103 protein-coding genes (3 of these 103 running past the window's edge) are annotated in these 115,343 nt (G+C 45.2%); 39 read left to right on the plus strand and 64 right to left on the minus strand.

Annotation, left to right across the window (positions count from 1 at the left end; genetic code table 11):
• A protein-coding gene (locus tag R8N46_RS12425; protein WP_005384776.1) for a YicC/YloC family endoribonuclease crosses the window boundary here: on the plus strand, positions 1 to 112 show its 3' end. Its footprint begins 755 nt before the window's first position; the window shows 112 of its 867 coding nt (coding positions 756–867); its start codon lies off the left edge, out of view; it ends in the stop codon at positions 110 to 112.
• A 55-nt stretch (positions 113 to 167) separates the two neighbouring features.
• On the opposite strand, the gene R8N46_RS12430 is transcribed toward R8N46_RS12425, so the two are convergent.
• The 6 genes from R8N46_RS12430 to R8N46_RS12455 all read right to left on the minus strand — a co-directional run bounded on the left by R8N46_RS12430 (position 168) and on the right by R8N46_RS12455 (position 6,439).
• Entirely contained in the window at positions 168 to 593 is a 426-nt protein-coding gene (locus tag R8N46_RS12430) for a phosphate-starvation-inducible protein PsiE (RefSeq protein ID WP_104979941.1), read from the minus strand.
• Positions 594 to 761: 168 nt separating this feature from the next.
• Complete coding sequence (locus R8N46_RS12435) at positions 762 to 1,601, minus strand: ABC transporter ATP-binding protein (RefSeq protein ID WP_005379372.1); 840 nt, start codon at positions 1,599 to 1,601, stop codon at positions 762 to 764.
• A 35-nt stretch (positions 1,602 to 1,636) separates the two neighbouring features.
• On the minus strand, positions 1,637 to 2,494 hold the full coding sequence (locus tag R8N46_RS12440; RefSeq protein WP_005379371.1) for an ABC transporter ATP-binding protein: 858 nt from the start codon (positions 2,492 to 2,494) through the stop codon (positions 1,637 to 1,639).
• A gap of 9 nt (positions 2,495 to 2,503) precedes the next feature.
• On the minus strand, positions 2,504 to 4,330 hold the full coding sequence (locus R8N46_RS12445) for an extracellular solute-binding protein (protein WP_318098398.1): 1,827 nt from the start codon (positions 4,328 to 4,330) through the stop codon (positions 2,504 to 2,506).
• 38 nt (positions 4,331 to 4,368) lie between these two features.
• On the minus strand, positions 4,369 to 5,412 hold the full coding sequence (locus R8N46_RS12450) for an ABC transporter permease (RefSeq protein ID WP_005379369.1): 1,044 nt from the start codon (positions 5,410 to 5,412) through the stop codon (positions 4,369 to 4,371).
• Between the two features lies 1 nt (position 5,413).
• Positions 5,414 to 6,439, minus strand: coding sequence for an ABC transporter permease subunit (locus tag R8N46_RS12455; RefSeq protein WP_005384771.1), 1,026 nt, complete (start codon positions 6,437 to 6,439; stop codon positions 5,414 to 5,416).
• Positions 6,440 to 7,259: 820 nt separating this feature from the next.
• Between R8N46_RS12455 and R8N46_RS12460 the strand changes: the two genes are divergently transcribed.
• From R8N46_RS12460 to R8N46_RS12520, 13 genes are all read left to right on the plus strand, one after another.
• Positions 7,260 to 9,860, plus strand: coding sequence for a TonB-dependent receptor plug domain-containing protein (locus tag R8N46_RS12460; protein WP_017634998.1), 2,601 nt, complete (start codon positions 7,260 to 7,262; stop codon positions 9,858 to 9,860).
• Between the two features lie 65 nt (positions 9,861 to 9,925).
• Positions 9,926 to 10,690: a DUF3450 domain-containing protein gene (locus tag R8N46_RS12465; protein WP_005379365.1), complete on the plus strand. Its 765-nt coding sequence runs from the start codon at positions 9,926 to 9,928 to the stop codon at positions 10,688 to 10,690.
• Positions 10,691 to 10,693: 3 nt separating this feature from the next.
• Positions 10,694 to 12,055, plus strand: a complete 1,362-nt coding sequence (locus R8N46_RS12470; RefSeq protein ID WP_193837236.1) for a MotA/TolQ/ExbB proton channel family protein — start codon at positions 10,694 to 10,696, stop codon at positions 12,053 to 12,055.
• A 9-nt stretch (positions 12,056 to 12,064) separates the two neighbouring features.
• Entirely contained in the window at positions 12,065 to 12,592 is a 528-nt protein-coding gene (locus tag R8N46_RS12475) for a MotA/TolQ/ExbB proton channel family protein (protein ID WP_005379363.1), read from the plus strand.
• A 25-nt stretch (positions 12,593 to 12,617) separates the two neighbouring features.
• On the plus strand, positions 12,618 to 13,025 hold the full coding sequence (locus R8N46_RS12480; protein WP_005379359.1) for an ExbD/TolR family protein: 408 nt from the start codon (positions 12,618 to 12,620) through the stop codon (positions 13,023 to 13,025).
• Positions 13,026 to 13,029: 4 nt separating this feature from the next.
• The gene (locus tag R8N46_RS12485) at positions 13,030 to 13,662 is read left to right on the plus strand and encodes an energy transducer TonB (RefSeq protein WP_005379353.1); all 633 of its coding nucleotides are present in this window, start codon (positions 13,030 to 13,032) and stop codon (positions 13,660 to 13,662) included.
• A 9-nt stretch (positions 13,663 to 13,671) separates the two neighbouring features.
• A complete protein-coding gene (locus R8N46_RS12490; RefSeq protein ID WP_064376868.1) occupies positions 13,672 to 14,895 on the plus strand; it encodes a tetratricopeptide repeat protein in 1,224 nt (407 codons plus the stop codon).
• A gap of 448 nt (positions 14,896 to 15,343) precedes the next feature.
• Positions 15,344 to 15,967, plus strand: a complete 624-nt coding sequence (gene gmk, locus R8N46_RS12495) for a guanylate kinase (protein ID WP_005379347.1) — start codon at positions 15,344 to 15,346, stop codon at positions 15,965 to 15,967.
• A 181-nt stretch (positions 15,968 to 16,148) separates the two neighbouring features.
• Positions 16,149 to 16,421, plus strand: a complete 273-nt coding sequence (gene rpoZ / locus R8N46_RS12500) for a DNA-directed RNA polymerase subunit omega (protein ID WP_005379346.1) — start codon at positions 16,149 to 16,151, stop codon at positions 16,419 to 16,421.
• Between the two features lie 39 nt (positions 16,422 to 16,460).
• Complete coding sequence (gene spoT / locus R8N46_RS12505; protein ID WP_005379340.1) at positions 16,461 to 18,581, plus strand: bifunctional GTP diphosphokinase/guanosine-3',5'-bis pyrophosphate 3'-pyrophosphohydrolase; 2,121 nt, start codon at positions 16,461 to 16,463, stop codon at positions 18,579 to 18,581.
• 52 nt (positions 18,582 to 18,633) lie between these two features.
• On the plus strand, positions 18,634 to 19,317 hold the full coding sequence (gene trmH, locus R8N46_RS12510; RefSeq protein WP_017820702.1) for a tRNA (guanosine(18)-2'-O)-methyltransferase TrmH: 684 nt from the start codon (positions 18,634 to 18,636) through the stop codon (positions 19,315 to 19,317).
• A gap of 253 nt (positions 19,318 to 19,570) precedes the next feature.
• Complete coding sequence (gene recG, locus R8N46_RS12515) at positions 19,571 to 21,652, plus strand: ATP-dependent DNA helicase RecG (protein WP_213972345.1); 2,082 nt, start codon at positions 19,571 to 19,573, stop codon at positions 21,650 to 21,652.
• Between the two features lie 233 nt (positions 21,653 to 21,885).
• Entirely contained in the window at positions 21,886 to 23,274 is a 1,389-nt protein-coding gene (locus R8N46_RS12520; RefSeq protein WP_047103752.1) for a uracil-xanthine permease family protein, read from the plus strand.
• A gap of 71 nt (positions 23,275 to 23,345) precedes the next feature.
• Here the strand turns inward: R8N46_RS12520 and envZ are convergent, their stop codons facing one another.
• The 5 genes from envZ to R8N46_RS12545 form a co-directional block, all read right to left on the minus strand.
• Positions 23,346 to 24,638, minus strand: a complete 1,293-nt coding sequence (envZ, locus tag R8N46_RS12525) for a two-component system sensor histidine kinase EnvZ (RefSeq protein ID WP_017635003.1) — start codon at positions 24,636 to 24,638, stop codon at positions 23,346 to 23,348.
• A 102-nt stretch (positions 24,639 to 24,740) separates the two neighbouring features.
• Positions 24,741 to 25,460: a two-component system response regulator OmpR gene (gene ompR / locus R8N46_RS12530; protein WP_005379333.1), complete on the minus strand. Its 720-nt coding sequence runs from the start codon at positions 25,458 to 25,460 to the stop codon at positions 24,741 to 24,743.
• Positions 25,461 to 25,589: 129 nt separating this feature from the next.
• Positions 25,590 to 25,985 (minus strand): DUF1090 domain-containing protein, encoded by a 396-nt coding sequence (locus R8N46_RS12535; RefSeq protein WP_017635004.1) that lies wholly within the window; start codon positions 25,983 to 25,985, stop codon positions 25,590 to 25,592.
• A 105-nt stretch (positions 25,986 to 26,090) separates the two neighbouring features.
• Positions 26,091 to 26,582: a transcription elongation factor GreB gene (greB, locus tag R8N46_RS12540; protein WP_005379321.1), complete on the minus strand. Its 492-nt coding sequence runs from the start codon at positions 26,580 to 26,582 to the stop codon at positions 26,091 to 26,093.
• A gap of 117 nt (positions 26,583 to 26,699) precedes the next feature.
• Positions 26,700 to 28,580 carry an ATP-dependent zinc protease gene (locus R8N46_RS12545; RefSeq protein WP_086013892.1) on the minus strand — a complete coding sequence of 627 codons (1,881 nt, stop codon included), beginning with the start codon at positions 28,578 to 28,580 and terminating at the stop codon, positions 26,700 to 26,702.
• A gap of 229 nt (positions 28,581 to 28,809) precedes the next feature.
• Between R8N46_RS12545 and R8N46_RS12550 the strand changes: the two genes are divergently transcribed.
• Positions 28,810 to 31,131: a Tex family protein gene (locus R8N46_RS12550; protein WP_213972344.1), complete on the plus strand. Its 2,322-nt coding sequence runs from the start codon at positions 28,810 to 28,812 to the stop codon at positions 31,129 to 31,131.
• Between the two features lie 104 nt (positions 31,132 to 31,235).
• Here the strand turns inward: R8N46_RS12550 and R8N46_RS12555 are convergent, their stop codons facing one another.
• Together R8N46_RS12555 and bioH are read right to left on the minus strand one after the other, a co-directional pair.
• A complete protein-coding gene (locus tag R8N46_RS12555) occupies positions 31,236 to 31,700 on the minus strand; it encodes a hypothetical protein (RefSeq protein ID WP_005379316.1) in 465 nt (154 codons plus the stop codon).
• A gap of 124 nt (positions 31,701 to 31,824) precedes the next feature.
• Positions 31,825 to 32,592, minus strand: coding sequence for a pimeloyl-ACP methyl ester esterase BioH (gene bioH / locus R8N46_RS12560; protein ID WP_181881270.1), 768 nt, complete (start codon positions 32,590 to 32,592; stop codon positions 31,825 to 31,827).
• A gap of 84 nt (positions 32,593 to 32,676) precedes the next feature.
• Here bioH and R8N46_RS12565 point away from each other — a divergent pair, with 84 nt between their 5' ends.
• The 4 genes from R8N46_RS12565 to cysQ all read left to right on the plus strand — a co-directional run bounded on the left by R8N46_RS12565 (position 32,677) and on the right by cysQ (position 35,702).
• On the plus strand, positions 32,677 to 33,402 hold the full coding sequence (locus R8N46_RS12565) for a ComF family protein (RefSeq protein WP_213972343.1): 726 nt from the start codon (positions 32,677 to 32,679) through the stop codon (positions 33,400 to 33,402).
• A gap of 97 nt (positions 33,403 to 33,499) precedes the next feature.
• Entirely contained in the window at positions 33,500 to 34,084 is a 585-nt protein-coding gene (gene nfuA / locus R8N46_RS12570; RefSeq protein WP_005379313.1) for a Fe-S biogenesis protein NfuA, read from the plus strand.
• Between the two features lie 176 nt (positions 34,085 to 34,260).
• Positions 34,261 to 34,830 carry an ADP compounds hydrolase NudE gene (gene nudE / locus R8N46_RS12575; RefSeq protein ID WP_005379309.1) on the plus strand — a complete coding sequence of 190 codons (570 nt, stop codon included), beginning with the start codon at positions 34,261 to 34,263 and terminating at the stop codon, positions 34,828 to 34,830.
• Between the two features lie 44 nt (positions 34,831 to 34,874).
• Positions 34,875 to 35,702, plus strand: a complete 828-nt coding sequence (cysQ, locus tag R8N46_RS12580; protein WP_005379308.1) for a 3'(2'),5'-bisphosphate nucleotidase CysQ — start codon at positions 34,875 to 34,877, stop codon at positions 35,700 to 35,702.
• A 292-nt stretch (positions 35,703 to 35,994) separates the two neighbouring features.
• On the opposite strand, the gene R8N46_RS12585 is transcribed toward cysQ, so the two are convergent.
• The 12 genes from R8N46_RS12585 to gspC are packed head-to-tail and all read right to left on the minus strand — an operon-like array spanning position 35,995 to position 47,303.
• Complete coding sequence (locus R8N46_RS12585; protein ID WP_062730773.1) at positions 35,995 to 36,756, minus strand: type II secretion system protein N; 762 nt, start codon at positions 36,754 to 36,756, stop codon at positions 35,995 to 35,997.
• Position 36,757: 1 nt separating this feature from the next.
• Positions 36,758 to 37,249: a type II secretion system protein M gene (locus tag R8N46_RS12590; RefSeq protein WP_005383002.1), complete on the minus strand. Its 492-nt coding sequence runs from the start codon at positions 37,247 to 37,249 to the stop codon at positions 36,758 to 36,760.
• Between the two features lie 7 nt (positions 37,250 to 37,256).
• A complete protein-coding gene (gene gspL / locus R8N46_RS12595; RefSeq protein ID WP_167415599.1) occupies positions 37,257 to 38,459 on the minus strand; it encodes a type II secretion system protein GspL in 1,203 nt (400 codons plus the stop codon).
• Entirely contained in the window at positions 38,428 to 39,438 is a 1,011-nt protein-coding gene (gspK, locus tag R8N46_RS12600) for a type II secretion system minor pseudopilin GspK (RefSeq protein WP_213972342.1), read from the minus strand. Before gspK ends, gspL begins: the two co-directional genes overlap by 32 nt.
• A complete protein-coding gene (gene gspJ, locus R8N46_RS12605; RefSeq protein ID WP_132936677.1) occupies positions 39,431 to 40,108 on the minus strand; it encodes a type II secretion system minor pseudopilin GspJ in 678 nt (225 codons plus the stop codon). Before gspJ ends, gspK begins: the two co-directional genes overlap by 8 nt.
• Entirely contained in the window at positions 40,095 to 40,484 is a 390-nt protein-coding gene (gspI, locus tag R8N46_RS12610) for a type II secretion system minor pseudopilin GspI (RefSeq protein WP_017635009.1), read from the minus strand. Before gspI ends, gspJ begins: the two co-directional genes overlap by 14 nt.
• Positions 40,471 to 41,070: a prepilin-type N-terminal cleavage/methylation domain-containing protein gene (locus R8N46_RS12615; RefSeq protein ID WP_017635010.1), complete on the minus strand. Its 600-nt coding sequence runs from the start codon at positions 41,068 to 41,070 to the stop codon at positions 40,471 to 40,473. Before R8N46_RS12615 ends, gspI begins: the two co-directional genes overlap by 14 nt.
• Before the next feature lie 29 nt (positions 41,071 to 41,099).
• Positions 41,100 to 41,543, minus strand: coding sequence for a type II secretion system major pseudopilin GspG (gspG, locus tag R8N46_RS12620; protein WP_005379298.1), 444 nt, complete (start codon positions 41,541 to 41,543; stop codon positions 41,100 to 41,102).
• A 59-nt stretch (positions 41,544 to 41,602) separates the two neighbouring features.
• Entirely contained in the window at positions 41,603 to 42,820 is a 1,218-nt protein-coding gene (gspF, locus tag R8N46_RS12625) for a type II secretion system inner membrane protein GspF (protein WP_025768303.1), read from the minus strand.
• Positions 42,820 to 44,322, minus strand: coding sequence for a type II secretion system ATPase GspE (gspE, locus tag R8N46_RS12630; protein ID WP_005379296.1), 1,503 nt, complete (start codon positions 44,320 to 44,322; stop codon positions 42,820 to 42,822). Before gspE ends, gspF begins: the two co-directional genes overlap by 1 nt.
• A complete protein-coding gene (gene gspD, locus R8N46_RS12635; RefSeq protein ID WP_005379295.1) occupies positions 44,322 to 46,340 on the minus strand; it encodes a type II secretion system secretin GspD in 2,019 nt (672 codons plus the stop codon). Before gspD ends, gspE begins: the two co-directional genes overlap by 1 nt.
• A 36-nt stretch (positions 46,341 to 46,376) precedes the next feature.
• The gene (gspC, locus tag R8N46_RS12640; RefSeq protein WP_005379294.1) at positions 46,377 to 47,303 is read right to left on the minus strand and encodes a type II secretion system protein GspC; all 927 of its coding nucleotides are present in this window, start codon (positions 47,301 to 47,303) and stop codon (positions 46,377 to 46,379) included.
• Positions 47,304 to 47,556: 253 nt separating this feature from the next.
• On the opposite strand from gspC, the gene hslR reads away from it, so the two are divergent.
• The 4 genes from hslR (at position 47,557) to R8N46_RS12660 (ending at position 53,126) form a co-directional block, all read left to right on the plus strand.
• Positions 47,557 to 47,943, plus strand: a complete 387-nt coding sequence (gene hslR, locus R8N46_RS12645; protein WP_005379292.1) for a ribosome-associated heat shock protein Hsp15 — start codon at positions 47,557 to 47,559, stop codon at positions 47,941 to 47,943.
• 31 nt (positions 47,944 to 47,974) lie between these two features.
• The gene (gene hslO / locus R8N46_RS12650) at positions 47,975 to 48,850 is read left to right on the plus strand and encodes an Hsp33 family molecular chaperone HslO (RefSeq protein ID WP_005379290.1); all 876 of its coding nucleotides are present in this window, start codon (positions 47,975 to 47,977) and stop codon (positions 48,848 to 48,850) included.
• A 336-nt stretch (positions 48,851 to 49,186) separates the two neighbouring features.
• Complete coding sequence (gene pckA, locus R8N46_RS12655; RefSeq protein WP_005379288.1) at positions 49,187 to 50,815, plus strand: phosphoenolpyruvate carboxykinase (ATP); 1,629 nt, start codon at positions 49,187 to 49,189, stop codon at positions 50,813 to 50,815.
• Positions 50,816 to 51,005: 190 nt separating this feature from the next.
• A complete protein-coding gene (locus R8N46_RS12660) occupies positions 51,006 to 53,126 on the plus strand; it encodes an AsmA family protein (protein WP_213972341.1) in 2,121 nt (706 codons plus the stop codon).
• Here R8N46_RS12660 and R8N46_RS12665 read toward each other — a convergent pair.
• The 3 genes from R8N46_RS12665 to R8N46_RS12675 all read right to left on the minus strand — a co-directional run bounded on the left by R8N46_RS12665 (position 53,112) and on the right by R8N46_RS12675 (position 55,486).
• Complete coding sequence (locus R8N46_RS12665) at positions 53,112 to 54,029, minus strand: bifunctional GNAT family N-acetyltransferase/hotdog fold thioesterase (protein ID WP_005379283.1); 918 nt, start codon at positions 54,027 to 54,029, stop codon at positions 53,112 to 53,114. The genes R8N46_RS12660 and R8N46_RS12665 overlap by 15 nt on opposite strands.
• A 106-nt stretch (positions 54,030 to 54,135) precedes the next feature.
• Entirely contained in the window at positions 54,136 to 54,570 is a 435-nt protein-coding gene (gene dtd / locus R8N46_RS12670; RefSeq protein WP_005379282.1) for a D-aminoacyl-tRNA deacylase, read from the minus strand.
• Positions 54,542 to 55,486: a virulence factor BrkB family protein gene (locus R8N46_RS12675; protein WP_005379281.1), complete on the minus strand. Its 945-nt coding sequence runs from the start codon at positions 55,484 to 55,486 to the stop codon at positions 54,542 to 54,544. The genes dtd and R8N46_RS12675 overlap by 29 nt, the downstream gene beginning before the upstream one ends.
• A 34-nt stretch (positions 55,487 to 55,520) precedes the next feature.
• Here R8N46_RS12675 and R8N46_RS12680 point away from each other — a divergent pair, with 34 nt between their 5' ends.
• On the plus strand, positions 55,521 to 56,162 hold the full coding sequence (locus R8N46_RS12680) for a DUF2959 domain-containing protein (protein WP_005382972.1): 642 nt from the start codon (positions 55,521 to 55,523) through the stop codon (positions 56,160 to 56,162).
• 31 nt (positions 56,163 to 56,193) lie between these two features.
• On the opposite strand, the gene R8N46_RS12685 is transcribed toward R8N46_RS12680, so the two are convergent.
• Positions 56,194 to 56,736, minus strand: a complete 543-nt coding sequence (locus tag R8N46_RS12685; RefSeq protein WP_031779018.1) for an AAA family ATPase — start codon at positions 56,734 to 56,736, stop codon at positions 56,194 to 56,196.
• A gap of 72 nt (positions 56,737 to 56,808) precedes the next feature.
• Positions 56,809 to 58,638, minus strand: coding sequence for a translational GTPase TypA (gene typA / locus R8N46_RS12690; protein ID WP_005379276.1), 1,830 nt, complete (start codon positions 58,636 to 58,638; stop codon positions 56,809 to 56,811).
• A gap of 530 nt (positions 58,639 to 59,168) precedes the next feature.
• Here typA and glnA point away from each other — a divergent pair.
• The 6 genes from glnA (at position 59,169) to add (ending at position 67,796) form a co-directional block, all read left to right on the plus strand.
• Positions 59,169 to 60,578, plus strand: a complete 1,410-nt coding sequence (gene glnA / locus R8N46_RS12695; protein ID WP_005379275.1) for a glutamate--ammonia ligase — start codon at positions 59,169 to 59,171, stop codon at positions 60,576 to 60,578.
• A 195-nt stretch (positions 60,579 to 60,773) separates the two neighbouring features.
• The gene (locus tag R8N46_RS12700) at positions 60,774 to 61,355 is read left to right on the plus strand and encodes a DUF4124 domain-containing protein (RefSeq protein ID WP_042522597.1); all 582 of its coding nucleotides are present in this window, start codon (positions 60,774 to 60,776) and stop codon (positions 61,353 to 61,355) included.
• A 132-nt stretch (positions 61,356 to 61,487) separates the two neighbouring features.
• Entirely contained in the window at positions 61,488 to 62,534 is a 1,047-nt protein-coding gene (gene glnL / locus R8N46_RS12705; RefSeq protein WP_017821940.1) for a nitrogen regulation protein NR(II), read from the plus strand.
• 57 nt (positions 62,535 to 62,591) lie between these two features.
• On the plus strand, positions 62,592 to 63,995 hold the full coding sequence (gene glnG / locus R8N46_RS12710) for a nitrogen regulation protein NR(I) (RefSeq protein WP_005379267.1): 1,404 nt from the start codon (positions 62,592 to 62,594) through the stop codon (positions 63,993 to 63,995).
• Between the two features lie 102 nt (positions 63,996 to 64,097).
• Positions 64,098 to 66,644, plus strand: coding sequence for an EAL domain-containing protein (locus R8N46_RS12715; RefSeq protein ID WP_171345952.1), 2,547 nt, complete (start codon positions 64,098 to 64,100; stop codon positions 66,642 to 66,644).
• Between the two features lie 147 nt (positions 66,645 to 66,791).
• Positions 66,792 to 67,796, plus strand: a complete 1,005-nt coding sequence (add, locus tag R8N46_RS12720) for an adenosine deaminase (protein ID WP_005382965.1) — start codon at positions 66,792 to 66,794, stop codon at positions 67,794 to 67,796.
• Positions 67,797 to 67,865: 69 nt separating this feature from the next.
• Here the strand turns inward: add and hemN are convergent, their stop codons facing one another.
• From hemN to R8N46_RS12745, 5 genes are all read right to left on the minus strand, one after another.
• Positions 67,866 to 69,257, minus strand: a complete 1,392-nt coding sequence (hemN, locus tag R8N46_RS12725; RefSeq protein ID WP_171345951.1) for an oxygen-independent coproporphyrinogen III oxidase — start codon at positions 69,255 to 69,257, stop codon at positions 67,866 to 67,868.
• Positions 69,258 to 69,441: 184 nt separating this feature from the next.
• Positions 69,442 to 69,930: a DUF2489 domain-containing protein gene (locus R8N46_RS12730; RefSeq protein WP_171345950.1), complete on the minus strand. Its 489-nt coding sequence runs from the start codon at positions 69,928 to 69,930 to the stop codon at positions 69,442 to 69,444.
• 7 nt (positions 69,931 to 69,937) lie between these two features.
• Positions 69,938 to 70,480, minus strand: coding sequence for a Der GTPase-activating protein YihI (gene yihI / locus R8N46_RS12735; RefSeq protein ID WP_005379252.1), 543 nt, complete (start codon positions 70,478 to 70,480; stop codon positions 69,938 to 69,940).
• The gene (locus tag R8N46_RS12740; protein WP_005379250.1) at positions 70,480 to 71,118 is read right to left on the minus strand and encodes a class I SAM-dependent methyltransferase; all 639 of its coding nucleotides are present in this window, start codon (positions 71,116 to 71,118) and stop codon (positions 70,480 to 70,482) included. The genes yihI and R8N46_RS12740 overlap by 1 nt, the downstream gene beginning before the upstream one ends.
• A gap of 838 nt (positions 71,119 to 71,956) precedes the next feature.
• Positions 71,957 to 72,574, minus strand: a complete 618-nt coding sequence (locus R8N46_RS12745) for a c-type cytochrome (RefSeq protein WP_005379248.1) — start codon at positions 72,572 to 72,574, stop codon at positions 71,957 to 71,959.
• A 159-nt stretch (positions 72,575 to 72,733) separates the two neighbouring features.
• On the opposite strand from R8N46_RS12745, the gene yihA reads away from it, so the two are divergent.
• Entirely contained in the window at positions 72,734 to 73,393 is a 660-nt protein-coding gene (gene yihA / locus R8N46_RS12750; protein ID WP_017635019.1) for a ribosome biogenesis GTP-binding protein YihA/YsxC, read from the plus strand.
• A gap of 747 nt (positions 73,394 to 74,140) precedes the next feature.
• Here the strand turns inward: yihA and polA are convergent.
• The 3 genes from polA to hemB all read right to left on the minus strand — a co-directional run bounded on the left by polA (position 74,141) and on the right by hemB (position 79,170).
• Positions 74,141 to 76,927 (minus strand): DNA polymerase I, encoded by a 2,787-nt coding sequence (polA, locus tag R8N46_RS12755; protein WP_213972340.1) that lies wholly within the window; start codon positions 76,925 to 76,927, stop codon positions 74,141 to 74,143.
• Positions 76,928 to 77,546: 619 nt separating this feature from the next.
• Positions 77,547 to 77,981: a GNAT family N-acetyltransferase gene (locus tag R8N46_RS12760; protein ID WP_005379245.1), complete on the minus strand. Its 435-nt coding sequence runs from the start codon at positions 77,979 to 77,981 to the stop codon at positions 77,547 to 77,549.
• Positions 77,982 to 78,108: 127 nt separating this feature from the next.
• Positions 78,109 to 79,170: a porphobilinogen synthase gene (gene hemB / locus R8N46_RS12765; protein WP_031777176.1), complete on the minus strand. Its 1,062-nt coding sequence runs from the start codon at positions 79,168 to 79,170 to the stop codon at positions 78,109 to 78,111.
• Between the two features lie 184 nt (positions 79,171 to 79,354).
• Between hemB and R8N46_RS12770 the strand changes: the two genes are divergently transcribed.
• Positions 79,355 to 80,116 (plus strand): TatD family hydrolase, encoded by a 762-nt coding sequence (locus tag R8N46_RS12770; protein WP_115385649.1) that lies wholly within the window; start codon positions 79,355 to 79,357, stop codon positions 80,114 to 80,116.
• A 460-nt stretch (positions 80,117 to 80,576) separates the two neighbouring features.
• Here the strand turns inward: R8N46_RS12770 and tatC are convergent, their stop codons facing one another.
• The 7 genes from tatC to rmuC form a co-directional block, all read right to left on the minus strand.
• Positions 80,577 to 81,329: a twin-arginine translocase subunit TatC gene (tatC, locus tag R8N46_RS12775; RefSeq protein WP_005379234.1), complete on the minus strand. Its 753-nt coding sequence runs from the start codon at positions 81,327 to 81,329 to the stop codon at positions 80,577 to 80,579.
• Between the two features lie 68 nt (positions 81,330 to 81,397).
• Positions 81,398 to 81,796: a Sec-independent protein translocase protein TatB gene (gene tatB / locus R8N46_RS12780; RefSeq protein WP_033905892.1), complete on the minus strand. Its 399-nt coding sequence runs from the start codon at positions 81,794 to 81,796 to the stop codon at positions 81,398 to 81,400.
• Between the two features lie 3 nt (positions 81,797 to 81,799).
• On the minus strand, positions 81,800 to 82,045 hold the full coding sequence (gene tatA, locus R8N46_RS12785; protein WP_005382958.1) for a Sec-independent protein translocase subunit TatA: 246 nt from the start codon (positions 82,043 to 82,045) through the stop codon (positions 81,800 to 81,802).
• A 52-nt stretch (positions 82,046 to 82,097) separates the two neighbouring features.
• Positions 82,098 to 83,732 (minus strand): ubiquinone biosynthesis regulatory protein kinase UbiB, encoded by a 1,635-nt coding sequence (gene ubiB / locus R8N46_RS12790; RefSeq protein WP_005379226.1) that lies wholly within the window; start codon positions 83,730 to 83,732, stop codon positions 82,098 to 82,100.
• Positions 83,729 to 84,364, minus strand: coding sequence for an SCP2 domain-containing protein (locus tag R8N46_RS12795; RefSeq protein WP_005379213.1), 636 nt, complete (start codon positions 84,362 to 84,364; stop codon positions 83,729 to 83,731). The genes ubiB and R8N46_RS12795 overlap by 4 nt, the downstream gene beginning before the upstream one ends.
• Before the next feature lie 11 nt (positions 84,365 to 84,375).
• A complete protein-coding gene (gene ubiE, locus R8N46_RS12800) occupies positions 84,376 to 85,155 on the minus strand; it encodes a bifunctional demethylmenaquinone methyltransferase/2-methoxy-6-polyprenyl-1,4-benzoquinol methylase UbiE (protein WP_005379210.1) in 780 nt (259 codons plus the stop codon).
• Positions 85,156 to 85,232: 77 nt separating this feature from the next.
• The gene (rmuC, locus tag R8N46_RS12805; RefSeq protein ID WP_213972339.1) at positions 85,233 to 86,765 is read right to left on the minus strand and encodes a DNA recombination protein RmuC; all 1,533 of its coding nucleotides are present in this window, start codon (positions 86,763 to 86,765) and stop codon (positions 85,233 to 85,235) included.
• Between the two features lie 168 nt (positions 86,766 to 86,933).
• Here rmuC and R8N46_RS12810 point away from each other — a divergent pair, with 168 nt between their 5' ends.
• Both R8N46_RS12810 and R8N46_RS12815 read left to right on the plus strand, forming a co-directional pair.
• Positions 86,934 to 87,839, plus strand: coding sequence for a DMT family transporter (locus R8N46_RS12810; protein ID WP_005379208.1), 906 nt, complete (start codon positions 86,934 to 86,936; stop codon positions 87,837 to 87,839).
• Positions 87,840 to 88,033: 194 nt separating this feature from the next.
• Positions 88,034 to 90,481, plus strand: coding sequence for an EAL domain-containing protein (locus tag R8N46_RS12815; protein ID WP_054702495.1), 2,448 nt, complete (start codon positions 88,034 to 88,036; stop codon positions 90,479 to 90,481).
• 18 nt (positions 90,482 to 90,499) lie between these two features.
• Here R8N46_RS12815 and R8N46_RS12820 read toward each other — a convergent pair whose 3' ends face one another.
• Genes R8N46_RS12820 through R8N46_RS12835 form a run of 4 tightly spaced genes read right to left on the minus strand, consistent with a single transcriptional unit; the run spans position 90,500 to position 92,741 of the window.
• Positions 90,500 to 91,570: an AI-2E family transporter gene (locus tag R8N46_RS12820; RefSeq protein WP_054576814.1), complete on the minus strand. Its 1,071-nt coding sequence runs from the start codon at positions 91,568 to 91,570 to the stop codon at positions 90,500 to 90,502.
• A 45-nt stretch (positions 91,571 to 91,615) separates the two neighbouring features.
• Positions 91,616 to 91,942, minus strand: a complete 327-nt coding sequence (locus tag R8N46_RS12825; RefSeq protein ID WP_005379200.1) for a hypothetical protein — start codon at positions 91,940 to 91,942, stop codon at positions 91,616 to 91,618.
• Positions 91,932 to 92,444, minus strand: coding sequence for a phage holin family protein (locus R8N46_RS12830; RefSeq protein ID WP_005379198.1), 513 nt, complete (start codon positions 92,442 to 92,444; stop codon positions 91,932 to 91,934). Before R8N46_RS12830 ends, R8N46_RS12825 begins: the two co-directional genes overlap by 11 nt.
• A 48-nt stretch (positions 92,445 to 92,492) precedes the next feature.
• On the minus strand, positions 92,493 to 92,741 hold the full coding sequence (locus tag R8N46_RS12835) for a hypothetical protein (RefSeq protein WP_005379196.1): 249 nt from the start codon (positions 92,739 to 92,741) through the stop codon (positions 92,493 to 92,495).
• Between the two features lie 361 nt (positions 92,742 to 93,102).
• Between R8N46_RS12835 and R8N46_RS12840 the strand changes: the two genes are divergently transcribed.
• Together R8N46_RS12840 and R8N46_RS12845 are read left to right on the plus strand one after the other, a co-directional pair.
• A complete protein-coding gene (locus R8N46_RS12840; RefSeq protein WP_005379194.1) occupies positions 93,103 to 93,540 on the plus strand; it encodes a DUF2383 domain-containing protein in 438 nt (145 codons plus the stop codon).
• A gap of 148 nt (positions 93,541 to 93,688) precedes the next feature.
• Entirely contained in the window at positions 93,689 to 94,087 is a 399-nt protein-coding gene (locus R8N46_RS12845) for a hypothetical protein (protein ID WP_213972338.1), read from the plus strand.
• 201 nt (positions 94,088 to 94,288) lie between these two features.
• Here R8N46_RS12845 and R8N46_RS12850 read toward each other — a convergent pair whose 3' ends face one another.
• From R8N46_RS12850 to R8N46_RS12870, 5 genes are all read right to left on the minus strand, one after another.
• Positions 94,289 to 95,953 (minus strand): diacylglycerol kinase family protein, encoded by a 1,665-nt coding sequence (locus R8N46_RS12850; RefSeq protein ID WP_170897634.1) that lies wholly within the window; start codon positions 95,951 to 95,953, stop codon positions 94,289 to 94,291.
• A gap of 144 nt (positions 95,954 to 96,097) precedes the next feature.
• On the minus strand, positions 96,098 to 96,529 hold the full coding sequence (locus R8N46_RS12855) for a hemerythrin domain-containing protein (RefSeq protein WP_054702498.1): 432 nt from the start codon (positions 96,527 to 96,529) through the stop codon (positions 96,098 to 96,100).
• A 103-nt stretch (positions 96,530 to 96,632) separates the two neighbouring features.
• Positions 96,633 to 96,830 (minus strand): hypothetical protein, encoded by a 198-nt coding sequence (locus tag R8N46_RS12860; RefSeq protein ID WP_005379178.1) that lies wholly within the window; start codon positions 96,828 to 96,830, stop codon positions 96,633 to 96,635.
• Between the two features lie 8 nt (positions 96,831 to 96,838).
• Entirely contained in the window at positions 96,839 to 97,015 is a 177-nt protein-coding gene (locus R8N46_RS12865) for a DUF1328 family protein (RefSeq protein ID WP_005379177.1), read from the minus strand.
• A 45-nt stretch (positions 97,016 to 97,060) separates the two neighbouring features.
• Positions 97,061 to 97,612: a BON domain-containing protein gene (locus R8N46_RS12870; RefSeq protein ID WP_005379174.1), complete on the minus strand. Its 552-nt coding sequence runs from the start codon at positions 97,610 to 97,612 to the stop codon at positions 97,061 to 97,063.
• A gap of 436 nt (positions 97,613 to 98,048) precedes the next feature.
• Here R8N46_RS12870 and R8N46_RS12875 point away from each other — a divergent pair, with 436 nt between their 5' ends.
• Complete coding sequence (locus tag R8N46_RS12875; protein ID WP_005382945.1) at positions 98,049 to 99,392, plus strand: sigma-54 interaction domain-containing protein; 1,344 nt, start codon at positions 98,049 to 98,051, stop codon at positions 99,390 to 99,392.
• Positions 99,393 to 99,547: 155 nt separating this feature from the next.
• On the opposite strand, the gene R8N46_RS12880 is transcribed toward R8N46_RS12875, so the two are convergent.
• From R8N46_RS12880 to R8N46_RS12905, 6 genes are all read right to left on the minus strand, one after another.
• Positions 99,548 to 100,750 carry a hypothetical protein gene (locus R8N46_RS12880; RefSeq protein WP_318098397.1) on the minus strand — a complete coding sequence of 401 codons (1,203 nt, stop codon included), beginning with the start codon at positions 100,748 to 100,750 and terminating at the stop codon, positions 99,548 to 99,550.
• Positions 100,743 to 101,519 carry a SprT family zinc-dependent metalloprotease gene (locus tag R8N46_RS12885; protein WP_318098396.1) on the minus strand — a complete coding sequence of 259 codons (777 nt, stop codon included), beginning with the start codon at positions 101,517 to 101,519 and terminating at the stop codon, positions 100,743 to 100,745. Before R8N46_RS12885 ends, R8N46_RS12880 begins: the two co-directional genes overlap by 8 nt.
• A 2-nt stretch (positions 101,520 to 101,521) precedes the next feature.
• Positions 101,522 to 104,833: an HsdR family type I site-specific deoxyribonuclease gene (locus R8N46_RS12890; RefSeq protein ID WP_318098395.1), complete on the minus strand. Its 3,312-nt coding sequence runs from the start codon at positions 104,831 to 104,833 to the stop codon at positions 101,522 to 101,524.
• A gap of 80 nt (positions 104,834 to 104,913) precedes the next feature.
• Positions 104,914 to 106,149, minus strand: a complete 1,236-nt coding sequence (locus R8N46_RS12895) for a restriction endonuclease subunit S (RefSeq protein WP_318098394.1) — start codon at positions 106,147 to 106,149, stop codon at positions 104,914 to 104,916.
• Positions 106,139 to 107,656: a type I restriction-modification system subunit M gene (locus tag R8N46_RS12900; RefSeq protein WP_318098393.1), complete on the minus strand. Its 1,518-nt coding sequence runs from the start codon at positions 107,654 to 107,656 to the stop codon at positions 106,139 to 106,141. Before R8N46_RS12900 ends, R8N46_RS12895 begins: the two co-directional genes overlap by 11 nt.
• Positions 107,657 to 107,659: 3 nt before the next feature.
• Positions 107,660 to 108,268 carry a restriction endonuclease subunit S gene (locus tag R8N46_RS12905; protein ID WP_318098392.1) on the minus strand — a complete coding sequence of 203 codons (609 nt, stop codon included), beginning with the start codon at positions 108,266 to 108,268 and terminating at the stop codon, positions 107,660 to 107,662.
• 122 nt (positions 108,269 to 108,390) lie between these two features.
• Here R8N46_RS12905 and R8N46_RS12910 point away from each other — a divergent pair, with 122 nt between their 5' ends.
• Positions 108,391 to 109,380, plus strand: a complete 990-nt coding sequence (locus tag R8N46_RS12910) for an SMODS domain-containing nucleotidyltransferase (RefSeq protein ID WP_318098391.1) — start codon at positions 108,391 to 108,393, stop codon at positions 109,378 to 109,380.
• A gap of 3 nt (positions 109,381 to 109,383) precedes the next feature.
• Entirely contained in the window at positions 109,384 to 110,304 is a 921-nt protein-coding gene (locus tag R8N46_RS12915; RefSeq protein ID WP_157629874.1) for an S-4TM family putative pore-forming effector, read from the plus strand.
• Positions 110,305 to 110,315: 11 nt separating this feature from the next.
• Here R8N46_RS12915 and R8N46_RS12920 read toward each other — a convergent pair whose 3' ends face one another.
• Positions 110,316 to 111,728, minus strand: coding sequence for a TnsD family Tn7-like transposition protein (locus R8N46_RS12920; RefSeq protein WP_318098390.1), 1,413 nt, complete (start codon positions 111,726 to 111,728; stop codon positions 110,316 to 110,318).
• A 6-nt stretch (positions 111,729 to 111,734) separates the two neighbouring features.
• The gene (locus R8N46_RS12925; protein WP_318098389.1) at positions 111,735 to 113,186 is read right to left on the minus strand and encodes an ATP-binding protein; all 1,452 of its coding nucleotides are present in this window, start codon (positions 113,184 to 113,186) and stop codon (positions 111,735 to 111,737) included.
• Positions 113,176 to 115,343: the 3' portion of a transposase gene (locus R8N46_RS12930; RefSeq protein WP_318098388.1), read on the minus strand. 13 nt of this gene lie beyond the right edge of the window; only the last 2,168 of its 2,181 coding nucleotides appear in the window; its start codon lies beyond the right edge, outside the window — the gene reads right to left on this strand; the stop codon is at positions 113,176 to 113,178. Before R8N46_RS12930 ends, R8N46_RS12925 begins: the two co-directional genes overlap by 11 nt.
• Positions 115,325 to 115,343, minus strand: the 3' end of a protein-coding gene (locus R8N46_RS12935) for a TnsA endonuclease N-terminal domain-containing protein (RefSeq protein ID WP_318098387.1). The gene runs 809 nt beyond the window's last position; only the last 19 of its 828 coding nucleotides appear in the window; its start codon lies off the right edge, out of view; its stop codon occupies positions 115,325 to 115,327. The genes R8N46_RS12930 and R8N46_RS12935 overlap by 32 nt, the downstream gene beginning before the upstream one ends.

The following is a 115,343-nucleotide window of genomic DNA, read 5'->3' on the forward strand; positions in this document are numbered from 1 at the left end:
TGAATCGAACACGCTAGCGTCGAAATCCATCAGCACCGACATCACCGCATCGGGCGTTGAACTGAAAGTTCTAATTGAACAGATGCGTGAGCAGATCCAAAACATTGAATGATCTAAAAGTCATCGAGTATTGAAACAAAAAAGCCCCGCTAATACGGGGCTTTCTTTTATTCGTCTTTTTCCAAGGTACTGTTATCAACGTAGGGCCAATAATGATGTCCAATTCTGATCAGCAAAGTAGCCGCAGCCAAAATAAACGCAGCCAGAGATAACCACACAACCAAAACTGCATCCAGCTCTTTCATTCCGAGAGTGATATAGCGGGCGATCGCCATCATCGCGATGTAGATAGGATAGCGTACCGGAATTTTACCGTTCATCACGAACTGCTGCACCATGGCGAGCACTTCCAGATAGATAAACATCAAAAGAATATCTGTGAGTAAGACACGCTTCTCTATAAATACGTGCACAAACTCTTGCATCATGGCGTACAACGTCGCCAAGGTAATAGAGACTAATAACACCGCCTCCAAAATATGGAAGATTTTCAGGAAAGGTCGACTAAAGGATTTCGGTAAATTCGACGGCATGGTCCATTATCCAAACAAAGAAAATAGGCCTTGAGTTTAGCATGCAACGATCTTCAATCAATCAGAATAAACATCAGTGCGAATCGACTCCAAGTCCTGGCATTTGCTTATAAAAACGCTCCGCTTATTTGGCGGAGCGCTTTTGTGTTATAGGACCTGTGGCATCACTTACGCCACTTGCTGCTTTTTTTCAGCTACGCGCTTTTTCTTCCGATATTTAGGGTGAGTGATCGGAATCGCAGATAGGAGTTTTTTGGTGTATTCGTTTTGCGGGTTTGCATAAATTTCTTTAGCGCTGCCTGCTTCTACCACTTTACCAAAATACATCACGGCAACTTTGTCAGAGACATGTTTCACCACCGAGAGATCGTGAGAGATAAATATGATCGCCAAATTCATTTCTTGTTGCAGTTGTAGCAATAGGTTCAAGATTTGCGCCTGTACCGACACATCTAACGCAGATACCGATTCATCACAAATCAGTAGTTTAGGCTTCAATGCAATCGCGCGAGCAATACCGATACGCTGCCGTTGTCCGCCTGAAAATTCATGTGGATAACGGTTTACTGCCGTTTCTGGTAATCCCACTTTGATTAAAAGCTCTTTTACCCACTGTTTACGCTCTGTTGGCGTGCCAATTTTATGAATAACAAACGGTTCTTCCAGAATCATACCGATGGTATGACGCTGATTGAGTGACTCCATTGGGTCTTGAAAGACGATTTGCATGTCTTTACGCAGCGAGCGCATCTCTTTAACAGACAATTTAGTGATGTCTTTACCTTCAAAGAAAATCTTACCTTCTGTTGGCTCATATAACTTTAAGATCGTGCGACCAAGGGTGCTTTTACCACAACCTGACTCACCAACTAGCCCCAGTGTTTCACCTTCAGAAACAGACAGTGAAACCCCGTCTACCGCTTTGATGGTGTAGCCTTTCTTGAACAGCCCTTTACCAGAAACAAAGTGCTGCTTAAGATTTTCAATTCTTAATACTTCTTTTGCCATAACATCCTCTTTTATGACTGGTTCACTTTGCTCAGTTAACTGGCAAACATACTGGCATCAATAGGCTTGATATCGATCATCTGCTTTGGCTCATTATCTAAGCTCGGCATCAACCCCATCAAACGCTCTGTATATGGGTGCTGTGGGTTATCAAACAACTCAAAAATTTCTGCTTTTTCGACAATACGCCCGCCATACATCACGGCAACATCATCACACACTTCTGCCACAACCCCGAGATCGTGAGTGATGAAGATCATCGCCATGCCCGTTTCTTCCTGAAGCTCGTTCATCAGTTCAAGGATAGACGCCTGAACCGTAACATCCAACGCTGTAGTCGGTTCATCACAAATCAGAATATCCGGCTTACAGGCCAATGCCATCGCGATCATGACACGCTGGCGCATACCACCAGATAGGTTATGGGGATACTCATTCAATCGCTTCTCTGGCATTGGAATTTTTACTTTTGCCAGCATTTCAATCGAGTACGCCTCCCGCTCCTTTTTGTCGAGCTCAGGTCGATGGAGCTCAAGCACTTCACATATTTGACGACCAATGGTGTGCACTGGGTTGAGCGCCGTCATCGGGTCTTGGAAGATGATCGAAATGCGATCGCCACGCATGGCGTACATCTCTTCCGCAGGCAAATCAACTAGGTTGGTGCCGCGATAATTCACTTCACCTTTGATAATGTTGCCATATGGCTTAGGTAATAGCCCCATGATCGACATTGAGGTTACGCTCTTACCACTACCTGACTCTCCCACCAGACCGAGTGTACGTCCAGCTCTCACATCAAAGTTCACACCATGCAGAACCTTCACTGGCCCATCATCGGTGGTAAATTCAACTTCGAGATCTTTAACACTTAGGATTACATCGTTTTCCATAACCAATCCTTACAGCTTATAAGTGTCATCTACGACAACAACAGGTTCAAAAGCTTTGCCTGACTTCATCGCTTGTTTCGTTTCTTTTTTGATATCACTATCAATCCAGTAAGTGCCATCGCCTATGATTGCACCACTGAACAGCGCCTCTGTCATGCGATTCATTGGCTTATCTGGAAACTTTAACCAGCGCCAGTGACCATAGCGGACATAAGGAACCATGTAGCCTGGGACGATAACGTGAGCATCAATGATGTCACGCTGAATCTCATGACCTAGCTGGATCTTTTTATCCATATCCATGCCAAAACGATACTCGATGATCTTTTCATCCAGCTCTGGCGTGCTGTAGTTTGTGAAAGAATTAGTTTGCGGCTTGTTCGCATTGACTGAATGGAAATACTCCCAATACGTTGGGATCTCAGACGTACCCATATCTAAGAAAGCCAAATCGTGCTTTTTCTCACGTACGTATTTGAACATGGATGAGCCATCAACTAACTTGAGCTCAATATCCAGCCCTGCTAGCTTGGCTTGCTCACGCAAAAATGCAATACGAGGAGTATGAACAGGTGTTCCGTAGGTCAGCTCGAAGCTTAAGCGCTCACCTTTATCATTGACACGAATACCATCAGAACCAATTTTGTTAAAGCCTGCGGCTTCGAATGCCTCGGCCGCTTTTGCGGGATCAAACTTCGGTGCCTTAGCATCTGGTAGGGTGTATTTACCATGACCATAACCGGTCGGGTTCGGTTTACGGGAGTAGTCGCCACGCATGACATTCTCTATCATGCCATCAAAGTCAATCGCGTAAGTAATGCCCTTGCGAATATTTAAATCATCCAGCAAAGGCATCGCGGTGTTTATCCATACACCACCAGCCCCAACTGGAAATTGGTTGTAACCCCAGAACTTTTGAATGTATCCCTTTTGGTAAGGTTCCGTATTCGATTTATCATGCCATAAGCTTGGTAAAACAAGACCAAATGCGTCCAGCTTCCCTTTCTCAAAGTGCTTCATCGCGATATCACTGTCGCGAATCACTGTGATGCGGATTTTGTCGACATTATAGCGATGTTGATAATACTTATTGCTGTAACCCCACCAGTCTTCACCGACATGTTTGAAGGTCACACTTTTACCTTTTTTAATGTCATCTAGGTAGTATGCACTGGTCGTTGGTTCACTTTTAAAATTGTAGTAGCGGACAAAGTTGTCATGTATACCGTCACCATTTTCATCTTTTGAAGGGTTAGCATAAAAATGTGCGGGACGTGGGCGCAGGGCCCCCATTCGTAACAGCAACTCTTCCGGATTAAACTCTTTCGCCGCCTTAACAGCAAACGTATGAGTGTCGTACTTAATAACGTCCGCAATGGTTTTGTTGTAATAATCGTTGTACCAAGGCTCTAGGATATCCTTAGAACGATAAAACTTAAGCATGAATACAAAATCGTCGGCAGTCACAGGCTTGCCGTCCGACCATTTAGCTTCTGGGTTGAGTTTGAAATAGACCGTTTTGTTGTCACCTGCTAACGCCCACTCGTTAGCAAGCTCAGGGATAAACTCTAAAGTATCTGGGTGGCGGACCACCAAGCCTGGTGTTTCATCTAAGATAAAAGAACGTAGCCCTGCATTAGCGTCTGGACCAACACTACGTAACGTCTGCGGGAAACTTGACATAAAGGTGCGATAAGTCCCTCCACGTTTCGCTTCTGGCGAACCATATTGAGGCTCATCCCAGTTTGTTTGCCAGTTTAAGTCAGTCGGAAGCGTTGCTGACATTGCACCAAAACTCAGGGCGCTCAGCGTGGACGCTAAAAATAATTTCTTCATAAAACTTCCCTTTTTTATGTTTTGCTCACAATGCTCGCTTAAACATAGCGTGTGAATTTTTTCGGGTCGAAAGCCGCTCGAATGGCTTCACCAATAAAGGTCACCATCACCAGAACCAGAACAATAGAAGTCACTACTGACGCAACAATCCATGGCGAATCTAAGTTTGACTTACCTTGTTGCAGTAGTTCACCCCAACTTGGCGTTGGTGGCATCAAGCCTAAGCCTAGGTAATCGAGAGCAGTCAGTGCTGTGATGTTAGCTGCAATAGTGAAAGGCGCTAGGGTTACAATCATCACCATCGTATTTGGCAAGATGTGATTAAACAAGATACGTCCAGTCGATGCCCCTAAAGCACGAGCCGCCATTACGTATTCTCGTGCCGCTTCTTTATAGGTCATGGTCCGCATGTACCATGTCATCCCCATCCAAGTGAAAAGCACGTTAATAGCGACAAAGAGAGCAAACGTCGGTTGAACGATTGAAACAAGAATCATAATGACGTACAAAAACGGGACCATTGACCAGATTTCGATAAGTCGCTGTACAAACAAGTCAAATTTACCGCCCCAAAAACCCATAGCACAACCGACTGCAGTACCGATCGCGTAGGAAATGGCCATCGTAAGCAACGCAAATCCCATAGCCGTTCTGAATCCGTAGACAAGTCGCGCCAAAATATCGCGACCTATCACATCTGTACCTAAATAATGCTTATTTTCGGCGCTAGGTGCTGTTGGCGGGAAATCACCACTAAAATCTTGTTCATATGGGTTCCATGGCACAAGCGGCAAAATAACAAAGTTGTCGCCCCCTTCGGCCTCAAACGCTTTTTGCAGTACGCGATAATCCGCTTCGCTGGATGACTCTTGGCCGAATTCGCTACCTAAACGTACGTCACTGACAACAGGAAAATAGTAGCTACCATCGTACTTGACGACTAGCGCTTTACTGTTAATCAAAAGTTCGGCGAATAGAGAAAGGATCAACATGATAGAAAGAGCAACAAACGACCAATAGCCTCGTTTGATCTCTTTAAAGTGACGAATTTTCTTTTGAGTTAATGGACTAACTTTAATCATGTTACGCTCCAAACTTCACACGTGGGTCGACTAAAGCAACACAAATATCTGAAATGATGTTACCAATGAGCAGTAACAACGCATTAATGGCGACAATACCCATAACAACAGGGTAATCACGCTCCATGATTGATTCGTAACCCAATAAGCCAATGCCATCAATATTGAAGATAACTTCAATCAGGAAGGCACCGGTCATGAAGAACAACAAAGAGTTACCAAAGTGACTCGCGATTGGAATTAAGCTGTTACGCAACGCGTGCTTACGAACTGCTTTTTTGAAAGGTAATCCTTTCGCAATTGCGGTGCGGATGTAATCTGAGGAAAGGTTTTCCATCAGGTTATTTTTCATTGTCATCGTCAGCGTGGCAAAATCACCAATGAGGTAACAGATCAAAGGCAACACCGCATGCCACATAATGTCTTTAGCGCGTTCAAAGAAGGTTTCGTAATCGTCGAAGTCATCGCCGACAAAGCCTCCCATCGGAAACCATTCCAAGTGATAACTAAATAACGTGATCAGCAATACACCCACCACATAACCTGGTAGCGCGTAGCCTACGAAAATGAGTACTGAAGAAGCGGAATCAAACACAGAACCGTGCTTGAGCGCCTTATAGTAACCAAGAGGAATCGAGATAAAATAACTAATAAAGAAGGTCATGCCGCCATAAAACAACGACACTGGCAAACGCTCTGCGATCATGTCCGAGACAGGCTCGTAGTAACGCGTCGACTCGCCAAGATCTAGCATTACCAAACGACTTAACCACTCGACGTACGCTTCCGTTACAGGTTTATCCAGGCCATAAAACGCATTCAGCTCCGCGATTTGATCGTCAGAAAGGGCCGTATTACCACCCGCAGACGTCATTGATGCGGCGCCGTCCCCCTGGGACTGCATTTGTGACAACATGCGTTCAACAGGTCCGCCAGGCACGAAACGAGTGATAGCAAAGATGAGAATAGTTATCCCGAGAAACGTTGGGATAACCAACGCCAAACGGCGTAAAAAGTACGACAGCATATACAACTTGCTCCTTGTCTACTGTCCAGTTCAAACGGAGTGAAAGAGGATATTTTCCGCCCAAAATGGTGCATATTTATCTCGTAGTAACTAAAACTGTTGAAGCACACTCCCTGCGCCTCAAGAGCTAGACTTTTCTACTACTGCAATAATTTCAGCGTCATATTTATCTTGAATCCACATCAGCTTCAAGTGTTTGAAACCAAAACATGACAAACTTCCTTCGATGTCGAAAAACAGAAATGTTTTTGTAAAAAATTATAAAAAACCACAAAAATAATTCATACAGAATATCAATCTAGGCTGTTTAGAGCCAAAACCCTACATAAAAATGCACCCTACACACATAAATAGACACATAATCCAAGGTTATATTTGACCTAAAAATACGAGTGAGCCCTTTAACCGCAATGGGTATCATATTTTGATACCACCTAATAAGTTCGAGCTAACAAAGTATGGATTCGATATAAAACTCATCTCAGAACAATTCACTGGAAAAATATCTTTTTCCAGATTCAATTACCCACTAAAAAACCATAGGCAAGATAAGTCATTAAAGTTTATAAGAAACACAAAATACGGTGTTTTATTGAAATTTAATATCGATTCATAAACTTTATTCGGTTTTTTATTCCGCCTTTTTAACAAAGCCCAGTCGTTCACATCTTTTTTACATTTAAGCATCCCCGTTTACCACTGGTTTGACTTCCTTTTTTCATCTCGGTTATACATTGGCCGAACGTTAACGAAATATTAACGTCACATTTGGCCGCTATGCGGCCAGACATAGGAAATAATAATAATCGGAGCAACAAGGATGTATAAAAACACAACCGCTTTATCTGTTGCGATAAGCCTTGCTTTGGGGACAGCAGCAGTTGCAGCCCCAGCAACAGCACTGGCAGAAGAGCAGCAAGTTGAAAAACTTCAAAAGATGAAAGTTACTGGTTCGCGTATCTCCACGACGGATATGGAAGGTCCTTCACCAGTTACTGTTATTAATAGTAAAGACATTGAGTCTAAAGGCTTTAACAGCGCGCAAGACGTATTGAACAGTTTGACCCAAAACACAGGTGGTGTAATGGCTCAAACAGACTCTTTCTCGTTTACACCAGCAGCGCAGTCAGTCAACTTACGTGGCCTTGGCGCGTCACGCACATTGATTCTTATTGATGGCCGTCGTCTTCCTCAATACCCGCTAGCACAAGATGGTACATCTAACTTCCAAGATATCGGCCAAATCCCTGTCGCCGCTATTGAGCGTGTTGAAGTAATGACCGACTCAGGTTCTGCTATCTACGGCTCCGACGCAATCGGTGGTGTCGTAAACTTCATTTTAAAGAAAGACTTTGATGGCGTTTCTGTAAAAGTACGCGCGGGTGACGCGACGGATGGTGGTTACCAAAATGGTCGTTTAGACGTTGTAGCTGGCAAAAACTTTGACGACAAACGTATTCTCTTCGTTGGCCAATTTGCGGGCAACGAAATGCTAAAGCAATCTGACCGAGATGATTGGGCTGGCGATGACGGTTCTAGCCGTTCTCAGCTAAGTGGCTACTCTAGCTACGGTGCAAACTTTGAAGGCGCCAACGGAACACTTCTAACACCAGCTGATGCTGGTTCTTCATGTAAAGAAGTCGTTGGTGATGCCGCGATTGAACGAGCGGATGGGAAGTGTGGTGTTAACCGCTCTGCATACCGAACATTAAAACCAGAAAACAAACAAGTAGACCTACTTTTACGTGGTGAAATGGACATTAACGACAATGTCACTGCCATGGCAGAAGCCCGTTTTGGCTACAAGTCTACAGAATCTGAATTCGAACCTAACCCTTACAGCGTTGAAGTTGATGCCACTCACTTCCGCGGCGAAGGCGAATACACTCGCCGTATGGTCGAATTTGGACCACGCGAAAGTAACACTGAAGCCGATTCTTTTGGCTTAACCTTAGGCTTGAACGGCCTGCTTGCTGATACGTATGATTGGGACCTATCCGCTGGTTACTCTGAGCAAAGCGTTGAAACAAGCAACCCAGCAATCTTTCTAACTCTCGACCAAGCTGTACAAAATGGTGATGTCGATCTTCTAGGGCCTATCTCACAAGACGTTGTAGACAAATACAGCGGCACTTCAAGCAAAGAAGCTTACTCAAAGCTTTACTCTGTTAACGGCTCACTGGCTGGTGATTTGGTTGAACTTCCTGCAGGTATGTCTGGCTTTGCTGTTTATGGTGAATGGAACCGTACTGACTACAATGAGACGATTGATGCTACAACAGCAGCTGGTGGTTTCTCTGGTCTAGGTGGAACATCAGGCGGCGGTGACCGCGATCAGATTGGTCTTGGTGTTGAAGCTCTTATTCCTATCATTGAAGATTTAGAAATGACTGTCGCTGGTCGTTACGACCACTACTTCGACGACTCGGCAACTGGCGGCGCATTCACTCCTAAAGTAGCCCTAGCATACCGTCCTACTGACACCCTATTGCTACGTGGTAGCTACGGTCTAGGCTTCCGAGCTCCGGACTTGAAGCGACTATTTGGTGATCAAACTCGAGGCTTTGGTTCTGGTTTTGACCCTGTGCTTTGTGCCAACGCTGGTGGTAGCGGCCCACAAGATAAAGACAAGTACCCAGAGTGTGATACTCAGTACTTCGATACGCTTAATGGCCCTAACTCAGAGCTGAAAGAAGAAACAAGTACAAACATTAACTTGGGCCTAGCGTGGGAGCCTGTGGATGATCTTGGTGTAACCGTTGACTGGTACCACATCAAGATGGAAGACGTCGTAACTGCACCAACTTACCAAGATGTAATTAACGATCCAGGTAAATACCCAGGTACTGAAGTCGTTCGTAACCCAGATGGCACCATCAAGTCGGTATCCTATGGTCCAGTGAACCAGTCGTATGAAGAGCGTTCTGGTATTGACCTAGCGATCAAATACGCATACGACACTAATGAGTTCGGTTCATTTAACACGCGTGTTGCTGTAACGAAGATCTTGATTGCTGAATATCAAGAAAACGACAGCGAGCCTGTAACGGATGAAAGAGATTTCATGCCTGAATACACCGCAACGTTAAATCTTGGCTGGGCATATGAAGATGTCGCTATCAACCTATTTGGTAAATACCGCGACCGTATGTGTTCAAGCTACGCAAACCGTTACTACTTTGATGACTGTGATTCTGCTAAAAAAGCGGGTTACAAAGCAGAAATCGCTAGTATGACAACGTGGAACCTAACGGCTTCTTACCAATTCAACGAGAGTGGTCGTGTAACTCTTGGTGCTATCAACATGTTTGACAAAGTACCGCCTGCAGATCCTCTAAGCGATACCTCTCCATTCTATGCAACTGGGTATGACGATCCAATCGGACGTCAGCTATACGTCGAGGCATCATACGACTTCTAAAAAATATTTGGCGCGGGTTTTCCGCGCCCTTTTCGACTGACTAAAACACTGACAAGGATGCAACCATGAAATTCAAGGAATTTGGTCTCAGTGCCATAGCTGCAGCATTGCTTACTATCAGTAGTAGCTCTATAGCGGCCAACTCTGGTGCTGTCGTTTCCACACAAGCAAAAGCAAATCAATCTTCAGAAGCTTCGCAACAAAAAATCGACAATTATGCCGAAAGTACTGAAGGCATGTTGGCAGAATACAAAGGCTTACTACGTCAAATCGACAGCATGAAAGTCTACAACGAGCAAATTAATCGTATGGTTCAATCACAGCAAGGTGAATTGGACTCATTAAATAACCAAATTGCTCAGATCGATCAAACGGCAACAGAAGTAGTGCCACTAACACTTAAAATGATCGATGCACTCGATGAGTTTGTGACTCTCGATCTGCCTTTCCAGAAAAAAGAACGTAATAAACGTGTCCAAGAACTGCGTCGTCTCATGGATCGCGCCGACGTAACGACTTCTGAGAAATTCCGTAAAGTGATGGAAGCCTACCAAATTGAAGAAGGCTTCTCTCGCTCAATTGAATCTTACAAAGCTAGCCTAGATAGAAATGGGGAAACCGTGACTTACGATTTCCTACGTATTGGTCGCACGGCGCTTTTATTCCAATCTCCAGACGGTGGTGAGACAGGTATGTGGAACCAACAAACACGTCAATGGGAAACATTACCGGAAAGCTACCGCATAGCGGTACAGCAAGGCCTTCGAATCGCGAAGAAGCAAGCGCCACCAGCGCTAATCAAATTGCCTGTATATGCTGGGGAGGAATAAGAGATGAAAGGATTCAAAACTCTAGCCGTTGGTCTACTAGCGAGCTTATTTATGGCTTCAGGCGTACAAGCAGAAACGCCTAAAAACCTATCTGAACTACTCAAAAACGTAAAATCAGAAAGCATCGTTGAGTCAAAAGAGAACAAAGCCCGTGAAGCTGAGTTCAAGAACAACCGAGATAAGCAAGCAGCATTATTGCAACAGGCTCGTGAAGAGCTAGCTTCACAGCAAGCACTGGGCGATCAACTTAAAGCGACATTTGATGAAAACGATAAGCAGCTGACTGAACTAACAGAAACCTTACGTGTTCGCTCTGGTACTTTGGGCGAAATGTTTGGTGTGGTCCGCCAATATGCGGGCGAGTTTAAAGGCTTATTTGCAGCCTCTCAAAACGCAGTTCAGTTCCCAGAGCGTGACGCGCTACTAACGAAACTGGCTGAAAGTAAAGAACTGCCATCAACACAAGAGCTAGAAGCATTCTGGCATACCATTCTTCAACAAGTGGTTGCCTCAGGCGAGACAGCAACAACCCAAGCAACGGTTGTTTATGGCGAAGGTAAAGAAGCGGTTCGCGATGTTACTCTTGTCGGTGAATTTAACGCGATTGCCGATGGTAAGTACGTTACTTATGTACCTCAAACAGGTAAGTTCGAAGAACTCTCTCGACAGCCTCGCACCAATATTACACGTCATGTTGCGGGCTTTGAGTCAGCGTCAAACAGCTATGAGCCACTGTTTATTGACCCATCCCGTGGTGTAATTCTGTCTCTACTTGTACAAAGCCCAACCGTTCAAGAACGTATTGATCAAGGTGGCATTGTAGGTTACGTCATCCTTGGTATGGGTGCAGTTGGCGCTATCATTGCTCTAGTTTGCTTCCTACGCCTTCAAGTGATTGGCGGTAAAATGCGTAAGCAAGCGAAATCAGAAACCGTGATTCCTGGTAACCCTCTGGGTGAAGTTATCCAAGCTTACCAAGAACACAAAGGTGACAACCTTGAAGATCTGGAAGCGAAACTGGACGAAATCATCCTACGTAACGCACCGAGCATTGAACGCTTTATCAGCTCAATCAAACTGTTCGCTTCTGTTGCACCACTTCTAGGTCTACTGGGTACGGTTATGGGTATGATCGGTACGTTCCAAGCAATCACACTATTTGGTACAGGTGATCCTAAGCTAATGGCTGGCGGTATCTCTGAAGCACTTGTTACTACGATGCTTGGTCTGGTTGTCGCAATTCCTCTACTGTTCCTGTACACCATCGTACACAGTAAAGGTCGTCGTTTGGTTCAAACTCTTGAAGAACAGAGTGCAGGCTTCATCGCTCGCTATCAGGAAAAACTACATAAAGCCGAAAGCTAAGGAGGCGTTATGTGGTGGTTAGTTGGAGAACTTGAATCAATTAGGCGCTTCTTGGGAATGGGTGGCGATGTACTCGTCGCCATCTTCATCCTCAGCTTTATGCTTTGGGCAGTATTGTTAGAACGTTGGTTCTATTTTGCTGCCGTCGCTCCAAAAGCCATGAAAAAAGCCGTTGGCTCATGGCAGGGGCGATCAGAGCACCAGAGCTGGAACGCTAAGATGATCCGACAAGAAATTGTTTCTCGTCAGGACATTGAGAATAAAAAGGGCCTGCCAATCGTGAAAGTGTTGATTGCGCTTTGTCCCTTACTGGGTTTGCTCGGCACCGTTGTTGGCATGATCCAAGTATTCGACATCTTAGCGGTAACAGGAACAGGAAGCCCTCGAGCAATGGCCTCGGGGATCTCAAAGGCAACAATCCCAACGTTAGCCGGGATGGTGGCTTCTCTATCAGGACTGTTCTTTAGTTCACGTCTTGATCATTTAGCCAAAGTCACAACGCAAAAGCTGGAAGATAAGCTAAAGCATATTGCCTGAGTAAATGGAATTAGAGGTATAGGTCATGAAAAGACGCTATAGCAGTGATAGCAGTGATGAAACCGCTATCGATATGACACCGATGCTCGACATCGTATTCATCATGTTGATCTTCTTTATCGTAACAACATCGTTCGTAAAAGAAGCTGGTCTAGAAGTAAACCGCCCGACGGCAAGCTCTGCGCAAACCGTGAAAAAAGGTAACATCATGGTCGCAGTTGGTGCGGCGGGTGATGTTTGGGTTGATAAACGCCGCATCGAAGTGGACGCGGTTCGCGCGAATATTGAACGTCTTCGTGCAGAAAGCCCTGATGGCGCAGTTGTTATCCAAGCCGACACAGAAGCAAATGCTGGCGTAGTCGTGAAGGTTATGGACCAGATCAAAATGGCAGGTGTAGAAAGCATCTCCATTGCCGCAACCAATAAGGATTAAGCTTATGCGGTATCTGGCCTCAATTGCACTGGCGCTCATTGTCTCCCTCGGGTTGTTCTGGGGGATGGACAAGCTAGTAAACAAAGAGCGCCACGAGTTAGTGTCGAATGATGACCTGCGTATGGTCGAGTTTATTCGCATTAAACCAGACGAAAAAATACAGGAGAAAAAACGCGAACTTCCAAAGCCACCACCGCCTAAGCGTCCGCCGCCGCCGCCAGAAATGAAAGTGACAGCGACAGTAAAACCGGTGATGGAGCAGACCCCAATGGATATGCCAAAGCTTGACCTACCCGTAAATGTTACAGGTGGTTCGGTGCTTGGACATTATAGCCAGGGTGGAGGTGCGCAACTCGCGGGTAGCGGAGGTCCAACACCTCTAGCGACATTCCAACCTCAAATGCCTAGGAAAGCTGCGAAAGCAGGAATAGAAAAAGGGGTCGTCTTATTAGAGTTTACTGTCAACGCACGTGGTGCCGTAGAGGACATCAAAGTTCTTAAAGAGCAACCACGACGCTTAGGCCTCGGTCGAGCGGCAAGAAAAACAGTCTCTAAATGGACATTTAAACCAAAATTGGTTGACGGGAAACCTGTTAGCTCGCGCCTATCGCAAGAAATAGAGTTCTCAACCAATTAAGGAGTCACGATGAAAAGTTTATGGAAAAGCAAAGTGGCTTCTTTAATTCTCTTCGTAGGAGTGGCAATGGCCGCTCCTACGATGGCAAAAGAAGCTCCTCAGTTATCAGATCGGACATTTCGAACCGTTAACAAAGTGCAAGAGTTGATCGCAACTGAAAAATATTCAGCAGCGAAAGAAAAACTAGCAAGCGCTTTAGAAAGCACAAGTTCGAAAAAATACGACCGAGCAGTTTTACTTCAGCAGACTGGCTTTTTGTATTCGCTACAAGACAATTATGTGCAAGCAGCAAAATACTTTGCCGAAGCATTACAGCTCGACGCACTTCCCGTTCCTGTTGCTCAACAAGTTCGCTACAGCTTGGCTCAGCTTTACCTAGCTGAAGAAAAGTATACGTTGTCTGTAAAAACGATGAAGGAATGGTTCAAGGTTGCAGAAACAACCAAAGAGAAGCCTCAAGCTCATGCTTATATCACGTTAGCGAGCGCTTATGTTCAGTTGGAAGATTACAAAAATGCAATCCCACCAACCAAAAAAGCCATCGCGATGAGCAAGAGCCCAAGTGAGTCTTGGTACTTAATTCTCGTTGCATCTCACTACGAGTTAGGCCAGCTGAAAAGCGTTGCCAGTGTACTCAAAACTCTGACTTCAAAGTACCCTCAGAAAAAGCGTTACTGGATGCAACTTTCTGGTGTCTACATGGAGCTAGGTCAAGAACGCAACTCTCTAGCCACCCTAGAAATGGTTTACAAAATGGGGAAACTAGAAGGAGAGAAGGAATATTTACGCTTTGTAAACTTCTTGGCTTATCAAGGTATTCCATATAAAGCAGCCAAAACTCTTGACAAGGAAATGGCAGCTGGAAACATTGAAAAGACGAAGGAAAACTATGACCGCCTAGCCAGTTTCTGGCAGCAAGCTAAAGAGCTAGATAAATCAATTCTCGCTTATAAAAAGTCATATAACCTCGCTCCTTCTGCTAAAACGCAAATTCAGATTGCTCGCTTAATGATACAAGACAAGCAGTATTCTGAAGCAACTCGTTTTGTAGAAAGCGCGGCATCCAGTGCCTCTAAAGAGCAAAAGGCAGAACTTGAATACATTCGCGGGATGGCCTATTTCGAGCTTAAGCAACCACAAAAGGCCTTGCAGGCGATGAAAGGCGCTGCTCAATCGCCAAAATTCAGGTCAACCGTTAGCCCTTGGATAAATTTCCTAGAGTCTCAAGGATAATTCGAAGATTAAGTGTGAGTCAGTCGCACGCCTGGGGAAGTGAAAGCTTCCCCTTTTTTCCGTTTTATCTTTATTAACCCCTATTTTTAACCAGAGTCACTCACGCAAGCCAAATCGGGACTCTAAACCTAAAATCAGCACACTAAACGGTTGTAGAAATGGTTTTAATAACAGAGTGCGCGGATGGTAAGTCCTGTATCACGCTCCTTCTTCGCTGTTTAGGAACACTCTGGCGTAAGTAACTATTTCATCTGAGACGATCACAGACAGAAAGATCAACTGGTAACAAAATAGAGATCATGATACTCTTCGCCTCCATTTTTCTGGCGGGATTATCACCAATATCCACCCCTTTGGTGGTTGATTTCTCAATGCCAGTGCTATCGTTATAAGAATGTCGAACTTTCCTTCGGCACTCAATCAATCCAATCAAAAGTGGAACAGTACAATGGGCAAAGGTACTCTCTATATCGTATCTGCACCTAGCGGCGCAGGTAAATCTAGCTTGATCTCAGCGATGTTGGAACGCAACCCAACCTACGCAATGAAAGTGTCTGTGTCTCACACCACGCGCAACATGCGACCTGGTGAAGAAAATGGTGTCCACTACCATTTTGTAGCGAAAGATGAGTTTGAAGCCCTGATCGCTAAAGGTGACTTCCTAGAATACGCAGAAGTGTTTGGTAATTATTACGGCACATCTCGTGTATGGATTGAAGAAACACTAAATAAAGGTATCGACGTTTTTCTAGATATCGACTGGCAAGGCGCACGCCAAATCCGTGAACAAATGCCAGAAGCCAAAAGCATCTTCATCCTGCCACCATCAAACGGTGAGTTAGAGCGTCGCTTGAACACTCGTGGTCAAGATAGCGATGAAGTGATCGCAAAGCGTATGGCTGAAGCCAAGTCGGAAATCTCTCATTACAACGAGTACGACTACGTGATCGTAAACGACGATTTTGATACCGCTTTGATGGATTTTAAAGCTATCTTGCGTGCTGAAAGATTGAAGGAAGAAAAGCAAGCTGCTAAATATAAAGGTATGCTTGACGCGTTGTTAGCAGAGTAACTTCAAAAAAGTCACGCTGTAAAACATAAAGAATTTCCCGTTTTTTGCCCAGTGCGAAAAACACAATAAACTACCTGAGAAAGTCCACAAACGGTGGCTTGTCTAATTGCTAGTAAATAAAGTAGTTAGGTTGTATACTTTCTCGTCATTCTAAAATTTTAGTTAACTATTTGGAGTCCTCATGGCACGCGTAACTGTTCAAGACGCTGTTGAAAAAGTTGGCAACCGTTTCGACCTAGTACTGATTGCGGCTCGCCGCGCTCGTCAAATGCAAACTGGCGGTAAAGATGCACTAGTGCCAGAAGAGAACGATAAGCCAACGGTTATCGCTCTACGCGAAATCGAAGAAGGTTTAATTACTAAAGAAGTTCTAGACGCTCGTGAACGTCAAGAACAGCAAGAGCAAGAAGCGGCAGAGCTAGCGGCAGTAAGCAGCATCGCTCACAACCGTTAATTCTGACTTTAGAATTCAACAACCTCCCGGGCCTATAATTTGTATCTATTCGATAGCCTCAAAGACGTTGCCCAAGAATACCTAACAGAGCCTCAGATTGAGGCTCTGCGTCAATCTTATGTGGTAGCGAGAGATGCCCATGAAGGGCAAACCCGCTCTAGCGGTGAACCATACATCATCCACCCTGTCGCTGTGGCTCGTATCTTGGCCGAAATGCGCCTTGATATCGAAACCCTCCAAGCTGCTTTGCTGCATGACGTCATTGAAGACTGTGATGTAACTAAAGAAGATCTCGAAGAGAAATTCGGCAACACTGTCGCAGAATTGGTTGATGGTGTATCTAAACTGGACAAACTCAAATTCCGCGATAGGAAAGAGGCTCAGGCTGAGAACTTTCGTAAGATGGTTCTGGCCATGGTGCAAGATATCCGCGTCATTCTGATCAAACTGGCTGACCGCACGCATAACATGCGTACGCTTGGCGCGCTTCGACCAGATAAAAAGCGTCGTATTGCTCGTGAAACGTTAGAAATTTACGCGCCCCTCGCTCATCGTCTTGGTATTCACAATATCAAAACCGAACTCGAAGAGTTGGGCTTTGAGGCGCTATATCCCAACCGCTACCGCGTACTGAAAGAAGTGGTTAAAGCCGCACGTGGTAATCGTAAAGAGATGATCCAACGCATTCACAGCGAAATAGAAGGCCGTCTGCAAGATTTTGGCTTGAATGCTCGCGTCGTTGGTCGTGAGAAAAACCTGTTCTCTATCTATAACAAGATGAAAACCAAAGAACAGCGCTTTCATACCATCATGGATATCTATGCGTTCCGAGTCGTTGTTGATACCGCTGATACTTGTTATCGCGTTTTAGGCCAAGTACACAGCTTGTATAAGCCACGTCCTGGTCGCATGAAAGATTACATCGCGGTACCAAAGGCGAACGGCTATCAATCGCTACACACTTCCATGGTTGGCCCACACGGCGTACCTGTTGAAGTTCAGATCCGTACTGAAGATATGGATCAAATGGCGGACAAAGGTGTCGCGGCACACTGGTCTTACAAAGACAAAGGCGACAAGTCTGGCACCACTGCGCAAGTGAAAGCTCAGCGTTGGATGCAAAGCCTGTTAGAGCTACAACAAAGCGCGGGTAACTCATTCGAATTCATTGAAAACGTAAAATCCGATCTTTTCCCAGATGAGATTTACGTCTTCACACCAAAAGGTCGTATCGTTGAATTGCCTTTAGGCGCAACGGCTGTCGACTTTGCCTATGCCGTACATACCGATGTAGGCAACTCTTGTGTTGGTGCTCGTGTTGATCGTAACCCTTACCCATTGAGTAAGGCATTGAAAAACGGTCAGACGGTGGAAATTATCAGTGCCCCTGGTGCGCGTCCGAATGCGGCATGGCTGAACTATGTCGTGACTTCTCGTGCCCGCACTAAGATTCGACAAGTACTGAAAACGATGCGTCGTGAAGAGTCGATTACTTTAGGTCGTCGCCTACTTAATCACGCACTTGGCCGTCACTCGATTGATTCAATTTATCCAGAAAATATCCAAGAAGTCTTGAATGATCTTCGCCTAGAAAGCATCGATGATTTATTGGCTGCTATTGGATTGGGTGAGTTGATGAGCATTGTGATCGCACGTCGTCTCCTTGGTGACACCGAAGAGCTCACGACAACAAGTTCAATCCCAACGGACTCGAAGAAGAAGCTTCCGATTCGTGGCGCAGAAGGCTTATTGCTGACGTTTGCAAATTGTTGTCATCCTATCCCAGATGATCACATTATTGCTCACGTATCGCCTGGTCGTGGTTTGGTTGTTCACCGAGAAACATGTCCGAATGTTCGTGGTTATCAGAAAGAGCCAGACCGTTATATGGCTGTCGCTTGGTCTGAAGACTACGATAAAGAGTTCATTGCTGAACTTAAAGTCGACATGCTTAACAACCAAGGTGCTCTTGCAGAACTGACCAACGTGATCTCGAAAACAGGATCAAACATTCATGGCCTTTCAACGGAAGAACGTGATGGTCGTCTATACACTGTGACTGTGCTGTTGACGACGAAAGATCGTGTCCACCTTGCTGGTATCATGCGTAAGATTAAGGCAATGCCTCAAGCAACCCGAGTCAGACGCAGAAAGAACTAACCTCTATCGCCACCTACTCTGTTAGGTGGCGATTTTTTATACCTCAATAAATATGAACCTAGAACGTTACAACCGTATTCACCAAGTCCTAAAAACTCGCCAAACTGATCTGACACTTTGTCTCGAAGAAGTACATAAGCCAAACAACGTCTCTGCCGTGATCCGCACCGCTGACGCGACAGGCTTACACAAAGTTCACGCAATTTGGCCTGACAAAATGCGTACGCTGAGCCATACCTCAGCTGGCGCGCGTAACTGGGTTGAAGTGGATACTCACGATTCGATTGAAACTGCGATTACCGAACTCAAAGCGCAAGGTATGCAGGTTTTGGTGACCAATCTTTCGGACACCGCCGTCGATTTTCGCGAGATCGACTACACCAAACCAACGGCAATCATTTTAGGCAGCGAAAAGGTTGGCGCTTCAGAGCAAGCCAAACAGCTTGCTGATCAAGACATTATTATCCCGATGGTGGGCATGGTGCAGTCACTAAACGTATCGGTTGCCAGTGCCGTAATTTTGTATGAAGCGCAACGTCAACGTGAAGCCGCAGGCATGTACGACCGAGAAGAAAGCGCTCTGCCTAAAGAGACAATCAACCGTATTCTCTTTGAACGTGGTCACCCAGTGCTGGCAAAGGTCGCGAAACGAAAAGGGCTCGTTTACCCACCACTCGATGAAGAAGGTCAAATCATCGCCGATGACGCGTGGTGGCAAGAGATGCAAAGCAAGTAACAGACTTTCGTCATCCTGAACGGCGGCGAAGGAGCGTGGTTCAGGATCTAATTCTCAAATATACAGATGCTGATAGTGTTAACTTCAGCGACATACTTGTTGAAAATAGAATCCTGATGTCGCTAAAGCTCCTCGGAATGATAGGTTATCAGTCAAATCATGACACTAACTAAAGCATGACTATTTTTTCCTGTACAAAAACACAGCTCCATGGTTAACATACTGCTATGTTAACCATTTTCTTGAGCCCTCTATGTCCGCCCAAACGTTATCTGCCGTCCCATTAACCTCCCTTTCTGGAGTTGGCGCGAAAGTCGCAGAAAAACTCGCCAAAGTTGGCTTACATAGCGTTCAAGATTTGCTGTTTCACCTTCCGTTACGCTACGAAGATCGTACTCGTATTTACCCTATTGCCAAACTGCATGCTGGCCTTTGGGCGGCAGTGCAAGGTAAGGTCATGGCAGTCGACACCATCTTCGGTAAGCGCAAAATGCTAACGGTAAAAATCAGCGACGGTAATGGCACTATCACGCTGCGTTTTTTCAACTTTACCGCAGCCATGAAGAACAATTTCACGCAAGGTAAGTTAGTACATGCTTACGGTGAAATTAAGCGCGGTGGCATGGGTTTGGAAATTGTTCATCCTGACTACAAGTTTTACGTCAGCGAGCAAAAGCCCGATGTAGAACAGAGCTTAACCCCTGTTTATCCCACCACCGATGGATTGCGTCAAATCACATTGCGCAACCTTACCGAACAAGCTTTAGCCCTGCTTGATAAAACCGCAGTGCAGGAATTACTTCCAGCGGGGTTGTATGACCATCAAATCACGATGTCGCAAGCGCTGCACACCATTCATCGCCCACCACCAACCATTAATTTAGATGAGTTTGACGAAGGCAAACATCCTGCCCAAATCCGCTTGATCATGGAAGAGTTGCTAGCACAGAATCTCTCTATGTTGGCAGTGCGTAGCAAAGGTCAGAAGGATTCAGCGCTACCTCTCGGTCCTTGTAATAAACTAAAAACGCAGCTTTTAGCCCAACTGCCTTTCTCTCCTACAAACGCTCAAACCCGAGTAGTACAAGAGATTGAAGCCGATCTAGAAAAACCGCACCCAATGATGCGATTAGTGCAAGGCGATGTTGGTTCGGGGAAAACGTTGGTTGCCGCTTTGGCCGCTGTTAGAGCCATTGAGCATGGCCATCAGGTGGCACTCATGGCGCCAACCGAACTATTGGCCGAGCAACACGCTATCAACTTCGCAAACTGGTTTGAAACAATGGGTATTCAAGTCGGTTGGTTAGCGGGCAAACTCAAAGGTAAGGCAAAGGAAGCCGAGTTGGCTCGTATTGCCAGTGGTGAAGCAAAAATGGTAGTGGGTACTCACGCGCTATTCCAAGAGCACGTTGAATTTCATCACCTTGCCTTGGTCATCATTGATGAACAGCACCGCTTCGGTGTCCATCAGCGATTAGAATTGCGTGAAAAAGGCGCAAAACAAGGCGCTTATCCTCATCAGTTGATCATGACGGCGACGCCTATTCCTCGAACCTTAGCGATGACCGCTTACGCCGATCTGGAAACTTCCGTGATTGACGAGCTACCACCGGGTCGAACGCCGATTCAAACCGTTGCCATTCCTGATACAAAACGTGACGACATCGTCGAACGTGTCCGAAATGCCTGCTTAAACGAAGGCAAGCAGGCATATTGGGTGTGTACCCTGATTGATGAGTCGGAAGTATTAGAAGCGCAAGCCGCGGCAGATACCGCAGAAGAGCTTCAACGTAAACTGCCGGACGTAAAAATTGGTCTAGTACACGGACGAATGAAGCCGGCAGAGAAACAAGCGGTGATGCAAGATTTCAAAGACAATAAACTGCATTTGCTGGTCGCAACGACAGTAATTGAAGTTGGTGTGGATGTGCCAAACTCTAGCTTGATGATCATAGAAAACCCTGAACGTCTTGGTTTGGCACAATTACACCAGTTAAGAGGTCGCGTGGGCCGAGGTTCCGTTGCTAGCCATTGTGTGCTGCTGTACCACTCTCCGCTGTCAAAAACCGCGCAAAAACGCCTCGGAGTACTACGTGAAAGTAACGATGGCTTCGTCATTGCGCAGAAAGACCTAGAAATTCGTGGCCCTGGAGAACTATTGGGTACAAAGCAGACAGGTCTTGCTGATTTCAAAATCGCAGACCTAGTTCGAGATCAACGTCTGATTCCCGAAGTTCAGCGCATTGCGCGTCATATTCATGACAATTACCCGTCTAACGCAACAGCGATTATCGATCGCTGGTTGGGTGAGCGGGATATTTACTCCAAAGCGTAATGATTGAAAGCGAGCCAAATGGCTCGTTTTTTAATACGCCAAAAACAAAAGCAAACGTTTGCTTTTTGAGTAAATCTCTCTATAATCGCGCAGAAATTTTTAAGTGTGTTAGATCACACTCCACCAACCTGAGTTGACTCTGATTAACAGCAATCACAGGTAACGACGTCAACTCCACCCTGCTCTCCCATTCAGCGAGAACTAGGGAAATATTGCGACTAGCGAGACAAACAATGACAACTTCAAACCGATCTTCGGAACTGGTCTATCAACTCAACGATCGACCACCTTTGCCTCAAACCATTTTTGCCGCACTTCAGCACTTATTGGCGATGTTCGTCGCGGTTATCACTCCTTCACTGATCATCTGTCAGTCTTTGGGTGTACCAGCAGACCAAACGAACACCATCATCAGCATGTCTTTGTTTGCGTCAGGCGTGTCTTCGTTTATTCAAATTCGCACCATTGGCCCAATTGGCTCTGGTTTACTCTCTGTTCAAGGTACCAGCTTTAACTTTTTAGGTCCTATTATTGGTGCAGGCCTATCGCTGAAAGCCGGTGGAGCAGACATCAGCACCATGATGGCTGCCATTTTTGGTACGATTTTAGTCGCATCATTTGCAGAAATTTTCCTATCTCGCGTATTGGAGCATGCCCGCCGAATCATCACTCCGCTCGTTTCAGGCATCGTCGTCACTCTTATCGGTCTCACACTGATTCAAGTCGGCTTAGTATCAATGGGCGGTGGCTACGCAGCATTAAATGAAGGAACCTTCGGCAGCTTAGACAAACTTGCTCTGGCTGGGACGGTACTTGGATTAATTGTGATTTTAAACCGCTCGAAAAATCCATACATCCGTGTGGCTTCAATCGTGATTGCGATGCTAGTGGGTTACATCATGGCGTATTTTATGGGGATGGTAGATACTTCTCAGCTAGGCGCAACCGAGATCGTAGCACTGCCCGTACCAATGCAATATGGCTTATCGTTTGACTGGTCTCTGTTCATTCCGCTGGTACTGATTTTCTTTATTACCGCACTAGAAGCCATCGGTGATATTACCGCAACATCTGAAGTGTCTGGTGAGCCAGTAAAAGGCCCAGTGTACATGAAACGCATTAAGGGCGGTGTGTTAGCAGACGGCTTAAACTCTGCAATCGCAGCCGTTTTCAACAGCTTCCCGAACTCAACGTTTAGCCAGAATAACGGCATCATCATGCTAACAGGAGTCGCGAGCCGCTACGTGGGTTACTTTATTTCAGGCATGTTAGTGATTCTTGGCTTGTTTCCTGGCGTCGCTAGCTTTGTTCAGTTGATTCCTGAGCCAGTACTTGGCGGCGCAACGATTGTCATGTTTGGTACGATTGCTGCCGCTGGTGTGCGTATTATCTCTCGTGTTGAGCTCGATCGCCGCGCAATTCTGATCATGGCCTTATCCTTCTCAATGGGACTTGGTATCGCACAAAAACCAGAGATCCTGCAATTTATGCCAGAATTTATTAAGAGTATTTTCTCAACTGGTGTTGCAGCAGGTGGCATCACAGCGATCATTTTAAATCTACTTCTGCCAGAGAAACTGGAAGACGAAGATGAACTTCCTCAGGAAGTGAAAGAGTCTTAAGATTATTGAGAATAAGAAAAGCCCAACCTATTTAGGTTGGGCTTTTTGTTTAAAGGGTGCAGGCCATCGACTTACTTGGTAGGAAAGCTGATTTGAGCGATTAAACCGCCTTCACTGCGATTACGCATCACCACAGAACCTGAATGTTGGCTGATTATACGCTTCACAATCGCCAACCCTAGCCCAGTGCCTTCACTACCGCGAGCGGTGTCACCACGCGTAAAGGGTTCAAATAACCTCGCGATTTGAGAATGCTCGATACCCGGTCCGTTGTCCTCTACTGAAATCCACACTAGCTGCTTATCTGCTGTCACACCAGTGCTGATTTTGACCCAGCCATTACCATAACGTAGCGCATTCACAACTAAGTTACTGATCGCCCGCTTAATCGCAATCGCGCTTCCTTTGGCTGGCGGCAAGTTAAGATTAAGATCTGTTTCAATTTCAACCTCATAACCACCTTCAGAACTGGCGACGTCACTGGCAATCGTACTGATATCAACCGCTTCAAACGATTCTTGGTTCACCGGTTTGAGATAATCCATAAACTGACTGATGATCTCATTACATTCTTCCGTATCGCTAATGATCCCCTCCGCAAGATAGCTGTCCTCAGGAGACATCATTTCTGTCGCTAGGCGAATACGCGTCAGAGGCGTTCGTAAGTCATGGCTAATCCCCGCCATTAATAAGGCTCGGTCTTCTTCTAGCTCTTGAATACCTTTCGACATTTGATTAAAGGCTCGAGTTACAGAGCGAATCTCCGATGCGCCTTTCTCTGCTAAGGGGGGCGGGATCTCACCTCGACCGACGTCTTTCGCGGCTCTCTCTAAAGCCAAAAGTGGACGGTTTTGCAAACGAATAAACAACCAACCACCAGCAATGATCAGCAGCGCCATAATCAAGCTGTTACGAAACAGCGGTGCAAAATCTTCTTCTTGCAGCTCAGATAAAGGAATACGAATGATGGAGTTCGGCAACTTTTCGATGTGCATCCACAAGATGTAACTTTCATCGCCAAGCAATAAGCGCACTTCGGTGGGCGAACCTAGCTCTTGGCTCATTTCTTCAGACATCAAATCAATCGACATCGCGTGATGAAATTCAACCGCTTTATCGCTGTCAAGGCTGTGAACCGTCACCCCTAGTCTTTCCAATAATTGACGCCTTAATGGTGCATCAGACTTTAAAGGTCCTTCATCATCAAGCACCAAATTGAGCTCATGGGCGAGAATTTTATTGAACTGCTGCAAACTCGGCATCAACGCGTAGTTAAAAACGGCGTAGTAAGAGAAAACTTGGCTCGCGAGAAGCAAAGAGATGAACAGCAGAATAGATTGTGTCAGTGAACTTCGGATGCGCATGGAACGTTCCTAGTGGTCCTAATCGCGAAATTTCAGCCTTCAAAGGGAAGGTAATGAAGGCTGAAGTTGCTATAGCCAAGTGCTGGCTATGGAGTGAAGAGATTACACCTCTTTGCCGTCAGGGACGAAAACATAACCTAGGCCCCACACGGTTTGAATGTAGCGCGGCTTGCTCGGATCGTCTTCTAACATGCGACGTAAACGTGAAATTTGTACGTCAATAGAACGTTCCATTGCAGAATATTCACGGCCACGCGCCATGTTCATCAATTTGTCTCGTGACATTGGCTCACGTGCATTCATCACGAGCGCCTTTAGGACAGCAAACTCTCCAGAGGTGAGTGGCATTGCCTCATCACCGCGGAACATCTCGCGAGTGCCTAGATTGAGTCGGAACTCCCCGAACTCCACCACTTTTTCTTCCGTGCTTGGTGCACCCGGCAACTCTACAGTTTGGCGGCGTAATACGGCCTTGATGCGAGCCAACAATTCGCGTGGGTTAAACGGTTTTGGCAAATAATCATCCGCCCCTACCTCAAGACCTACGATGCGGTCCACTTCATCACCTTTCGCGGTGAGCATTAAGATTGGCAACATATTGTTCGCGTGGCGTAGACGACGACAAATTGACAAACCGTCTTCACCTGGCAACATTAGGTCCAGCACCATTAAGTGAAAGTTTTCGCGCGTTAGTAGGCGATCCATCTGTTCGCCATTGGCGACACTTCGTACCTGAAAACCTTGCTCAGAAAGGTAACGCTCCAATAGAGCACGTAAACGAGCATCGTCATCAACCACTAAAATTTTATGATTTTCTTGCATTGAAACATCCTTTCAGAAGCGTCTATTGTCGAAAATGTATCACTGTTTTTCCTAACGTGCTCAAGCAAATTGTTACTCTTTTTATCTTAAGCGCTTTATTCTCTCTCTAGCAGGTATTTTCAGCACCTACTATTGACCATAATTCCATTCCAGTTCACGTTTGGCCTCAAGCAGCTCTTGCTGTGCCTCAGCCAGCTTGTGACGTTTTTTCTCAATTTTGTCTGCTTTCCCTGAATGCTGAGCTTCGACTAATTCTTCCTCTCGCTCCTCAACTTCTTTAGTCTTTTCTTCCACTTCTGCTTGCAGCTCTTGGCGCAGCTCACCTTCCGAGCATTCATTCTGGATAGCGGAAAGTGCTTGCTCCAAGCCTTTAATGCGATGCTCATTACCTTGCGCTTTTGCATACTCAAGCTGCTGCTCTACCGCTAACTCTTTAGCGTCACAGCCTTTCACTTCATCTTGAGCAAAAACTGAAAGTGAGAAACCTATTGTTAGTGCAGCACTACACATGACTGCTTTGTTCATTTTACTTCTCCGAGAAAGGCACCATGCCTTTATACCAAATATTCTGACGTTGAGACCCAAGTCACTTCTAGTGAACTTCATGAGACTTGAATCGGTGATAAAGCCTCAGTCTTCTGAGGCCGGTTGAGTGTATTCAATTGAGTTGATGAACCACTCTTTTTCACCTTCTGGGGTGCGTACCGTGAACTCTTCATCCACTTGTTTTTTCAACATCGCTCGCGCCATAGGTGAATCGATAGAGATGTAGTCTTTCGCATCGCCATAAATCTCTTCAGGCCCGACAATACGAAACTTTTTCACTTCTCCTGCCTCATTTTCTATTTCCACCCATGCACCAAAAAAGACTTTGCCTTCTTGTTGCGGAGAATAGTCAACGATCGTGACTTCTGGCAGGAATTTACGAAGGAAGCGGACACGACGGTCGATCTGACGGAGTAAACGTTTATTGAAGGTGTAATCCGCATTTTCTGAGCGATCGCCCAGGCTCGCAGCCCAAGTGACGATCTTGGTGATTTCCGGGCGCTTTTCATTCCAAAGGTAATCATGCTCTTGTTTGAGTTTGTTGTAACCTTCTCGTGTAATCAGCTTAGTTTTCAAATTAACTCCTATCTCAACTAAAAAATGCTGCTCTTTGGCAGCATTAAGGAGATGATATACCCAAAGATCCAATGTTGTTCAGGCTTTGGGTATCAAGGTGATAAGGCGGCCAGAGTGTTACTTTTCGTAATCCGGTTTTTGCGTCACGATGTAATTCGTATCACTCGAAACAACCGCGCCATGTTTTAGGAAGTTTTTACCTAAAATCATGCTGTAATGGAAGCGACCTCGGTCCTGTAAGTTGACTCGGATCTTCTTCTCTAATTCGCCAAGCTTAACATGCATTTCAACCACAGGGCGTACGTTCGCTTTCTCGCCTTTCTTAGCTTTAATACGCATGACATCAACAACAGGCTTGGTAAACGCCTGTTTCATGCCAAGATCGTTCTCATAGGTAAAGCTCACCATGTCTTTGCCGTCTTTCTTAAACTGCTTGATGTTCTTAGCATTGATTGAGCTTACATCTGCACCCGTGTCTAACTTCACAGGGAAAGACATCCCCTCAACTTCAGCTACTTCGATATGGCCAGCTTTGAAAAGTGGCCTTGCATCTAGTAGATGGTCTGCGCGAGTGTTCAGCAACACACCACCCTTGGCTATGTCATGACCAAAGACGAAAAAGGGTTGAGTGTCACCCTCATCAAGCACATCGAGCGCAAACTTCATTGATGTGTCTTTCCTACCGAGAAGAAAGTCTCCTTCAACAACAGGGCGCACCGCGCTGCCAACCTTGAGCTTTTTCAACACTGGTTTGGTGATTTTTTCTTCTTTTCCCTCATCGTTCATTAAATAAAACGTGACGGACTCATCCTTACCTTTTTCTGTTACTTCAAACCCATTTACACGCAGTAATGGCGTTTTCACAGTAAAAGTGGGGTAAGCAGGGACGGTATAACCATCAATGGTGACCTGTTCTTCTGGTGAAACGACAAGAGGTTTTGATTTGAGTGCGCTTTTGAACGTTTTTTCTACGCCACCCAATAGATTTTCTCTGTCCGTATCAATAACAAAGTGCTGACTCGCGACGTCCCGACCTAAGCGAATTTGCGAACTGAACTTACTGCGATCACGCAGATACACCAACCAACGTTGAGTTTCATTTTCGCCGACTTTGACGGGTAAATAGACTAAAGGGCGCTCGCTTTTGGTCGTTTTCAGCATTCGTACCAAGGGTAATGTCATTGGATGACGCTTGCCATTCTCGCCCTCTAACATAAAAGAGACTTCGTTATGCTTTTTGTCTACCTTGATGTCCAGTGCATGGACGTTGGTATAACGGCTAGAAGTTGAGATGCTGATCTTATATGGCACACCTTCGACTTCAACCGTCTCTTTTTTGCCAATCATTTTTGCGCGTGGCTGTTCTTGAAGGTAATCGTAACCAGCGAAGACCCATGCGTTATCATCGAGATAGGTTTTACCAATCAAGATAGGAGAAGAGAATTGCGTACGCTTGGTCAGGTTCACTTCCGTATCAACGGTGTGACCAGCGATTGTCATCGGCATTTTTATTGTCGGGCGTAGGATGGGCTTTTTGCTTGTTCGACTGCGAATCGCGCTCACTCTTTCCAGATCATCGGTAATCTGTATTTCCTTCCCTGTATAAGGGTGAGGAACCGTAAAGCTAACCTTTACTTGATATGGCTTAAAGCTGTCGGCGTCCCACTTTGCCTTCGTACCACCTAAGTCATCGACAATCGCCCAAAGTAACTCGTTATCTTTCAAATCTTGGTAATCTGGGTGTGAGCTACTGACATGGATATTCTCCGCATGCATCGATGTCGTATCTGCACCAGTATCAATCTTGCCAATAAATGGCACCGCTTTTAGTTCCGGAATGTCACTGTAGTAGACGCTCTCCACACGCCCTAGTACCAATTTGTTATCGAGCTGATAAACGGGAGCTTGTGTGGTTCCTGAGATAGACTGCGCCCAACTAAGCGGGGCGACAAGTAAGGCACTCGTAAGCGCTAACGCCAAAGACATTTTTTTCATCATGATTATCCGTATAAGCCGAGGTACATTTAGTGATATCAACAACCGTGGAATTAGGTTAGTCGATAACTGCGGATATAAGTTCTCAATTTAATTACAGTTTTGACATAAATCTGACTGATGTCCACCAGCGCCCGGTAAATTTTTGCCTCGTTAATTTAAAACATTGCAAATTCTTCGAACGACCCCAATGTTCTATACAACCAAAACCGAATTAAAAGAGAAAACACGGATGAGCCAAGCTATCTGTCGCATGATTGCTCAAGAACTGAATGTTCGCCCAGAGCAAGTCAACGCCGCTGTCACCCTAATTGATGATGGCAACACTGTCCCTTTTATTGCACGTTACCGCAAAGAGGTGACAGGGGGCCTTGATGATACCCAGCTTCGTACTTTGGACAGTCGTCTGTCTTACCTTCGTGAAATGGATGATCGCCGTCAAACCATCCTCAAATCAATCCAAGAGCAAGGCAAACTGACGCCAGAGCTAGAACAAGAGATCGCGCAGGCAGACAGCAAAACTCGTCTTGAAGACTTATACCTACCTTACAAACCCAAGCGTCGTACGAAAGGTCAGATCGCGATTGAGGCTGGTCTTGAGCCGCTCGCAGATCAGCTTTGGAATCACCCACAAACCGAGCCAGAAAGCGAAGCAAGCAAATACCTTGATGCAGACAAAGGCATCGCAGACACCAAAGCTGCATTGGATGGCGCTCGCGCGATCATCATGGAGCGCATCGCAGAAGACGCAAACTTACTGGAAAAAATTCGCAACCACTTAAATCGCAATGCGGAACTGGTCTCACGAGTCGTTGAAGGCAAAGAGCAAGAAGGCGAGAAGTTTAAAGATTACTTCAACCACAACGAGCCCCTAAGCAAAGTGCCATCGCACCGAGCACTGGCGATGTTGCGTGGCCGTAACGAAGGCTTCCTGACATTGGCGATGAACGCTGATCCAGAACAGGAAGAAGGCGCTCGTCAGTCTTACTGCGAAACGATTATCGCCGACCATTATGGCGTAACGCTAAGCAGCGCACCTGCGGATACCTGGCGTAAGCAAGTGATCAGCTGGGCATGGCGCATCAAAGTATCGATGCACATGGAAACCGAGCTAATGGGCGCAATGAAAGAGCGCGCTGAAATCGAAGCGATTGAAGTATTCGCCACTAACCTAAAAGACTTGTTGATGGCAGCACCGGCTGGCCCTCGTGCAACACTTGGTCTCGATCCGGGTCTGCGTACAGGTTCAAAAATCGCGGTTGTCGACTCAACAGGTAAAGTGCTTGCAACCGAAACCATCTACCCTCACCCACCACAAAAACAATACGACAAGTCAGCACAAATCGTTGAGCATTTGGTGCGTAAGTACAACGTGGATTTGATTGCGATTGGTAACGGTACGGCTTCACGTGAAACCGACAGCTTTGTCGCAGACGTCATCAAACGTGGCAACCTGAAAGTTCAGAAGATCATAGTAAGTGAAGCGGGGGCTTCGGTTTACTCAGCGTCTGAGCTTGCAGCAAAAGAGTTCCCGAATATGGACGTATCACTGCGTGGTGCAGTGTCGATTGCACGTCGTTTGCAAGATCCATTGGCTGAACTCGTGAAAATTGATCCGAAATCTATTGGTGTGGGTCAATACCAGCACGATGTAAGCCAATCTATGTTGGCAAAACGCCTAGATGCGATTGTGGAAGACTGTGTAAATGCGGTTGGTGTTGATGTGAACACCGCTTCTGCCGCACTATTAACACGCGTAGCAGGCTTATCAAGCACCATCGCGCAGAACATTGTCGACTTCCGCGATGAAAACGGTCGCTTTGAAGCACGTACAACCTTGAAGAAAGTACCTCGTTTAGGTCCTAAGGCGTTCGAGCAGTGTGCGGGCTTCCTACGAATCATGGATGGTAAGAACCCACTTGATGCGTCTGCGGTTCACCCAGAAGCGTACCCGGTGGTCAAAGCAATTTCTGAGAAGAACAACAAAGACATCAAAGCACTGATTGGTGATTCAAGCTTCCTTAAAGGTCTGCATGCGGTCGATTACACCGACGATAACTTCGGCGTTCCAACCATTACAGACATCATCAAAGAGTTAGACAAGCCGGGTCGTGACCCACGTCCAGAATTCAAAACGGCGACCTTTGCAGAAGGTGTAAACTCGGTATCTGACTTGGAACCGGGCATGATTCTAGAAGGTGTGGTATCAAACGTAGCCAACTTCGGTGCCTTCGTTGATATTGGCGTTCACCAAGATGGTCTCGTACACATCTCTGCACTGACAGATCGTTACGTGTCTGACCCACGTGAAGTGGTGAAAGCGGGCGACATCGTCAAAGTGAAAGTGATGGAAGTTGACGTGCAGCGTAAGCGTATTGGTCTATCGATGCGTATGAACGACGAACCGGGTCAAGACAACCGCAGCCAACGCTCATCAGCAGCGCCACGTCGTAATGACCAACCGCAGCGTCGTCAGCCTCGCCGTGATGATTCGTCATCGAACAGCGCGATGGGCGGTGCGTTTGCTGCAGCGTTTGCTAAAGCGAAAAAGTAACCTTACCTAGGCTTCACCGCTAACGAGCTTTCATAACTAAAAAGAAAACGCTCCAATCAGTCAACCTGCTTGGAGCGTTTTTGTTTGAGTAGGATATTGAGTCGTCATAATACTGCTATCACTTCTGACGGGGTATGGGGAGCGACTGCATGACCATAATGAAACTTGATCACCTTCCTGCGCTTTTCCATTAATCCTTCATTGATCGCAGCATCCAAAATGCGCTTTGGTAAGCGAAAGCGGATCGCGTAGCCTTTCCCCTGGTCTTCACTATACGATTTGAGCGCAAGCAAACTAAAAAGCCGTTCTAGTGTATCTTCCGGCTCTTCTTGATAACGCGTGTCGACTTCCGTTTCCATATCATAATCAGGATGCTCTGAAGGATCCCAAGAAGACTGACGTCGGCGCTTGTCGTCACCTTTTACTTTTCGCTCTGCATTGGTTTTGGCCAATGCGACCGTTGGCGTTACAGGCTCTCGGACTTTATTGTCGCGAGCTGCTTGTTCCGTCTGCACATTCACGGATGGGGCGATCAGTGGCACACTTACGTTGGTCGGTGACACAATCATTGCGAACCCTCCTCAGAGTCGCCCAACTCGTCAATATGGCTTAGCTTTATTGGCTAATAAAACCTCACCAGCCTTTATATCGACCACTTTTTAAACAACTTGAGGTATTTCCGCTCGTACTTGCTCAATCGTGAGCAAACTCTCGGATTTGAACACAAAATTCGTCATGTTCGGTGATAAAAGGCGCATGAGAGGACTGATTAAAAACAAACTGCTGGGTATGAGGCAACTGTTCACTTAAATCGTTAGCTACTTTAATTGGCACCAACCCATCTAAACGGCCATAAAGACGCAACATTGGAACAGAAAGAGACGTCAACGCATCGCGCAGATCCACATCAGCAAGGATGTTTAGCCCAACCAACAGCGATTCAGGGTTTGGCTGAGGGCGCGATAGTACCGCTTGCTTGAGCTGTTTAACGTCTTTACGCGCTGATGGGCTGCCCATCGCTTGCAACGCCATAAAGCGCTCAATGGTCAGTGAGAAATCTTCTAGCAACTGAGAGGTGAACGCACTCAGTACATTCGGTTGAATGCCACGCCACGGTTTTTCTGCGGCAAATTTAGGTGAGCTGGCAACCGTAATCAACTTAACCACGCGCTCGGGCATATTTAATGCCACATGCGTCGCCACTAAACCTCCGAGGGACCAACCAAGCCAAATCGCTTTCTCTGGCGCACCTTGCACCACCAAGTTAGCAATATGGTCTAAATCTTCAGCATGAGATTCGGCGCTATGTCCGTACCCCGGAAGGTCAACCACATGAACTCGGAAATAAGGTTGAAGAGACTCGACTGTCTGCTGCCATACCGCACCATTCATGCCCCACCCATGAAGTAACACCAAATCTGGTCCCTGACCAAATGACTGCCAGTGTAATTTCGTGCTCATGCTCTCAATCTCTCCCACTTATTTTATTCCCTACGGCTTCAGCCAAGCGTTAGGCTGAGTAAAATATCACCATGAATAAACGCTATGTTATCTCATCACTGGCAAAACATCATGCATCGTGTATTGAGCAGTCAATGCGGCCTGTGTCAGTTCCCTATTCAAACACCAAGCCACACAAATACTCTGCGCTGGTGCGAGCACTGTTTAAAATACCTAACTCCGGTAAAACGATGTCAACGCTGCGGTTTATCATTACAGAAAGAAGAAATGAGTACGGATAGTATTTGTGGTGAATGTCTTTCAGAGCCACCGCCATGGCAAAGGCTATACACGTTAGGCGATTACGACTTTCCCCTTTCACGGGAAGTACAGCGCTTTAAAGATCACGGAGAGTCTTGGCATGTAAAAGCATTAACCGAGCAACTGGCACAGCGCATCACCACGCCAGCTCCAATCATTACCAGTGTGCCATTGCACTGGCAGCGTTACCTGCGCCGGGGTTTTAATCAAAGTGATGTTTTAGCCCGACACCTCGCCAAGCAATTGCAGACTAATTTTGATGCGAAGGTCTTTCGTCGAGTAAAGCTCGCCCAATCACAGCGTGGTAATACCAAAACAAGCCGTGAACAAAACTTAAAAGGCGCGTTTATTCTCAATAAGCAACCTCACTCTTCCCATGTTGCCATCGTCGATGATGTAGTCACCACAGGCAGTACCGTCCGACAATTATGTCATTTACTACTTGAAGTTGGCGTAGAAAGCATCGATATTTACTGCATCTGCAGAACACCTGCTCCTCGTTCTCTCTAGATCGCTTCGCCATGCCTTAGCATCAAAAAGACTAGACCCATACGTCAACAAGAGTAGAATAGCAGCAGTAACCTACAAATTTACTCGGGTATTCGTCGTGTCAAATATTACTATTACAGAAACTGCGCAAACGCATTTCGCTAACCTTTTAGGCCAACAACCTGAAGGCACTAACATTCGTATTTTCGTTGTGAACCCAGGTACACAAAACGCTGAGTGTGGCGTGTCTTACTGCCCACCAGAAGCAGTAGAATCGACCGACACTGAACTCTCTTACAGCGGTTTTTCAGCTTACGTAGATGAGCTGAGCCTGCCATTCCTTGAAGACGCTGAAATCGATTTTGTTACCGATAAAATGGGCTCTCAGCTAACGCTAAAAGCACCTAACGCTAAAATGCGTAAAGTTGCGGACGACGCACCACTGGTTGAGCGCGTTGAGTACGTTATCCAAACTCAAGTGAACCCACAGCTTGCTGGCCACGGTGGTCACGTAAACTTGGTTGAGATCACTGAAGACGGTGTTGCGATTGTTGCATTTGGTGGCGGTTGTAATGGCTGTTCTATGGTTGACGTAACACTAAAAGAAGGCATCGAGAAAGAGCTGCTAAACCAGTTCATTGGTGAACTAACCGCAGTTCGTGATGCTACAGAACATGACCGTGGTGATCACTCTTACTACTAAGAGTAAACACTGTCAGAAAATGGGAGGCTTCGGTCTCCCATTTTTGTATCGATACTGAGGTGATGCTGAGATGCTTAGCTCGACTCGTAAAATCCGCTAGAAACTCAGGCGGAGTTCTCATATATTAAGAATCTTACGCATCTCGTAAACGCCAACGACACCAAGGAGCCAGCGTCATGCCGAAACGAACCCCACCAGAGATACTCTCATGCCAGACGGTTGCAAAATCCAAACTGTTTGCTGTGGAAGCACTCGACCTTCGTTTTTCCAATGGTGAGCATCGTACTTATGAGCGTATGAAGCCAAGTGGACGAGATGCTGTAATGGTAGTCCCTGTAACAGAACAAGGCGATTTATTACTGGTGCGTGAATACGCCGCTGGAACTGAACGTTACGAGCTAGGTTTCCCAAAAGGGCTGATTGACCCAGGAGAAACACCACACCAAGCTGCGGATCGTGAGTTAAAAGAAGAAATCGGCTTTGGCTGTAATCAGTTAACCCCGTTGAAACAAGTTATCCTCGCGCCATCTTACTTTTCGAGCAAAATGACTCTATTTTTAGGACAGGCGCTTTATCCAGAGAAGCAAGAAGGCGATGAGCCTGAACCACTGGAAATTGTGCGTTGGCCACTTGCGCAAGCCGAAGAGTTATTAACTCACATGGATTTCTGTGAAGCACGAAGCATCACAGCGCTAATGTTGGCACTGAAACACTTACCAAACACCACTCACAAGCATAACCAATAACGGTCATTAGAACCGAATAACACTGTGAGTAAGGACTATCACTTATGCCAATGACAAAAGATCTATCTCACCTACTTCCTCAAGTCATCGAGATTGCCCGCAGTGCTGGGCAAATGATCCTCGAAATATATGAAAAGAAGCAATACGAGGCCTACACCAAAAGTGACGAAACTCCCGTAACAAGTGCAGATATTGCAGCTCACAAGTTCATCACTGAACGCTTGAGTGATCTGACGCCTGACATTCCCGTGTTGTCAGAAGAAGACGCAGACATAAGCTTAGAGCAACGCGCTCAGTGGGAACGTTATTGGTTAGTCGACCCTCTTGATGGTACTCAAGAATTCATCGCTCGCAGTGGTGACTTTGCCACTATTATTGCGTTGGTCGACAACAATCGACCAACCATGGGCGTCGTTTACGGCCCTGTATCTGGCGTGACTTACTACGCTTATAATGGCAAAGGCGCCTGGAAAATTCCCGACATGTCGGACAGCGTCAAAATCCATACACACAAACACGAACAGCCAGAGCAAAGCATCGCAATTGCTATTAGTCGTCGCCAAGACATCAATCGTATTACTAACCGTATGAGCAGCGCCTGGAATTACGACTTAATACCGCTCGGTTCTGCAGCATTGAAAGCATGCCTCGTCGCGGAAGGGGCGGTAGATTGCTATCTCCGACTAGGTCCAACAGGTGAGTGGGACACCGCTGCGACACAATGCATTGTTGAAGAAGCTGGCGGACGTATTCTCAGCACGCAATTAGAACCGCTGTCATATAACGAGCGGGAAACACTAGAAAACCCGAATTTTATTGTTCTTGGTGATGCGGATTTACCTTGGAATGAGATTTTACAACGCAAAGATTAAGCGCCCTATCGGTAAAATTTAGAGCACAAAATTCTAGCAATAGAAAGGCCACGAATATCTTCGTGGCCTTTTCTTTTTGACCTTCTGTACAGCACTTGGAGTATTTGGCCTACTATGTTCCAATTGCCTGTAAAGCTGAACGAAAGAAAACAAATCAATTAAAAATCATGGTTTTAAATTTCCATTCATTCCCAATGTACAGCGAATAGAGGTTTTAGCTTACAATGATCCAAAAGCAAAAAGAGCTGCACAATAGCAGCTCTTTTAAGATATTGGATTTTGTCACGATAGGTTAGAAGCGCCCTTGGTAGTTAAACTCATATTGACCTTGAGCATTCGGCTTACCCAACCATTTCAGTTGCTCCCCCATGCTGGATGGGAACTCTGCACCAGGTTTGAACCACGCTTTGGTTGAGTACCGTTGATTAGGCATCAGTTCAGCGGAAAACGCCGCAGAGACTTGTTTGCTGCTCTGCTCACCAGTTGCCGTCAATACACTATCCTGACAGTTTATATCGGCAATCACAGGACCGAGATCTAAGCTGCCAACGGGGCTTTGAATACCACTGGCATTCCATACTAAAGTGCCTTCACCGTTCTTACACCAAGGCGCAGCATAAGTCGCATGACGAATATTCAGCTCAAGCTGCCCATCAACACCAACAGGCACAGGGAGGCGCGCTTGCTCAACAACTTTTACCGCCGGAATTGAGGCAACTAAGTTTTTGGCATAAGGGCCATCACTTAAGCTATAGCCGACAAAACCGCGCCCACGAACGTCCATTTCACTACCACGACCAAAGCGCACAGCAAACTCAGCTTTACCTGTCAGTAGACTCGACCATTGGAAATCCCAATTAACTTCTCCAAGGTTCTGGCGCTGCCAACGAATACTAGAAGCTTGACCTTGCCATACCGAACCGTTGGCTCCTTGAATGTCCAGGCCTCTCACTGTTGGTGCTTGTTGTAACACCCAAGAGACTGGTAATCCCATTAAAAGACTGACTGAAAAAAAGACGATAAAGATAACAACGTAAAGTACTGCTCGCTTCACCTTAACCTCGCTTAAACTGAAGGCGGTTTACATCGATCATGCCCGCTTGCTCTGTTCGGTCGATATCTAAAAATTCGACTTCAATACCCTGTTGCTCTTTCAAGTAACGTAACCAATCCACTAGTTGATTAAACGCGAGTGGTTTGATCCACACTTGAACGCTCTCATTACGAGGTTGTACTCGAATCAACTCAACTTTATAACGACGAGCTGAAGAAGAAACCAACTGATTCAACGGTTGACTAGAGTAGCTCACCCCGCTGCTTTTTCGCAGTGCAGTGATGCCATCCGCTTTATCTTGTACCCAAGCTAGCAACTGCTTTTCACTTTGAATACGTGACTGAGCTAGCTCCGCACGTTGACTCATTGGCTGTAATAAACCCCAATAAATAATACCGATAACGGCAATAGCGCCACATCCCATGACCAAACGTTGCTCACGCTGCGAGATGCTGCTCCACCAAACCTGAGCTTGAGAAATTAAATTTTTCATCATCACCTCACAAACGCTTCAAAACAAAGCTGCCAACCACAACGTTATCGCTACGGTTCAACTGACCTTGCTCAACATTAAACTTCTCTGCCAATTTCACACGAGCCTGCTCAAAAGGTTGGAAGTCTGAACTACGAGCCTGAATACGTACTTCGCCACGTTGTCCGTCGTATTTAAAGCTAGTGATCTCCAAGTCGCTGACCTGACCAAGCGTCGCGGGTAATGCCGCCAACCATGACAACATTGCCTGCTGACCACTTCCACCAGATAAGCGGCGCTCTTCATCATCCATTTGTCGTTTGAGGTAACTAACGGTAGGAATGCGTCGTTTATTTGGGAACACCTGGCGGAAAATACGCTCACTCTCCTCACGATACGCTTGAGCTTGTGCTTCGTACTTGTGGACCACGAGCAACTGCTGCGCAACCATGACAACGATAAGCACCCCCGCAGCAATGGTGGCTTTTTGCCAGAGCTTCCAGTATTTACCCCAAGAAGATTTCGGCTTGAAGATCCCAGTCAGCAAATTGACTTTGCTTTCTGTCACCCCCTTCGCCAGTAAAGCCATCGTCATTTCTTCTGGTTGCGGCTCCCATATTTCAGGTAACGCAGATTCCGGGACCGAGCTATAGCAATCGAGCTTCCAACCTTCATGATTTTGTAGATAAGAAGAGAGATAAAGGTCTAACCAAGAAGCGTCGACAACCGCGCCCTCTGTCGCAGAGTGACGAATTAGCCATTGCTCGCCAATCATTGCAGCACTGCTGTGCTCTCCACGAACCGGTAATGCAAGCACATCGGGTAAAATGCGTTTAATGGCGATACCTTGGCTTGAAAAACGTTGCAGTACAGTCTGAATCCAAGCACGTTCAACTGCGCAAATCTGCGCTTTGTCCGCTTGTTTACCCAACACGCTAAAGTGCAGGCCATCAACGTCCTGAGCAACTTCGTCTTCCACTAAGTACGGTAACATCGCCTCGAATTGGCGTGTTGCACCAGGTGGTATATCCACTTGCGTCAGGACCACATCATTACTCGCCAGCAGCGCCACAACTTGGCGCTGACCAGCATATGAGACCAACTCATCTAAGTGTTCCCATCCGGCGATTTCACCGCTAGCAATCACTTCCTGTTGATCTGTCGACCACACCACCCAAGGAATGGTACTTTGTTGTTCGCTACTCAGCCGAACGGTCAGAAACTCGCTCACTGATCCCTCCAAAACGACGGCGAACTACGGTCACCGTTTCTCTATTTGTACTTTGTAAAAGGCTTCGGATACGTACACGTGATTCATCCACCAACACTTGTGCATCCAATTCAAAAAAGGCGCTATCCACACCCAAATAGCCTTTGGCGTTTTTCTTTACATCTTCACTTAAGCCAGCCATTTCTGACTCTGCTAAAAATTCATCAATGCTATCCCACCCATCAAATGGGCGTTTTTCAATTAGCTGAATCGCATCACTACTGCTTAAGTTTGGTGAGAACATTGCCACCAAAATCGGAGTTTGCTCAACATCAATCGTATTCACGTTTAAACGCCAGTCATCACTTGGTAATGCACAGACCAGCGGCTCCAATTTTTGGAAAATTTCACCACTCACCTGATAGACAGCCCGTAACTCGGAAGCATCTGCCATCCAACCATTTGATGCTAAATAGGAAGGCTTCATCGCTTCATATGTGCTGTCTTCAACCCCAGTAGTCGAACGGACAGAGTCGTCAGCATCAATGTATTCCCAAATAGAGTCTGCAATGATTTCTGCTTGATATGGCTCGACATCCAGCTCTTCTAATAGGCGCTGCAATACATTCACTAAATATGGTCTTGTAATTTGCTGACCCGTTGGTTGCACACGACTCAATACATTTAGATTAAAGCACGCTTGCTTGTCTCTAATTCGTCCCGCCGCTTGACCATAATCTAACGGATAGACTTGCTCTTTTATCGCCCACGGTTGACTCATATTAATCGTGTCGGTGTCTTTATAACTTTGCTCGATACCCACTTTTGCTAGCGCCTCGACGCCAAGGCTGTACCAGTACGCTTGCTGGTAATTGATTTGATTAGCGCCTCGCTGAAACTGCAAGAACAAACGTTCCGACATGCTGGCGGCAACCGTCGCCATAATCGCCAGCAACATCAACACTATAATCAAAGCAACACCGCGCTGACGGTTAACCATTATTGCTGTCTCCTGAACTTTCCTCTTTCTGACTCAATGTGCCATCAGGAGTGAGATAAGTGCGGGCAATTTCTCCATAATCTTTGAGAGTGAGAACAACAGAAACCGCTTTCGGCAGCGCTTTTTCTTCAGCCCACTCTTTTTTCCATTGCTTACCATCATAGAAACGCATATCAAATGACTCGACCTGCGTTAGCAATGGAGTAACAGTACCTTGTTGCCCAACCGGCGTATCAGGATAGCGCCACCATACTCGCTGCAGTGTTTCTTCTTTTAAGCGATAGCCAACCTTGGTTACTTCTCCACGAGGGAACTGCTGCTGAGGGTTGTGCCAACCTAAACGGGCAAACATCAGTCCTTTGGTATCGGAGTCCAACAGGTAATCGGACCAAAAAATTAGCCGGCTAGCAGGCTCTTCACCATTAGTACGCGTTTGACGCATCGCCATTTGACGAAAATCGTTATCCATCATAACCATGGCACGCTGAATTTCGTTTAAGCGTTGGGTTCGTTCTTGTGATAGCGCATTGCTACGCTGTACTTGCGATACCACTTGGTACGCTGCGACACTTAAACTGGCAAAGATGGCAATCGATACCAACACTTCAATAAGTGTAAAACCTTTTACCCTTTGGCGCGTGTTTGCGCGGAGATGATTATTGCGCCACATAGCTTCGTACCGTTACTACAGGGCTCGCGCTTTTCTCTACCGAGACGCTCACATCAAATGCTTTCAGCAATGGCTGCGTCGTGGCGACTGGCGTGACTTTCCAGAACCAAGTGCGTCCTGCCAGCTCTTCTGTGCCGTTTTTCGCTTTGAGTTCTCCGGTATTCAACATCACATTTGCCATCTGATTATCCACAACCATGGCTGCAAACATTTTTTCTTCTAGATAACTGATTGTATTAATATGCTGGCTCACAGAGCGAATGACACTGATGGCAGCGGTAGCGAAAATTGCCAGTGCGACCAATACTTCCAGTAAGGTCATGCCTCTCGTCCGGCGATGACTCAAATTTGGGCGAGCTTGCTTAAAATTGCGCATTCTCATCCTCTTTCACTTCTTCGCCCGGAGCTAATAACAAAATTTGTCCACTTTCTTTGCCAATGACTCGCCAACCGTCATTAAAGGCATCACCATTTTGCGGAAAAAAAGACAGGGTAAATGGCGTGACTTCGGCGCTGGAAAATATAAACACTTGCGGTGGCTCAATTTTCTTTTCGTCCTCTTCTTCTGCGAACATGTCTTCATCAAAAAGAGAACCTGGTTTGAATAAGCGCTCATCATTATCCCAAGCACCACCTCCGAGCTCGAGTTGTAGCGTAATATCTTCTTCTAGCTTGGTTTTGCTCGGAATCTGCTTTAATTTCAGAGGCTGCCAACCTTCTGAGGTTAAACTCAGTAGAGCGTAGGTCGATTTGGCATCATCCACTCGAACACCAAAATCTTTACCGCTCAGCACCGCTTCTTCATTGAGCAGCTGTAAACGCTGAAAAAAGCTTTGAGCATACTGTTTGGAAAGATCTTTTTGGCTAGTCGGTAACGTCGAGATCACGGCCACAGCCGTAAGAGATAGCAAAACCAGCACCAATAGAATTTCTATCAATGTAAAACCGTTATGTTTTCGCATTTGTTTCATTAGTGCTGGCTTAGGCTCAATTATTGGAAGTCTTGCATGTTCCAGTTGCCAATATCTGCAGCTGGACCTTCTCCACCCTCTTGGCCATCTGCGCCTAGAGTGAAGATATCGATTGTACCGTTATCACCTGGGCTTAAGTATTGGTACTGGTTGCCCCAAGGGTCATTAGGAAGACGTTTGATGTAACCACCATCACGGTAGTTGCGTGGCTCTGGGTTAGATGGCTTGCTAACCAATGCTTCTAGACCTTGGTCCGTTGTTGGGTAAACGCTGTTGTCCAACTTGTACATATCTAAGGCATTTTCCAACGCGACAATGTCCGTAATCGCTTTTTGTTGGTCTGCCTTCTCTTTGTTACCCAATAGGTTTGGAACAACAAAACTTGCCAAAATACCCAGGATAACTACAACAACCATCACTTCTAAAAGTGTAAAACCCTGTTGTTTACTACGCTTAAACTTCATTTTTTTCTCCGAAAGTTAGATTAAAGCCATGCCGTTAGTAGACACGTCTTAATTCGAAATTATCCGCTCATCAAGTTATTCATTTCTAGCATTGGCATCAAGGTCGCCATCACAATGAACAACACTAATCCAGCCATTAATGCAATCAGCGCAGGAGTAAACACACCCAGAGCAATATTGACTGTTGATTCAAAGTTTTGGTCTTGGTTATCGGCTGCCCGCGTCAACATGCTCTCTAATTCACCACTTTGCTCACCACTGGCGATCATGTGTAGCATCATTGGTGGAAACAAGCGGGTTTGGTCCAACGCCTTACGCAAACTAGCGCCCTCTCGAACGTTATCCGCTGCAAGCAACACTTGCTGCTTCACATAACGGTTAGACATAACATCTACCGCAACGCGCATACCCTCGAGAATTGGAATCGCACTGGAAGTACAGATCGAAAGTGTTCGCGCGAATCGTGCGGTATTCAAACCTCGAGAGATCTTACCTATTAGCGGTAAGCTCAAGATTTTTCTGTCCCAAGCTAAGCGAAAGTCTGGCTTTTGCAACGCCAGTTTGAGGCCATAGAAAAGCGCCACCAGCACAACGAAAATAATCAGCCCCCAACCTTGCACAAACTCACTGGCTGCCAGTAAAAATTGCGTCGATTGAGGTAACTCTTGGCCCATCTGAATGATGGGTTCAATGATTTTAGGAACCACTGTCGCCAATAAGAACGAAACGATGACAACCGCGAATACCACCAAAACTACAGGATAAATCATTGCTTGAAGCAATTTAGATCGCATCTTTTGGCGGTTTTCGACATAGTCTGCCAAACGCTCTAATACGGTATCGAGGTGACCTGATTTTTCGCCCGCCGCAACCATGGAGCGGTACAGTTCATCAAACACGTGTGGGTAATCGGCAAAACTGTCGGCGAGCGGATAACCCTCGGTTACTTTCGAGCGAACCGCAGCCAACATAGAACGAATCCTCGGCTTTTCAGCCTGCTCAGAGACCGCACGCAAACACTCTTCCAAAGGCATTCCTGATTGGACTAGCGTAGACAATTGCCGTGTGATGAGTGCCAGCTCAGATGTCGAGATGCCGCGCTTAAAGCTGACTGAACCTGAAGACTTAGCCGATTTAGCTTTCGTCTCGACCACTTCAATCGGGATCATCCCTTGCTCTTTGAGTCGCTGGCGCACTTGTCGGGCGTTGTCCCCTTCTATCGTGCCTTTTTTATGCTTGCCTTTTGCATCTAGCGCTTTGTACTCAAATGCCGCCATTAGGTTTCCTTCGTCACTCGCATCACTTCTTCAAGTGACGTAATACCACGACGTACTTTGCTTAAACCATCACTGCGAATACTTGGCGTATGGGCGCGAACGGCTCTCTCAATTTCTTGTTCACCAGACTCTCGATGAATCAACTCTTGCACTTGCTCATCAACCATAATGAGCTCGTGGATACCTGTTCGACCTCGGTAGCCTTTTTGGTTGCACGCTTCACAGCCTTTTGCTCGGTGCAGTTCTAACGGTTCATGCGCTTCCATACCAAACAGTTTTTTCTGTTCCGCATCGGCTTCATACGGCTCTTTACAGCTTGGACAAAGCGTTCGAACTAAGCGCTGCGCTAGCACCCCTAATAACGAAGAAGAAATAAGGAATGGCTCAATACCCATATCACGTAGACGCGTAATCGCACCCACTGCGGTGTTGGTGTGGAGAGTAGACATTACCAAGTGACCCGTTAAGGACGCTTGCACTGCAATTTGTGCGGTTTCTAAGTCACGGATCTCACCGACCATCACCACATCCGGGTCCTGACGCAGAATGGCACGCAAGCCGCGCGCAAACGTCATATCGACCTTTGGGTTCACCTGAGTTTGACCGATGCCATCAATATCAAATTCGATCGGGTCTTCAACCGTTAGAATGTTGCGCTCGTTGCTATTGATCTCTTGCAAGCCAGCATACAAGGTGGTGGATTTACCAGAACCTGTCGGGCCCGTCACCAAGATGATACCGTGAGGGCGGCCAATCAAGTGACGGAAGTTGTCATGCACTGAAGGTGTCATGCCCAAACTATGTAAATCAAGACGAGTCGCGTTTTTATCCAACAAACGCATTACCACGCGCTCACCATGTGAGGACGGCATCGTAGATACACGCACGTCCACCGCACGACCACCGATACGCAACGAAATACGGCCATCTTGAGGCACACGCTTTTCTGCGATATCTAGTTTAGCCATAACCTTCACACGAGAAACTAGCAAAGGCGCTAGCTTACGGCTTGGAGTCAGGACTTCACGCAATACGCCATCGACACGGAAACGAATCGAAAGGGTTTTCTCGAACGTCTCAATATGAATATCCGACGCACCTTCTTTGATCGCTTCGCCCAACATGGCGTTGATCAATTTGATGATTGGCGCATCGTCTTCCGATTCTAATAAGTCTTCATCGTGCGGCAGTTCTTCAGCCAAAGAGAAGAAATCATCGCTATCAGCACCAATATCTTCCATCAACTGACGCGCTTCAGACGAGTCGCGTTGATATGCTTCGGTCAGCTTTTTATCAAAGGCTTCTTTATCGATAGGTTGCGGTACGAAGCTTTTCTTTAATACACGACGGACTTCAACCAGAGCCGCAGGGTTAAGCGGCTCGACATAGTAAAGAATAGGTGGACGCTCAGGATGCTCTGTCTCCAGCACCAGTTTAAAGCGGTTGGCAAAACTGAATGGCAGACGACGCATACTTGGCGCTGTGTCTAACATATCAACCATTAGTTGTTTTCCATTTGATCAATAAACGCTTGAATCTCTGTTGGGTGCTGACGCTCCTGGCCAAAGGCTGGCATAACCGGGATCTTCTCGTCTGCCATCAACTTCAACCCTTGATCCGCTTTATAAAGCTGTTCTGCGCGAATAAAGTTGTATTTACGCTGCGTAATACCGTCAGCCGTCACACCATCGCGAATAATCGTCGGCTTGATGAACACCATCAAGTTACGTTTTTCTGTTTGCGTGCTAGTTGACTTGAACAGATGGCCAAGTACCGGAATGTCACCCAATAGCGGCACTTTAGACTCACTTTCAAGTGCGCGTTCATCGACCAAACCACCAAGAACCAACATCTGACCATCTTGGATCATGACAGAGGTGTTTAACTGTCGTTTAGCAAAGCGAACGTCAACCGCACCGTTTGCGCCTAATACGTTGGAAACTTCTTGTTCAATGTTTAACTGTACAGAGTCACCTTCGTTAATTTGTGGCACTACTTTGAGTTTGATACCGACTTCTTTACGGTCAACCGTTTGGAATGGGTTGTCGTTGTTTGAGCCAGCCGTAGAGCCCGTAATAACCGGAACCTCTTCACCCACAATAAATGATGCTTCGCCATTATCCATTACGGTAATACTCGGAGAAGATAGAATGTTTGAGTTGGAGTCAGAAGCAACAGCACTAATTAGCGCTGTCCAGTCACCCATGACAATACTCATTGCCGCACCATTTACTCCGCTAAGCGCTGACGCTAGCGTAGAGTAGTCACCTGATTCAGTAACATCATATGGCGTTCGTTCGCCATTAGAGTTGGTATAGTATTCAGTGCGGGTTTGATCTTTTGCTTCTTCTAGACCAACCATCACCTGACCAATCGGGGCTCCTGAGTTACCGTACTGAATTACAGCACCCGTTTCTAACGAACCCCACTGAACACCTAGGTTAATACCATCACCTTCAGACATTTCGACAATTAACGCTTCAATAAGAACCTGAGCACGACGAATATCGAGTTGAGAAATGACGTCTTGTAATGCCATCATAATATCTGGTGGCGCTGTTAAAACTAACGAGTTAGTTGCAGCGTGAGCAGCAATGACGACCTCACCACGCGATGCACCTGATGTTTTCTGACCGGCTTGCTTTTCAGCTTGCAGGTTATCGGAAACACCTTTCAATACATCCACCAAGTCTTCAGCTTTCGCATTTTTCAGGTACACAACTCGGTTGTTACCTTTTGTCGCCATTTCAACATCAAGTTGACGAATCAAACGTTTCAAGCGGGCTCTTACTTTTGGATCACCAGAAATTAAAATCGCGTTAGTACGTTCATCGGCCACAATTTTAGGTTCAAGGAACTCTGGCGTGCTTTTCTGATTCGCACTTTTATTCAGTGCTTCGACAATGCGTACCATTTCAGCAGCAGATGCATTACGCAGCTCCACCAATTCAATTTCTTTATCACCGGCTTGGTCAACACGCTTGATGATCTCTGCTAAGCGATTCACTACTGCCGCACGACCAGTAATCAAGATAATATTCGCTGGATCATAATGAACCACGTTACCGGCACCGGCGTTATCAATCAGCTGACGAAGTAGAGGAGACAACTCACGGACCGACACATTACGCACCGCGACAACTCGAGTGATAACACTATCGCCTTGCGCGCTGCCATCACCTAACACAGGGATTGCTGAGGTTTTTGAGTCTTTTGCTTTGATAACCTTAAGTACCCCATTGTCCATCTCTACGACTGCGTAACCGTATACTTCAAGGACATTAAGGAAAAAGCTGTAATATTGCTCTTCGTTAAGTACGTCATAGCTGCGGACATCGATCTTACCGCGTACTGAAGGATCAACAATGATGGTCTTTTCGAGGTTACGACCCACTATGTTGATGAATTCTTGAATATCAGTGCCTTTAAAGCTCGCACTAAATTCGTTTGCCATTGCACCTGGTACGCAGAGTAAACTTCCTGCTAGTAGCCAAGCACTTTTGCTGAACCAATGTTTCACGTATGTCTCCCTGAACTTACGCCGGTTGCCTAAGTCTTACAATTGGATATAGATATCGTACTGTTGGCCGTCTCGCTCAACAGTTAAATTTAATTCTTGCGGATCGCTCATCACTTGCATCAGTTGTACTGAAGAAGACGGGTCACTTAAATCGATCCCGTTCAGTTGAACCGCAATATCGCCAGGTTGTAGCCCTACATCATTAAATAATGCGGCATCACGACCAGGTGATACTCGATAACCAACAATGTCTCCGTCTTTTTTGACGGGTGAAATGGTGATGTATTTAAAAACGCTTTGTGGATCTTTCGCAATTTCCTCGCGGATTTGCTCTAATTTCTCTCCAACGTCAGACGTCGCTGCTTCTGCTCGCTGAGCTTGCGCCCTAGCTACCTGCGGCGATTCAGATAGCTTCTTATATTCTATACCTTCCATCATTAAGGTCTCGTCTCGACCTTGGTTATCAATGATGACGCGATCCACCAATACCGCTTTTAGTGTCGCACGTGTCCCTTCGATTTCTTCACCCAAACCGTACGTAGCTTGCTTACCTCGGTTAGCAATAACAGCAAGGCTGGTGTTGGCATCACTACTTGCAACCGCACCGACCAGCGTAAGGTTAAGGCGCGTCTTAGGGGCGTCTTTAACAATAGGCTGTTCTACAACCGCCGCTTTTTGCTCAGTGTATTTACCGAATAGGTTGGCATTCTGAAGGGCATTAAAATCTATCGCGTCGCCTTTATTGCTCGCAGCAACGCTACTCGCCGATGGACGCCATTGCGGCACTTCCGACGATTGAGGTATGGCTAACCACACAATTTTGCCAAGTATCCATCCTGTTATCGCAATAAACAGACAGGTAAGCAACAAGCTAAGTTTGGCTTGAATGGTATAATGATTGGACTTGATCTGAGCCAGTAGCGGTCTGCTTGATAATCCTGCACTTAGCTCTAAACGTTTCACTGAATGGATTCCTTTATTCTAACGTCCGTCATTTAAGCTATAACGATAGCTATCGACTTTAAATTGCTAAATTTGCAATAAAATTATTACTCAACAAAGAGCAGTGAACTATATCACAAGTTGTCTTTCATACCTTTTTCTTATGCAGTTTTTGCCAACTCCCTTGAAAAAAATACGCCTTGACTCCATCTGTAGGTGAATAATCCATCACTCATTGCCGTATTCGGGCAGTGATTAGATAGCGTAGTGTTCTATGAGTTCCCTAAATGAAGCCGTTAGGCTAGATAAATGGCTATGGGCCGCAAGATTTTACAAAACCCGCTCCATCGCACGTAACATGGTCGATGGCGGTAAAGTCCACTATAATGGCCAACGAAGCAAGCCGAGTAAAATCGTTGAAGTGGGCGCTGAAGTCAGACTTCGTCAAGGCAACGAAGAAAAAATCGTGATCATCGAACAAATCTCAGATCAACGCCGAGGCGCTCCCATCGCACAAACCTTATATCGCGAAACCAATGAGAGTATCGCGAAACGTGAGGAACACGCGACTCAACGTAAGCTTAATGCCCACAACCCAAGTCCGGAACGCCGCCCAGATAAAAAGCAGCGCAGAGACATCATTAAGTTCAAACACCAATAAAAGCCGGAATTACCAACGAGGAAAGCACTCCATGGCAAATAATGTTTTAAACCGCTACCTATTCGAAGATCTTTCAGTACGTGGCGAGTTGGTACAATTGGATGAAGCGTACCAACGTGTTATCTCCAGCAAGGAATATCCGGCAGCAATAGAGAAACTGCTGGGTGAGCTACTCGTTTCAACTACTCTTTTAACTGCCACTCTTAAGTTCGAAGGTTCGATCACCATCCAGCTACAAGGCGACGGTCCTGTGTCTCTTGCCGTTATCAACGGTGACCATAACCAACGTGTTCGTGGCGTAGCTCGCTGGGAAGGCGATGTTGCCGATGACGCAAACATTCACGATCTAATGGGTAAGGGCTACCTTGTGATCACCATCGAACCGAAAAACGGCGAGCGTTACCAAGGCGTCGTTGGATTAGAAGGTGACACTTTAGCAGAAGTGCTAGAAGGCTACTTTGCAAACTCAGAGCAGTTAAAAACGCGCCTATGGATCCGCACTGGTGAGCATGAAGGCAAAGCACACGCAGCAGGTATGTTGATTCAAGTGATCCCTGACGGCACTGGCTCTCCAGATGATTTCGAACATCTAGAGCAGCTCACTGACACAGTAAAAGATGAAGAATTGTTTGGTTTAGAAGCGAACGAGTTATTGTATCGACTATATAACCAAGACAAAGTACGTCTGTACGAGCCGCAACCTGTCGAGTTCCATTGTGGCTGTTCTCGTGAGCGTAGCGGTGCAGCAATCATCACCGTTGAGAAAGCTGAAATTTATGACATTTTGGCAGAAGTTGGATCAGTTTCTTTACATTGTGATTACTGTGGCACAACTTATACGTTCGACGAATCTGAAGTCACTGAACTGTATGCACAAGCTTCTACGGACAAGAAAACCCTGCATTAATTTACATAGCTTATCAAGCACGTAATTTACCCTACAAAAGGCCAGCTTAATGCTGGCCTTTTTGTGATCAACCCCTCGTAATAACTAGCCTCAAGCGTAATAAAACAACTGCTTAATTTTAAACAATTAATAATGATTTTGCCCTAGCGCAAAGGATTGCGTGCACGATAGACTATTCCCACCAATATGTGACGGGTTACCTAAAACCTTATTGAAATCATGGGCAAATTTTGAGCTATCTCCCTGTTTTCTCCCCGCCCCGTTGCTAGCATGGTGAGCAGATTAAAATTAAAACATTCTTACAAAATCCCTACAAAATCCTTATAAGGAGCACCTATGACCGTTATGGAACATACTAAGGCTGCAACACTTGATCTAACCAAGCACGGACTGCATAACGTAAAAGAGGTTATTCGCAACCCAAGCTACGAAATGTTGTTTGAGGAAGAAACGCGTGAAGACCTAACCGGTTATGAGCGCGGCGTGGTTACTGAACTAGGTGCGGTTGCCGTTGACACTGGCATCTTTACTGGTCGCTCACCAAAAGATAAATACATCGTCAAAGACGCTACGACAGAAGAACATATGTGGTGGACGTCTGATCAAGTGAAAAATGATAACAAGCCAATCACTCCTGAAGTGTGGGACGAGCTAAAAGAACTGGTCACAAACCAGCTTTCTAACAAACGCTTGTTTGTTGTTGACGGTTACTGTGGTGCAAACCCAGATACACGTTTGAGCATTCGTGTTATCACAGAAGTCGCATGGCAAGCGCACTTCGTTAAAAACATGTTTATTCGCCCGACAGAAGAAGAGTTAGCGACATTTGAACCAGACTTCGTAGTAATGAATGGCGCAAAATGCACTAATCCAAAATGGGAAGAGCAAGGCCTGAACTCAGAAAACTTCACCGTATTTAACCTAACTGAGCGCATGCAACTTATCGGTGGTACTTGGTACGGCGGTGAAATGAAGAAAGGTATGTTCGCCATGATGAACTACTTCCTTCCACTAAAAGACATCGCATCAATGCACTGTAGCGCTAACATGGGCAAAGATGGCGATGTAGCGGTATTCTTCGGTCTATCTGGTACGGGTAAAACGACCCTGTCGACTGATCCTAAACGTGCGCTAATTGGTGATGATGAGCACGGCTGGGATGATGACGGTGTCTTCAACTTCGAAGGTGGTTGTTACGCAAAAACCATCAAACTTTCGAAAGAAGCGGAGCCGGACATCTACAACGCAATTCGTCGTGATGCACTGCTAGAAAACGTAACAGTACGTGGCGATGGCTCTATCGACTTTGATGATGGTTCGAAAACAGAAAACACACGTGTTTCTTACCCTATCTACCATATCGATAATATCGTTAAGCCAGTATCAAAAGGCGGTCACGCGAATAAAGTGATCTTCCTATCAGCCGATGCATTTGGCGTACTGCCTCCAGTATCTAAATTGACACCTGAGCAAACTAAGTACCACTTCCTGTCTGGCTTTACCGCCAAACTAGCGGGAACAGAGCGCGGTATTACTGAGCCAACACCAACTTTCTCTGCTTGTTTCGGCGCGGCGTTCCTAACGCTCCACCCAACAAAATACGCGGAAGTACTGGTAAAACGCATGGAAGCAGCGGGCGCTGAGGCTTACCTAGTGAATACTGGTTGGAACGGCACTGGCAAACGTATCTCTATTCAAGATACACGCGGAATTATTGATGCCATTCTTGATGGTTCGATTGAAGAAGCACCAACTAAGCACATTCCAATCTTCAACCTTGAAGTACCAACGTCACTACCAGGTGTGGATCCTAGCATTCTAGACCCTCGCGACACGTACGTTGACCCACTTCAGTGGGAAAGCAAAGCGAAAGATTTAGCAGCGCGCTTTATCAATAACTTTGATAAGTACACAGACAACGCTGAAGGTAAATCTCTGGTTGCGGCTGGTCCTCAGATTGATTAAATCGAGTAACCGCGACGTCGCGTAAACTCAGTGAAAAGTTGGCATTAACTTATCACCTTTACGTAGGCCAAGTTACAAAAATTGCTTCAAGCCCCTCTTTTGAGGGGCTTTTTATTGAATACCACAGAATATTGATACAAGCTAAAGCCTATCTAGTTTTATTTAATAACACACGTAGGTTCTAGCAAAGATGAAAACAGCGCGTCGAGTTCTACTTCTGTTACTGGTTATCTTAGTTGCCATTCCGGCCGCTACGATTGCGCTGCTAACAACATCTTACGCGGACGCAACCTGGCGCTTGCTGTCAAACACCTTTTCTCTTCCCTTCCGGGCCGGAAGCGTGCGTTATGGCTTTCCCTATCACCTAACTTTACAACGCGTGAACACCAGCGGAGACGATGCGTCTTACATCGAGCAAGTCGATTTATGGATGAATCCCGATGTTTATCGCGATGGTAAATGGATCGTTGATAGTTTATTGATTGATGGTATGAGCTTGCAGTATGGCGCACCAAAGCTCCCTGCTTTAGAGAACGTATTATTCCATCAAATCGCGCTCAAAAATATTGATTACGCCGACGAGCAGTTCTCTGCCAATGGCATTGACCTTCAAATTCAATCACCACAATGGAATGGTCAATTAATACCATATGGCGAAGTTCAACTTGCAGCTGACCAACTCTATTGGAATGGCGAAGCCTTTAATCAACTCTTAGTCGATATAGACTACAAACCGCAAGACAGTACGCTTTATGGCACCTCTTTTAACTGGCGTAACAGTCAAATATCTGGGCAAGGGGAGCAGTATCCTCAAGGCTGGTCTTTAGTAAATGTGACCATCAACAAGCTGAAACTGAGTAATACGCAGCGCCAATCACTGCTTGCAAAACCTTGGCACGATCTACCATTTAGCATTAATCATATTAATAGCTTAGATTTGCTTAACGCCGATATTGAATGGGGCGACTGGCACTGGCAGAACTTGGATCTTTCTGTGGAAAACGCCACACTGCCACTGTCTCTCTGGAAGACAAAAGCTCAAGTGTCATTGCAGGCGGATAGCGTTCGATTCCAGCAGCAAACCGCAATAGAGCCACGTTTGAGTGCCGCTATCGAGCCAGGAGTAATCCAGCTCAACGAGCTCAGCTTAGATTGGCAGCAAGGTCGAGTGCAAGTTTCTGGATTGTTCACGCCAACACAATGGAAGCTCAAAGAAGCCTCTATTCAAGGCCTCAAGTGGGCAACACAGCCAGAAGACAACCTAAATTGGTGGCACGCCGCCACCAGCGAGTTAGAGCATGTTGCAATCGAACGACTCGACATTGAGCGCAGCCAAATTATCCAGCTATCTCACGAACCTTATTGGCAACTTTCCGGTTTAAATATCGAAGGGCAACAGCTTGATATTAAACAGTCGGCTCAACGTTGGGGCCTTTGGCAAGGCGAATTGGAAGTCAGCGTTGTCAACGCTAGCTATGACCAAATACTCACGTCTCACGCAGCACTTGCCATGCAAAGCAAAGATGGCTTTTGGCAATTGACTCGCCTTTTTGCGCCACTCGAGCAAGGCTACGTAGAAGGCATCGGACAAATAGATTTGAGTACCCCGAGCCAACCTTGGGCGCTCAACGTCAATGCTGATGGTATTCCCTTATCGCTCTTCCACGATTATTTTTTATCCGACACACTGGCTATTGATGGTTTTTCCGATCTTAGCCTCGATCTACAAGGGTTATCAGGTGATCGCAACATGCTGGCCTACAGCTTATCGGGTGAAGTGGAAGCCAATCTCCGAGATACCCGCTTGAATTCCCAAGCGGATCATTCGCTCAAAGCCATTACCTTAAGTCCACTGCGTTTAAGCGCGCAACGAGGGGAAGTTGCCATAAAGCCGGTCACAATTTCAGGAAAAGCCATAAGTGGTAAGGTTTGGGGAACATTTGATATGGCCAACAACCCGCTAAGTGGCATTACTTATCAATTGGAAGAGTCGTGCGGAAACATTGAAGGCGATCTACTAAGTGGTGAAACCCACCGTAATGAGTGCGTGAACGCATCAAAACTGGCCGAGCCTACTGATATTGAGACTCCACAGAAAAATGAACCTTCCATCGAGCAACCAATCGTGATTGATAACATCAACTTGGAGATTCAAGAGGAAGAGCTTTACGAAGAAGTTATCGAAGAAGATGAAGTACCCAACACGCATTCCGCAGCAGAAGAACAAATCCTCTCACCGACAGAGCAAGAAGGTGAAACAGATAAGCGCCCAGCAGATCAGTCGGCGCTTACCCCATCAGCAACTGAGTAACTGCGAGTAGTTCGGTATCAACATATAGGTACCGACAAAATCAACAGCTGGCGTGTCACCACTATAAATCACTACGTGAATAACGATGCGTGCTTTGCGTCCCGACTCCAATCGGTCTAGGTCACCACTGATCCCATCCAACGAAGTACTCGCCACGGGGTTTTGTTCGACTGGTTGACGATAGCGAATCGAGCTGTCGGCCAACACAATATCACCGTGCAGCCCACGCTCTTTAAGCAGCAGCCACGTCATCCCCCACCCTGTCAGGGTTGCTAAGGTAAAAGCTGACCCAGCGAACATGGTGTTATGCGGATTAAGGTTAGGATTAAGCTGCGCACAGCATTCAAACTGGTAACCCGTGTACTGGTTAATCTTGATCCCCATTTTGTCGCTAATTGGGATTTGTTGCTCCCAGCGCTGTTGAAGCTCAGTACACCATTCAGGGCGACGTAACACATTGGCCATCGGATCCAGTTGCTTCACCATTTGCTGATGGCGCACAGGGCCACGCTCATCGGTCAGCTCACCTCGACGCTCAAAGCCATTTTTTTCATAAAAGGCGATGGCATCTTCACGGGCATTACACACCAAGCGTTTCGCTCCTTCCTGGCGTGCTAACGACTCTAGTGCAACCAAAACCAGCGAACCCATCCCTTTGCTACGGCGATTATTTTTAACCGCCATATAGCGGATCTGGCCATCATTGTCCGGCGTAATGTATAAACGGCCAATCGCCATAGGACGACCTCGACCATCAACAATCATGCGGTGATGACTCATTTCGTCGTATTCATCGCGCTCTGAGCCGATCGGCATACGCCATGGCTCACGAAGCAGTTGCCAGCGAAACTGATAATACTTGTTTATCTGATTATCGGTTTTGGGAGTAATGAGTTTGAACATATCAATCCTTTGAAAGCACAACACTAATCAGTGTCGGAAAAATTACTCCAAGCCAATTCCATGAGCTTGGAGTTAAAGCTTAGACTATGGCGCCTGTGTTACCAGATTAGACCTGCAACCAAAACGTCACTGGACCGTCATTCACCAAAGACACTTTCATATCGGCAGCGAAGCGGCCACGCTGTGTGGGTAAGACTTCTTCACACAAGTCAGAAAAGTAATCATACAAGCGCTCTGCATCAACAGGATGCGCACCGCGAGAAAAGCCAGCTCGCGTGCCTTTTTTTGTATCCGCAGGCAGCGTAAATTGAGAAACCACCAGCACTTTACCTTCCACCTGTTTAACGTTCAGGTTCATCTTGCCTTCGTCATCTTCGAACACACGGTAGGTTGTAACACGCTCCATTAAACGCTTTGCTTTAGCTTCATCGTCGTCCTTCTCTACGCCCAATAAGACCAGCAGACCACGATCAATTTCTCCTACGACTTCACCATCCACACGGACGGCTGCTTCACTGACTCGTTGAATTAGCGCTATCACTACTCTCGCTTCCTTCATCTGTTAACTGAGATTCAGCGGTCGAGTGTATCATGTCTAAATCTTCACTCCAGTGCTCTCGCTCACCAAGCGCAGCCGTAACTTCCGCCCCCAATAACACGATCATCCAGCATAAATACACCCAAACAAATAAGATAGGAATCGCCGCTAACGCGCCGTAGATGAGCTGATAAGACGGAAACTGAGTGATGTAAAGCGCAAAGCCTTTTTTACTCAACTCGAACAGTATCGCGGCGACTGCTGCCCCCATGGCACCATGAGCGAGGTGTACTTTTTTATTCGGCACTAGAATATACAAGCCAAGAAAAGCAAAAAAGGACAGCAACAACGGTAGCCAACGCAGAAATAAATTAAACGCACCAGATAATGTCTCGTTCTCTAAAATTTGCAGCGAAGTCACGTACGACGTCGCCGCAATACTCGCACCGACCATGATCGGCCCTAACGTGAGTACCATCCAATACATAGAGAATGAAAAGACTAAACGGCGCTTGTCTTTAACTCGCCAAATGTAGTTTAAGTTCTTATCAATGTTGGAAATCAGCATGACCGCTGCGATGAATAAAAACCCACCGCCAACCGCGCTCATTTTGCCCGTATTCGCCACAAATTCCTGTAATGCCGTATGTACAGCTTCTCCAGAAGCTGGCACAAAATTCTCAATAATGTAGCCTTGCAGCACCTCACCAACGTTCGCAAAAACGGGAAATTTCGACAATATTGATAACAATACCGTCAGCATTGGCACGATGGATAACAAGGTAATGTAGGCAAGATAGCCCGCGTTCACATTCACACGGTCATGCGTTAATCGCTTAAGAAGATACTTAAAAAACGCGACGCAACTTGGCAGTAGATTGATTAATCTCGCCTTGTAACTCTCTGATAACTGGTTCATAGTTCATCCCATAATTAGCGCCGAGGACATAAGAATGCCTTATTTATTAGCAATTGTACTATCAATTTTCACTTTAACAGGGTGTCAATCTGCTTATTACTCAGCAATGGAGCAGGTTGGGTATCATAAACGAGATATTATGGTCGACCGCGTCGAAGATGCCAAAGAATCTCAACAAGATGCACAAGAAGAATTCACCAGTGCACTTGAAGCCTTGTCTGCGATCACCAACTTTGATGGTGGTGAGCTAGAAAATGTCTACAACAACATCAATGACAAATACGAAGATAGCGAAAAAGCGGCTCAAGACGTACGTGACCGTATTGCTGCGATTGAAGACGTATCCGGCGCACTGTTTGATGAGTGGCAAGATGAGCTAGAGCTGTACTCGAGTGCGAAACTGCGTCGTTCAAGCGAGCAAAAACTACGTGAAACCAAAGCCTCGTACAAAACCATGCTTAGCGCTATGAAGCGTGCAGAGAAAAAGATGACACCGGTACTGGATACGCTACGTGACAACACGTTGTACTTAAAACACAACCTTAACGCCAGTGCGATTGGTTCTTTGCAAGGTGAGTTCTCTAGCTTAGAGAAAGACATTCAGTTTGCGATCAAACAAATGAACGAAGCGATTGCAGAGTCCGATAAATTCCTACAAAAGCTCAATCAAAAGTAAATGATTTAGACCTCCTCCAAGTGAGGAGGTTTTAGTCGGCGACCTCACCGAGTAAACCGATGACTCTTCGAACAAAGCCTACCCTCTCTGGTACAGTTCCCCATGGCACTTCTACCACTTCATAACCCAACTCAGTATAGACACTCACTAACGACTGATGAATCTCCAATGCTTCTTCAAAGCTGTGCGGACGCACTTCATCTTGTACGTAAATGGATGCTTCAGGTCGACAAGTAAACACCTGACTATGGTACCCAGCGCTTTCGGTTAAGAAAGCTTGGTCAACCTTACAGCCGCCCACTTGTAGGTATGCAATGATGTCGGGGATGGCGCGATCAACAAACGCAACATCATGACAACGCGCATCACTCTTTTGTTTGTCCATCAACCCAAGGCATAACTTGGCAAACTCAGGTAAATTCGTCCACGGCAAAATACCATTTTCTAACTGGCTTTGCTGCTCAATCAAGTCGCGAGACCCTTCAGGAAACGTGGCATAACCACACGCGTCTAGCGCATTCAGCAGTGTTGTTTTTCCCGCACCAGGCCCACCGGTGATAATAATCGGGTTCATATTCAACTCCAGAAAACAAAAAGCCCCGAGCATAACTCGAGGCTTCTTCTTAATTGAATCGCTTAACGAAAATTATTTCGCGCCACGAGAAGCACGCTTACGGTCGCTTTCCGTTAGGAACTTCTTACGGATACGGATGCTTTCAGGCGTTACTTCTACTAGCTCGTCGTCATCGATGAATTCTAGTGCTTGCTCAAGAGTCATCTTGATAGGCGGAGTAAGAACCTGTGCGTCATCGGTACCAGATGCACGAACGTTGGTTAGCTGCTTACCTTTCAGTGCGTTTACCGTTAGGTCGTTGTCACGGCTGTGAATACCGATAACCATACCTTCGTAAACTTCAACACCGTGACCGATAAATAGACGACCACGCTCTTGAAGGTTGAACAGTGCGTTAGTTAGCGCTTTACCCATCGCGTTCGCGATTAGTACACCGTTTACACGTTGACCGATGTTACCGCCTTTGTGAGGGCCGTAGTGATCAAACGTATGGTAAAGAAGACCTGAACCTGAAGTCAGTGTCATGAATTCCGTTTGGAAACCGATCAGACCACGTGATGGCATAACGAAGTCCATACGCACACGACCTTTACCGTCTGGAGACATGTCTTTCAGCTCACCTTTACGTAGGCCGATGTTCTCCATGATGCCGCCTTGGTGCTCTTCCATTACGTCGATCGTTACAGTCTCGAACGGTTCCATCAACTGACCATCTTCTTCTTTGATGATTACTTCTGGACGAGATACTGCTAGCTCAAAGCCTTCACGACGCATGTTTTCGATCAGGATAGAAAGGTGAAGTTCACCACGACCTGATACGCGGAATTTATCTGGATCGTCTGTTTGCTCAACGCGTAGCGCAACGTTGTGTACCAATTCCTTCTCAAGACGCTCAAGGATGTTACGTGACGTTACGAACTTACCTTCTTTACCCGCGAATGGAGACGTGTTTACTTGGAACGTCATTGTTACTGTTGGTTCATCAACAGACAATGGTGGTAATGCTTCTACTGCGTTTTGTGCACAGATAGTGTCAGAAATTTTCAGCTCGCCAAGACCAGTGATTGCGATGATATCACCCGCGTTAGCTTGTTCCACTTCGTGACGCTCTAGGCCAAGGTAGCCCATTACTGTACCCACTTTACCGTTGCGAGTTTTACCGTCAGCACCAATAATGGTTACCTGTTGGTTTGGTTTAACGCTACCACGAGTTACGCGAGCCACGCCGATAACACCAACGTAAGAGCTGTAGTCTAGCTGAGAAACTTGCATCTGTAGTGGACCATCAAGGTCAACATTTGGCGCGTCAACAACATCAACGATAGTTTGGAATAGTGGTTCCATGTTCTCGCCAGTTTCGCCTTCTTCTAGAGAAGCCCAGCCGTTAAGTGCTGATGCGTAAACTACTTTAAAGTCTAGCTGGTCATCAGTTGCACCTAGGTTGTCGAACAGGTCGAACACTTGGTCCATAACCCAATCAGGACGTGCACCAGGGCGGTCAATCTTGTTGATTACAACGATTGGTTTTAGACCGTGAGCAAACGCTTTTTGTGTTACGAAACGCGTTTGAGGCATTGGACCATCGACTGCGTCAACGATAAGTAGTACAGAGTCTACCATCGACATGATACGCTCAACTTCACCACCGAAGTCCGCGTGTCCCGGAGTATCTACGATGTTGATACGGTAATCGTTCCAGTCGATTGCTGTGTTTTTAGCAAGAATGGTAATACCGCGCTCTTTCTCGATGTCGTTCGAGTCCATGACTCGCTCTTCAGCTTCACCGCGAGACTCAAGCGTGCCTGATTGTTGTAGCAGCTTGTCAACCAACGTGGTTTTACCGTGGTCAACGTGCGCGATGATCGCGATATTTCTTAATTTATCAATCTGTGGAGTAGCCATGGATATTGATTCACTTAGATAGATGAAATGCCCCCACGCTGAGAACGGGTGCTCTCTGGCGACATTTGCTGATTAAAAAAACGGCCATAATGTACCAGATTTTAGCAAAAAGCCTAGAAATATGTGATCTACTCCCGAGCATTTCTGCGATTTTTACGCTTAATGCCCATTTTCTTCCTCAGAACGAATTGATTAAACGCAACTTTATTCTAATCGATGCATAATTCAAATTGACTCTTGCTCAAAAACTGGGCTGAATACGCAATGTACCTGTCACATTATGGTGCAACAATGATTTTTGGCACCATAATAGTGCAAGCAAAGATCATTTTGGTGCAAGCAAGTGCACCAAACTAGCATTCAAAAACACAATTGCTTGAAATTAATGGAATATTTTTTTTGGCACGGTTTTGGCTTTAGTTAAAACAGCATCGATTAATGAAAAGTCAAATTGATTAATCAATGCCAGGTTTCATGAATAATTCATAAATCGAGCTTTTACCGCTTATTAACACTGGAGGTTATCCAAGATGTCAGTAGAAAACGTTCTATCGCTGATCCAAGAAAACGAAGTTAAGTTTGTTGACCTACGCTTCACTGATACAAAAGGTAAAGAGCAGCACATTTCGATCCCTGCTCACCAAATCGACGCAGACTTCTTCGAAGAAGGTAAAATGTTCGATGGTTCATCAGTTGCTGGCTGGAAAGGTATCAACGAATCAGACATGGTAATGATGCCTGACGCATCTTCTGCTGTGCTTGACCCATTCACGGAAGACGCAACACTAAATATCCGTTGTGACATCTTAGAGCCTGCAACAATGCAAGGCTATGACCGTGACCCACGCTCTATCGCAAAACGCGCTGAAGACTTCATGCGTTCTACAGGTGTTGCAGATACTGTACTTATCGGTCCTGAGCCAGAATTTTTCCTATTTGATGACGTGAAGTTCTCGACGGACATGTCAGGCTCTTTCTTCAAGATCGACGACGTAGAAGCGGCATGGAACACAGGTTCTGACTACGAAGAAGGTAACAAAGGTCACCGTCCAGGCGTTAAAGGTGGTTACTTCCCAGTAGCTCCAGTAGATTCATCTCAAGACATCCGTTCTGCTATGTGTCTAGTAATGGAAGAAATGGGTCTTGTTGTTGAAGCGCACCACCACGAAGTGGCAACGGCGGGTCAAAACGAAATCGCAACTCGTTTCAACACGCTAACAACCAAAGCTGACGAAATCCAAATCTACAAGTACGTTGTACACAACGTTGCTCACGCGTTTGGTAAAACAGCGACGTTTATGCCTAAACCACTTGTTGGCGACAACGGCAGCGGTATGCACGTTCACCAGTCTCTAGCAAAAGATGGCGTAAACCTATTTGCTGGTGACAAGTACGGCGGTCTATCTGAAATGGCGCTTTACTACATCGGTGGTATCATCAAACACGCTCGTGCAATCAACGCATTCGCTAACCCATCAACCAACTCGTACAAACGTCTTGTACCAGGCTTCGAAGCACCAGTAATGCTAGCTTACTCAGCGCGTAACCGCTCTGCTTCAATCCGTATCCCAGTGGTACCAAGCCCGAAAGCACGTCGTATCGAAGTTCGTTTCGGTGACCCAGCGGCGAACCCATACCTATGTTTCGCAGCAATGCTTATGGCTGGTCTTGACGGTATCAAGAATAAGATCCACCCAGGCGAAGCGATGGATAAAGACCTTTACGATCTTCCAGCTGAAGAAGCAGCAGAAATCCCAACTGTTGCATACTCACTAAAAGACGCGCTAGCAGAGCTAGATGCTGATCGTGAGTTCTTAACAGCGGGCGGCGTATTCTCTGACGACTTCATCGATTCATACATCGACCTTAAGTCTCAGGACGTAGAGCGTGTAAACATGACAACTCACCCTGTTGAGTTCGAACTTTACTACTCTGTGTAAGGTCGACACTGTGTAAAATGTAAACACAGCAATAAAATATTAGGCTCGCCTCGCAGGCGGGCCTTTTTTGTATTCGCCACTCAAGCTTCGACGTTTAACATGAGGGGATAATAAAAATACGCTTAGAATTTTTCCTTACAGGTCAAAGAGCTAAGCCATTGAAACGTGAAATCATCGAACAAGAGAAGGTGAGCAATGAAAGTTCAGCTTATTCCATCACTGTGTGCACTCAGCGGATTGTTAATCGCCTCTATCGCCTTCGCGCAGGTCGCGTATACGTGGGTAGATGAAAATGGCGTGGTTCACTTTAGTGATACGCCAAACAAAGGAGCAAAAGCGATCGCACTGCCAAACCTTGAAGCCAGCGCACCAGCTCCTGAGGTAGAAAGTACTGAATCGCTCGCACCTCAGACTACGCCATCTACTGCATCACAAAACAAGCCAGAGAAAACAACCGATCAGCCTCTCCCATTACAACTCTCGATGCTGACTCCCAAGCACAACGAGACCATCCGCAGCAATCGAGGCATCATCAATATTCAATTAGAAACCAATCGCAAGCTTGGTATCGGTGAGCAATTGCAATTGTTACTCGATGGAAAACCTTATGGTGCACCACAAAACCATATAGTATGGCAGTTAAACAATATTGACCGAGGCACTCACACACTTGCTGTGCACGCGAAAAGAAGCGGCAAGCTTATTGCATCTACTAGCCCTATAACGGTGCATTTACATAGAGCAAGTGTTAAGCCGACCGTAAAAGGGGCAAAATAGAATATCTGGTGAAAAAAATCACATCACAGCGATGCTTTTCACTTTTTCTTCTAAGATTTATTCGCCATACTTAACGTTCAATTGCACCATTATTGTGCATCGCACAATCTTAAAGCAAAACAAGGACGTAATGTGGATACCAGTCTTCCTAGTGCCATTCTCAACAATATGGTGACAGCAACGCTGATTCTTGATGATGGATTGGCCATCCGTTATGCCAATCCGGCTGCCGAATTGCTGTTTTCTCAAAGCGCCAAACGAATTATTGAACAATCGCTTTCTCAATTGATTCAGCATGCGTCGCTGGATCTCGCGCTGCTCACTCAACCGTTGCAAAGTGGCCAAAGCATCACCGACAGTGACGTCACTTTCGTTGTTGATGGCCGCCCTTTAATGCTAGAGGTGACGGTTAGCCCTATCACTTGGCAAAAGCAGTTGATGCTTCTGGTCGAGATGCGCAAAATTGATCAGCAGCGCCGACTCTCTCAAGAACTGAACCAACACGCCCAACAACAAGCGGCGAAGCTGTTAGTCCGAGGGCTTGCACATGAGATCAAAAATCCGCTTGGCGGCTTACGCGGTGCGGCGCAATTGTTAGAAAAAATGCTGCCAGAGCCCTCTCTCACCGAATATACACACATCATCATTGAGCAAGCAGACCGTTTAAGGGCGCTCGTGGATCGATTACTAGGACCGCAGAAGCCAGGTAAGAAGACACAAGAAAATCTGCACCAAATTCTTGAAAAGGTTCGCCAACTGGTTGAATTAGAGTCACAACGCTCAATCATCATTGAACGAGATTATGACCCAAGCTTGCCAGAGATTTTGATGGATACAGACCAAATCGAACAGGCAATGCTTAATATCGTCAGCAACGCCGCACAAATTCTTAGCCATCAAGAACACGGGAAAATAACCATTCGCACCAGAACGGTGCATCAAGCCAATATTCACGGCAAACGCTGTAAACTCGCTGCTCGTGTCGAAATCACAGACAACGGCCCTGGTATTCCACCGGAACTACAAGACACGCTGTTCTATCCCATGGTCAGTGGCCGCGAGGGAGGAACAGGATTAGGGCTATCTATTTCGCAAAATTTGATCGACCAGCACAATGGAAAAATAGACGTAGAAAGCTGGCCTGGTCACACAACATTTACTATTTATCTGCCGATCTGATTGCGCTAATGGACTTCAAGTCGCGTCAGTTTTTCGGTTTGCTGCAAGGATTACTACATGAGTAAAGGATATGTTTGGGTCGTTGATGACGACAGTTCAATTCGCTGGGTAATGGAGAAAACGCTCTCCTCTGCCAACATCAAATGTGAAACCTATGCCGATGGAGAAAGCGTGTTAATGGCGCTCGAACGCGAAGTGCCGGATGTTCTAGTATCAGACATTCGCATGCCAGGTATTGATGGGTTGGAGCTACTAAAACAAGTACAGCGCGATTACCCAGACCTTCCCGTGATTATCATGACCGCGCACTCAGATTTAGATGCAGCAGTGAATGCGTACCAAAAAGGTGCTTTTGAATATTTACCAAAACCTTTTGATATTGATGAAACTTTAACTCTGGTTGAACGAGCCATTGCACACAGCCACGAAAACAAACGCGAGCAGCTCTCTCCAGAAGACATTCCAGCAGAAACGCCTGAAATTATCGGTGAAGCACCAGCGATGCAAGAGGTGTTTCGCGCCATTGGTCGTCTTTCTCGCTCCTCTATTTCAGTCTTGATTAACGGTGAATCGGGCACGGGTAAAGAACTCGTTGCTCATGCACTGCACCGTCACAGTCCACGTGCTAACAAACCTTTCATTGCGCTCAATATGGCGGCGATTCCCAAAGACTTGATTGAATCAGAACTGTTTGGCCACGAAAAAGGCGCGTTTACGGGAGCAAACAATGTTCGTCAAGGACGATTCGAACAAGCCAATGGCGGCACTCTATTTTTAGACGAAATCGGCGACATGCCATTGGACATTCAAACTCGTTTACTACGCGTTCTAGCTGACGGGCAGTTTTATCGAGTGGGCGGTCACTCTCCGATCAGTGTCGATGTACGAATTGTCGCGGCAACACACCAGAACTTAGAAAAGCTGGTGCACGAAGGTGACTTCCGTGAGGACCTCTTTCATCGCTTAAACGTGATTCGCGTGCAGATCCCGGCACTGCGTGAGCGTAAGCAAGACATTGAAAAGCTTACACAGCATTTTCTTATCCGTGCGGCTGACGAGCTTGGTGTGGAAACAAAAACTCTCCACCCGTCGACCGTGGAGATTCTTAACCGCCTTGATTGGCCTGGCAACGTTCGTCAATTAGAGAATATTTGCCGTTGGTTAACCGTTATGGCCAGTGGTAGCGAAGTGTTACCAAATGACCTGCCAAGCGAACTACTCGAAGAGAAAAAATCCATTTCAGACTCTGCACATGGTAGTTGGCAAGAACAATTAGCGGATTGGGCACGGCATTCACTCGCAGCAGGAGATAAAGAACTGCTTTCTTACGCTTTACCAGAATTTGAACGCATTTTATTAGAAGCAGCCTTAGAGCACACTAAAGGTCATAAGCAAGATGCCGCTAAAGTATTAGGCTGGGGGCGAAATACACTCACCAGAAAATTAAAAGAATTGTACTGACAATCACTTACGTGGTGCATTAACAACGAGCGTCGTTTGTCACTCGATATTAATAAAAACATAAGTACAATTGTGGCGCACCACCATCTATGTGATTAGGCGATGTCTACTGCTACGACTCAAATTACACTGCGTACTGCTGTTTTGATTCCATTTGTCATGATCTTCTTACTGGCGATCGGTGTCATTGTCTACGTCCAAAAACAAAGTTACGAAGAAGTGGTCACGGATATCAGTGACAAGCAACTTTCCGTGTTAACCGAAAGTGTCCACGACCACCTCAATAGCTATCTACGTAAGCCTTTTACTGCGGTTATGGCTCTCGCGCACAACGTCAGCTATCACAACCTTTATCGCCCTCACGATACCTCAGACATTCAAAACTACCTGCTAAGTGCATTCAAAAATCTTTACCAATCGATACCGCAGTTGGATGTAATCGCATTTGGTTCAGAAAACGGCGACTTTGCAGGCTTTCGCCGCGAACTTTCCGACGATTACACCTTAATGGTGCAAGATCGCTACACCGATGGTGATCTGGTTATTTATGGAACCAACCATGTGAGTAACAACATTCGAACGGTTATCTCCCAATACGATCCTCGCACTCGCCCATGGTATAAGCCCGTTGCAGAGAGCCAAAACGCCACTTGGTCTGAAATTTATACCAACGCTGACGAACGCCAGGATATTACGCTATCAGCCATGACGCCGGTGTACAAACACGACCAATTTGCTGGTGTTTTGGTGACAGACATTCGTATCAATACATTCAACGAGTTCCTGCGCGAGTTAAAATACAACACTAAAGCATCGGTCTACATCATGGACCCAGATCATCGTTTAATAGCTCACTCAGGCCCGGGAAGCGTCATCTCATGGGGCACAAAATTTTCGGATAAAGGGCAGCGTTTGCTTGCCGCTGAAAACGCAGACCCGATCATCAAAATCAGTGCGAGCCGCGTCCGGTCTTTCGATCTCAACAACACCAAGCAACCTTATACTTTTTCATTTGAACATGATGGCCAACGTATTTTCAGTCGGCTAACCCCGTATCGAGACCAAGATGGCTTAACATGGTTTATTGGCACCTCCATTTCAGAGTCCGAGCTTCTCGGCCTGTTACCAAAAAGCCAGCAAGAGAGCTGGCTCGTTGGCATTATTGTAAGCCTATTTGGTATCGCCATCAGTTGGATCATTTTCAACCGAGTTACTAGACCAATTAACGCGACGGCCGCCGCCGCTCAGCACCTGGCAAATGGGGATTGGGATAGCGGCATGCCAAAGCCTGGTTATGTGTATGAGACAACCGTACTGGTCCATGCTTTTAATGAAATGGCGAACAATCTAAGAGCTTCATTCAAAGCATTGCGTGAACAGTTGGTTTATGACTCTCTGACACGCTTATATAGTCGTCAGGGTTTGGTCGAAATCTGTGAAAATCAGTCTCATCTTTGTCACGGCAGTTTATTTTTACTTGGCATCAACAAATTTAGAGATATCAACGACAGTGTGGGTCATCACAACGGCGACCAGTTGTTGGTCAGCATCGCTAAAAGGTTAAAACAGCAGTTTCGTGACAACGCATTATTGGCTCGGATTGGTGGTGACGAATTCGCGGTGTTTCTCTCAAATGTCGACACGGAAACCAAAATTAAACAAACCGAGCGTCGATTACAGCAACTCTTTTCCACCCCATTTATGGTGGAAGGCGAGAATGTAGTGATGAAGATTTCACTTGGTATTGTACAAACCCAGCCAAACGAAACCATGCCTTTATGGTTACGCAACGCCAGCATCGCATTAAGTTACGCCAAACAAGACTCACTGACTGGTGTTTGTCACTACAGCCCAGAACTAGCGAGCGCTTCAAAGTTTCGTACACAAATGCTGACCAAGATCCAAACTGGCATTGAAAACCGAGAGTTTATTCCTCATTACCAACCGATTGTGGATCTCGTCAGTGGCACAGTGTGTGGCGCCGAAGCACTTGCGCGTTGGCATAGCGACTCAGGTATGGTGTCACCATTAGATTTTATCCCAATCGCGGAAGAAAGCGGCATGATCAAAGCCATCGGCCAACAGATTCTGTTACAAGCTTGTCGCGACACTTACCAAGCGATCGAAAGCAAACAGTGGCCGTCGGACTTCCAACTGCATGTGAATATCTCTGTTAATCAACTATCCTGCCCAAGTTTTGTTGATACGGTGACAAGCGTATTGGATATCACGAAATTACCAGCAAGTAACCTCACACTAGAGATCACAGAATCACGCATCATTGATAGCGCACCGACCACACTAGAAAACATGACTAAACTGCGTGAAATGGGTATTGGTATCGCGATAGATGACTTTGGCACCGGTTACTCATCACTGGGTTACCTCCACTCTCTACCGTTTACTTGCTTGAAGATTGATCGCACCTTCATCAATCAACTCACACAAGAAAACTTAAACAGTTCAGTCGTCGCTGCCGTCATCAATATCACAGCAGGTCTCAAAACTAATGTCGTCGCGGAAGGTGTCGAGGATAGCAATCAAGCACAATTACTGCGCTCTTTAGGCTGTAATCAGGTGCAAGGCTTCTACTACAGCCGCCCTATGCCACTAGAAGAATGGCCAACACATTTGGTGAACATGAAGTAGAAAAGAGCGAGAATCGTTGATTTCCTAGTCATCCTCTACTGACAATCTACCCAACTGTTATTTATACTTAACTGCAAATCTTACCCATGTATTGTCACAGATGATGTTTGGGCCCTGTTCCAGTTCATAACTATCCGGATCGACAAAATGATAACGAAGAACCTTCCTCTTACTGATTTGCACCGTCACCTCGACGGTAACATTCGTACTAAAACGATTCTTGAGCTAGGCCAAAAGTTTGGCATTGCCCTACCAGCGTACGATATTGAGTCTCTCACTCCTCACGTTCAAATTGTCGAAGCGGAACCCTCTCTTGTTGCTTTCCTTTCTAAGCTCGACTGGGGTGTTGCTGTACTGGGCGATCTAGATGCGTGTCGTCGTGTCGCGTACGAAAACGTAGAAGACGCGCTAAACGCACAAATCGATTACGCAGAGCTGCGTTTCTCTCCTTACTACATGGCGATGAAACACAAACTACCAGTAGCGGGGGTTGTTGAAGCCGTCGTGGACGGTGTGCAAGCGGGTATGCGCGATTTTGGCGTGAAAGCCAACCTGATCGGTATCATGAGTCGTACATTTGGCACTGACGCATGTCAACAAGAACTGGACGGCATTCTGAGCCAGAAAGATCACATCGTTGCCGTCGACCTTGCGGGTGACGAGCTAGGCCAACCGGGTGATCGCTTTGTGTCTCACTTCAAGCAAGTACGCGATGCTGGCCTTGGGGTAACGGTCCATGCTGGTGAAGCAGCAGGTGCAGAGAGCATGTGGCAAGCAATCAATGAGCTGGGCGCAACTCGTATCGGTCACGGCGTAAAAGCGATTCACGATCCAAAACTGATGGATTACCTAGCAGAAAACCGCATTGGTATTGAATCTTGCCTGACGTCAAACTACCAAACAAGTACGGTAGAAACGCTAGAAAACCACCCTCTCAAGCAGTTCCTAGAGCATGGCGTTCTTGCGTGTTTGAACACTGACGATCCAGCGGTTGAAGGCATCGAACTGCCATACGAATACGAAGTAGCGGCACCAGCCGCTGGCCTGAGCCAAGACCAGATTCGCCAAGCGCAAATCAATGGCCTTGAGATTGCGTTCCTTTCAGAAGCAGAAAAATCGGAACTGAGAGAAAAAGTAAAAGATCGCGCTTAAATCCAGCGAAAACATAAAAAAATGCCAGCATCTGCTGGCATTTTTTATATCTTGAATCTGTATCTCTGATTAAATAACACGAGAGAATTGTTGCTGACGTGCCTTTGCTCGCAGGTACTTATCGAAGCTCATACAAATATTACGGATCAGCAAACGACCTCGCAGCGTCACACGAATTTCATTGTCATCCACTTCCACCAGCTCATCGTTGATGAAGGTCTGAAGTAGCTGTAAGTCTTCTTTAAAGTACTGTTCAAACTTCACTTTAAACTCAGACTCAATGGCTTTCTTGTCTAACTTGAAGTTACAAATCAGCTGCTTAATCACTTCACGACGGAGCAAATCATCGGAGTCCAGAGAGACCCCTTTCCATAGAGCGTGACGAAGTTCGTTGACTTGAGCGTAGTATTTCTTCAGCTCTTTCTGGTTTTGCGCGTACGCATCGCCGATCATCGAGATTGCAGAAACACCAAAGCCAACCAAGTCACATTCACCTTGTGTGGTGTAGCCTTGGAAATTGCGATGCAAAATACCTTCGCGCTGGGCAGCAGCAAGTTCATCGTCCGGCAAAGCAAAGTGGTCCATACCGATAAATTGGTAGCCAGCACCGGTCAGTGTCGCGATGGTGTCTTGCAGAATCGCCATCTTCTCTTCTGCCTTTGGCAGATCTTCGTCTTTAATCTTACGCTGCGCTGCAAATAGCTGTGGCATGTGCGCGTAGTTAAACACGGATAGACGGCCCGGCTGCATCTCTAGCACTTGTTCTAGAGTCTTGGCAAAAGATTCTTTGGTCTGCTTCGGTAAACCGTAAATTAAATCTAGGTTCGTCGAACGAAAGCCTAACTCTTTTGCGCGCGCAACCATCGCAACGATGAACTCTTCATCTTGCTCACGATTCACCAGCTTTTGCACTTCTTTGTTGAAGTCCTGAACACCGATGCTCAAGCGATTGAAGCCTTCACTACGCAGATGATCCAGCATGGTCAGCTCGATTTCACGCGGGTCAACCTCGATACTGATTTCAGCATCGCAGCTAAAAGTAAACTCTTGGCGTAGCAGGCTCATTACACGCGTGATTTGCTTTTCAGAGAGAAACGTCGGTGTACCACCACCAAAATGCAATTGCGTCACGGTGCGACCCACAAGTAATGCAGCACGTTGACGAATTTCGTGTTCAAGCACGTCGAGGTATTCATCCGCTTTGTGCGAGTGGCGCGTAATGACTTTATTACATCCACAGTAGTAACAAAGCTTGTGACAGAACGGAATGTGTACGTACAGCGATAATGGGCGTTCTGGGTATTGAGTGCATGCCATATCATAATCAGAAATGGTGAACGCTTCATGAAACTCCAGCGCCGTTGGGTACGACGTATAACGAGGCCCGGAATAGTTGTACTTATCCAATACCGCTTGATCCCAGACGATTTGCTGTTTCGATTCAGTGTGTTGATTCGACATGGTGGTACTTTCCGTTAAATGCTAGGGCAACGAAAGCCGTCACCCGATATTCAGAGCCACTATTTTGCCATACGACGATGACAAGCGTGGCAACGCCGACTGGCTTTTTAAGTATAAAACTAAAGAAGTGCTAGCGTGATCACGATACCCCCATTAGCCATAAGGAGACTATTGGGGGTCGCGCTTAAATCATCTGAATATTGATTTGATTATTCAGTGGCTGGACGTTTTTCTGCAACATTTTGAGCTCCTCAATAATCGCATCAGTGAGGCGGCTTTCCGCTTTATGACGCGTCAAGTTCTGTTGCATACGCTCTTTCTTGGCAAGTTGTTGGCGTTCTTCGCCACGCGCCATATCTTTCACGATGTGGTAAAGCTCAGAAATCGCAGGGTACGTTTTATCGAAATCAACGCGGTCTTCACCTTGTACATAATCCATGATGTTATACACACGGATACTGATTTCAGATAAATCGCACTGGCCTTGAATGCCCGCCTGACACAAGGTATGCACATTCTCAAAAATGTTGGCGTTACGTTTGTCTATCGCCAATTTTTGATGCTTCAGCTGCAATTCCTTTTGCTTTTTCAATTGAAGCAGAAGGTAACCTGCATAAGAAGCGAGTGCGATGATAATCACAACACCAGCAATAGCTAATAAGGTTACATTCATAGCTTAATTATCCTTTATAGTCGTCGAAATTAATGTCGTCGAAATCTGCCAGCAAGTCATCATCGTTGCGCGTGCTTTTCTCAGCAGGTGCAGTGAAGTCTTCCTCTTCTTCAGGTTCCAACAAACCTAGTTGGTCCATTAGTTTCTCAATGCGATCGAGTTTCTCATCGACGAATTTCTGTAGACCTGTGCCCAGGTTTTCACCCGCTTCAATACGGTCTAGCAACACGTTCAATTGCGCGTCATTTTCTAGCATCTCTAGTTCTTGCTCTGCCGACAAACGACGCTCTTGCTTCGTCATTTTCTTCGCAGGTTCAACAATCAGAGGTATTTTCTTTTTGCTGCCTAAGCGCGGGTCGCGATTTTGTGCAGCAGCTTGCTTTTTCTGCTCGTTAACTTCTGAGTTACGGTTACCCGTTTTCAGACCTTTACGCTTTTTAGCACGCTTGCGTAAGCGGCCTTCCACATCAGATTCTGTACGGTTACGAGTTACAACAAACTCAGGCGCACCAGCGGCACCCGGCTTTCTAGATTTTTTACTACGGCTCATTACTGGGGTTTCCTCAGTAAAATTACATCATTACCAATAAATTCGAGTTCGAGCTTATCCCGCTCTGCTAGGAACTGGAACGTGTCACGACTAAAGAACACTACGTGAGTGAGATCGTTCTTATAATGCCATGATTTGAAAGCCTCCACGTCGATGACCATTTTCGTCATCAGGCCTATCCAGCCCCCTGGCTTAACTAAATTCAACCATTGCTTCCACACCAAATCTGGGTGGTAGAGGTGCTCTATCACCTCTGTTGCTGTCATGAAGTCGTACGTTTTTTCTAAAACCGACGTATCAGGGTGGTAATAGAGATCGTACAACGCCATGTTGTGCCCCGCCTCTTCCAGCATCAAGGAGAGCGTTGGGCCAGGACCACAACCAAAGTCGATACCATTTGATTGTGGAGAAATTCGCTCTGTGATCGGGTCAGCAATACGCGACAAAAAGCGTCGGTAACCCAAATCATCGGGGTTGTTCTCATGCAAATCATAGTGAGCTTTTTCGCTTTCCGCATCCAAACGTTGGTCTGGATTTACGAATACCAAGCTGCACTGCTCACATTGAAGATATTCACGACGCTTATCTTCAAAATAATGGTGAGTGCGCTGATTTTGGCATAAAGGACAGGTATGCATGCTGACTTCCTCAAACAGGGATGCGAAACATACCAGAAAGTGAACTCGGATTGGAGTGTTGTTGAGTGTTTTTTCAGCAATTTTTGTTAAAAAACTTTGTTTACAACCTATAAAGCTAAATAAGTGCAGTAATCTCAATTCAAGTTACGACTGAGCAAGTCAACGGATATAAAAAAAGCGACAGTCAGACTGTCGCTTTCTAAGTGCCATCAATTGGCGAAACTGTGTTGCACACATTTGGTGCACCAATAATCCCTTTGTTTTTAGAGCTTTCCCTGCCAAAAAGAGTTGTTTTTCATCTTCCTGATGAGTTTTGGCTATCCGTTTACTTCCTGTCTACTGAGCAACTTCCTGTGCCTGATCCGTTTCACTGTCTTAACCGTCAGACGAGATGACCATCCTTATCGGATAGGCTCCCTACCTATCTAAATCCCTTTCTAAATCACCAAGCATCCGAGCTACATCCTTGGAGACCTAAACCGTGGTCTTAAATCCTTACATTCACTCCCTGTGAACGACTTCTACTTTACGCCATCCCGTTATGCTCACAAGTAATGGGTTGAAAAAATAATCCGCCTATTTTTCTAAAAAATCAAAATTATCATTTAATCAAAAACTTAAAAACACTAACAAGAAAAAGCCAACATCAAGTATGGCAAATGTCTCACAAACTGCCGAGCCAACTATCGCTTTCGCATCCAAACTCGACTGTGATATCTGTCACGAACAAAAATGCCCTAGTGGATTCACTAGGGCATTTTTGTACAAGTTGCTCGAACGATGTAGGGACATCTACCCAACCAGCTCAAGATGCAGGATCTTGAGCGATTTAGGTATATTAGTGCAGACCGCCAACGTATTTAGACAGCACTTCGATATCTTCGTCTGTCATTTTCTTCGCGATGTCGCGCATCATGGCATTCATATCATTGCCACGGTCGCCATCACGGAATTTTTCTAGCTGAGCTTTGATGTAGTCAGCATGCTGACCAGAAATTTTCGGGAAACCTGAAAGCTCAGTACCATTGCCACGAGGACCATGACATGCAATACATGCGGTTAGGCCACGCTCGGCATCACCAGCGGTATAAAGCGTTTTGCCTTTTGCTACTACATCTTCAGGTGTTGAGTTTTCTGAAACTGGTAGCGAAGCGTAGTAAGCAGATAGGTCTGCGATATCTTCATCGCTCAGTGGCATTGCCATACCACTCATTACAGGATCGTAACGACCTTGTTTACCACCACTTGTCATGCCTAGCTTAAGTTCTTTTAACTGCTTCTCAAGATACTTAGCGTGTTGGCCTGCGAGTTTCGGGTACGTTGTTATTGCACTGTTGCCATCTGCTCCGTGACAGGCGACACAGGTTTGTGATTTTGCTTTACCAGCCTCAATATTACCTTGGGCCCATACTGAGCAACTGGCTAAAAGACTCAAAATTAGCGCTAATTTCTTCATGACATTCCATTATAATTATCAAGCTTCCAGTACCACGGAATGTGAACATACCGCGTACACTCATGGTACAATAGGCGACCTTATGCCGAGCACGGTTATTTTACACATTTTCACAAAAAAGTAATCAATCGACTACACAAAGTCGAGATGGAGTTAACAGTGAGCGTAAAAATTCATTACCAAAATACGCATTTCATCACCAGCGCACCCGATATTCGTCACCTGCCGGAAGACGAAGGTGTCGAAATTGCGTTTGCAGGACGCTCAAACGCTGGTAAATCGAGTGCACTTAACCGTCTAACTAATCAAAAAAGCTTAGCCAAGACATCAAAGACACCTGGTCGTACGCAATTAATCAACCTTTTCAAAGTAGAAGAAGGTTGTCACATTGTCGATCTACCTGGATACGGTTTTGCTCAAGTACCGGTAGAGATGAAAAACAAATGGCAGAAATCTTTGGGTGAATACCTACAGAAACGCGAGTGCCTAAAAGGCTTAGTGGTTCTAATGGACATTCGTCATCCAATGAAAGATCTCGACCAACAAATGATTTTCTGGGCCATCGATAGCCACATTCCTGTGCAAGTTTTGCTAACCAAAGCAGATAAACTAAAAAGTGGTGCACGCAAACAAACTCTACTGAAAGTTCGTAAGCAAGTAGAAACTTTCGGTGGTGACGTTTCTGTTGATGTGTTCTCTTCACTGAAAGGATTAGGTGTCGATCAGCTACGTGCAAAACTGGATACCTGGTTTGCACCAGCACTAGCACACCTGATAGAAGAAGACGAACAAGAGATACCTGCGAGCGATGAAGAATAATTAACAATATTTGTTAAATTTCTTCGACACGGCCCTGCCATTTGGTGGGGCTTTTGTTTATCTGAACTAAATAACAGGCAATAAAAATCCCCGCCTTCCTGGCAGGGATAACGGGAGAGAAAAATTGGTAATTATTGTTATGTGACGAAGCATTGCTGAACTGAGATTCGATTTCAATAGGTTAAAAAGCGCTCTTGTTTCCTGTGTATCACCAAACATTCACTCCAAAAACACCCAATAGCGTTACAATTCAGACAGTTAAGCCAAGCAAATCTTCAAAAAGATGTAACTTAGTTTCTTTCAAGAAAAAATAATAGTGTGACTGGCGTAAATTTACAGGATGAATAACGCAATAAATTTGAAGGAAAAATCGAGATTTTGCAGTGACTTAGAAAGGTCAAAAAAGAAGGTTTTTAAAGGCTTACTTTAAGCTACTGATCTAAAAGAATAATTTTCTTTCGCCCAATAAAAAACGCCCCAGTCAAAAACTGACTGGGGCGGCTGAATCAGCCTAATCCAATAACGTGAAACAAAAGGTCTGAAAGATAGAACATCTTACCTCTGTACCCTACGAGTATTAATGTACAACAATTGGTCAGAATTGCAAAGAATTTTTGTAGTTTTTTTTCATGAAATTTTTATTAAGCAACATCAAAGTTAACTTTGCGCTAGCTTTTTTAATCTCAAAAAAAAGCCAGCGTTTGTGCGCTGGCTCATAATTAATTGGTTATTTTGGTCTAAAAGTGACTAATGAGCTTGATCCCAGTTATCACCGTGACCTGCTTCTGCAACCAACGGTACTTTTAGCTCTGCTGCAGATCCCATCAATTTCTGTACTTTACTTTCAATTTCGGACAATGATGACTCTTCAACTTCAAAGACCAATTCATCGTGTACTTGCATTAATAACTTCACACGACCATTGCCTTCTTCCTGAATCCACTGATCAACCAACAGCATCGCTTTCTTAATGATGTCCGCTGCCGTACCTTGCATTGGTGCGTTGATTGCCGCACGTTCAGCAGCTTTACGACGCATCCCGTTGCGCGATTTAATTTCTGGCAAATGCAAACGTCGACCAAAAATCGTTTCAACATACCCTTTATCTGCTGCTGTGCTGCGTGTGTCTTCCATGTACTGCATCACGCCTGGGTAACGTTCAAAGTATGTATCCATGTACGCTTGAGCCTCACCACGAGGAATGCCTAATTGCTTCGCCAAACCAAACGCACTCATGCCGTAAATAAGACCGAAATTAACCGCTTTCGCACGACGACGTTGCTCACTTGAAACGTCTTCAATAGAAACACCCATGATTTCTGCTGCGGTTGCCGCGTGGATATCTTTGCCATCACGGAATGCATCCAATAACGCTTGGTCACCAGAAAGGTGCGCCATGATGCGAAGTTCGATTTGCGAGTAGTCGACCGCTAAGATTTTATGCCCTGATGGCGCGACAAACGCTTGACGAATACGACGGCCAGCTTCGTTACGAATTGGAATGTTCTGTAAGTTCGGATCAGTAGAAGATAGACGACCCGTTGCGGTCACTGCTTGGTGGTAAGAAGTATGCACGCGACCCGTTGATGGGTTGATCATCTTCGGCAGTTTGTCGGTGTAAGTTGATTTTAGCTTCGCCAGACCACGGTATTCCAAAATCAGTTTTGGTAGTGGGTAGTCTAGTGCGAGTTCTTGCAGAACTTCTTCATTCGTCGATGGTGTGCCTGATGGCGTTTTCTTCACAACCGGTAAACCCATTTTTTCAAATAGGATGGCTTGTAATTGCTTTGGCGAGTTCATGTTAAACTCTTGCTCTGCAATTTCGTACGCTTTCTTTTCAAGCTCATCAAGGCGAGCGGTAATCTCGACCGACTGCGCACTCAGCTTCATTTCATCGATAAAGACCCCAGTGCGTTCAATGCGCGAAAGAACTGGCACCAACGGCATTTCAATCTCTTCGTAAACTGTCTTCAGGCTTTCATCCTGCTCGATATTAGCAAACAAGCGATTGTGCAGACGAAGGGTCACATCCGCATCTTCTGCCGCGTATGGCGATGCTTGTTCCAGTTCGATTTGGTTAAACGTAAGCTGATTTTTGCCTTTACCTGCAATTTGCTCAAAAGAAATGCAGCTGTGCTGTAGGAAGCGAAGCGCCAAGCTGTCCATATCGTGTTTACCGCCGACACTGTTGTAGATATACGATTCCAACATCGTGTCGTGCTTGATACCTTTTAGCTCAATGTCGTAACGAGCGAGTACAGACGCATCATACTTTAAGTTTTGACCGACTTTTGCTTTCGCTGCATCTTCAAGAATTGGCTTCAGCTGTTCTAGTACCCAATCACGATCAAGCTGTTCAGGCGCATCTAAATAGTCATGTGCAACTGGCACATAAGCCGCAATACCTTCATCGACAGCGAATGACAAACCAACTAGATTCGCTAGCATGTAATCTAGGTTATCGGTCTCCGTATCAAATGCAAACAGCTCAGCCGTTTGAAGTTTATCTAGCCAAGCATTGAAGGTTTCTTTATCCAGAATTGTTTCATATTGGCTGCGATCGATTGTTACCGCAGAAGTTTCCATCTCGGCTTGAGAAGAAGAAGCTTGTGAAGATCCTGCAAGCTCTACGGCCTCCACAGATCCAGAACCGCCTTCAAGTAGTTCATTCAACCAAGATTTAAACGTCAGTTGGCCATACAGCTTCACTAATTCGTCTTTATTTGGTTCCGCTTTCAGCAATGATTCTGGCGTTTCCTCAAGCTCAACATCCAATTTGATGGTCGCGAGCTCATACGAAAGCATGGCATTTTCTTTGTTGTCGATGAGCTTTTTCGCCATGGTTTTAGAACCACGGAAACCAAGCCCTGCAATATCATCGAGGTTTTCATACAACTTCGTCAGACCACCAATACCTTGCAGTAGTGCGGTCGCTGTTTTATCACCGACACCCGGTACACCAGGAATGTTATCTACTTTATCGCCCATCAGTGCTAAATAGTCGATGATCAACTCAGGTGGAATGCCAAACTTTTCAACCACACCTTCACGATCCATTACGACGTTCGTCATGGTGTTGATCAAGGTAATGTTATCATCCACTAGCTGCGCCATGTCTTTATCACCAGTACTGATCAATACAGGCATGCCCTTTTGTGATGCTTGGTATGCTAACGTACCGATGACGTCATCCGCCTCGACGCCAGGAACACAGATCAGCGGCAAACCCATTGCACGAATAACATTGTGTAATGGTTCAATTTGACAACGCAGGTCATCCGGCATTGGCGGACGATTCGCTTTGTATTCTGCATACATATCATCACGAAAGGTTTTTCCCTTTGCATCGAAAACCACCGCGATGCGCTCAGACGCAAACTGACGCATCATGCTGCGTAACATGTTCACGACGCCGTAAACGGCATTAGTTGGAATTTCACCATTGCTCATGGTGCCCGGGTAGGCGTGAAAAGCGCGATATAGGTAAGAAGAGCCGTCGATAAGGATCAACGGATTTTCAGGAATACTTGCCATAATTGTCTGTATCCAATTCAGTACTTGAGAGATCTGCCTAGGATGCCATGACTGCTGATCTGAATCTATCTTGTTCGCTCGATCTAGGTCGCGTAAATTTTTCCGACTTTATTCACGAAAACACCACCTCCTGTGGATAACTCTGTTTATAGAAATTATCCACTGGTTATCCAATAACAAAAAACACAAGAAAACACCAATCCAAACCATTGATTAATAACAACAAATTCGCATAACGGCGAGAAGATCAACGATCCTAAAATGATCATCGCATGTGGAAAAGATATTAATAGTGACGTCAAATAGAAATCGTAGAAAAGAAAAAAGCGACCCGAATGGGGTCGCCTAGCAGAAGTGGTAAAGCAAATTCTGTAAATAGAGCAGCTTAACCAAGAAGCTATAAATTACACTGGAAGCAATGTGAGCAATGTCGTGTCAAAAAGAATTCGTGCAAGTTCTCGGAAAAATGTTTCATCACTTCTCAACTTTCAGTTAATTAACTTCTGTTAATAAGTCACTCAACGTCCTTGTGAACTTTCCTCATTCCCTAAGACAGGTTTAATAATAATGATTCTCATTTCGTAGTCAACAGTTAAATGAGAAAAAATCTCATTTATTTTCACATTGCTTTAATGAAATGCACTCGAGATTCTCGAAGATTTACTTTTTCTTCAAATTTTTCAATTATATAGCCATTTCTCAATAACAAGCGAAGCATAGCCGGAAACTGGTTTCGAGATTTCACTTTTAATGTGTTGTAGCCTTGTTCTGCCACCCAATCCTCTTGAGCTTCCAAAAGCAGTTGTGCCACGCCTTCATTTCGAGCTTCAGGGACAACACCACCTAACCAGCTATAGAAAACACCATCCTCTAATTCGTAACCTATTTTGAAGCCGACAATCGTGCCATTTTTTTCTGCAACGAGGATTAAACTGTTTTTCTCTTCTAAACGTTGAGTCATGGAGTCTACCGTTTCTCCTTTCGAAAACTCGGTAACACGCGCCACAACTTGAAGTGCTTCTTCCAATGTGCCTTCACGAATCAGCATTGTCATTATTCTCTTCTCCAAAATAAAAATACCCAAGCACCTTGGATTGTTACTGTTGTAATCCGCCTGAGGTTACTTGGGTATATACAGACGAACAACTCTTGTTGGTCTGGTATTTCTCACTGAGCGATAATTACTCTTCTGTCGCTTCCGGAGTGCGATTTAGGTGTTGAGCAGTTTGTGCATTCTCTTCTGCCAACCACTCAGCAACGTCTTTCGCAAAGTACGTTAAGATGCCATCTGCACCTGCACGTTTGAAGCACAATAGTGATTCCATCACAATTTCACGCTCTTTGAGCCAGCCATTCATGATCGCCGCTTTATGCATCGCGTACTCGCCAGAGACTTGATAAGCAAATGTCGGTACTTGAAGTTCAGTTTTTACTCGGCGAACTACATCTAAGTATGGCATACCAGGTTTAACCATCACCATGTCCGCACCTTCGTTGATGTCTAGCGCCACTTCGTGAATCGCTTCATCAATGTTTGCTGGGTCCATTTGGTAGTTTTTCTTGTTGCCGCCTTTTAGATTTGAAGAAGAGCCAACCGCATCACGGAATGGTCCGTAGTAGTTCGATGCGTACTTAGCCGAGTAAGCCATGATTTGAGTATGAATGTAGCCCGCGTTTTCTAATGCTTCGCGGATCTTACCAATTCGGCCATCCATCATGTCTGAAGGCGCGACTACGTCAGCACCCGCTTCTGCATGAGACAAAGCCTGCTTAACCAATACTTCTGTGGTTTCATCATTCATTACGTAGCCATCTTCATCGATGATGCCGTCTTGGCCATGTGTCGTGAATGGGTCGAGTGCCACGTCTGTGATTACACCAATTTGAGGAATGTGTTCTTTAAGCGCTCGTACTGCTCGCTGAACCAAACCTTCTGGGTTGTAGGCTTCAGTAGCACATAAGCTTTTAGCGTCTTGGTTTACGACAGGGAAAAGCGCGATTGCTGGAACGCCTAGATTTGCAAGGTATTGTGCTTCTTCTAGCATTAAATCAATCGACAAACGCTCTACACCCGGCATGGACTCCACGCTCTCACGACGATCTTTACCCATAAGAATGAACATTGGGTAAATCAGATCATTAACAGAAAGTTGGTTCTCAGCCATCAAACGACGACTAAAATCGTGCTTACGTAAACGACGCATACGGCGTGCAGGGAATGGACCTTGAATTGATACAGACACCATTTTCTCCTTGTCTGGACGGTTATGATGATCAAATCATCTGGTGAACAAAATCATATCACTCTTGATGCATGTTGCGAGTGACAATCTGGAAAAAGGTAATGAAAAAAACTGAAAATGACCCAGCACTCACACTCAAGTATACTTCGAATACGAAACCAACCATGAAGCACAGAGAGTAACGATGATCGATACCCACGCGCACATCTATGCTAGCGAATTTGATAACGACCGCGATGAAGTAGTACAACGCGCCTTAACGCAAGGCATTAATAAAATCCTGTTGCCAAACATCGATCTGGACTCAATTGAGCCCATGCTAAAAACCGAAGCGGCATATCCTGACGTATGCCACTCAATGATGGGACTCCACCCTTGTTATGTGGACAGCAATGTTGAACAAACGTTGGAGATCATCCGCGGTTGGTTTGAGAAACACAAGTTTATTGCGGTGGGCGAAATCGGTATCGACCTGTATTGGGATAAAACCTATCGTGCTGAGCAAGAAATGGCGTTCGTAGCTCAACTTAACTGGGCAAAAGAGATGGATTTACCGGTCGTTATCCACACTCGTGATTCGATTGAAGAAACACTCACTTTGCTACGACAAGAGCAAGATGGTCGTCTGCGTGGTGTATTCCACTGTTTTGGAGGCAGCTTAGAAGAAGCACAAGCAATCAATGAGCTAGGCTTCCACTTAGGCTTGGGTGGCGTATCAACCTTTAAGAATGGCGGGATGGATAAAGTCATTCCACATTTGGATATGCAGTGGGTCATTTTAGAAACCGACTGTCCATATTTAGCGCCGGTGCCACACCGTGGTAAACGTAATGAACCAGCCTACACTTCTCTCGTTGCACAACGTGTTGCCGACTTGCGTGATGTCGACATCGCAACCATCGATGCCATAACGACTGAGAATGCCAAAAAGCTGTTTAATATTTAATTCACGAGAATTGAAAAAGCGACGAAATCAACGTCGCTTTTTTATCACCTAAACTATTGAATGAACGATTCAACCCGTTGAAATAGTAGAACAATCCATACAAAATTATTGATAAACATAATAATTAACTAGCAACTCTACTTACTTCTCATAACGTCACTTTACTTCGTCCGCTTTGCAAAACTGTCGACAACTCGACACATTATTTTTCTATACTGATTTACGCCCATTAATTAGCACAAATGTAAAACAGCATGAATATGGAAGTTGAAGTGTGTACACATGGTGCTTACTTACAACGCGTACCGCGCAGTTTTTTTCAAAAGCTGCTGGGCATCAAGGAAGTATACGTATGCACAAAATGTGGTTACGTCATGAAAGTTAAGTAATTAGCCCAAGAAAAAACCAACCGCAAAAAAAAAGCGGCTCAATTGAGCCGCTTTTCACATCTAGATTAGCCTTATTCTTCGGTTTCCGCTTCTACTTCTTCGCTTCGACGAGTATAAAAACGCGCGAAGAACAAACCGACTTCAAACAGTAAACACATCGGAATAGCGAGTAAGGTTTGCGAGATCATGTCTGGTGGCGTTAACACCATACCTACGACAAACGCAGCCACTATAATATAAGGACGTTTCTGTCTTAAATCTTCTGGTGTAGTGGCCCCAGTCCAACACAACAAAATAATCGCAACAGGCACCTCGAATGCGATACCAAACGCCATAAATAGCGCCAGCACAAAGTCGAGATAACTCGAGATATCAGTTGCAAACTCTACTCCACCAAGAGAAATGGCGGTAAAGAAGCCAAACACCAATGGAAATACCACGAAGTAGGCAAATGCCACTCCACAGTAGAACAATAGCGAACTAGAGAACAGCAGTGGCATGATCAATCGACGTTCATGCTTGTACAAACCTGGCGCTACAAATGCCCACACTTGATACAAGATAAACGGCACCGCAATAAATACCGAAGCAATTAACGTCAGCTTAAGTGGCGTAAAAAAAGGTGACGCTACATCCGTAGCAATCATGGTCGCGCCTTCAGGTAGACGTTCTACTAAAGGTGCGGAAACAAACTCGTAAATGTGGTTAGAGAAATAAATTAGTCCGACAAACACGACCAACACTGCGAGGATTGAGCGCAGTAGTCGGTTGCGAAGCTCCAACAAATGACTAATTAAAGGTTGTGTCTGCTCGACGGTAGACATGGCAAACCTCTTATTAAAAACCAGATCAAAAAGGAGCTACCAATCACTAGTAGCTCCTCCTAATGAGACTATTCGGCTTTCTTATCTGCCGCTGTAACCTTGCTCTCTTGCGCTTTCTCTACCTTTTCTGCTGCTGGCTCTGTTTTTACAGGCTCAGCCTCTGAATCGGTGTTCTTTGCGTAAGGACGATTTACAGATTGCGCTGCCTTCTTCAACTCTTCAACTGAAGATTTCAACTCAGGGGACAAATCATCCATCCCCATTTGTTCTGCTTTGCGCAAGTTTTCTTGCAGCTCTTGGACTTTCAGCTCGTGTGACAATTCGTCTTTGACGCTATTTGCCATACTCTTAGCGGCACCGATAAAGCGAGACACGCTGCGAATAGCATGAGGCAAACGCTCCGGCCCAAGAACGACCAGACCAACAACAGATATTAATACCAGTTCCCAAAAACCGATATCAAACACGTTTTACGCCTGCTCTTTGTCTTTTTTCGTTTCAGGAGCAGCTTCTTTTTTCTGCTGCTCTTCTAGACTTTTTGGTTCGAAGTCTGCGTCTTTGTCATTTTTTGCAGGTTCATCTTCGCTCATCGCTTTTTTGAAGCCCTTAACGGCACCACCCAGATCGCCACCGATACCGCGTAGTTTCTTTGTTCCGAATAGCAATACAACAATTACAGCAATGATTAGAAGTTGCCAAACACTGATACCACCCATTCTCTTTACCTCGGGTCTTTAAACAAACAAAAATATTTCAAGAGTTTAACGTCTATTGACGATAAGCTCGCCAACTAAGCAGCCAAAATGTGACACCTGCGATACCGCAGGCCAACGAAAGCTGCTCAAAAGCATCGTTCACCAATATTGCCGAGCATACGACTAAAGTAGCGCCAACGCCAAACAAAAACTTTCCTGTCGCCTGCTGGCGCTTGCTCTGGCGATACCCTTGATAAAGCTGATCCATACGTTGATTCATCGCTTTACCTTGTTTCAGGCTATCGTAAAGTAGCTCTGGCAGTTCAGGTAATTTCTCTGCCCAAAATGGTGCGCGGTCTTTAATCGCATTCACTAGAGCTTGTGGCCCAACTTGATTCATCATCCATTCCTCCAGGAATGGTTTTGCGGTCTCCCACAAATCAAGTTGAGGATATAGCTGCCTACCAAGCCCTTCCACGTACAACAGCGTTTTTTGCAACAGTACAAGCTGTGGCTGAACCTCCATATTGAATCGACGTGCCGTATTGAACAAATTCAACAACACATGACCAAAGGAGATTTCGCACAATGGCTTAGCAAAAATAGGCTCACACACAATGCGAATCGCGAACTCAAACTCATCGACATTGGTATCCGCAGGCACCCACCCTGAATCCACATGTAACTCAGCCACTCGGCGGTAGTCACGATTGAAAAACGCCAGGAAGTTTTCCGCCAGATAACGCTTGTCTTCGCTATTAAGTGTACCAACGATTCCGCAATCTAGCCCTATCCACATTGGGTTCTCTGGATGTTCGGGTTTGACGAACACATTACCCGGATGCATATCGGCATGGAAAAAGCTGTCTCGGAACACCTGAGTGAAGAACACACTCACACCGCGTTCCGCGAGCAATTTCATATTGGTGCCATTTGCTTTCAAGCCTTCAATATCAGAGACTTGAATGCCATATATTCGCTCAGAAACCATGACAGTTTCATTACTGAAGTCGGGAAAAACTTCAGGAACATACAATTCTTCGCTGCCCTCAAAGTTGCGGCGCAACTGAATGGCATTCGCCGCCTCACGTCGCAAGTCGAGTTCATCAAGCAGGGTTTTCTCGTACTCACGCACGACTTCAACTGGTTTTAAACGACGTGCTTCAGGCATCGCTCCGGCGACTATACGCGCCATTCGGTGCATCAGTTTTAGATCTGAATCAATGACTGGGCGAATATCTGGGCGGATAACCTTTAATACCACTTCTTGGTTAGTGTCTTTTATGCGCGCAGTATGTACCTGAGCAATCGACGCAGACGCCAGTGGTTTGATATCAAACTCGGTAAACCATTTTTCTAACGGACCACCTAATGCTTGCTCCATCTGCTTTTTTGCCAACTCGCCATCAAAAGGCGCGACTTGGTCTTGAAGTAAAGCTAGGGGATCAGCGATATGCGGAGGAAATAAGTCACGGCGCGTCGACATCATCTGACCGAACTTAATCCAAACCGGCCCCAGCTCTTGCAGTGCTAAACGCAGACGTTCACCGAGTGGTTTTTCTGGATGCTTGTTCTTAATCCAAAACAAGCTTTTGCGCAGTAAAAGCGGAGCTTTGGTCAGTTGGTGATCGGGAAGCAGCTCATCTAAGCCGTATTCCAGTTGTACTTTGGCGATGTGGTATAAGCGCTTTAGTTCTGCTGGCGTCATGGTTTCTCCAATGCAGGCTTATCTGCATCCAGCTTATTCAGCAAAGCCGTTAAACGAGCTTCAATGCGAGAAGCCTGGCTGCGAACCTCATCAACTTGGTCGCAGAAATAGGCCACTTCTAACGGAGCGGGAGCCAGTTTCCATTCTTCAGTCACTACTTGTGCAAGATGACGCTGGTGTTTTTCTGCTTGAGACGCAAGAAAGTTGCCGATGTTTTTTGAACCTTGCACAAAGGTATGTGCGGCGACATCGCCAGTCACGCGAGACAACCACTCTTCAACATCTGGTTTGCAATCCACCATCAACTGAGAGAATTTCTGCGCCAATTGAATATCGCCTTCAAGTTCAAGTTTATCTTGTTTAATAAGACGAGTGATGTTGGCCTGATCGCGCAGCTCTGGTAATACACTCAAGTTGAGCGATAGATAGCAGTTAGGCTGCCCTTCGTAATGACCGAGCACATCAATTTGCTGACTAAAAACGAATGTCAGTGTTTTATTGATCTCTTTCAGGTGAACTTGAATAACTTGACCTTTTAGACGCGCTAAACGACGGCCCAATGCAGGGTCGTCTTTGATCAGTGTATTCAGTGACGTTTCAATCACAGCGGTGATAAGTGGTTCAAATGGCATGCCGTTAACCCTTAGAATTTATAACCGCGATGCAAAGCCACAATACCACCAGTTAAGTTGTAGTATTTGGTGTTTTCAAAACCTGCGTCTTGCATCATGCCTTCCAGCGTTTCTTGGTCTGGATGCATACGGATTGACTCCGCTAGGTAGCGGTAACTCTCTGAGTCATTCGCAACTAGCTCACCGATTCTCGGCAACAAGTGGAATGAATATGCGTCGTATACTTTCGATAACGGCTCTAGCACTGGTTTTGAAAATTCCAACACCAATAGACGGCCGCCTGGCTTCAGTACGCGGAACATTGAACGAAGCGCTTTGTCTTTGTCAGTCACATTACGCAAACAAAAACTGATGGTGATGACATCAAAATAATCATCTGGGAACGGCAGTTCTTCTGCGTTGGCTTGAACGTAATGCACGTTACCCACAATACCGTTATCACGCAGTTTATCGCGACCAACGTTAAGCATTGAGTTATTGATATCGGCAAGGATGACATGGCCTTCATCGCCAACAATGCGCGAGAATTTCGCCGTCAAATCCCCCGTACCACCACCTAGGTCAAGAATACGTTGGCCAGGGCGAGCGCCACTACAATCGATAGTGAAGCGCTTCCAAAGGCGGTGAATACCACCTGACATCAGGTCATTCATGATGTCGTATTTTGTTGCCACGGAGTGGAATACTTCGGCAACCTTAGTCACTTTTTCGTCTTTTGCCACTGTAGAGAAACCAAAGTGAGTGGTTTCATTCTCTAACGCTGTATTGGATTGCAAACTTGTGTCCGTCATTCTAATTCCTCTTAGGCAGCGCTTTCCTCTACGGGGCGTTTGTTGACAAATAAAATCGCCCACTGCACTGCGGGCGATTAGTTTACTTTATCCTCAGCCGGATGTCTTTCTACTAACGGGTCATTTTCTGAAAATGCATCACTCTGCGCTAACTGCGCGAGGTCGGAAGAAATCGGTCGTTTAATTTCAACTCCCAAGTGTTTAAAGCTTTCGGCTTGGCGAATCACATTTCCGCGCCCTGTGGCAAGCTTGTTCATCGCACCTTGATAGCTTTGATTCGCCTTATCCAGCGCACCGCCGAGCCCCTCCATGTCGTCTACAAACAATCGTAATTTGTCGTAGAGTTTTGTCGCACGCTGCGCAATCATTTTGGCGTTTTCATTTTGGCGTTCATTGCGCCATAGATTATCAATGGTGCGCAATGCCACCAGCAACGTTGTTGGGCTCACCAAAATGATGTTTTGCTCCATCGCGTCTTTAATCAAGCTCGGATCGGCTTGAATCGCGACTTGGAACGCCGGCTCAACCGGAATAAACATCAGTACATAGTCCAAACTCTGAATACCTTTGAGTTTGTGGTAGTCCTTCATGCTTAACCCTTTGATATGTGCACGTAGAGCAGCTAAGTGCGCACTCAAAGCCTGGTCTCGCTCGGCATCAGTTTCGGCGTTGAAGTAGCGCTCATAGGCAACCAGCGCCATTTTAGAATCCACAACCACTTGTTTGTTTTGTGGGAGATGCACAATGACATCAGGTTGGTAACGCTTGCCTGCTTCATTTTGTAAGTTCACCTGAGTCTGATATTCGTGCCCTTCACGCAAGCCAGATTCGGCAAGTACCCTAGCGAGCACCACTTCGCCCCAGTTACCTTGCTGTTTGTTGTCCCCTTTCAACGCTTGGGTCAAATTAACCGCTTCGCGCGTCATTTGTTCGTTCAAACGTTGCAGGTTTTTCAGCTCATGCACTAGGGTATGGCGCTCTTTAGCTTCTTGGCTAAAGCTGTCATTAACGTGCTTTTTGAACCCTTCTAACTGTTCTCTAAGCGGTGACAACAAGCCTTCTAAACTCTGACGGTTTTGCAAATCGACCTTCGCGGTTTTTTCTTCAAACAGTTGATTTGCCAAGTGCTCAAATTGTTGTTTCAAGCGTGCTTCTGCTTGTTCTAAAATTTGCAGTTTTTCGGCATTAGCTTGGTTAATTTGCTCATGGCGAGCTTGCTGTTCACGCAGCTGCGTTTCTAGACGTGATTTGTGTTCACGCATTTGACCAAGCTCATCAAAGTATTGCTGGCGCTCTTGCTTTACAGCCTCGAAGTAACGCAGTTTTTCCATAGCTGCCATCAGCTTTCCGTGCGTTTGACGCACTTCAAACGCGGCTTTATCGCGCTCATCATCTAATTCATCCAACTCTTGCTGGGCATCGGCAAGGCTTTGCTTGACCTGTTCAAGTTGCTGTTGATGAAGCTGTTTTTCTGAAAAAAGTTGTTGCTCGAGAAGCTGAGTTTGGGTGATAAAACGCTGTTTCACCCACCAACCGGCAGCGACACCACTAAGCGTGGCAGCACAAAGAGAAGAGAGAATGAGAGATTGGTACTCAAGAATCCATTGCATAATAGCGAGTTAGCCTGTGTTTTGTATCTATAACAATGGTATTTAGACACTGGATAAATGTCCAGTTTGTTGGATGAAAAATCCTCGCATACACTAGGCCTTCCTATAATATTCTTTCTTCCGCTCAAATTATCCAAACCGAGCGGCACATCATCACGCAGAGGCATCATGAACGAGCGTCGCGCCCTAGGATTTGGGCTCTCAGCAGTATTACTTTGGTCTACCGTTGCAACCGCATTTAAACTCACGCTGGCAGAATTTACGCCAATTCAAATGCTATGCATTGCCAGCATCGTCTCTGCGATTGCACTAACAGTAATCTGTGGTGTGCAAGGTAAATTGGGCCAGTTAAGCGCTACATTTTTCTCAAACCCTTGGTATTACCTACTGCTTGGGTTGATTAACCCTTTGGCGTATTACGTTATTCTGTTCAAAGCATATGACTTGCTGCCCGCATCTCAGGCTCAAGCGATCAACTACAGCTGGGCTATCACCTTAACGCTAATGGCCGCTGTTTTCTTAGGACAAAAGATCCGTGGTAAGGACTGGCTGGCTTGCGGTTTTAGTTATGTCGGTGTGATAGTGATTGCCACGCAAGGCAATCTTTTAGGCATGGAATTTGAGAGCCCGTTGGGTGTTGGCCTTGCGCTGCTATCAACGCTGCTGTGGGCCGGTTACTGGATTTTAAATACCAAAAATAAGGCCGACCCTGTGGTTGGCGTTCTGCTCGGCTTTTTGGTCGCTATTCCATTCGCCATTGGTTTAAGTCTTTATGAAGGTGCTGACTGGCAGATGATCTCAGCTAAAGGCTGGGCAGCGGTGACGTATGTCGGACTGTTTGAAATGGGGATCACTTTCGTTTTGTGGCTGAGCGCACTCAAATCAACGCAAAACACCGCGCGTATCAGTAATCTGATCTTTGCTTCTCCATTTATCTCACTCATGTTGTTAGCTACCATCATCGGCGAAGAAATTCATCCTTCAACCTTGATTGGCCTGGTATTGATCATCAGTGGCTTAGTCATTCAGCAAGTCTCATGGGGCAAGAAAACCAAAGCGGTAAACGCTTCTTAATCACCTATCCAAAGCCCTAAAAAACGATGCAATAAGTTGGATAAAAAAGAGATATAGATAACATTTTAATGATAGAAAGCACTTTACGCTGCTAGGATTTAGCTACGCGTTGGATACGATACTCACAAAGCCCAATAGCTTACGCTAGATTCTAATATAATTACCTTTGGGCGATTTAGGACTCGTTATTAATTATGTTTCGCTTCGCTATTCCTTCGCCTTTGATGGCAGACTGGCAACACGTTCTGCGACAATGCTGTGATGTAACTCAAGCTCAGGGACAGCTTTATACTCTGAGCGATACTCAGCAGTGGCTATCGACTGAGGTGTCCACCTCAACCCAAAATCATCGTGCTATCATCGATGTGATAACGCAAGTTGTCGATCACTTTACGCCGACAGATTTTACAGTTAGCCATACCCCCTTTGAAGAGCAAACCTTGAGCATTGGACCGATTTGGCTACCTAATGGCGAATTGCTTGCCGTACTGACACTGACTCACCCTAATGATCAATCAACGGTTGTTTCGGCATGGCTAAGCGCAATCGCGGGGCGGATCAGCTTTGATATCAACTTGCACTGTCAGCAAGAACAAACGCGACATCAAAGCGCGGAAATAAAGCCAACACCAACACTACAAGAGTTTATCGACTGCCTTGAAGACCACGTATGGATAAAAGGCATGGATGGTCTTTATTCGATGACCAATCGAAGCGTAGAAAACGCGTGGCAAAAAACCAACAGTGAAATCATTGGAAAAGACGATTTTGCTCTGTTTAGCCATGAACGTGCGGAAAAATTCATTGATGCCGATAAATTGGTGGTAGCCACGGGCACGCAAAATATTGTTGAAGAATGCCGTCAAATTGATGAAAACAATAACCCCACTTGGCTAGAAACCATTAAGTCTCCTGTCCGTGATCATGCGGGAAACTTAATCGGCATTCTGGGGATGACACGTAACATCACCCGCCGAAAAATGGTAGAAACGCAGCTCTCCTTAGCGTCCCAAATTTTCAACAATTCGCAAGAAGGCATGGTCATTACAGACCGCAATGCCAACATCATTGATGTAAACACGGCTTTTACCCAAATTACAGGTTACCGCTCTGAAGAGGTGATAGGAAAAAACCCACGAATTCTGCGCTCAGGCCATCATGATCAAGGTTTCTATCAACAGTTGTGGCATCAACTCGAAAACAAAGGCCAATGGAAAGGCGAATTCATCAACAGAAAGAAAGATGGCAGCATTTATCCGCAATTAGCGACCATTAGCGCCGTAATGGACGATAAAAACCACCTTATTAACTACATTTGTGTGTTTGAAGATATCTCTGTGCGTAAGGCACACGAAGAAAAGCTGCAGCGCATGGCTTTTTACGATCCATTAACCAATCTACCCAATCGCACCCATTTACTCAGCTTACTCGAACAACACATCGAAACCGGAAACAAAAACCAGCAGACGTTTGCCACCCTATTCTTAGATATCGACCATTTCAAACACATCAACGATAGCATGGGCCACTTCTGTGGTGACCAACTGCTGTCTAAGTTAGCGATTCGTCTGCAAGATGTTCTTCACCTCAATGCGCATGTGGCTCGCATTGGCGGCGATGAATTTGTGATTATTTTGCCAGACATCCATAGTGATGTTGCCTTACTGGAAACCGTCGGCGATATTCTAAGCGTATTCCAGCAACCATTCGACTTGGCAAACCACGACTCACTTCGTGTCTCGACCAGTATTGGTATTGCCTTGTACCCAAGAGACGGTCAAGACAGTGAAACCTTACTGAAAAACGCAGACACCGCGATGTACTTAGCGAAGAAAAATGGACGCAACGGCTACGCGTTTTACTCACCGGATTTGACCGATAAATCCGTATCCCATGTACGCATTCAATCCGCTTTGCATCAAGCAATAGAAAAACAACAACTCCGGTTAGAATTCCAACCGCAATACAACTTGGAACAAAATTCGATTGTCGGCGTGGAAGCTTTATTACGCTGGCAGCATCCAGAGTTTGGCCTTGTACCACCAGCAGACTTTATTCCAATTGCAGAAAAAACAGGGCTGATTCAAAGTATTGGTGAGTGGGTGTTACAACAAGCTTGTTTGCAAGGTAATGCTTGGCTGGACCAAGGCATCGAGTTTGGCAAAATCGCCGTCAATGTTTCTGCGTTGCAGCTTCAGCAGTCAAATTTCATTCAGCGATTAAGTACTATCCTCGATAACACCGGATACCCTGCCCAACGGTTAGATTTGGAGATCACAGAGAGCTTTTTACTGATCGACCCTCAACAAGCCATTGCATCGTTAAATCAATTACGAGAGCTGGGTATTGAGATTTCTCTGGATGACTTTGGAACTGGCTATTCGTCTTTGTCTTACTTGAAAGGTTTGCCAATCAACAAACTGAAAATTGACCGCTCATTTGTCAGTGATGTCCCAAGTAATAGCGACAGCAACGCGATTGTGAATGCCATTATTGCCATGGGAAAAACGCTGTCGTTGAAAGTCGTCGCGGAAGGGATAGAAACTCGGGAACAAGCCGATTATTTATTCGAAAAAGGCTGTATTTATGGTCAGGGATATTTATTTAGTCAGCCAGTGAGCGCTGAAAAACTGTTTCATTGAACCAGCTTGCTCCTCAAGTCACTCTCGCGGTGCCACGTCCGCGGAGGTGATTTGCTTTGCTTGATTTTGGGCTGATTGGCACAGCTCTAGGCGATCAACCAAAATATTGATACAAACCAGCAACGGCACACCGATCAATAGTCCCATTCCGCCCCAAAGCCAGCCCCAAAAAACAAGCCAAACAAAAATCACTAATGGGTTTAAATTAAACCTTTTCCCCAATAGTGTTGGTGTAACAAACTGACTTTCAATCAAATTGAGCAGTAAATAGATAGACACAACCGTCAGCATAAAACTGACCGACTCCAACTGAAGATAAGCAACAAAGCCAAAGCTCATCATGGATATGACAGGGCCGAGGTACGGCGCAAAATTCATCACGCCTGCAAATGCGCCCCATAGAAATGGATCTTCAAGGCCTAGAACAAAAAACACGGCCCCGACACTCAACCCCAGCCCAGCATTCACTAAAGTGATGGTGCCAATGTATCGAGATAGGTCTTTCTGTAGCGCTTTGACCAACTCAATCGCTTGGCGCTGTTTGGCGAACCCATGTAAGTAAGACACTGACTTTCGAAATAAGCTTCGTCCATGATTGAGCATAAAGTAAACCATAAACAGCACGATCATCGCTTGTGTCAAAATCGTCGGCGTAGTGGTCGCGAGCGTTTTTACCAAAGAAAATACGGTGTTGTTCCCGACCTCATCCATACTCATATCGTTGGCGATATTCAATGGAGTATTAAGGTGATCAGCCGAAGCTTTAGTAACTTCGCTTACTTCTTGCGACACATTTTTCACGATACTGGGCAGCTCAGACCACCATTGCTTGGCGGGCTCCGACATGGCGGCAAGACCAATAATTGAAGCGCCAACGAGGAATGACAGCGTCAACACGACGGTAATAGCACGTGGTAAGCCTTTGTCTTCAAGATAATTAATGAAAGGACTGCACAGCAGAGAAATAAAGGTGCTAAGCACAATAGGTAACAATATTGGCTTGGCAAAATACAGCCCTGGGACGAGTAACAGGACGAGAAGCGTTGCACCAATCGCAGTGTTGGCAGGAATGTTCAATTTCGCTGTCATAATAAGCTCAGAATCGGTAAGAAAATTTTGCGGTGAAATCCGCTATTAGAGTGGTTCGCCCTCTGTCGTCGCAGCGTTGCTTACTTGTGTTGCTGCATTTCCATTTTGCTCCGCATCTGACTCATCCAGAGAAGCTGCCGCGACCGGCTTTGTGAGCGAATCGGTAATATCAGACACGCTGCTAACCAATAGCCCCATTGACGAAATAGAAGAAGTCAGTCGAGACAATCGACCTGCTTTTGCTGCGGTAACGGCAACGACAGCACTAATGCCTAATGTCGTCCAAGGGTTTTCTCTCACAAACTTCTTGGTGGTAAACGTGAACATTTCCATCGACAAACAGCATTGCTCTAGAGACGCTTTACCTTCCATCCGCTTGATCCGCATGGCTCGATTGAGCTTTTGTAGCGAGCGCATCCCACCCCTCCTGTAATTGTTCTGTCGTATTTTTGAATCCAAGAAATCCAACTAAACGCTTCTGCCACCAGGCTAAAGCAAATAATGCCAAGCCTAATGATGTGATAAATACACCCACGGCAACATATACGTTGGCAGTTAACTGATAAGCCACCACCCCAGAGGCAAGGCACAAACTGAATACGAACAATACCGACAATAGGGTAAAAACAACGGTACACAGCAAAATCTGACGCACTGCGGACACGTTAACTTTCATCTCCAAGAGGAACAAATCCAACGTTGAACCTGACCATGCTTTTAGCGATTTCGTCAGTTGGTCCAATTGCGCAAGAATGCTGCTCAAACCATTAATGGTTTGTTGGATATCCTGTTCTTCTGCCCCATCAGGGGCTCGGCCGCTGTCTGAAGCCGCCGAGCCTGATTGCTGATTGGTAACTTGCCCTGAGTTATTCATGTGAAGCCTCGCCTTTCTGTTGAGTGGCTTAATCCTTGGTGACCACTATTATTTGATCAGCTTCGAAACCGCCCAACCAGCAAGGAAGGCACAGCCTATGCTCAGCAATGGGCGCTCCTTGATTACATTTTCTGCCGACTTAGTCGCCTGCTGAACTTGCTGTGCACCGACATCCAGCTTCTCTTTGGCTTGGTCTTTCATCGCGCCAACGGCTTCCGTCGTGGCTTGTTCCGCTAAGTGATATGCTTCTTCTAACTGCTCTTGAGGTTTTACTGTGCTTTCTTTTGTAGTAGCCATAACTAGCCTCCATTAATGAGTTGAATAGTGAATCAAGTGAAACAATGTTTGACCTCACTTACTCCCTACAAAGCCATATCCATGCCAGAATTTTAAGTTATTGTTTTTTATTAATTTTATTTTCATTTCGATAAAAAGCCGTATCTGTACGTGTAATTCTTTCCAAGCTTTCCCCGCCATTCTTGTAATTTTTTCTTAGCGCCTTACCGACTGTTAGCAAGTTATTGCAAAAAAAGACATTAAGCCACTGATTAATAAGACTTAAAATTCATTGGCATACAACCTGCAATTAAAGATGAAACATCGTGTTTGTATTCCATACGCTCAAACACCCCTATCACCAGTAAATAAGGAGTGGCATATGAAAAATGAAAACATCGCCTCAATCATTGAGCTTATCGAAAGCGGAAATGAAATTTACAACAAGGCCATCGAGAACATCGACAACACTTCTTTGAATAATGTGTTGGTAGAACTGCTCAGAGTACGTGAGCGTGCAGTCATTGAGCTCACTCCCTACTCTCTAGCAAGTAACAATGAAGAATCTGCCGACGACACTCCGGTTTCCTACACCATCAAGGCGCGTGAGGTCTACAGCGACGTGATGAAGGAAGTGTCCTCTGACAAAGAGTCTATGTATTTAGAACAGCTTGAAGGTGTCGAAAGCAAGGTACTCAAAGAGATTGAGAATTTGATTACTTCCCACCCAGAGCAGGCGGATAACTCGGTTCTGCTGAAAGTTCGTAGCGATATAAAAAGCTGCAAAGAAAAACTCAGCAGCATCAGCCTTATTAGCTAAAACTTGGTGGTCGCCTTTGCAATAAAGCTCAGTATTGAGCAAAGAAATGGCCAACTTGCTTTGGCCATTTCTGACAAGCCCACAGGCGCATTAACATAACCATCACGAGAAATGTCCCACGACAATAGTCATAAATAAAGAGGTCACTATGACATTGGATAACAATCGAGTAAGGGAGCTACTCGTAAAAATGACACACCATCGCCAAACGTGTTTGCCTCTCGTTAACCCGCAATCACATATGACACTCGCAAGAGCGGCATATCGATTCGTGAAAATAGAAAAAGTGATGATCAAAAAGATGGCGAAGCTGTTCTTCGATCAAGATGGTGAACAATTCATTGCAGAAAATGCCACCGAATACGGCGTTGCCGAGTTAGGTAATTACAAAGAAATGCATTTTATGAATAAATTACTGTTAGATGATTTAAAAGCCCTGCTTAGAGCCATTGACGACACCAACTTAACCGCACTTGTTTCTTATTGGTTAGCTGCTTTACAAGTTGAAAACGATGAAATTGAAAAGCACTTACCTCATGGTGAGTAATTGTACTCGCCCTTCTTTCACTTTGTTTAAACCACATCCCCAATCAACCTAGTAAAAGGTGCAGGTAGAAAAAAAGCCGCTGCATCTACTACGCAGCGACCTTGATAGCCTTTTTACGACGCACACCAAATCATCAAACAACACAGAAAAAGCGCCATGTAGAATACGAAGCAAATGGCGCGTTATCCGCGGATTACAGTGTTAAAGCGAAGCTGATTTACGTCTCTGGCTTGGAACAAATACGTTCAATGACTTTGGACGCAGCTTGATTGCTAGTTGCTCATCAGAATACAGTTCACCATCAATCACATACTCAATCGGTTTATTCGCAGAAATAGTGACGCTCTGAGCCGTCGCGTATTGAAAATGTGTCGATTCTTCCTGTGCGCCTACGCTCGTTAATGTCAGATCCGACAAGGCGATAAGACGTCCGCCTAAAGACTCGGTGTTATCTAAATATGTGATATGCAGCTTGCCATCATCAGGCTGCGGCGCATCACCACCTTGGGCAAGCAACGTACTAAATGGAGCGATATTCGCAACGACAAAACTATGGACTTCAAGCGTTTGTGTATTATTGTCGTGGTTTCCATCTTCAGTTGGAGCGTCTAACGAAACGGTTAAAGCTTGCGTTTCTTCCGCCACTACAGCATTAAAAAAGCCAGTGAGGTAAGCGAGTTGTCCAAAAACATTTTTCTCTTCTCGCTGAGCGTGCTCGATCATCTTCTGTTCTAGCCCAATACCTAAGACCAATAAAATAAGCCGCTGATTGCAGTCCGCAGTATCAATACGTTGGCAGTGTCCGCCAAGCAACGCTTCACACGCTTTTTCGACCGGTGAGAATTTTGCGCCAACGCCATAGAGCACATGACATAACGCATTGGCAGTTCCGAGCGGAACAATACCGAGTTTTAGGTCGGTATCCACCAATTGGCTCGCCACCTCTGTTACTGTGCCATCGCCACCAGCTACGATGATTTGCTTAGCTCCACTTTCTTTTGCCTGTTGTGTTAGCTGCTCGGCGCTGAAGTTTGTGGTGGTTTGATGAATACTCAAGCGATATTTTTTGGTTAGTTCACGAATCAAGTGCTGTTCGTTTTCCTCCCATTTTCCGCCACCTGCAACAGGGTTAACCACCATCCAAGTGGATTGATCCAGCCCTAGCACGCCTTTTTCACTGATCGCTCGTAACGTTCTAATCTGTAATTTATTCAATCTCGCGGTACTGCGTACGTCATTGATTTTTTTCATCACGGATTCAACCGTCAGTGACGGGTCTTTACTTAATAAATACGCCGCCACAACAAACACTGAACGACCACGCCCTAACGCACAATGCACAACCACGGCCCGCGAGCACGAGATTTGAGTATCAATCCAGTTAATCGCATGGCGAAGACGCTCTAGCGTTGGGGCTTTGTGGTCGAGTACCGGAATCGAAAGGTAATGAAACTGCTTGTCGGTCATCGCGCTTTCAAGGCCTGCAAATTCTGCGGTGACATCGACAATACAAGAGATCTCATTGGATTCGAGAAAATCTAAGTCACTCTGAAACAAACGGCGAGATAGGTATAAATTGTCACTGACTTTTTGGATTGGAGGCACTGTATCACGCCGTCTTTCCCAGGCGTTATACGCTCTAGCCCCCAATAGAAATGGGATGAATGCCCAGCGAATCCACCTGACAATCTTGCCATCTTGGTTTTTTCTAAAAATAGAGGGAATGTCGAATACGTAGGCTACGCTGACCAACGCTAAAGAAAGCGATATCCATAAGAACAGCAAACTAACGATAATTTGAGGCGTATGGATAGCGGCCAATAAACTGATCAGAGCGCCAAGAATATAATATTTGATGATAAACATTCGCTCTCCTTGCCTTCAGCGAGTGCACTTTTTAGTGGAAGTTAGAATACGCGGGGGATTGAGCTTGGATACATGAACTTGAGTAAACGCCTTGATTGAGTGCCTTCCCGTGCCGAAATGGCACGAAAAGGTCCAACACTCTACCTAGCTTACCATCTCTTCAACATAACCATTCGCTAGTTTCATTTTCTGCTTATCGGTCATTACCTTACCGGCTAACTGGAAGAAACGCTGCTCTTCTTCCTCAAGATGGTGCAACACTTTGTGACGCAAGGTTTTCATTAGGTTGAGCCACGCTGGCGAGCTCATATCGGTTGCATCAAGCTGTGCAATCACTTTATCAATTTCATGATGCTCTGCGATGCCATGGCGAGTGAGATCAATGGTCTTATCGCTATCTATTAAAGGCGCGTAGAAAAATCGCTCTTCTGCCGCTGCGTGCTGTTCGAGTTCCTCTTTAAGGTTATGATAAAACTCTTCACGAGCGGGGGAATCTCCAGACGTTTCCATCAGAGCATCGAGTAAAAGGCGCTGCTTTTCATGACTCTCTTTCAGTACATCAAATATGTTTTTCATCTTTGACTCCTTATCTGATTGTAAACAATTGGGACAAAAGGAAGGGCGGTGATTGACCGCCCCTCTCTTACATAGCTATGCGTAAAAACCTAACCTGATTCGGCTAACAGTCTTGGTCTTCAGCGTTTAGGTTTTCTTTAATGTTTTCACATTCATCTTCAATCGCATTTTGGGTTTCTTCGGCGGCTTCATCTATCTTTTTGCCGGCCTGTTCCATTGGCCCTTCTTCACTACAAGCTGCCAACGCAAACACCAAACCGAATACTGCGGCGATACGGTAAATAAATGACGTAAGTCGCATGGAATCTCCTATCTATTTACGTTTTTTCTTCCCAGCAGAACAATCACTATTGATACAATTAATGACAATAGGAATAGGTAAAATATCACTTGCGCGATAGAGGCAGCAGCTCCTGCAATACCAGTAAAGCCTAATAGTGCAGAAATTAGTGCCAGTGCCAGAAAAATAAACATCCAACGAACCATAGTGTTACCTCCTAATAAAAGTGGGTTAAATCACTCGGCTCGCTATTATTGAACCACTTCTAGCTTATCAATCACCTTATTTACGTCATTGGTGTTATTTGCAATTGAAATTGCAAGATCATGCTCCGCATCTGAATTAACTTTACCTGCCAACGTTACCGTTTTGCGTTCTGTCGTTACATCAATATCCGTACCACTCACATTGGTATCCATTAGTAGGCGCGTTTTAACTATAGTCGTGATTTTAGAATCGGTCAGTGTAGCTAAAGCTTCTGAATCAGTTTCTTTCTTGCCTTCATTCACTACTGACAATTCGTTGTTTACTTTTTTCACACCATCAAGACCAGTAACAAGCTCTTCGGCAAGTGATTTTTCAAGATCATTGTTTACCGAACCAGAAAGGGTAACGACCTGATTCTCAACATCGGTATTGATATCAAAAGAGTTGAGATTGCTGTTTAGCAGTAGCGTGGTTTCAGCTTTACCATCTAGCCAAGCGTCCATGGATTCTTTTTCCCATTTATCACTCGCTAAGACTGCTGTAGATGAAGTAGCAAGAACTGACGTAAGTACAATTTTAGCTGCGATGTTATTCATGGTAATTCTCCTTTATTGACGTTGCACTTCCCTAGGAGCAAACCATGTGCCAACTTTATAACTTATTGTTTTTAATTAACTAATAAAGAAAAGAGGTAAAAATGAGATGAGCAATAAAGTATAAGCATGAATTATTTACACGTAAAAAATGTAATTTTTAATCGGTGATAAAGCCTCCGTCACTTGTGCCGAAATAACCTGATAAAACAGAAAGGCTATTTCTCCAGAATCAATTAATAGCAAAATTATTATTTTAAAAATAAAAATCTGAACAAAAGGAAATATCTACTGATGGCTCTCACCGATATATATCAAAAAGGGGCTAACAACATAAAAATACCGAACAAATCCTTAAATCTATGCTGACAATATTTTGTCTTGTGAAGTGAGAATAATCCACGTACATTGTTTCTGTCATAGTAAAGAGGACATTTCTATGTCGATGCCAAGCCTGTTTCTAAGAATACAAGATCCATCACTTAAAAATGCCATCGCTTCTTGCCAGGAACTGAACAAATTTCGTCTGCATGACATCGATGCCGCAGACCAATGGATTGAAGATTTCCTACAACTCAAACCGGAAGTTGCGATTGTTGAAGTCGCCCACTTTACTAGTGCAGATTATCAACGTCTTTCTAATATCGAAGACATCTACGATATGGACTTGATCATCATTAGCTCAGGCGCTCCAAACGAGAACTTGGATAAGCTGATGAACTTGGGTGCTATTTTTCACTACAGAAAGCCCGTTGATATTGCCATTCTGACGGACACCCTGAGCGAAGTCAGCCAGTACTATCAACACAAACAAGATCAAGGGCGTAAAGTGTCCACCAGCGATCTTGACCAATTTGGTCTTTTGGTCGGCTCTTCCTCTCCGATGCATCAGCTCTATCGTATGATCAGGCGCGTTGCTAAAACCGAAGCCAACGTCCTTATTGTCGGTGAAAGTGGATCAGGCAAAGAACTGGTGGCGCAGACCATCCACTTAGCGAGTGAGCGTAAACAACAGCCCTTTATAGCGATTAACTGTGGTGCCATTAGCCCTGAATTGGTTGATAGTGAACTGTTTGGCCATGAGAAAGGCGCTTTTACCGGAGCAAATAAAACTCACCAAGGTGTATTTAAGCAGGCAGAGGGCGGCACCCTATTTTTAGATGAAATCACCGAGATGCCTATCGAGCATCAAGTGAAGCTATTGCGGGTGCTAGAAACCGGAGAGTATCGCCCAGTTGGCAGTAATACGGTTCATATCGCTAATACTCGCATCATTGCTGCTACAAACCGTGATCCTAAAATCGCCATTGAGGAGCAGTTCCTGCGTGAAGATCTGTTTTTCCGCTTATCGCATTTCCCATTAACGATACCGCCACTGCGAGAACGAGGCGGTGATATCGTAGGTCTGGCCAAGCACTTTATTGCACACCGCAACGCCAATGAGGCAAAAACCAAAACGATTCTTGACTCTGCGATCCAAAAAATCGCTGCACACGACTGGCCAGGTAATGTCCGTGAGCTCAAACACACGATCGAGCGTGCATTTATTTTGGCTGATGACACCATCCGAGATGAACACCTTATCTTCGACACACCACCATTGGAAACAGGCACCAGCATCGAAGACCTTGTTCCGGCGGGCGTTTCACTAGAAGAGCTAGAAAAAGCCGCCATTCTCAATACCCTTGAAGAGAATCAAGGCAATAAAACGGAATCAGCGCAGGAGTTAGGCATTAGCGTGAAAACGCTCTATAACAAACTCGAAAAGTATCAAGACGAATAACTCGCTATGGGCATACAAAAAGAGCACTGACTTTTATTCAGTGCTCTTTTTGTATCTTATCTTTTATGCAGTTAGGCTGCGTTTGGTGTTTGATTATGTTTAGGCACAATAAAGTTTGTACACTAAATCAAGCCTGGGATAATAAAGTTTGTACACTATTTGTAACAGACTTCATTTAGCTGAAACTCAACCTTCTTAAAAGCTTTGCTATCGGCAACTTCTGGAGCAACATCAATAGCTCCCCAGATCGAATCCTTACTAGTTCTAATAGGTCTACCCTGCATAGATATTCTTGCCAGAGTGTAAGAGCTTTCAAATAAGTTCTTAAGGTTCAATTCAGTTGCATCTACACTGAAAGTGCTTTGGTGTGCTTTCATGATGCAAGACTTTTCTGCACAAGTACTACAATCACTCACTGAATGCTTTGCAAAGATTTCTCGGAGAACTCCTTGCTTTCTTGGCCCCAACTCTAAACCAATAAGACTTACTTCATTAACCATGAACGAATGTAACAACTCTGGCTCATACTCTGCGCAAAGCATCAAAATACCAGCAAAGTCTCGTCTGTAATCAAATTCATAAAGATAATAATACCCACGATACTGACCTGTAACTTTTTGGGCAAAATCTCGTAATGTGGTGTTTTCAAAATTTGAGTAGTTGTTATGAACCCATTTTGCAAAAGCTGGCATCAAACACCCTGGAGCAAATTTAATAGGGAATAAATATCTTCCCGTTTCATTCCATGCAGGTTTCGGAGAATATTTAGCAGTCACTTTAGGCTTTTTTGCTAAGCCTATCACCTCTATCGCTTGTTTACAGTCTTTTGCATTAAACAGCCGTTTTACGGCTTTTAGTGTTTTAGCAAACCCTAATTCGGGTAGTTCTTTAAGTGGCTGCCCATGAATAAGGCACAAATTTGAACGATCCCAAAAATGCCGAAAATACCCATAGCCAACACTATCAATACTCTCTTCTATACAAGACAAACAATACCTTATCTTCGTTGAAGACGAGGCTCGATTTCTAGTTTTTCGCCCACTAAAAAAAGTAGACTCAACTCGATAAGTGTAATAGGCAGGGTTATCAAAAAGGCAGTTATGATTACCATTCACAGACAAACTCGTATCTATAGTTTCTAATAACACATGGTCAGGATAGCGATAGAAAAGGAACTGATACTGCTTCTGAACAAAAGGAGCATCCATCCACAGACCTGAGTTACCAATTACACCTATAGGCTTGATATTAGGATCATACGCTAATAATGTTCTAAGCAAGGTACTGTGTATCGATTCATCATTAGGCACTTGCTTTCGCAGCAGTTCCGCTAGTTCACAATCAAAATCATCACTCATTCAAATACAACTCCGCCATACCATCTAGCTTGCTTTTCACTTCTTTCCAGTTCGGCATCACGCTCGTTAATAAGCGCCAAAAACGCTCGCTGTGGTTGTATTCTGCGATGTGGCAAAGTTCATGCAATATCACATAATCAATACACTCTTTAGGAGCTTTGATCAGGTGAGGGTTAAGCATCAACGTACCTTTGGCTGAGCAGCTTCCCCATTGTTTTTGCATTGGCATGATTCGAAATGAAGGAATGCCTTCTACCCACGTAGCCTGCGGTAAAAGCTCTGCTAAGCGTTCATGAAATACGCGCTCTGCACGAACGCCATACCAACCAGACACCAGTGCTTTAACGAGCTTTGGCTTATCTTCATTAAATCGGTTAAGCGTGACTAACAACTTGCCTCGTTCCATCTTCACGTTGGAAATGGCATCTCTGTCTTCAACCACCTTTAACACATAGCGGCGGCCTAGATAGAATTGCATCTCGCCGCTCACGTAGTGTTTGGTTTGCACATATTCTAAGTGAGTTCGAAACTCGACCAGTGCATTCCAAATCCATTGAGCGCGTTGCATGACCGCTTCATGGATTGCGGATTTCTCAGCATCTTGAGGCGCAGTGACAACCACTCGGCAATCTGGATGCACTCGGATGGTGATTTTCTTTTTCTTGCCTTCAGCAAATACCTTGCGGATCACCTCATAGGTAACAGCTTCATCACCATAGATGAAGCTGTATTCCTCGGTATTGCCTTCTTGATGGTTAATAGAAGTCATGCTTAGTGACCTGACTTATTGTTACCAGACAGGCCAAGACGGGTGATTTGAATGACATCTGTAATAATAGCTTGCGCTTTATCGATACCCACATCAGCGAACAGCAGTGGCAATAGCCCTAAACGGATCTGGTTTTCAATCTCCGATGGGTTAATTGAAAACTCAGCAACCGCTTTACGCACAATGCCATCAATGTCTAACGCATACTGAAAACATTGGTCTTCCGTTAGAGGCAACGGCTCTCCTAATACTTTTAAGAACAGTCCAAAGTAGGCTTGAACATGGCGTTTGATTCTAGGGTCAAGCTCTGCAAAGCGATCCGTTGGTAATCCTGCTACATCACGGTCTTTGACCTGCTGCTCGAAGTCGGCAAACAGAAGATACTGCTTAACAGGGCTATCAAACATCTCCTTGGTTTTCTCGATGGCTTGCTTTAACAAGTTTGAGAAATACTCTTGGGCATACGGATCATCTGCCAAATCTTGCTCAATCATCTTGGTCACACGACCTGTAATGACATCCTTTTTGTTTTTGGCTTCATCATCAGTCATCTGCTCTGGTTTGGCATCTTTACCCATGTTACCGACCAGATAAGCGCCTTCTGGCTCTTCAATCGACACACCTGCAATGTGCTTGTCTAACATGGCGCGAATATTTTCCGAATACTCGTCGTAGTCCACAGTTTCCTCAGCGTCAGCACGTACTTGCTGGCGCAGTTGGCTCATGGATTTCAGTGTGTTCTTGTATAATTCTCGCTTATTGTCGAAGCTCTTATCTTCAAAGTATGTCGCTGATTGAAGTGCTACTTTTAAGCAGTTAGCAAACGCAGTCAGCGCATCATAAAAATCATTACGTAACTTCAGGTTGGTATCCGTTAGTTGACCATCAATGGTATCAATTTTAGGTGCCAAAGCCTGACGAAGTGCTTGTCCATCTTGCTTGTTCTTCACACCAGAAAAAATTGCCCAAAGGTCATCATACAAACCTGGCAACTTCTTGTACTCGGTATCCATGCGGTTATACAAGCCTTTGAGATCATCTATATCAAAGCCGCCTTGGGTACGTTCAGCCAAGTCTTGGTACTTCTCAATGGTGATGTCCAGCTCTTTGAGGATGCCACGATAATCAATCAAATAACCGAACTGCTTTTTGCTGTGTAGGCGGTTAACCCGTGCAATGGCTTGAATAAGGTTGTGCTGTTTTAAAGGCTTGTCGATATAGAGCACCGTGTTTTTAGGCTCATCAAAGCCCGTTAACAGCTTATCGACCACGATCATAATGTCGGGGCCTTCATCCTTTTCAAATTCTGCAATGATATGCTTGGTGTAGGCTTTTTCATCGTTCCAGCCTTTTTGTACGACGTTCTCCTTCCACCAATTTTGCACCAGATCGGTACTTTCATTATCGACGTTATCGTGTCCCTCGCGGGTATCAGGTGGCGACATCGCAACAACTGAAGTGACTTTACCGATTTGATCGAGAAGCTTCTTATAGCGGATCGCAGCGGCTTTAGAATCACACGCCAGTTGTCCTTTCAAACCTTGTTGCTTAAAGTTCTGGAAGTGATCAGAAATATCGTGCGCAATTAGCTCTAATCGCCCTTCAGTTTGATAGATCTGACCTTTTTGAGCGAACTTACGTTTTAGATCGCTGCGTTGCTTTTCCGATAGGGTATCGGTAATACGGTCAAACCATGCATCAATGGCTTTGTCGTTGGTGCTCAGATCAGGTTTACGCTCTTCGTACAACAACGGCGTAACAGTGCCATCTTCGACAGCTTGCTGCATGGTGTAAGAGTGGATGATCTTACCGAACTTGTTCTCGGTTTTATCGTCTTGCAGCAGAGGCGTACCTGTAAAACCGATGTAAGCGGCTTTTGGCAAGGCTTGTTGCATTCGGATATTGTTTTCACCGTTCTGGCTACGGTGTCCCTCATCCACTAATACGATAATGTCAGGGCTATCGTTGTAGCATTCTGGTAGGTTAATCGCCGTACCAAACTTGTTGATGATCGAGAAGATGATACGCTCATTGCCTTTACCGATTTGCTCTGCAAGGCGTTTGCCAGTGGTTGCCATCGCATCTTTTTTGTCTTTATCTGACAGTGCGCCACCAGAGGCAAAGGTACGAGCAAGCTGATCTTCTAAATCCACACGGTCAGTCACAACCACAACGCGGCATTTCGCTAACTCTTTTAGCCAAATCAGTGCTTTTGACAAAAACACCATAGTGAATGATTTGCCTGAACCTGTGGTATGCCAGATCACACCGCCATTACGTGCGCCTTTGTCATCAAAAGAGGTGATGCGTTCCACTAAGGCTTTGATACCAAACACTTGCTGATAACGCGCAACAATCTTGCCTGCTTTTTTATCAAACAGGGTAAATAAACGGGTAAGCTCTAGTAAGCGATCATGGCGCAGCAAGGATACCAATAAGCGATCTTGGTCTGTCACCACCAAATCACCGCCTGCAATCAGTGATAGATATTCGTCTTTGATTGCTGGCGTGCGATGGCTGAAAATCGCATTCAGTTGCGCGTCATTCAGTGGCGTGTTCTTAAGGCGTTCAAAGGTGCTTTCGGTGATTTCTTCTTCTTTCCATTTCGCCCAGAACTTCTCAGGTGTGCCGCACGTACCGTATAAGCCATCATGACCATTGATGGACAACAACAGTTGGCTGTAAGCAAACAGATGAGGGATTTCATCTACTTTTTGGTTGCGGATGTTTTGCGAAATACCTTCGGTGATGGTGGGTTTGCCATTGATGCTGCTATCAGGACGTTTGGCCTCTATCACCACCCACGGCAAGCCATTAACGAAACAGATCACATCAGGAATGCGTTTACCTGTACCACGGGCGTTATCAACTTCCATCTCTTCGGTGAAATGAAATTGGTTGTTTTCAGGCGTGTCCCAATCGATGATTTGAATGGTTGGGTTGGCTTTTTTACCCTCGACAAATTCCGTTACGCTAATGCCATAAGTTAACGCGTTATAGAGCTTTTCATTGGCCGCTTTTAGCCCTTCATTCATAGCAGGGTTAGCCAGTTCTTGTACGATTTTATCAATTGCAGCTTTCGATAAATGGCGCTCTTTACCCATGAATGAATAAGTTTTAAAGCTCAATACTTTGCGTAACACCTGCGGCAAAATTACGGTGGTTTTGTTGCCACGCATCGCCAGGCATTCACTCGGCGGAATAAACTGATAACCAAGGTTGGTGAGCAAAGTTAACGCTGGGATTTTTGCACTTTGCTCTTCTTTGAAATTCGGTGCGTGATGCTTAGGTTCACTAGAAGATAATGGTTCCATACTTAGCCTATGACATTGTTCTTATTGTTAATCAGGGCTTGCTAAACAAGCTCTGTATCGGTCGTCAAAAGATGCGTTAGTTAAGCGGCTTCGGTTTCAGCAACTTTGACTCTTCTTTTTCCTGTCAACAACTGCTGCATCAACGCCTTTTTCTCTTGCTTGAAGTGTGCAAGCTTGGCTTCTAATAACTCGACTTCTTTGTCGGCAGAAGTGAGAACTGAGGCGATTTTTTGTTGTTCAGAATAACTACCCAACTTAACTTTGAAGTTTTGCAGCATTCCTACTTTGATATATGGCATTGCTCCATGTTGCTTTTCTCGGTCTACATCTCTCTTCAAGTAAAAGTTTATCCAATGGTGTAAATAAGCTACGAATACAGCTCTAAACTCACTAAGAATGTAAGTTCGTTGATAAGCTTCAAATTTGCCCTTGTAATAGTGAGTTGTACCTATGACGCCATTGCCAGCTATTAATAGTGCTTCAAAATCATAGGAATAAGAAGAACTCAAAATTGGTCGTTTTGCACAAGTGAAAAAAGGATATTTGCCGCTTGAAGAGCCATGATTTGCATCTTTCTTACCTGTTCCAATTTTGCACAATTCTGTTAACTTAACCTCTTCCCACTCACCCTCAAACGCCTGATCCGCTTCAGGGTTTACCAAACGCTTCTTACCCGTCAAAAGCTGCTGCATCAGGGCTTTTTTCTGCCGCTTGCTGGTTTCAACCAGCTTTTCTGTAGTACTAATCGCTTTGTCCCATGTCGAGATGATTTGGGCGATTTTGCGTTGTTCTGGGAGTGGAGGGACTGGCGTTGGCAACTCTTTACACAATTGTATGGTTAAATTTTGTTGCCCTGACGTTTTTTTAGAGCGAGACTGTAGCCATTGCTGTGCAAGTTCACTTCCCAAAAAACTTAAGAAATACCCATGATCAATTAATTTCTCTTTACATCTATAGATGAGAACGGCTTGATTCATATTGTACTCAGGGTACTGGTCATCAAGCATTGCAATCTTGCCTAGTGGCGGACCTACAATATTCATCAATATATCGTTAGGATAAGCGACTGAGCGTGAAAGAAAACCATTGTGAGCATTTTTAGTAACAAAAAGCATCTCAGATTTTGAATTTAAAACCCCATCAAAACCTAAGTTATTCACTCGTAAAAATGGAATATTACTATCTTCAACAATTTCACTTTTAGGTGGTGTTGTCCCTTTGGTGATCTTTTCGGTAATTTCATCTGCACTAGAAATTAACCAGTCACAAGGAAAGTTACCTAAACCAATGACATGTTGGAAACCATTAGGCACCATAACCCAACTCCTCTAGGTAGCCCGCCATTTCCGCTTCTAGATCGGCTAACTCAGCTTGCAGCGCCAAACGCTCAGTGCGAACTGCCATCAAATCAATTTCCGCTTCTTCTTCAAACGTATCCACGTAGCGAGGAATGTTGAGGTTGTAGTCGTTCTCACGGATCTCATCGAGGGTTGCAACATACGCGTACTTATCAACGTTGTCGCCACTGCGGTAGGTCTTCACAATCTTGTCGATGTTCTCTTGTGTCAGAACGTTCTGGTTTTTGCCTGACTTAAACTCACGTGAAGCATCAATGAACATCACATCGTTGGTGTCTTTCTTCTTCTTGAAGATCAAAATTGCCGCAGGAATACCTGTACCGAAGAACAGTTTTTCAGGTAAGCCGATCACGGCATCTAGCAGGTTTTCTTCAATCAGTTGTTGGCGGATTTTGCCCTCACTCGATGCACGGAATAGCACACCATGAGGCACCACTACACCCATTCGACCAGTCTCTGGCTTTAGGGTTTCAATCATGTGCGAAATGAAGGCATAGTCGCCTTTGGTTTTCGGTGGTACGCCACGTCGGAAACGACCAAAGTGATCGCTTTCTGCGTCTTCATGTCCCCATTTATCTAACGAAAATGGCGGGTTTGCGGTTACCACGTCAAAGTGCAATAAGCCACCGTTAGCATCTTGAAGCTTGGGGTTACGAATTGTGTCGCCCCATTCAATGCGGTGGTTGTCTTCGCCATGCAGGAACATGTTCATTTTTGCCAGAGACCATGTTGAGCCAATTGCCTCTTGACCAAACAGAGCATATTGCTTAGAGCCGCCAAAGTTCTTTTGAACTTGTTTGCCACACTTCATTAATAGCGAGCCTGAACCACATGCAGGATCACAGATGCTATCGCCTTGTTGTGGCTCTAGGATGATAGAAAGTAGATCCGACACCTCTGGCGGGGTATAGAATTCACCTGCCGATTTTCCACTGCCTGCGGCAAAGTGTTTGATCAGATATTCGTATGCGTTACCAATCACATCCAACGAACCAACACGGCTAGGACGTAGGTTTAGGGTTGGCTTACCAAAGTCTTCCAATAGGTGGCGTAGAATGTCGTTCTTTTGCTTTTCATCTCCCAGTTTATCTGTGTTAAAGCTGATGTCTTGGAACACGCCTTTTAGTTTGGTGCCGTTGGCTTCTTCAATTGCGTGCAGCGCTTGGTCAATACGAGTACCGTTACCTGCGGTATTACGTGCATCGTACAAATCCCAGAATGTTGAACCTGCTGGAATTTTGAATGACTGGCTAGCAAGCATGGCTTCGATCATGTCTTGGTTGCCACCAAACTGAGTGGTGAGTTCTTCGACTTTGTCTTGGCGTACATCTGAGATGTATTTTAAGAACAGCATGGTCAAGATGAAGTCTTTGTAGATAGATGGATCTACGGTGCCACGGAACGTATCGCACGCCGACCAGACGGCTTTGTTGATTTCATCTTGATTGATTGGAGAGTTTGGCATTTTCTATCTCTTATTTTTTGATTGTTCGTTTAAAACTTGATTGGCGATGGCTTGCATCTCCATCCGTCGTAACTGGATTAACTCTTGGTATATTTGCTCTTCTCGATGTGCTCGCTGGCTTAACGACACCACTTTTCGCTGCGTTTCTAATGGCGGAATTGTGATTGGCGTTTCCTCTAGTACCGAACGTCGAATACTCACTTGCATTGTACCCTCGGCAGATTGCTGAAAATGACGTTGTGCGACCGATTGATTGAGTTGCCATGCAAGAAACTCTGGCAATAGCGTTATTGTGGAGTTCAAGCGAATCTGAAAATAGTGCGGCGAGCAGATCACTGGTAGCTCTAGCACGCTCAAATCGCCTTCTGATACCCAAGATGCAAGGTTTCTTATTCCACGCGCCGCAAATATTACGTCGCCCGCTTGAAGCCATTCAGGCTCTTTTCGCCCAACCACATCGGCACGAACAAGCTTCGACCAACTTATTTTCCCATCTGCGCTTTGATCTCTGGTTTGAATGACATAGCCATTCCCATTTAAGACTTCTTCTATCGAACCTCGGAAAGAATGGCCAGATCGAACTACCGCGATTTCTTTTAGTGTTACAAGCAAAAAAACAAACCTGCATCATTTCATGTGATGCAAAAATAATGCTTGACGATGAACGAAATGTCAACGTAATCTAGAAAAAGAGCATCATCTCTAGTGATGCATTTAAAATACATGGAGGGTATATGCCGACAACTGTAAATTCTGCGTTTAATCAATTTATGGCTGACAATGTCAATCTTGATAGTAAGAAAACAACCACAGCGCGTTCCAGCAGAGATTATTTGAAAGGGCAAGTAAAAGGGCTAACTGATTTCTTTCCGCTTTACAGCGATAAGGATATCAATTTTGGTTCTTTTGCGAGACGAACGAAAATTCGTCCCTTGGATGATATAGATATGATTTTCACACTGTCGGCACATGGCTGCACATGGGAAGAGAGTTTTGACGGCACTGTATACATCAATACACCGACTGAATCCCCTGAGTATAAGAACTTTCGCCATGACTACTCATATCGCCTCAACTCGCGTAAGGTCATCAATCAGTTTGTTAGCAAATTGACTGAACTGAATCACTATAGCAAAGCAGAACTACACAGAAATCAAAACGCAGCAACACTTAAACTAACAAGTTATGACTGGAATTTTGACATCGTTCCAGCCTTTTTTACCACTGAAGATGCCGACGGAAAAACCTTTTACATCATTCCTGACGGCAACGGTCACTGGATAAAGACAGACCCAAGACTAGATAGCCAGCGAGTCACTGACATCAATCAGCAATGTGGTGGTCATGTTCTTAATGCGATCCGAGCAATTAAATACTGGCAACGTAGAGCGACGATGCCTTCAATGTCGTCTTATCTCTTAGAGAATTTGGTTCTTAATTATTTTGCGGAAAAAGGCGAAGCAAGCCTGTTCGTCGACATCAACATCATCAATGTCCTTCAATACATAAAAGACAACATTTGGTGGAATGTTAATGATCCAAAAGGAATTCAAGGAAATTTGAACACTTTATCTTGGGACGAAAAGACTAAAATTTCGCGAAAGGCGGAAAAAGATTTTAATACAGCCCTAGCAGCCCGCGAGTTTGAGAAAGAAGAAGACCACAAAAAAGCAATTGGAGAGTGGCGCAAGGTGTTTGGTAACGACTTCCCACAATATGGATAAAAAATGACAAATATCATAGCTAATCAGAAAAGTACTGAGGCCATTGAGGCTGGCACAGCATTTCGCTTTGCCTACAAAAAAGCAAAAGCTTGGAAAACAGCAATATGGTCAACTACATTGCTGTTTGCTGTCGTACAAACAGTAGCGTCAGCGTATATTTTTTCCAACGGCACCCCAGAGATAGATCCGACACCTTATGTTGTGAGTTTGCTTCTAGCATCAGTCTTCGCAGGCAGCTTTGGTAAGCTGCAAGTTACAAAATGGATCGATATAGGTTGTACGCTTCAACGTTTGCATGATTATTTAGTTATGGCTGTCGGAGTAAGACCCACCCATATCGAACTCCCAAAAAGCAAAATCATTGAGTTGAGTCAGAAACAGATTCGCAATACACCAAGCGACAAACAGGAACTTGAAAACTGGTGGTCGACTTCACTGGACACAGTACCGTTCTCTGTTGCAAAAGTAATAGCGACGTACTCAACTTTTGCATGGGAAAGTGAACTTCGTAAGAAGTATCAAGCATTGTTAACTGCACTTTTAGCTGCAAGTATAGTAAGTCCAATTGTCTTAGCCCTACTCCTGAACTACACAATATCCCAATCAATCATATTTACTATTGCACCATTTACGCCCTTTATCTCCGTGCTTCTAGATGAGTGGATAACGAATAGGCAAAATTTAAACATCGCTAATGACTTAACTAAAGAATGTCACACCTCTTGGCGAAACATTGTAACTGGCAAGTTATCAGTGGATGAAATCGAAGAGGTGACTGAACAACATATGAATTTTTGGCAAAGCTTCCGCCAATCCGCAACACCAATTTTTGAGTGGATATACAATTATTCTCAGCGTCAAATGGAGATGAATATGGTCATTGATACCAAAGAATTAGTAAAACAATATCAAGACACTCTATAAGGAAGTACAACTCAGAGAAACTTACCAAACCCTATCGGCTTCGTGGCTTGAGGCAATATCCCCTCAAGCCATTTTTTGTCATGATGGTAAAGCCAGAAGAAAGCAGCATTACACTTAGATTTAATATCCCGTCTGAGTGACGACGAATTGACTGCAACATAACGCAATAGCTCCAACCTACATCGACGTCGCTTAGACTCAAAGTGACAACGCTTTCTCCACTCAACAAGCCCATTCTTGCTAGAGATCACTTGCTCTACCGAACCGATACCAACACCACAGATTTCGGAAATACTCTTTCTATGCATTGATAGCGTTGCTAATTTAATTATCTTATCTTTGATGCCATTGGTTAACATTCTTGGCTTTAGTTTGATCGGCACGCCATTTTTCAAAGCTATCCGCTTTAAGTAAGAGCGGCTTTTTCCTGTGATACGATAGACCTCAGCCATTGATTCGCCTTGCTTTAGTAGTGCAAGACATTGACGTTCTATATCTTTACTTTTACTAACAGTCTCCTGCGTTGCAACTGTTGTTTTAACGACATCATAGTCAAAAATATCTTCTGCACGCTCAAATAGCCACGAACCAAATAAAAGATGTCGAAATGGGTGATGGCTGCTCATCGAAAGTAATAGTTCTGATAAATATCTATAGTCTCGAATATGCTTTGGTAACGGATTGTCACCATAATCAGCAAACGGATGAGCATAGTTAAAGAAGTCCTTGAAGAGCACTTGCCTTCTTACATGGTTACCACGAGTAACATACCCAAGCTCATCCAATCTATTACGATATGCTTGCGCCCAATTAAAAGGCTTCATTTCCTTGCTCAAGATTTTTAACAAGCTGTAACTATAGGTGGCAACCTTGACTTCAACGTCTAAAGGGCTTGATTCAGGTGGGCTTGTTAGCGGAGGGAACAAACCTCGTTCAAGCTTTTGTCTTGAATTCAATCGAGTTACTTGCAGCAACTCTCGATGCTTGTAGCATGTGGATATACCACAAATCTGATGACTTCGGTGCCAATACGCAACGCCATGATTGGAAATGTCCTCAATGGCACATTGATGGCACCATTTCAGATAAACTGTACTACCCTGCCCAAAGGAAGCAAGCTGGCTTTCCCACAAAGCCTTATTCCCATCATTATTCAGAAGTAATTTTCGCAACTCGTGTGAGTGCTGAGGTAAAAAAAAGAAGAAGAGTGGCGCAAGAGTTTGCTCATATAGAAGCTTAGATTCGCTATCTCTTAGTAACGAGGATAGCTTCGATACCCCTACAGTCAACGTAGGGTGAAACGTATGCCTAGAAGACGCTAAAACTTTTTCAGTAAATTGGCTTGAAGACTCACCTAATAAACAAAAATGACGAACTAATCGTCCAAAGAGTAACTCATCATCAAATGCGCGTGTAACAAACATACTGAACTAACTAAACGTTTCTAAAGGGTCATCACATAACAACCCCGAATAACGAAGGCTTTCAATCGGGTCACTATCTTGGGCTGCTCGTTGAATAAGAGAGGTATCCAAGACCCTATTTATCAAATCTTCAGCTAGCCCAACTTCAGTTAATGCTTCAGCAAACTCTGGGTGGTGTGGACGAGTTAGATCTCCTGGAATTGTTACGGGCTTAGACTGTGTTTTAACGACTTCTTTCTGCGTACGGCCCTCACCTATATCACCATTTGGATCTGAGTTTCTTCCTTCTCTATTTCTTTTTAAGATAGAGATCCTTTGCTTTTTCCTCAGCTCTTCCGTAAGTGTTTTCGTCAGGCGTACGGCTATACTAGCACCAAGCTCAAGTACCTCTTCAGTAATCCTCTCATCAGATGAACCTATAATGGCTTTTTGAGCGGCGTAGTAAACGCGAACAGCCAAGTCCATATTCCCAGCAGACAACGAGTAAAGTCTATTACTCAAGCTAGGGGTCAATGGCGTCGCAACATTCGTCCACTGTAAACACCAAAGTTCATCAACAAACAACTCCCATTCATCGTCATTTTTCATCAGCTCTACGTTGAAATAACCACTGCTTTCCGCTCTTCGCGCTGATTTAAAGCTTTTACTTAACAATGTGTCAAACGGAGGGTTGGCACAAAAAAGTAACGGTATTCCTAGATTATTGACTAAGTTATGCAGGAATCCCAGAAGTCGATCAGCACCGCCAGCTTTGGCGAGATTTAGGTTTTGCATCTCATCAATAACAAGGACACCGAGAAAACTGGATTTCATTTTAGCTTCAATTTGCTCTAACAATAGAGCAATGGTTCCCGCTGGTTTAGTTGGAGGAAGACTTAGTTTTCGATCGATTTGCTCTAAAATGCGATGGCAGAGTCCCTTCACACTTGAATCATCAGGACAATCTACTTTAATCCAAACAACTTGCGGAATTGCTAATACTTTATTCTGGTAATATCGGTGTTCGATGACATCTGGAAAGCAGTTAAGCACTTGTTCAAGCATGCATGTCTTTCCTACACCGCTTTCACCTATGATTGTTATACCGCTGCCCTTCGGTTTAAAAAAACCTGTTCTCGGTTCAACATCAGGACGACTATCAGATGAGTAATGAAGGTAATTCATCGTCGTTGGTGACAATGGGTTTTTTGCTGAATATCCCTCCTTAATCGCCATTTCAATAGCCCTAAAGACATCCAAATAGAGTGGAAGAGGCTGCCTCAGCTCTTTCAGTCGAGTAAGGTACTCTAACCTTTCAATCTCTTCTAATTTCGTTTCATCAAGGTTTCGTTCAGGATAATTACTCAACTTTACAACTAATTCAGAATCACCCACTTTGGGTGGTAAAGCTTCGATTAAGGGGTTACCTCGGTGCTCTGGCAAAATAGCTTCATGGTAACTAGCGTTTTCACATCTCATTATCATTAACCTTTTTTCGCTTTAGCATCGATATTACTTTTTTCTTTTTATTATCAATATACTCACCCGATGAACCAGATTCTATATTCTGCTCTGTCAGACTAGATTGAGTGTCATCATCCTCAAGCCTTTGTGCGAGAATAGCTTCCCGCCTTCTCGCTTTCATGCCCTTTGTTCTCTCAGATTTTGAGCTAAGTGATGGAGCTAATGCTGCTTCCTCTTTTGCATTTTGGATAGTCTGATTTCTTCTCTGGTGACGCTCTATCGACTTCGCTGTTGGTCTGGCTTTTTTCTGCTCTAATTTAAGCCAATCTTCAAAATACAAAATATCTGCTTGGTGCCTATGGGAAAAGTTAGCTGATTCTTTCATCAACTTACACCGTGTAAAACCGCTTTCTTCTTCAAGCCTGACATATATAAAGCTAGAGTTATCATGATCAATCAGTGCATCGAGAGGCCATGACCCATGATTTCTAGCAATGACCTTCCAACTATCAAAACTAGGGTGACCCGAGTCGTAGTACATTTGGTCATTAAGTCTAATACCTTTACCCGTCATAGTTACTTTAGTGGCAGGTAAAAGACGAGCGCGAACATGCGCTTCATCTGCTCTACTCAAAGCATGCTTCTGCGCTTTCACATGTAGATTCCAATAGTTAAAGGGGGTTGGAGGAAGTCCTGATTCTATAAGTAACGTGCTCTGCTTGGCCAAGTCTTTAAATATTGAGCTGTTATGCTCCAATACTGCATCAATAAGTAGCTTAGTTACGTCCCTAAGTGTTAATGCTGCATCTAATCTCGGATCTCTATCACCTCTAATGTAGTGTCGTCCCTTAGTTGTCCCCAACAGCTCATGAACTAGCTTTTCATTCAAAATATTGAAACGATGCTCAACTATCCCTTTCAACTCAGCTCGGTAAGGCGGCGCAATACTCAAGTGACCAATCAGTGGTACCGCGAGGTTCTCGGCATCTTTGCAAATGAACTCACCTCGATCACAAAGCAGCCGCTGAGGGATGTGATGACAAGGCCAATCCGTTTCATCTATTTCAATACCAAACTCAGCACAATACCCTTTCTTTGAAGTAAAACTGTTAATTAAAGCCTGTCGTCCCGCTCTCCATGAAGCGTACTCCATTGAAACATGAAGCCCCACAATCATCCGACTCTCTTTATCCACCACACAGTAAACTGTTGGCCTACCTAAAACATGATTCCTCTGAAAGTCCGAAACAATATGAACATCTAAAACCGTTGCATCAAGTTCAAAGCAACTACCAGGAACTTCTGTATGATCAGTCGCTGCCCCCTTCAAACTGCGTCTATTTCGCTCAAAATCACCCTGATTGGTCTGCTTACGAATCAATGTATGTGCTGGGATTAGTTTCTTAACCCAATAAACAAATGCTCTATAATTTGGCACTCTTGCATATCTAGACTCAGATTCCGAAGCGATTAATTCATCTGCATAGTATTCTTTGAGCATTTTGTCATAGACTCGGCTGTATCGGATTTTTTCACCTTTGAGACCGAACCGCTTCATTGCCTTAAGAAACAGAGTCTTATCAGCTTCGGTAGTATTCACACCTATAGGAGCATCGATACTAGGACTTGATAACTGTACTGGTGAGCCACGTTTTACTTTACCAGCAGCCCTAGTTTTCCCTCTCCCTCCTGAGTTCTTGTAGCTTGGTAAAAGTGCATTTCTCTCTTGGCCATACTTCCAGTAGAGATTCAGTGCTCTATATATATTCTGCACATATGTGTTGTTCGCCTTTGCGTGCTGAGAAACCAAGGCACTGCGAGGTTGGTCAACTAGATTGAGCAAAAAATCAGAAGAAGAAACTAAATCTACGATCAGTGAGTATTTCTCATTTCTTTTGGCGAGATGACTCTCTGAAATATCATCTTCAGATTGCAGTTGGTAATAAGGCAATTCATACAGGCTTTGCTGAGCTTTACCGACTTTTATTGCCTCACTAAAAAGCTCAAAAGCTAGTTTGATTGGCCGTTGCAAAGCCTTTGATTCGACCAAAGGAAACAAGATGATAATGCGATCCGCTGTATGCTGCTGTAAAACTCGGTATAGGCCATCATTGAGACCATCCAAGCTTTCAATTTGCCAAACACTATTTAGCTCAACTTGCTGCATGTTGC

Origin of the sequence: Vibrio sp. 1874 (assembly GCF_033344395.1) — a bacterium.
Classification (GTDB): Bacteria; Pseudomonadota; Gammaproteobacteria; order Enterobacterales; family Vibrionaceae; genus Vibrio; species Vibrio alginolyticus.

Coding starts and splice junctions, on each gene's coding strand:
- R8N46_RS12430 (WP_104979941.1), bottom strand. CDS start 593: ATGCCGTCGAATTTACCGAAATCCTTTAGTCGACCTTTCCTGAAAATC.
- R8N46_RS12435 (WP_005379372.1), bottom strand. CDS start 1,601: ATGGCAAAAGAAGTATTAAGAATTGAAAATCTTAAGCAGCACTTTGTT.
- R8N46_RS12440 (WP_005379371.1), bottom strand. CDS start 2,494: ATGGAAAACGATGTAATCCTAAGTGTTAAAGATCTCGAAGTTGAATTT.
- R8N46_RS12445 (WP_318098398.1), bottom strand. CDS start 4,330: ATGAAGAAATTATTTTTAGCGTCCACGCTGAGCGCCCTGAGTTTTGGT.
- R8N46_RS12450 (WP_005379369.1), bottom strand. CDS start 5,412: ATGATTAAAGTTAGTCCATTAACTCAAAAGAAAATTCGTCACTTTAAA.
- R8N46_RS12455 (WP_005384771.1), bottom strand. CDS start 6,439: ATGCTGTCGTACTTTTTACGCCGTTTGGCGTTGGTTATCCCAACGTTT.
- R8N46_RS12460 (WP_017634998.1), top strand. CDS start 7,260: ATGTATAAAAACACAACCGCTTTATCTGTTGCGATAAGCCTTGCTTTG.
- R8N46_RS12465 (WP_005379365.1), top strand. CDS start 9,926: ATGAAATTCAAGGAATTTGGTCTCAGTGCCATAGCTGCAGCATTGCTT.
- R8N46_RS12470 (WP_193837236.1), top strand. CDS start 10,694: ATGAAAGGATTCAAAACTCTAGCCGTTGGTCTACTAGCGAGCTTATTT.
- R8N46_RS12475 (WP_005379363.1), top strand. CDS start 12,065: ATGTGGTGGTTAGTTGGAGAACTTGAATCAATTAGGCGCTTCTTGGGA.
- R8N46_RS12480 (WP_005379359.1), top strand. CDS start 12,618: ATGAAAAGACGCTATAGCAGTGATAGCAGTGATGAAACCGCTATCGAT.
- R8N46_RS12485 (WP_005379353.1), top strand. CDS start 13,030: ATGCGGTATCTGGCCTCAATTGCACTGGCGCTCATTGTCTCCCTCGGG.
- R8N46_RS12490 (WP_064376868.1), top strand. CDS start 13,672: ATGAAAAGTTTATGGAAAAGCAAAGTGGCTTCTTTAATTCTCTTCGTA.
- gmk (WP_005379347.1), top strand. CDS start 15,344: ATGGGCAAAGGTACTCTCTATATCGTATCTGCACCTAGCGGCGCAGGT.
- rpoZ (WP_005379346.1), top strand. CDS start 16,149: ATGGCACGCGTAACTGTTCAAGACGCTGTTGAAAAAGTTGGCAACCGT.
- trmH (WP_017820702.1), top strand. CDS start 18,634: ATGAACCTAGAACGTTACAACCGTATTCACCAAGTCCTAAAAACTCGC.
- recG (WP_213972345.1), top strand. CDS start 19,571: ATGTCCGCCCAAACGTTATCTGCCGTCCCATTAACCTCCCTTTCTGGA.
- R8N46_RS12520 (WP_047103752.1), top strand. CDS start 21,886: ATGACAACTTCAAACCGATCTTCGGAACTGGTCTATCAACTCAACGAT.
- envZ (WP_017635003.1), bottom strand. CDS start 24,638: ATGCGCATCCGAAGTTCACTGACACAATCTATTCTGCTGTTCATCTCT.
- ompR (WP_005379333.1), bottom strand. CDS start 25,460: ATGCAAGAAAATCATAAAATTTTAGTGGTTGATGACGATGCTCGTTTA.
- R8N46_RS12535 (WP_017635004.1), bottom strand. CDS start 25,985: ATGAACAAAGCAGTCATGTGTAGTGCTGCACTAACAATAGGTTTCTCA.
- R8N46_RS12545 (WP_086013892.1), bottom strand. CDS start 28,580: ATGATGAAAAAAATGTCTTTGGCGTTAGCGCTTACGAGTGCCTTACTT.
- R8N46_RS12550 (WP_213972344.1), top strand. CDS start 28,810: ATGAGCCAAGCTATCTGTCGCATGATTGCTCAAGAACTGAATGTTCGC.
- R8N46_RS12555 (WP_005379316.1), bottom strand. CDS start 31,700: ATGATTGTGTCACCGACCAACGTAAGTGTGCCACTGATCGCCCCATCC.
- bioH (WP_181881270.1), bottom strand. CDS start 32,592: ATGAGCACGAAATTACACTGGCAGTCATTTGGTCAGGGACCAGATTTG.
- R8N46_RS12565 (WP_213972343.1), top strand. CDS start 32,677: ATGTTATCTCATCACTGGCAAAACATCATGCATCGTGTATTGAGCAGT.
- nudE (WP_005379309.1), top strand. CDS start 34,261: ATGCCGAAACGAACCCCACCAGAGATACTCTCATGCCAGACGGTTGCA.
- cysQ (WP_005379308.1), top strand. CDS start 34,875: ATGCCAATGACAAAAGATCTATCTCACCTACTTCCTCAAGTCATCGAG.
- R8N46_RS12590 (WP_005383002.1), bottom strand. CDS start 37,249: ATGAAAAATTTAATTTCTCAAGCTCAGGTTTGGTGGAGCAGCATCTCG.
- gspK (WP_213972342.1), bottom strand. CDS start 39,438: ATGGTTAACCGTCAGCGCGGTGTTGCTTTGATTATAGTGTTGATGTTG.
- gspJ (WP_132936677.1), bottom strand. CDS start 40,108: ATGTGGCGCAATAATCATCTCCGCGCAAACACGCGCCAAAGGGTAAAA.
- gspI (WP_017635009.1), bottom strand. CDS start 40,484: ATGCGCAATTTTAAGCAAGCTCGCCCAAATTTGAGTCATCGCCGGACG.
- R8N46_RS12615 (WP_017635010.1), bottom strand. CDS start 41,070: ATGCGAAAACATAACGGTTTTACATTGATAGAAATTCTATTGGTGCTG.
- gspG (WP_005379298.1), bottom strand. CDS start 41,543: ATGAAGTTTAAGCGTAGTAAACAACAGGGTTTTACACTTTTAGAAGTG.
- gspF (WP_025768303.1), bottom strand. CDS start 42,820: ATGGCGGCATTTGAGTACAAAGCGCTAGATGCAAAAGGCAAGCATAAA.
- gspE (WP_005379296.1), bottom strand. CDS start 44,322: ATGGTTGATATGTTAGACACAGCGCCAAGTATGCGTCGTCTGCCATTC.
- hslR (WP_005379292.1), top strand. CDS start 47,557: ATGAGTTCCCTAAATGAAGCCGTTAGGCTAGATAAATGGCTATGGGCC.
- hslO (WP_005379290.1), top strand. CDS start 47,975: ATGGCAAATAATGTTTTAAACCGCTACCTATTCGAAGATCTTTCAGTA.
- pckA (WP_005379288.1), top strand. CDS start 49,187: ATGACCGTTATGGAACATACTAAGGCTGCAACACTTGATCTAACCAAG.
- R8N46_RS12660 (WP_213972341.1), top strand. CDS start 51,006: ATGAAAACAGCGCGTCGAGTTCTACTTCTGTTACTGGTTATCTTAGTT.
- R8N46_RS12665 (WP_005379283.1), bottom strand. CDS start 54,029: ATGTTCAAACTCATTACTCCCAAAACCGATAATCAGATAAACAAGTAT.
- R8N46_RS12675 (WP_005379281.1), bottom strand. CDS start 55,486: ATGAACCAGTTATCAGAGAGTTACAAGGCGAGATTAATCAATCTACTG.
- R8N46_RS12680 (WP_005382972.1), top strand. CDS start 55,521: ATGCCTTATTTATTAGCAATTGTACTATCAATTTTCACTTTAACAGGG.
- R8N46_RS12685 (WP_031779018.1), bottom strand. CDS start 56,736: ATGAACCCGATTATTATCACCGGTGGGCCTGGTGCGGGAAAAACAACA.
- typA (WP_005379276.1), bottom strand. CDS start 58,638: ATGGCTACTCCACAGATTGATAAATTAAGAAATATCGCGATCATCGCG.
- glnA (WP_005379275.1), top strand. CDS start 59,169: ATGTCAGTAGAAAACGTTCTATCGCTGATCCAAGAAAACGAAGTTAAG.
- R8N46_RS12700 (WP_042522597.1), top strand. CDS start 60,774: ATGAAAGTTCAGCTTATTCCATCACTGTGTGCACTCAGCGGATTGTTA.
- glnG (WP_005379267.1), top strand. CDS start 62,592: ATGAGTAAAGGATATGTTTGGGTCGTTGATGACGACAGTTCAATTCGC.
- R8N46_RS12715 (WP_171345952.1), top strand. CDS start 64,098: ATGTCTACTGCTACGACTCAAATTACACTGCGTACTGCTGTTTTGATT.
- add (WP_005382965.1), top strand. CDS start 66,792: ATGATAACGAAGAACCTTCCTCTTACTGATTTGCACCGTCACCTCGAC.
- hemN (WP_171345951.1), bottom strand. CDS start 69,257: ATGTCGAATCAACACACTGAATCGAAACAGCAAATCGTCTGGGATCAA.
- R8N46_RS12730 (WP_171345950.1), bottom strand. CDS start 69,930: ATGAATGTAACCTTATTAGCTATTGCTGGTGTTGTGATTATCATCGCA.
- yihI (WP_005379252.1), bottom strand. CDS start 70,480: ATGAGCCGTAGTAAAAAATCTAGAAAGCCGGGTGCCGCTGGTGCGCCT.
- R8N46_RS12740 (WP_005379250.1), bottom strand. CDS start 71,118: ATGCATACCTGTCCTTTATGCCAAAATCAGCGCACTCACCATTATTTT.
- R8N46_RS12745 (WP_005379248.1), bottom strand. CDS start 72,574: ATGAAGAAATTAGCGCTAATTTTGAGTCTTTTAGCCAGTTGCTCAGTA.
- polA (WP_213972340.1), bottom strand. CDS start 76,927: ATGGCAAGTATTCCTGAAAATCCGTTGATCCTTATCGACGGCTCTTCT.
- R8N46_RS12760 (WP_005379245.1), bottom strand. CDS start 77,981: ATGACAATGCTGATTCGTGAAGGCACATTGGAAGAAGCACTTCAAGTT.
- R8N46_RS12770 (WP_115385649.1), top strand. CDS start 79,355: ATGATCGATACCCACGCGCACATCTATGCTAGCGAATTTGATAACGAC.
- tatC (WP_005379234.1), bottom strand. CDS start 81,329: ATGTCTACCGTCGAGCAGACACAACCTTTAATTAGTCATTTGTTGGAG.
- tatA (WP_005382958.1), bottom strand. CDS start 82,045: ATGGGTGGTATCAGTGTTTGGCAACTTCTAATCATTGCTGTAATTGTT.
- ubiB (WP_005379226.1), bottom strand. CDS start 83,732: ATGACGCCAGCAGAACTAAAGCGCTTATACCACATCGCCAAAGTACAA.
- R8N46_RS12795 (WP_005379213.1), bottom strand. CDS start 84,364: ATGCCATTTGAACCACTTATCACCGCTGTGATTGAAACGTCACTGAAT.
- ubiE (WP_005379210.1), bottom strand. CDS start 85,155: ATGACGGACACAAGTTTGCAATCCAATACAGCGTTAGAGAATGAAACC.
- rmuC (WP_213972339.1), bottom strand. CDS start 86,765: ATGCAATGGATTCTTGAGTACCAATCTCTCATTCTCTCTTCTCTTTGT.
- R8N46_RS12810 (WP_005379208.1), top strand. CDS start 86,934: ATGAACGAGCGTCGCGCCCTAGGATTTGGGCTCTCAGCAGTATTACTT.
- R8N46_RS12815 (WP_054702495.1), top strand. CDS start 88,034: ATGTTTCGCTTCGCTATTCCTTCGCCTTTGATGGCAGACTGGCAACAC.
- R8N46_RS12820 (WP_054576814.1), bottom strand. CDS start 91,570: ATGACAGCGAAATTGAACATTCCTGCCAACACTGCGATTGGTGCAACG.
- R8N46_RS12825 (WP_005379200.1), bottom strand. CDS start 91,942: ATGGAAGGTAAAGCGTCTCTAGAGCAATGCTGTTTGTCGATGGAAATG.
- R8N46_RS12830 (WP_005379198.1), bottom strand. CDS start 92,444: ATGAATAACTCAGGGCAAGTTACCAATCAGCAATCAGGCTCGGCGGCT.
- R8N46_RS12835 (WP_005379196.1), bottom strand. CDS start 92,741: ATGGCTACTACAAAAGAAAGCACAGTAAAACCTCAAGAGCAGTTAGAA.
- R8N46_RS12840 (WP_005379194.1), top strand. CDS start 93,103: ATGAAAAATGAAAACATCGCCTCAATCATTGAGCTTATCGAAAGCGGA.
- R8N46_RS12845 (WP_213972338.1), top strand. CDS start 93,689: ATGACATTGGATAACAATCGAGTAAGGGAGCTACTCGTAAAAATGACA.
- R8N46_RS12850 (WP_170897634.1), bottom strand. CDS start 95,953: ATGTTTATCATCAAATATTATATTCTTGGCGCTCTGATCAGTTTATTG.
- R8N46_RS12855 (WP_054702498.1), bottom strand. CDS start 96,529: ATGAAAAACATATTTGATGTACTGAAAGAGAGTCATGAAAAGCAGCGC.
- R8N46_RS12860 (WP_005379178.1), bottom strand. CDS start 96,830: ATGCGACTTACGTCATTTATTTACCGTATCGCCGCAGTATTCGGTTTG.
- R8N46_RS12865 (WP_005379177.1), bottom strand. CDS start 97,015: ATGGTTCGTTGGATGTTTATTTTTCTGGCACTGGCACTAATTTCTGCA.
- R8N46_RS12870 (WP_005379174.1), bottom strand. CDS start 97,612: ATGAATAACATCGCAGCTAAAATTGTACTTACGTCAGTTCTTGCTACT.
- R8N46_RS12875 (WP_005382945.1), top strand. CDS start 98,049: ATGTCGATGCCAAGCCTGTTTCTAAGAATACAAGATCCATCACTTAAA.
- R8N46_RS12880 (WP_318098397.1), bottom strand. CDS start 100,750: ATGAGTGATGATTTTGATTGTGAACTAGCGGAACTGCTGCGAAAGCAA.
- R8N46_RS12885 (WP_318098396.1), bottom strand. CDS start 101,519: ATGACTTCTATTAACCATCAAGAAGGCAATACCGAGGAATACAGCTTC.
- R8N46_RS12890 (WP_318098395.1), bottom strand. CDS start 104,833: ATGGAACCATTATCTTCTAGTGAACCTAAGCATCACGCACCGAATTTC.
- R8N46_RS12895 (WP_318098394.1), bottom strand. CDS start 106,149: ATGGTGCCTAATGGTTTCCAACATGTCATTGGTTTAGGTAACTTTCCT.
- R8N46_RS12900 (WP_318098393.1), bottom strand. CDS start 107,656: ATGCCAAACTCTCCAATCAATCAAGATGAAATCAACAAAGCCGTCTGG.
- R8N46_RS12910 (WP_318098391.1), top strand. CDS start 108,391: ATGCCGACAACTGTAAATTCTGCGTTTAATCAATTTATGGCTGACAAT.
- R8N46_RS12915 (WP_157629874.1), top strand. CDS start 109,384: ATGACAAATATCATAGCTAATCAGAAAAGTACTGAGGCCATTGAGGCT.
- R8N46_RS12920 (WP_318098390.1), bottom strand. CDS start 111,728: ATGTTTGTTACACGCGCATTTGATGATGAGTTACTCTTTGGACGATTA.
- R8N46_RS12925 (WP_318098389.1), bottom strand. CDS start 113,186: ATGAGATGTGAAAACGCTAGTTACCATGAAGCTATTTTGCCAGAGCAC.